Consider the following 115,343-nt stretch of genomic DNA (forward strand, 5'->3'; position numbering starts at 1 on the left):
CGCTCGGATCTGACGGATCGCTCGGATCTGACGGATCGCTCGGATCTGACGGATCGCTCGGATCTGACGGATCGCTCGGATCTGACGGATCGCTCGGATCTGACGGATCGCTCGGATCTGACGGATCGCTCGGATCTGACGGATCACTCGGATCTGACGGGCCGCTCGGGTCAGCCGGACCAATCGGGCCTAACGGGCCACTCGGAGCCACCTGCCCCGCAGCACCAGCCTCGCCGCCTTGATTGGTCGGGTCCACAGGGCCTGTTTGATTCGTGGGATCAGCCCCATTCTCCTCAGTTGGGTTCCGCGCCCCCCCTTGCGGGTTCAGCTCCTGCCTGAACTCAACGGTCCCATCTTCGTCCGAAAAATTTCGCGACGGAGCACCCCCGTTGGGAGGAGCATCCAAAGCATTGGCATTGGAAAACCGCCTAATGGATGGATCGGAAAATCCTACTCCGCTGCCACGACCTCCCTCATCGGAGCTTTGGCCTTCAACTCCCGACTCACCGATCAGCGCTGCGCCCCCCAGCGCGCCACCTTCGATACCCTCATTATCCAGCTTGGCGCTTCCCTGATGAAACGTGCTGTACAACATGGGGTCTTCGGCGTCTGCAGCAGCCGTGCTACCCAATTCCTCCGGATCGTCATCTGGAAGTTTTTGGCTCTCCACATCACTGAGAACGGTGTTCAGATCAAAATTGACCGCGTCTTCGTTCTCAGCGGGGCCAGTCCCTTCGACGTTTTCGGGGGCATTGGGAGTTTCGTCGGCCATGGAGCTGCCTCTTGATATCGGAGTTACGACGTAGTCTCGTGCTTACATGCGCCAACATACAGGAGCATGACACCAATTATCCGGTGAATCGGGCAATCGCAACCCACGCCACACGGAATCTTGGACGCTTCTCACTGTATGAAAAAGCGAGGAGCACAGACAGCTAGACCAAAGTGACCCCGGCACAGCGACAATTTGGAAACTTTATTTTGTTTGATATCAATACATTAGAAGAAATCGCCGACAGGTCATATGACCTTTGCCATAGCATCGAAATGGAGACTTTGGCTGAAAATTGATGCGAATCGATGATAAGCACGTGCGATCTGGATTTGTCCGAGACGCATATATTCTGTTTTTTGGAGGTCGAAATGAACCGATCGACGGATAGGAGGACGGCAAAGAAGCGGGGCCCTACGGCGCCGAACAGCGCGCCGGAGCTCCCCCCCTCCAAGAGCCTGCCACCTGTCTCAGAAGCCGCATCCTTCGAGAAAACCATGGTTCGGGCTTGGGCCTTCCGCAGGGAAGGGCGAAACACGGAGGCCGCTGATACCTTCCAGAAAGCCAAGACCCTCAATCCTCAGGCTCCCCTGCCTCCCTTGATGGCCGCGATATGCTTGAAAGACGCAGGCTTGGCCGACGCCGCAGATCGAGCCTTTCGATCCTTGACAAAAGATCACCCCACCTATTTCACCGGCTGGAGTCTTTATGGCGTCGCATTGAAAAATGCAGGGCGCTTCGAGGAAGCCGTCGCAGCATTACGACAGGCCTTAGCCGTCCAGGACCACATAGAAACGCGCAATACCCTTGTTGTGTCCCTATACAAGGCGGGGCGACTGGACGAGGCCATCGAGGAAGGACGACGCAACCTCACGCTCAAAGACCACAAAGCCGTGGAGCAGTTCCGTGCGCGCTCCGCTCCTGCCCCCCAATTGGGGCCGATGGGAGCGCCCTTCAGTACCGAAACCCGAAAGCGAAATATTATTTCCTTCTCCCTTTGGGGAGACAATCCAATCTACGTCCGAGGAGCCATTATCAACGCACGCATCGCGCCACATATATACCTTGGTTGGACCGCGCGATTTTATTGTGATTCGAGCGTCCCGTCCGACGCCATTCGCGACATTAAGGCCGAAGGGGCACAGGTCGTCATGGTTGACGACCCCGAACTGATGCGCATTCGGCCTATGTGGCGTTTCCTGGTTTCAGATGACCCGGACGTCGATTGGTTTATCTGTAGAGATGCTGACTCTCGACTGAATTGCCAGGAACTGCTCGCCGTGGAAGATTGGTTGCGCTCGGGACAGCCATTTCATGTGATGCGCGATCACATTTACCACATGGAACTCATTCTGGCAGGCATGTGGGGGGGCGCGGCCGGCGTCCTCCCCAATCTCCGGGCCCTTCTCGTGGCAAACAATCAATATTTCGATAATCGCTTTGGGGACCAAGCTTTTCTTATGGACGAGATTTGGCCGATCATACGAAATCACACCTTGGTCCACGATACCTATTACCGGTTCAACGGTGCCCGCGATTTTCCGGATGCCTACCGCCTGCCCCGCCCCGTCCATGTGGGCGGGGCAGTAAAGGTCATGAATGAATGAGGCTGGTCCTCAGCGCTCTTGGAAAGCGGTTTCAATATTTTTGTAGACCGGTTTCAGCAGATACTGCAGCAAGGTCTTTTCGCCGGTGATGATGTCTGCCTGGACAGTCATGCCCGGCAAGATCTTATTGCGTTCCGGATCTTTTCCCACGTAATCCCGGTCCAACTCCACGTAGCCCTTGTAGTAGGGATTGTTCTGTTCATCGACGAGAGTGGTTGCGGAAATCGATTTCAACTCTCCCATCACATGGCCATACCGGGAGAAGTCATAGCTGGTCACCTTCACCTTCACCGCCTGCCCGACTTCCACGTGACCGATATCCTTTGGTTGAATCCGAGCTTCGACGCGCAGGGTTTCGTCGACGGGAACCACATTCAGGATGATGCCGCCCGCAGGAACCACGGCACCGACCGTTTTGATCTTCACGTCCTGGACATAACCGGACACCGGCGCGCGCACGTCCAATCTGGCGACCCGATCTTCGGATTTACGCATGGCTTCACGGACCTGGGCCAATTCCGATGTCACCTGGCCCATTTCCTTGAGGGCTTCCTGCCGCAGACTGGCTTCCAGATCCCCCAGGCGACTATTCAACTCGGCGATGCCTTCGCGCACGGCCCGCTGATTGCCAATGGCTTGGGCAATGTCCCCCTTGATGGTCGCTGCGGCCCTTTTGGTATCCAGATAGGTAACCCTGGAGGTCAACCCCTTGCGCATCAGGTCCTCGCGCATATCCAGCTCTTCTTTGACAAGGTCCTGCTGTTCCCGCAAAGCGGAGGCCTCGTCCTCCAGAAGGTAAAGCTCTTCCTCCTTCTGATGGATCTGGTCGGACAGAACCTCCTGTGAGGTCTTGTAATTGGACATCTGGATCTGGAAAATTTCCTCCTGATCCTTTTTCAGATCCTCATATTCATCGCCAACAAAGGAGAAGTCCGGCTTACGCCCCGCACCGAAGGCTCGCAACCGCTCGGCTTGCAAGGACAGTGCAGCGAACCGGGCTTTCATGGTCTCCAATTCCGATTCCGCCGCGTCGGCCTTCATCCGGATCAGGGGCTGCCCTTCCTTCACCAACTGCCCTTCGTCAACGAAGATCTCCTCGACAATACCGCCCTCCAGATGCTGGACGACCCGCACCGAGCCGCTGGGCACCACATTGCCAGACGCGATGGACACCTCCTCAATCCGGGTCAGGGAGGCCCAAACGAGGAACGCCATCACCACCACGGCAGCAACAATCATGGCGAGGCGGACGAAGCGGGACATCCCCGCCTCCTCCAGCATGACAGATTGGCCGAGAAAGCGGGTCTGACGGCTGCCCTTGGCGACGCGGCCCCCAGCGGAACCGCCACTCTGACTCATGGTGCTCATAACATCTCCTGGGGAATGCGATCACGGATCTGGTCGGCCGGTCCGGCAAGACGGAGATACCCGTCCTCGAGCAGCAGGATCTGGTCAGCCAAGCGCAGGTGGCTCGGCCTGTGGGTCACGAGGAAAACCGTAGCATGCCCCCGCATGGCTTCCACCGCCTTCATGAAGGCCCGGTCACCGGCAAAATCCAGCCCGTTAACCGGCTCATCGAACAACATAATCGGCGCCCGTTGCACATAGGCCCGGGCCAAGCAAATCCGCTGAATCAGGCTCGCGGAAAGGCGCTCCTTGGCACCGTCACCAATCCGCGTATTCAAGCCTTCGGGAAGGTTTTCGATATCCTTCAGACAGCCGGCCTGGTCGCAAGCCCAAATCAGTTCCTCGTCCGTCGCCGTCGGTTGGGCGAGGCGCAAGTTCTGGGCGACCGAGCCATGGAACGTCGACGCACTCTGCGGCACATAGCCAATGGACTGCCGCAGATCTACCGGGTCAACCTGACGGATATCAATATCATCGATCCGCACATTGCCCGCTTGGGGGTGGTAAAGGCCCAGAATCATCTTCAGCAAGGTGGACTTACCCGCGCCATTCGGCCCGACGACAGCCACAACCTCGCCCGGTTGGGCCTCGAATGTCACACCGACAACGGCGGGATCCGCATCGTTAGAGTACCGCAGAGACACACGAGAAAAACTCACCTTTCCCTTGAATCGACTCAGGGAAGTATGGGTCGAATGGGGTTCCCGTTCGGGCTTCAAGGCCATCAGATTGTCAATATTCCGGATGGAGGATCGCACCTGCTCAATCTGGGTCATAGCCAGGAACCCTGTCTGCAAGGGCCCCAATACCCGCCAAATCAGCATCATACTGGCGATCAACCCACCGACGGTCATATCCCCGTCGATCACTTTGGTCACCCCATAGGCCATGGTCGCCAAGCCGGTGAGGATCACCGACACATGGGCCAAGGTCCCGGCCACGGAGGAAAGCTGAGCCGATCGGAAACCGGCCATCGTCGACCGCGCAGACATCTCCCGATACCGCTCCCGCCAGGTTTCCTCCGCTCCGCTGTACTTCAGGGTCCGCATTTTGCCGAGGGTTTCCACCATGAATTCCTGGCGCCGGGATTCAATCCGCCCGGCGAATGCCACCTGTTCGCGCATACGGGAGAACAGGACCAGGCCGATCAGAGTGAAAGCGATGACCGCCAGTGCAGGCACAACGACGAGAGACCCACCCAAGACGAAGATCACCACCAGATACATGACCAGGAAGGGCATCTCCAAGGTCACCGTGGCCAGGGCACCGGTGAAGAACTCCCGGACCGTGTCGAAATTCTTGATCCGTGCCACCTGGGATCCCAGAGTCGCCCGTTCCGTATAGGCGGGCGCCAGGGTCAGGATCCGCTCGAATATGGCATTGCCGACGATACTATCCAGCCGCGCCCCCACATAGGCAATCATCCGGGATCGCAGGGACCGGAGGACCTGGTCAGAGACGATGGCCAGCAGCACACCCACCAAGAGATAGGCAAGCGCTTCCCGCGAACCCGTAGCAATCACCTTGTCGTAAACGGCCATGACAAACAACGGCATCGCAAGCGCCAAAGCATTGCTTAAAAAGGATGTGCCGATCATCTGCCAGATCAAGGGCCGAAAGCGCCCAAGCGTGGCCCGGAACCAACCATGCTGGCGGTTGCGATGGGCGATTTCCTCCACATCGATTGAAGTGAAGAAATAGGCCCATCCCTCCACATTTGGCAGCTTGACCGTCGCATAGCTCTCGGTCCCGGACCGATAAACGACCATGGCGGGCTGCCCCCCCATCTCCTTCACCTCAAGGGCGACAAAGGCGGGCCCCTTGTCGGGCAGAAACAGCACCGGCATCAGCCGCGCATCAATCTCTGCAGCACGAATCCGAATACGGTCGCTGCGATAGCCCAGGTTGGCCATCGTGTTCCGCAAACCAGTAACATCGAGGGTGTCGGCGAAATGGGGCAGAGCCTCTGTGATCTGTCGGGGGTTGCCCATCCATTTCAGGCCCCGCAACAGGGGCAATAGACAGGCCGCCAAGTCGGACTTGGCCTTAAAACCACCCAACGCACCCGAGCTGATGGCTGCGTCGGAGATCCCCTCCTCCCGCTGAGGGTCCCCCCAGCGTGCGGAGAGATCCTCTTCGGTGGCGGACCCAAGCCCCTCGTTAATACCCTGGGCGGTGAGCAACTCGCGGACCGTGCGGGCCGCTTCGTCGTCCATGTGGCCACCCTGGACTTGATTTGCCGGATTTGCGGTCATGTGGAGCGTCCCTCGAAACTAGATCAATCGGCGCAGGGGCTGCGCCGACCGGGGCGCCCCCCCCGGCGCACCGTCATCGGACCGCTCCACCAGGGTCCCCATGGACAACTGGTAGACCCGATCTGTCATCCGCAACAGCGACGGCCGCTGGGAAATGACGACCATTGTCCGGTTTCCCTTCAGTCGGTCCAAGGCCGCCATCAGATAAGTGTCCCCGACTTTGTCGACGGAGGAATTCGCCTCGTCGAACAGGATAATTTGCGGATCGTGCAGCAAGGCGCGGGCGATACAAATCCGCTGGCGCAGGCCCGTTGGCAAGGTATCATAGGCACCATCGCCCACCACGGTCTCAAACCCCATGGGAAGCGCCGCCACAACCTCTGTCAAACCAAGATCCTCTGCGGCGCGCAGAGCAGCTTCCCGGTATTCCGGATCGAACATGGAGATATTTTCCAGGATGGTGCCCTTGAACAGCTCCCCCTCCTGGGGCAGATAGCCGATCTGATGCTTAAAGCTGGAAGAATCGAAATCCATCAAATCCATGCCATCGACCAAAACTTGGCCCTGGCTGGGGGGCAGAACCCCCATGACCACAGACAGAAGGGTCGTTTTGCCACTTCCATTCGCGCCCACCACCCCGATGCATTGGCCCGGCGCAACATCCAGATCGATCCCCCTGAGAATCTCCCCTTCTTCAGGGCTATATCGAAAATGAACATCGCGCAATGTCAAACGCCCCTGAACATCTGGCAGACCAGGCAGGTTCATCCCGTCGGTGGTCGGCAGATTCAAAATCTCCCCCACCCGTTCGCGTCCCAACTGGATGCTCTGAAACCGAGTCCACAAACCCACGACCCGCTGTAGGGGCTGCATGGCCCGCCCCGCCAAAAGGGTACAAGCTGCCAACTGGCCAATGGTCAGGTCATTGTCCATGACAAGCAAGGCCCCCACGGAACTCACCAAGACCATGGTGAGTTGGGAGAAAAAGCCACCTTGGGCGATAGCCACAGCATTGCGTTGGGCCATTTGGTAGCTGGAGGCTGCGCTGGTTTCCTGCAGACGTTCAAACCGACGCATCATCAAGCTTTCCATGGCCATGGACTTGACCGCATGAACGTTACCGAGCACCTCAATGATAAAATTGAGCTTCCGATCATTGGCCGTGGAATGCTCTTCAATCGCCGCTCGTAGCTTCAGCCCCGTCCGCGAAGCCACGACAGCAAAAATGACCAGCACCGTCAAAGGCACCAGGACCAACAGACCCCCCAAGTACCAGATGACCCCGAGGAAGATAAAAACAAAGGGAAGATCCAGCAGAGAGGTCGCAGCCTGACCCCCATAGTATTCCTTAATAGACTTCAGGGAAGACATCTGTTCCAGCAGAACACCGGCCCCCTTGCGCTGGACATTAAGAAGTCCGGCCCCCAACAACCGACCGAAGGCGGTATTGCCCATGCGGTGTTCGAACTGGGCACCGGACCACCCCGTGGCATAGGACCGCCCAATACGCAGCAAAGCCTCCAAGGCCAGGGCCGAAAGGACACCGATCACCAGAAGCGCCAGCGTTTGAAAGCTGGAGTTGGGCACGATCCGGTCATAGACCTGCAAAAGCGCGATGGGCAGGGCCAGGGACAAGATATTCAGAAACAGCGAGGTCACCAGCAGGTCCGGCGACGCTTTGGGCATCGCCGATAGCCGATCCACCTCGGATTTTTCCGACACGACTGTACGAGACACCGATTCCCCCTGGGCCGACGATCCGGCTCCCATTAACAGAACACCGCAAAAACGGAAATGACACGACAAAAGGCACGGCCTGCTCTAGACCTTTGACATAATCGATTCTTTTGCGACATCGAGCAACCGGTTACAAGGTTTTTGTCGCATTTTTTTCCAAAACAACATCTTACAGTAGTTTATTAATGTCGAAAATCGGTACCGTCTACATCCCGTAGCGGGCAAGGAAATAGATCCATTAGTCTATACAGAGACTCCTCCCGAAACGCGACACCACTTCGTTTCGACACCGCCCCAATCTATTGTTCCCGATGAATTTTTTCTGCCCTGCCTCCGCCTGGAAGCAATCATCAATCGCTTTAAAAGACCGCAGTCTCCCGGAAACGCCCTCTTGGGATCCAGGTCCCGGTGATCGGGAGTCTCAGATTACGCCCGAAAGCACCACCTGGGAAAATAATGGCGCAGCATGCCCTTTTCGCACCACAGCCTCGACTCTCCAGGTTGCCCTGCGGCTCCATACTATCGCGGAACCGAATCGAATGCTCCGTCGTTTCTCCAATATCATCACATCGCGCAAAAAACCTAAGGAGTTCGTGCCATGTTATCCTGGGCTATCATCTTCTTTGTCATCGCCATCGTCGCTGCGTTTTTTGGATTTGGCGGAATTGCCGGTGCGGCCGCTGGAATCGCGCAGATACTCTTCTTCCTATTCCTGGTTATGCTGGTCGTTTCTCTAATCCTGCATTTCACTCGACGCAGCCAGTTGTAAAAGCCCGCGACGATCGGAATAAGGTCCGCTATCCTGGGTCAGAGAAGCCGGGCCAGCTTGACTCAAGTTGGCCCGTAAAGAGCGTCAACTTGATCTCGGAACACGCTAAAGCCCCCTTTTGCGACGTCGCCCCTTTGGTCAGGCCTTCATGGATCTTTCCGTTTTCCTTGCCTCGGCGCGCGCGCGCGGAGCCAGCGATATCCACCTTTCCAACGGCTTCTGTGAAGAAGCCGCTGGACCTGTCCGCTTGGCCCATGTCCGCCTGGAAGGCCGATTGGTTGCCCTTGATCAGGCTCCCTCCCCGGAATGGATCCTGGACACCGTGCTTGGCGCCGAAGCTCGAGCCCGTCTGGAACAGGTGGGCGAAGTCGATGCCACCTTCACCTCGGGTGGAGGACGTGTTCGATTGCGGGCCAGCAAAGCGCGAACCGGAATGAGCCTGTTCCTTCGCCTCCTTCCCGAGCAGCCCCCCAGTCTCGCGGACCTGACCCTCCCCTCAAGCTTGACCGGTCCATTGGAAAGCCTCGCGGAACAGACCGAAGGGCTGATCCTCGTCACCGGATCATCAGGGTCAGGCAAAACCACGACGACCGCAGCCCTCATTGACCGGGTGAACCGCCTGGGAGGGCGTCATGTTTTGACCGTCGAGGATCCCGTCGAATACATCCATGCCCCCCTGGCAGGCCCGATCACGCAGCGGGAAGTGGGCGTAGACACCCCCGGCTTTGCTCAGGCCCTAAACGCCGCCCTCCGCGCTGATCCCGATGTTCTTTTGGTCGGTGAAACCCGAGATGCCGAAACAATGGCGCTGGCCCTGAGCGCCGCAGAAACCGGGCATCTGGTTCTCACCACCTTACATGCGGCGAGCGCACCGGGAACCATGGACCGGGTCGTTGACCTCTTTTCAATGGATCAACGGGACAGAGTGCGGGATGTTCTCGCCAATGCCCTGACCGCCATTATTCACCAACGCCTCCTGCCCAAGCGGGGGGGAGGCCGGATCCTCGCAGCGTCCATCCTTCGGGCAACACCAGCAGTCCGCGCCGCAATCCGGGACGGACGAACAAGGGATCTGGCCACCATCATGGCCGCCGGAAGCGCCCAAGGCATGGTATCGGAAGACCGTTGGCGGGAAGTCCTGTTCGAAAATGGGCTCACCAGTGCCCCATGACGGGAAACCGCCCGCAAAAGGGCGCAGATATCTTGCCGGATTTGTCACTTCACAGTACGCAACAAGGCGTGTTTTGCCGTCACGGGGCAATTATTTTTAGAGCATGTCGCGTGAAATATGATTCACGCGACATGCTCTCATACCAAGCGGCGCGGGTTGAAACCCAGGCCGCTTTTCTTGCGTTCAAACGCCACGCGGGCTTTACCGCGCCATAAGGCGCGGCGGCCACTTGGCCGCTTCCAAGGTGCGGTGAGGCAAACTCACCGCACCTTGGTATACACCTCTGAATCGACACACTCCCCTCTTCCCCCGGCGAGAGAGGGGGCGGCGGATAGCAACAGCTCCAATGTCCGGGGATGGGCATTCAAGACGACCGACAAGTCATAGCCGTTCAAGGCCTCATAAAATGCCTCCTTGGCCTGGAAGAGCACCTTTACAAGGCCACAGGACCGGTCCAGCAGGCACTCGGAACAATCCACCAGTCTGCCCTCCCCTTCCATCAAACGCACCACGTCGCCCAGTTTGATATCCTGGGACGCCTTGGCCAGGGTCACCCCGCCATGGCGTCCCCGGGTGCTGGAGAGCACGCCCCCATCCACCAACAGGTTCACAACCTTCATCAAATTGCTTTGGGACAGGTCGTGTGCACGGGCAATTTCTGCGATGGGAACCAACCGGTCGCCATGGGCAGCCAGATAAAGACAAGCCCGCAGAGCGTAGTCGGAAAACCGGGACAGACGCATTCAGAACAGACCTTCGTCAAAACAGGTCCAGGTTCACACCCGGATTGGTCCAGAGTCAGCCGACAAGCAGCCCAGGACAAGGCAGTGAAGGGGAGTACCCTGATCCACGTCATGCAGATTGTCCACAGGGTCGAACAGGTCTGTCAACAAGTTCAATGGACGCGTGAAAGGACCGCCCCCTCCAGAGAAGACGCCGCCTCTTCCATTCTCAGTTGGGCGGGCGGGCCGTCAAAGGCCAGGCTCCCATTATTCAACACCAACAGGCGATCACAGAGATCCTCGACCTCTGCGAGGACATGACTGGACAGGAGAATCGTCCGCCCGGCATCCCGCGCCGCCCGCAGACGGGCCTTCAAGGCCGCCCTCGCCTGCGGATCCAGCCCGTCCGCAGGTTCGTCCAACAGGGTAAGGGGCGTACCAACGAATAAAACGCCCGCCAGGACCACCTTGCGTTCCGTCCCCTTGGAACACCGCCCCAGGGGTCGATCCAGAAGGTCCGGATCCAGGTCCAGCGCGCTGCAGAACGCCTCGACTTCCCGCCGGTCCACTCTCTTTTTCCAAGCCCGGCACTGGGCGCTGATCCAGGCCCGACCGGTCATGGTGACCGGGGCCCGGTGGGACTCGGGTAAATAGGCGAGGTTCCGGCGGGCCTCTGCCTCCCTGGGATCCCGACCGAACACCGATACACGCCCTCGCATGGGACCAGCCAAGCCGGCGCAAAGGCGAAGAACTGTTGTTTTTCCCTGTCCATTCAGTCCGGCCAGCCCGACGATTTCCCCAGGCGCCAAAGACAAGGACAGATCCTGCAGAACCATCCGTCCGCCCAGATCATGCCCAAGATGGTCTAAATGAAGGGGTGCCAAATCGACGCACAGAGAAGACGCAGAGGTCATTGGGCGCGATCCATCCGATTTTCGAACACCCGATAGGTCCAGGAGGGCTTGAGGACCACAGTGACCTTCTCCTCCGGCCCCCGATCCACGGTCAGGGCCACACCGTCGGCATCGACCCTATCGATAACCACATGGGGCGCAGGAGTCTGCTGTTCCTCCACGGGCTGACCATTGATCCAGATCATCCAGGCATCCGGCCCAGCGTAAACCAGTCCCGTCAGGGTCAAATCCTCCAGATCTCGCCATCCCGGCGCCCGCCCCCAGGGACCAGCCTTCAAGGCCCCAATAATCGCCTCCACCTCCTCGGTTGAATCCAGAAGCAGGCCCTCCATGGGTGGGACGGCAGGGGGAGCGGGAAGGGGCTTCGCCCGCGGGCCCAGTTCGGTCCGCCACCGCCAGCCCTCCCAAGACAGAGTGGCGTCCAGGGTGATTAGCGCCAAGGATTCCCCTGCCCGGATCGCCTCCAACTCGGCTCGCGAAATTTCCCCTTGCCGCCGAAGGGACAGATGCTCTAACCGGCCCCCCTCCCCCTGGGCGAGGGCCTCCAGGAAGGACAAGGCATCGCCATCAAGGAAGGCCGAACCGGACAGGCGCACGGTCTGGGTCACCCGTTCCAGCCCTTTGGCCAACTCGATTCGCTCAGGAGAGGGCGCGTCATGCGTCGTGAGGGTGACCCGCCAACTGTCCGCAAGTTCGGGGGGACGCTGGATCAGCTCCCGCCGATCCAAAGAGGAAAACCGCCCCTCCTTCCAGGCCCTATTCCACGCGTCCACCGAAGGTCCCACCTCGGCAAGGGTCCGTCTCAAGGCCACGGTCTCTGCACGGGTTTCCTCCAGGGACCGCTCTATACGGGCCACCCGCTCCCTTGCCTGTTCTCCCCGCCAATGCACCCATCCTCCCCAAGCGAGGGACGCAAGGCAGGCCAAAATAGCCAGAATCCAACCCAGGGAAAGCCCCTTTGTCGGGAAGACCTGACCCTTGGCTCCGCTCCAACCGCCAGTCATGACGGGTCCTCCGGTTCGATAACGATAACCACCTCAGCCCGTCCATCCCCTCCCCCTTCAGGCCGCAGGGTGACGCCGAAGCCGGGGAAGGCCTCGGCGAAACGATCGCGGATAGCCTCCGGCGTCGCGGCGCCCAAGCCTCCCTCCGCCAGATCCAAGGTCAGGGTCCACTTTGCCCCCAGGGGCGTCAGATCCATATCCACCTGACGCGGCCTCTCCCCCGGACCCAAATTCGCCGCGATCCATTCCAGGTCTCGCAGGAGGTCAACCGAGAAGGGCTGTCGGATCCCGGCAAAGGCGCGCAGGGCCTCGGGAGTGGCGGGTAGGGCCGCAACCGCCTTCCGTTCACGAGCCAGCCCCGCTTGGGCTTCCTCCAGGTCCGTTTGAAGAACTGGACGCCGGGCCTCCAGAACCTCCAAGGCGCGCAGATTAATCACCCCCATGGCCACCCCGCAAAGGCCCAACCCTGCCAACGCCAGGGGAAGAGGCCGAAGCGCCCGCCAGCCACCAACCTGGGGCGGAGCCGTCAAGGGTCCCAGAGGCATGGACCGGGCGAAGGGATCGAACAGGGCCACCCAAGCCAACAAAGCATCCCCGGACAGACCCGACACCGGGGGAGAAAAAAGCTGCTCCAAGGTCTGCGCATCCGGCAGAAACAGGGGACCACCGGCCAACTCCCGGGACAGGCTCTCCCGCAAGGACTCTTGATCCAGATCCGCTCCGGCAAGCACCACCAGAGCACAAGGCGTTCCGGCAACATATCCCCGGCGCCGCAGGTAAGCCAGGGTTCCCCGGATTTCGTCGATCAGGGTCGCCCTATCCAAGCCAGGTGGCACCAAACGCGCCAAACGGGGCAGACCATCGCGGGCGGCCACCAGACGGGTGCCGGAGCGCCCGGGCACCACCACGAGGGACCAGTTTGGCAGGGGGGCGGGGTCCGCCTTGTCCCCGGCCTGAAGAGAGGCCATCAGCCAACGGGCCAGCCCGGGAGCCGCCAAGGCCGGACAGAAGGGGCCCTGGGTGGCCACCCCCCGCGCCGCCAAACCCGCGCGCCAAGCCTCCACACCCTGGTCCCCCGAACCGATCATCCCTGCCATGGTCAACACCGCCCCTGATCCCGCGCCAGAGGAGTCGCGAACCCGCGTGATGCGACCCCGCACCAGGGCAGAGTCCGGAAAGGCCACAGAGAGGTGCCCGCGCGTGAGTCGTCCCCGGTCCCAAGGCGCCAAACGGGGAACCTCCTCGGTCTCCAAGTGCAGTCCTCTCCCTTCCACCATCAAGGCGACGGGTCCCCCCGACCGGGGGATCAGGGGGACATCAGGCGTTCCGGCTTCCATCGCCACCCCCGGTCCCAGCACCAGGGGTGGCGCGTCCTCGGACAGCAGGAGCAGACGGCGGGCCGTTCCACGAAAGGGAGTGATGGTCATCCGCTCTTCCCTCAACCAGCCAGAAGCACGACGCCGTCGTATACCGGCAAAAGCACAGCCCAGACGATCCAGCCCATCAGGCCGCCCGCCACCAAAAGCAAAGCGGGTTCCAGCAGGGTCGACAGCCGGTCCGCGGCCTCCCTCAGGTCCTGATCATGGAAGCCCCCCACCTGTTCCAAGGCGCCGGCCAAATCGCCCCCATCCTCTCCCACCCGAGCCATGCGCGTGACCAGCGGTGGGAACTGGCCACTCATGGACAGGGCCTCCGACAGGGGATGCCCTGCGGACACGGCCCGGGCGGAAATGCCCAAGGCTTCAGACAGAATGCGATTGCCCAGGACCTCCCGTCCGACCTCCAGGCATTGGGGCAGCGGAACGCCCGCCCGGAACAACAGGGAGAAGAAATGAGTGAAGCGGGTCAGGGCCAATCGCCGCTGGATGGGTCCCAGAATCGGCAGGCGGAGACTCACCCCATCCAGGAACCGGGCAACCGGGGGAAAGGATCGTCTCGCCAGGGAAAGAAAGCCCACCCCCAAAGCGAGGGCAAAGGGAAAGAACCACCCAACCGCCGAAATGCCCTCGGACAAAGCGATCAATGCGCGGGTCTGGAGGGGAGGCCGCTCCCCCAAGGAGCTCAGGAAGGTGGTCAGTTCAGGCACCACCACGCCCATGAGAAAAAAGAACAGCCCGGTGATCACCACCAGGACCAGCATGGGATAGCGCGTCGCCTTGCGCAACCGCTGGCTCAAGTCCTCCCGCCAAGCCAGATGCCGGGACAGATGCCCACAGGCTCCGGCGAGATCCCCCCCGGTTTCCCCCGCCCGCAAGATGGGGCCGACCAGGGGACCGAGAAGGGCGCGCCCCCGACCACGGATCCCTTCACCAAGGGCTGCCGACAGGGGGGTGCCCCCAGCGACTTCCCCATGGGCCGTCCACAACAAGTCCCGTAAGGCGGGATCCTGGGTCACCGCCCGCATATCCTTTAAGACGTCCAGCAGGGGAACACCCGCTGCCAAGGCCCGCTCCAGATGCAGAAACAACTGCCGCTGCTCCCTCAGCTTGGGGCGCCCAGCGACCCAGGTCGGCAGCACGCTTCGCCTTCCCGCTCGCGCCGGCTTTGCCTGCAGCAGGTGCAACCCCGCAGACTTGAGGCCCCGGTGCAAGTCCCTCACCCCCGGTGCCTCCGCCTGACCGCGAATAATGCGGCCCTGATCATTGGCCGCTCGGTAGGCGAACAGAGGCATGGGCGTCACGCCAGCCGACCGGTGATATCGACCGCGCGCATCAGGGCGGCGACGTCGATCACCCCCTCCAGCACCAGCCGCGCACCGTTCGATACCATGGGACGGTAGCCCTGCCGCTCAGCCAGGGCGCGGATCTCTGAAACCGGTGCGCCATCCGCCAGCAGACCGTCCAGATCCGGCGTCACGTTCAGCAGTTCCGTCAGAGGCACCCGCCCGCGATATCCCGTCTGGCCGCAAGACTCACAGCCCATACCTCGGTAAATGGTGACCTCATTCTGGGGCTCAACGCCCAGAATACGACATTCGACAGGGGAGGCCTCATACTCCTGGCGACATTTGACGCAGATCTTGCGCGCCAACCGCTGGGCCAGGATCCCCATAAGCGATCCACTCAACAGGGTTTGCCGAAGCCCCAGATCCGACAAGCGGGACAGGGCGGAAATGGCGTCATTGGCATGCAGGGTAGAATAGACTTGATGGCCGGTCATCGCCGCCCGAAGGGCCATGGAGGCCGTGTCCGGATCCCGTACCTCGCCCACCAGGATCACATCGGGGTCCTGGCGCAACATGGCGCGGATGCCATCGGCGAACCCCATGCGACCGCCTTCCCGCACCTGGGTCTGACGCAACAGGGGCAAATCGTATTCCACCGGATCCTCCAGGGTCACGATGTTCAGATCTGGCCCGCTGATATGATCCATCAAGGCATACAGGGTGGTGGTCTTGCCCGATCCCGTCGGTCCGACCACCAAAAGCATCCCTTCAGGCCGTCGGATCATCAAACACAGGCTGTCCATGATGCGTTGGTCCAGCCCCAAGGACTCCAGCCTCAAGGGCGTCGCGGAGCGATCAAGGATCCGCAGGACCATGTTTTCCCCATGCACCGTCGGCACAACGGAGCCCCGGAAGTCCACTTTGCGGTGGGCCACGGCCATGGAGAAGCGCCCGTCCTGGGGGTTGAGCCGGTCCGCGATATCCATTCCGGCGAGGATTTTGATCCTTTGGCAGACAGCCGCCCAGTATTGCTTGTGGAAGGTCAGGGATTGACGCAGGACACCGTCCACCCGCTCCCGCACCCGAAGAAAAGCACCATCAGGTTCAAAGTGAATATCCGAAGCTCGGCGTTTCACCGCGTTGAGCAACAGAGCGTTGACCAAGCGGACCACAGGATGACTCGCGGCATCCCCTATCATCTCGGGGTCGGCGCCCCCCTCACCCAGGGCTTCCAGCTCCCGCAAAACCCCGTCCAGGGAGAGTTCGTGACCATAGGCGCCATCGATTGCCGTTTGGATCTCTCCCTCGCTCGAAGCCAGGGGCTCGACCCGGATATCCTTGCGGTAGCGCCGACGCACGGCATCAATGGCAACCACATCCAAAGGGTCGGCCATGGCCAAGCGCAGCAACGTGCCCTTCAACCCGACAGGGAACACCCGCAAACGGCGGGCCTCCGCCTCCGGCAAGGGGGAAAGGGCGGCGGGGTCGGGCACGGTCGCGGCGGGATCAAAGCGATCCCGGCCACTGTTATGGGCCATCACCTCGGCCAGGGCACCATCGGTGATAAAGCCCAAATCCACCAGAACCGCACCCATCATGGCGCCCGTTTTCTTCTGTTCGGTGATCGCCACCCGAAGCTGGTCCCGGGAAATCAGCCCCGCATCCACGAGCTGCTCTCCCAAGCGATCCTTGGACCCCGAGAGGGGTTTCGAACCCGACTTCGGCTTCCGGGATGAGGTGCTCTCCGCCGGAGGTTTCGGTGGCGCCTTTTGGAGTTCCGCCTTGAGAGCGGTCAGGGCAGCCAGGGCCGCTGAGGGCTTTGCCGCTGCGTCCCGGGATGGACCATCGGCCCCGGCTTCCCTGGGCGGGGCAGGCCCCCTCTCGTCCCTGGGCGGGGCATTGGTCCCACTATCCCCGGATGGGGCATTGGCTCGATGGTGATCAGCCAGAGCCTGCCCCAGTGTGGGACCGGCCGCCCGCCGCTGGCCCGTGGCGTTGCTCCGGGGCCTTGGTACGTCCCGAAGCTCAGGAGAACCGCCATTGGTCCATGGATCCTTGGGAAAAGAGGTCACCTCCTTTTGCAGAACGGCGGCGAGGGTCTCGCGACGGGCGGCCTCTTCCCGTGGCAAAACCCGCCCCGGCAGAGGCTCTTCCGGCGTATCCAGAAGCAAAGGGGCCTCATCGGGATCCCAGGTTTCGTCGTCGGCGTATTGCCCAAAGCGGAATTCCAGGTCGTCCTCCCGCTCCAGGTCCAGCTCTTCGTCCGTCTCGGACCAACCTTCTCGCTGTTGTCCGGGAATCCAGTCCTCGTCGTCGCCGCGATTATCGGCCATGCCGTCTTCGTCCTTCAAGGTACCGCCCCCGCTCCGGTGCAAGGGCGTGGTCGCGCTTTAAGGTCAATGGGAAAGACCTCCATGACAGGTGCTTCCCAGGCGTTCCCCATTGATCCCCCATGATTCCACCTTAACGGTCCGCCGACAAACCCTATTCCAGAAAGAACACGGGCCCTATTCCAGAAAGAACACCGGCCCTATTCCAGAAAGAACACCGGATTACAGACCCCCGCTTCCCCACTGGCGTACTGTCCACGCGCGGTTTTGCACCCATCCGGACTGCCCGTCGCTGTCCCGCTGAAATCACTCATCACGATATGGCCCGTGTCAGCGTTCCCGTCATCATACCGGGTATCGATTTCCCGCGCCTGGGCTCCGGACAGGGCATTCCGGGTGGGCGCGCCGCTCACCGAGTCCTGGAGGCGCAGCCAATGACCTGTTCCCGCCGTATCCCCGAAGGTTCCATGAATAACGACCAGGCTCAAACCCGACAGCTTGGCGGGAAGCACGCTCTGGTCCTGGCCTGCCCCCCCATCCAGTTTCACACCGGTCAGGAAGTTACCATAGGTCAGATGTTCCCAGGCCCGAGAAGATTCCGCGTCATAGCTGGACCCCATGGACAGGTCTGCGGACCCGATGACCCCATCACCATCCCCATTGCGGATGGCTGCATTGGCCAAGTAGGTGGAGGCCTCGTCAAAATCCCCAGGCAGGGCGTTGTATCGGTCGCGGAAAATGCTGAAGGCCGCCCGAGTTGATTCCCATTCGCCAATCGTCATCTTCAACCGGGTACTATCGATCAGCTGTTGGGCCTTGAGCACGCCCCCTAGGATCAAGCCGATCAAAACCAAGACCATCGACATTTCGATGAGCGTAAACCCTGGGCGGGCGCCGCCGCAGGGCTTGGCCTCTCGCTCCCTTGCTTTTTTGAAAACGTCATCGGTCAGCGCCTGCCGTCTTCGCTGAAGCACTCCCTTTACAAACTCCGACTGAAGTCTTCGTCCGAGCCGATGCAAGGGAGCAGGATATATTCGGCTGAAATCGGAAACCCACTCTAGTCTTTTGTTTGATTTAGACTTTCTGCGATGACCCGGTCCCCGTTTCACCGCATCTCGCTTTAAGGGAGTAGAGCGGGTGTTCGATGCAGTCATGGCAAACCCTTCCCGATGTGATCAATGGAGGAAAACAGTCCAGGAACCCAAGGAGGGACCCGATCCGGAGGCAAGGACGTCAGAGGCCGCGACAGATCCCGGGCGAGGGCCAGATCATTCCCCTTACGTCCCGCCAAATAGACAGCATGCACCCGCCAAGGCCATCGGCGGAGTGGATCCCGATCACTCATGTCCGCCAGAACCCGCGCCAGATGGCGGGCTCCCCGAGGAGAAGTCGCAATGGCGAACTCCAGAGCGAGCAAAGCCGGAGCCAGCTCTGACCCGGACCGCAATCCATCGATCAAGCGCAGCCAGCCCACCACCCGATCCAAATCAAATGTCCGAAGGGAGGGCGCCTCTCCCCGGGCTTCTCCAAGATTTTGTAAGGATAGAGCGAGAAGGACCGAGGCTGCATCGGGATCGTCCAGGGAGGCCACCAAGACAGCCTGAGGGGTGGGTGCGGGGGCGAGTATCGGCGCTGTCACCGCCTCCCGGCCCAGGCTCTGTCCCAGGACCAGAAGAAGACATCCGGCCAAAACCCAAGTCAGGGATGTGTCCCACCCCCTCATGCCCGCACACTCCGCTTCAAGTCCCAGGCTCCCAGGACCAGGGCGAGCATCACCGCACCCCCTCCCTGGGCCAATAGTCCAAGACCCGTCCAGAAGCCGGGAAGGGTCGCCCCTCCCTCCAAACCGGACAACCAAGCCGACCGGGCGAACTGGTCCAGCCTGGGCACCACGAGCGCCAAACCGGACAACAGGGGATCGGCCCAAGACAGCCCGGCAGCCTCCGCCCGGTGGTGGGCAACGGCCAGAAATAGTCCCGAAAGCCGGGCAAAAGCATAGAGGCAAAGCGTCGCGGCCAGGGCCACGCCCCGGCGCAGGGTGATCCCGGAGAAGAGCGCGAGGGCGATCACCACCCCCGCCTCCACAGCCAAGCTTCCCGTCCAGATCAGCAATCCCGGAGCGGAGGCTCCCAACCAAAGGGCCACACCCCCAGCCAGACACGCCAGAACCAGGCCCAGGGGAAGCCAGCCCAGCCAAAGCCCCGCAAGAAGATTCAGCGAAGACAGAGGAAGCGTGGCCAAGCGCTCCAATTCCCGCCCCTGCCGCAGCCGATCCAGGTGGGTCGTCACCAGGGTCGCCAGCCCTCCGACCAAAGCGAGCCGAGCACCAGATCCGGCAAGGATCAGAGCACTGGCCCGCCCCTCCACCAGGGTGGTGCTTCCCAGGAAGGAGCCCGTCAAGGCCGCTGCAACCACCAGCCCCGCCACCATGACCGGCGCGGGGTCCCCGCGCAGACAGGCCAGAGTATGGGCAGCGGCCCCTTTCATCGCCCCTGTCCCGCCGAAGGGGGAGCCAGCGGAAATGCCCGAGGATCAGGCGCGTAGGTCCGGTAGAGCGCCCGGTCCTCCGCATGGCTATGGGCGCCACCGATCACCGTTGCCCGCAACAGGACCACCAGTTCGATCACTTCGGTCGTCTTGATATCCGTGCGGAACGCCCGCCCCAGGGCGGGAATGTCCAGCAAGCCCGGCAACCCTTCCTCGTCATTGGCCACCCGTTCCTGCATCAATCCCCCCATAACGACGACCGCCCCATTGTCGATGGTGACGACAGAATCCAGCTCCCGCACCTCAACCACCGGGATCAGGGAATCCACCGCATCGCTTTGCAGGGCAACCGCCGGATCGGACACCCGGTCGGCCACGCGCGAGATGGTCGGCCGTAATCCCAGAGTGACCCGCCCGCCGCCAGGCTCCACGCTGGGCTGAACGGTCATGACCAGACCGATGGGAACCGTGTTGATCTCGCTGGAATAGGTGGTCTGGGTGACCCCGTCACTGGTTGTCGTATCCACATCCACGACGAAATAAACTTCGTTTTCCGCCACCTTCAGCACAGCGGTCTGATTATTCATGACCGTCAAACGCGGGCTGGACAGGGTCCTGACCGTGCCAAAGGTCTTGATGAAATTCACCAGGGCCCCCAGCTCCACCGCACCAAAGGTGGCCGTCCCCCCCATGGCGAAAGTGGCAACGGTATCGGTCAGGGGCGCAGTCACCACACCCGATGCCCCCGGGACATTCAGCAGGAAATCCCCACCGTCAGACAAGGCCGTCCAGTCGATACCCCCGCGAAACTGGTCATTCAGGTTGACCTCAACGATCTTTGCTTCGATCAACACTTGCGTGGCCGTGGCTTCCCGCACCTGGTCCAGATAGGCGCTCACCTGTTCCTGTTGGGACTGGGTGCCAACAACGGTGATCAGCCCCGCCTGACGATTGACGTGGAAACTGGCTCCCCGAACCTCCACGGGAGGCTCAGCGCCGGGTAAATCGGTTGCGGGCAAGGGGGAAGAGGCCGTATCGGCAAGACGATCTGCTCCGGCAGACCCAGCCCCCTCCTCCGAAAGCACGGTCGACGCTGAAGGCACCCGAGTGAATGTCTTGGCCCGGCCATCCTCTTCGGTTCCCAGAATCTGAGACAGCCCCGCCGCAACCTCGGTCCACAGATCGGCGGTGGATTTGGAAGTGACCGAGGAGGAGGAGGCATTTGTCCGTCCCCCCTGCCCCGGAGCCCCATCTCCCACGCTGGTGAACACGTCGGTGCTGGTGGAAACGCTCCCCTCCGCCCCCCGCGCCATATTCAAGGCATCCAGGCGATAGACCGCCGGACGCGGCAGGTCCGGGCCAACGTGAACGACACCGTCTGCCACGGAAACGCGCAAACCGGCCACAGCGGCGAGGCGGCGGACAACTTGGTCGAAGGGTCTCTCCCTTGCGGAAAAAACAACCGATCCAGTCACCCCCGGTTCCAGTTCCAAATCAACCTCAGCGGAGCGACAGAGACCGATCAGAAGGTCGGCCACCGGGGTGGGGCGATCGGCAATGACGGTGACTCGGCGAATGGATTCCGGCAGGGTGACCGGAGGGGGGACAGGAGCCAGAGGCAAGGGAATCGGAGGTTCGGCCAGCCGGGGGTCAGGTATGGCCCGGCGAGAGACGAGCGCCCGGTAATCGTCTTTCTCCAACCTCCCGGCCTCGTCGAACGGCGCACAGCCGCCAAGGGTCAATCCCCCCAGCAACAGCCCTTCCAGGACCGCTCTTGCCAAAATGCGACCTGTCACAATCACTTAAATCCCTCAAGCAGGGTGGCCCATGGCCACAAAAGGTGTCCCAGACACCTCTCTTTTAACCTACCCGAGCGAAAAGAACACGCAAAACGACTCTCTAAAACCTAAGGTGAAGACAAATAAAGAACACTGGGAAAACCACCACCAAAACCGGTCCCCAAGATCGCCAGGGCGACCCCACCCATCAGGGCAGGCGCGAAGGGAAATCCCTCCTCCGCGAGACCGCCTCGCTTGGACAGGAGGGAGGACATCCCACCCCAAAGCAAGCCCAAGCCCCCCGCAGCGATCAAAAAGAGCGCCATGGTGGTAGGCGATAGGGCCAAGCCCGCCATGCCGATCAGCCCCACGTCCCCTGCCCCCAACCCCTCTCGCGCTCTCAGACGCCGGTACAAGCGCCGCAAAACCTCTGCGCCAAGAAACGCGAGGACACCACCGGTCAGAGCCGCCCAGGGGGTGCCATCCAGGACCCAACGCCAAGCGATCAAACACAGACCCAATCCCAGACTGGCTCCGTCGTGGATCACCCGATCCCGAATGTCGACCAGGGCAATGGCCATCATGGGCAGGCCCGCCAGAGTGGCCAGGACCGTCACCCCGCCACCAACCAAGTCAGGGGGAAAGGCCTGGGAACAGCCCCATCCCCAGGCCAGTCCCAAAAGGATGGTAATGGGTCGACTTCCATCCCGACTTGCCGTCCGAAGCGCACCCGCCCGCAAGGAGGCAGCCAGAGAGGGGACCAGGATCCCCAAACCCCCACCCAAAAGCGATGCCAAGAGATCGCTCAAGACGACAGGAAGGCCGTACAAGGCGTCAGAGACCCTGCCAAGGCATCCTGCTGGATGGGTCCTCGCTTCGAAAACATCCGGGATGGGGCGGGTGCGGGGGCCCCAGCCCCGCCCAGAATCCGCAAGGCCACGCGGGCGTGTTCCCTGTCCACCTGAACCGCGCCATCAGCCAAAGCCAAGTCCATGGCGCGAGCGGCCAAAGCATCCAGGGTTCCCGGCACGCCTTGGCTTTCCCGGACCAGCACGTCTTTCGCCGCCGGAGTAAAGAGGGCTCGATCCGAAGTCCGGGCCTGCTCCACCCGCTGGTCAAAATAGGCCAGGCAATCTTCCCTTCTCAGGGGCTCAAGACCAACCATGGCGCCCATACGCGCCATCAAGGACGGACACAGCGCCAAACGCGCCCGCATCTCTGGCCGCCCCAGCAGGACCATGCGAATCAGCCGCCCCCGGTTGGTCACCAGGGAATCGAGATGGAAGAGATCCAAGGCGTCCTGTTCCTCCAGATTTTCCGCGTCGTCGACAATCAGAATAACCCGTCGCCCTCCCAGACCCAAGGCAAGCAACCGCGCGGCCAGCACCCGTGCGGGCATAGCGATCGATCGGGTTGGATCTAAACCCAGGTCACGGCAAACGGTGGCCAGCAAGCCATCAGCGTCCATGGAGCGAGCAGACAGGCGGATCACCCGATCCCGTCGCCGCAGCACCGCCGCGACCCAACGGGCCAGATAGGTCTTCCCCATGCCCGCATCCCCCACCACCAAGGCTGGCCGGGGATCCGCATGAATCCGGGCGAGCAGACGACGGGCAGGATCGCGGTCTGTGCCCGTCGAAAAGGCCAGATCCAAGCCCGGGTCCACGGGAAAAGGATGGTGACGCAGGGACCAATGGGCCAACAAAGGGTCCCCCGGAATAGGATGGGGGCGAGGATAGGAAAGGGGGGTGAGAAAAGAGGACGGGGTGAAGGTCACTGTGTTTTCTCCTCCATCTGAACTTCCAGCCAACGGGCCCGACGGGACAGGGCCGCCAGATCCATACCCTGTGGAGACTTGCCCTCGGCGCGGGCCAAAGCGACGGCGCGGCGATAGGCCGCAACGGCTTTCTCCGCCTGCCCGGCTCGGTCTGCGGCGACGGCGAGATTGTGCCAATGGGCCGGGACAGAGGGGGCCAGAGAGGCGGTACGCTCCAGGGCACCCAGGGCCGCCAAGGGCCGGTTCTGGAGCAGAAGGAGCAAACCGATGCGTTCGGGGATCGCGGGATCGGCGGGGTGGTGGGCGGCCAGTTCGCCCAGGCGACCCAGGGCGGCCTCCGGCGCCAAACGGCCCAGGGCATCGACCAACTTGGCGCGGATCTCTCCATCTCCGGGGCGCAGACGGACGGCCCGGTCATAGGCGGCTGCGGCTTCTCGGATCCGCCCCATGCCTTCCAGGGCCGCGCCCGCGCCCAACTGGGCCTCCACCCGGGCTGGATCTATCGAAAGGGCCTCCCGATACGCCTCCAGGGCCTCCCCGAGGGCACCGGCGCGCATGGCCCGATAGCCCCGCTCCACCGCCTTGGTGGCGGTGATCTCAAGGGAGGGCACGTCCTCGTCGATAGAGGGCTTGGACGCAGCGGCCTCGTTCGCCCACGCCCAACCGGAACCGGCGGGCGTCAGAACGCCCAGGGCTAGGCAGAGAGCCAGAACCAACCGGATGGATGTCGGAAAACGAGACGAGCGAACCATGGAGCACCGACTGGAAGGGGACGAAACTCCCTTAGCGGTACACCGCTTGGTTTAACGCTCTCTTACTAAAGAGACATTTTCCGCCTTTCGGCAGCGGGGGCTAATGTCCCTCCTTGGGCGAAGGGGCGCCGTCTGCTTCGGTCACCCAGACCCCCACGCGGGCGGAGTGGCCTTCCGCGTCCACCACAGTCACCGCAACCTTGCCCTCTCCCCGGGCCAGCCAATGGGTGGAGCGCACATGGGCCAGGGAGGGAACGGGGCGCCCGTCCACCAACCAGGTTAGGGGTCTTTGCCCGCCCCGGGCCGCCAGGGACAGAACGCCCCCGGTCCCGCTCAGGTCCAAGGTTGCCCCGTCAGGTGGAAAGGTGATGGCCAGACCATTGCGATCGGACAGGGGCGCCAGCCCCTTGCGATCATCCACGCCATCCAAACGACGCAAGGCCGGGGGTAGATCGGCGTTGGCCCCGACAAAAACCCCCTTGGGTCGGGGCCGGGCAGGCGGTTGCTTGTCCGGCAGACGCTCGAAGGCGTCGAAGAGGATCGGCGCTGCCGTCTCCCGTCCAATGGCCCCCGGCGTGGGGGTCCCATCGGGGCGCCCAACCCAGACGCCAATGGTCGTCCCGCCGTCGAACCCGAGAGACCAAGCGTCGCGAAATCCGTAGGAAGTTCCCGTTTTGTAGGCAATCTGCCGCTGACCCGGCGCCTCGGCCGCCCGGGGCGGACGACCCGGCGGTGGTGGGCTATCGGCGAGCATATCCGCCAGATACCACGCCGCCCCCGCCTCCAGGATCCGACGGGGCGCCAGCCCTTCATTCGACAGCGCAGACAGGGGCGGGGCGGCGCCCCCTGCGTCGATAGCCGCATAGATCCCCGTCATTTCCTCCAGGGTCACCCCGAGCCCCCCAAGGGCCAGGGGCAGGCCGGGCCGGGTCACGCCCCGGGGCAGACGCAGAGGGATTCCAGCCGCCTCCAGCCGCGCGGCGAAGGGCAGCGGCCCGACCCGATCGAGCAAGGCCACAGCAGGCACATTCAAGGACTGGACCAGAGCTTGCCGGGCTGAGACTTCCCCCCAATGGGTGTCGCCAAAATTGGCCGGCGTATAGGAGCCGAAGCGCGCCGGTCGATCCATCACCAGGGTTTCCGGGTGGATCAGATGGCGTTCCAGCGCCATGCCATAAATCAACGGTTTCAAGGCCGAGCCAGGGGAGCGGATCCCCCGGGTCATGTCCACGGCACCCTCCCGGTCCTGGTCCTGAAGGTCGGGGGATCCCACCTCCGCCCGGATGGCGCCCGTTTTGGACTCGGCAACGATCAGGGCCAGGGATTGACCCGGCTCCAAGGTTTCGGCCCGGCTCCGGGCGAGATCTTCCATAGCCTGTTGCAGCGAGGCTTGCAGGGTGGTTTGGATGCGACTTCCCGGCGGCGCGGCCCGGGCAAGACGTCCGGTCAGATGGGGCGCGAGGAAGGGCATGGGCCGACGGACCTGGGGGAGGGGATCCCCCTTGGCCTCCTCCCCGCGCCTTGGATCGAGCACACCCGCCGCCACAGCCCGGTCCAGGACCTTGTTCCGCGCGACGAGAGCCCGTCTGGGGAAGCGGTCCGGGCGCAGGGTTTCCGGCGATTGGGGCAGAGCCACCAGCAGGGCCGCCTCCGCCGGGGTCAGGCGCTTCGGCTCCTTGCCCAGCCAGGACAGGGATCCGGCGCGCACGCCTTCCAGATTGCCCCCCATGGGCGCGAGGGTCAGGTAGGCGCCCAGGACAGCCTCCCGCCCCAGGTGGGCTGTCAACTGCAGGGCTCGGCCCATCTCCCACAGCTTGGCCCCAAAGGTCCGATCCGGGTGGGGCTCGATCAAGCGTGCGGCCTGCATGCTCAGGGTGGAGGCTCCGGAAACGATCCGCCCCGCCCCCACAGCCTGCCCGGCGGCACGCAGCACAGCCAAGGGATCGACCCCGGGGTGCTGAAAAAACCGTTGGTCCTCGAAGGTCATCAGCAAGGAGAGGTAGAGCGGATCCACGTCATCAGCCGTGGTGGGCAACCGCCAGGCCTCGCCGGTTTCGGTCAGGAAGGCGCGGAGCAGAACGCCGTCCCGGTCCACCACCTGGGTAGAGGGCGTCAACCGCGCCAAATCCGGTGGATACAGCCAATCCGCGCCCAAAACCAACAGGCACAAGAACCCGATCACGCCCGCAGTCCTGACTGCGCGACCTGTCCAAGGGGAGAAGGACACCCGCCCTTCTCCCGGGGGTCCATTGGCCGACATCTGTTCCATCGTCGGCCAGCATTTCACGGAATTGCGTCGAAAACGAGACTCCCGTCAGGGCGCGGCATCCGTGAAGCGCAGGGCTTGTGTGATCCGCAACAGGGCCAATTGTCCCGGGTCATCCTGGCCCACCGTCTTCTCCGCGAACATCCGGGCGCGCCCCGCCCGGTTTTCCTGTCCCTTGAAGCGCTCCAGCGTGTCCTCAACCGCCTTGATCGCGAGAGCGAGGGGATCATCGCTCCCCACCTCCTCCAGGGCCTTCACCTGTGCGTCGAGACCGTCGAGCACCGTCTTGTCCCCGAGACTGGATTTTCCCCGTTGAAGCATGGCATCCCGGGCGAGAGCCAGAAACCCGGCCAGCTCGGACAGCGCCATCCTGTCGCGTCCTTTCAGCGCCTTGGCCGCAGCCATGAAGCCCGTCGCGATCAACGTGCCGAAGGACGAAGGGGACGCCCGCTGAAACGCCTTCGATGCCTCGAAAAACGCCTGCCCGAGGTCGCTTGGTAGGGAGAGCGCAGCGCAGGCCGCGAACCCGTCGGCAACGGTCAAGCCAAGATCTCCGTCACCGACCTTGGCATCTGCGGCGCACAATTCATCCCTTGCGCCTTCTGCGCCCTTGGCGATACGGGTGAAGGCGTGCTGCAGCTCCTTCGATGTGATGTCCATGGCTCAGACCTTCCAGAATGCGCAGTCCGCTGGCGCACGAAGCAAGGTTTCGAGTTCGTCATCCAATCGAATGATACTCACGGTCGCACCGGTCATCTCCATGGAGGTGGCATAGCGCCCCACCAGGGGCATCACGATCTCCGCTCCCAGATCCGCGACCTTAGGAGCCAAGCGCCGGTAGAGGATGTAGAGTTCCTCCAACGGCGTCGCCCCCAGCGAATTCACCAGAACGGACACACGATCACCCGCCCCGAGGGGGCGGTCGGCCTGAAGGGTCTCGAACATCTCGTCGGCGATTTCGTCGGCGGTGCGCAGTTTCTCGCGACGGATGCCCGGCTCGCCATGGATCCCCATGCCCATTTCCATCTCGTCTTCGGCAATCGTAAAGGTGGGTTTGCCGACCTGCGGGATGATACAGGGAGTCATGGCCATACCGATGGAAACAACGGCGTCTGCGGCCTTCTGGGCAATGCGCGTGACCTCGTCGAGATCCGCCATGGCCTCCGCCGCCGCACCGGCGATTTTGTAACCATAGACCATCCCGCCGACGCCCCGGCGCTTTTCCCGCTCCGCTGCGGGGGCGGAGACCACGTCATCGGCCAGGACCACACTCGCCGTCCGGATATCATCCTCGAACCCGACCGTTTCACTGGCCATATCGAAGTTCATCACGTCGCCGCCGTAGTTGCCGTACAGGCAAAGGACACCGGCTCCCGCGTCGACGGCGCGGATCGTCTCGGCCATCTGGTCTGCGGATGGGGAGGCGAAGACATTGCCGATGGCGCAGCCGTCAAGCAGCCCTCGGCCCACATATCCCGTAAAAACCGGCAAGTGACCGGACCCACCACCGCTGACGATCCCCACCTTGCCCGGACGCTTGTCCCCGGCCCGGACCACGACCCGATGGGCATGCAGCCGATAGGTCTCCGGATGGGCCGCGACCAGCCCCTCCAGCATCTCATCGACATAGTTTTCCGGAGCATTGAGAAGCTTTTTCATGGGGTCTCTCCTTCCACGGATTTCAATAGCTGCGCGCGGCGGCGGCGGGAGTCGCCGTCTTGGGGGCAAGCTCCTGGAGCATTTCGTTGCGCGCCGTCCGGGCCGCAGCGAAGAGCATCGCGATATCGTTCGGGCCGATAATGAACCGATAGCCTGCCTCCTGCAGCGCTGCCCAGCTCCGTCCTCCACCGAGAATAGTACCGAGCCCAATGCCGGCCTCCCCACAGACCCTCTCGATTTCCCCCTTGGCGCGTGCGAGATCGGGATGTTCGAGTTGCTCAAGAAGCCCCATCGAAGCAGCGAGGTCGTTCGGCCCGACAAAGACCATATCGACCCCCTCGATGGCTCCAATTTCGCGGAGGTGCGGCAGCGTTTCAATATGCTCACATTGCACCATCAGCAGCAGATCGTCGTGCGCTTCCTGGGCATAGGTGGCCCACCGTCCATATCCGGACGCGCGCACGATGGGGGCAGCGTAACCGCGACCACCCCGACCGGGATAGCGGCAAGACTGGACGATAGACCGAGCTTGGTCTGGCGTATTGACCATGGGCACAATAATGGACCTTGCGCCCCGATCCAGGGCCCGTTTGAGCGTCGTGTCACTTCCGTCGGGAACCCGCAGGACGGCTTCGCCCCCGGCGGCCTGAACGGCCCGGATCAAGCCCAACCCCTCCTCAAGCCCGGCGGCACCGTGTTCGCAATCGATCACGACCACATCCCATCCGGCATTGACCAGGATATCGGCGGCTTCCGCCGACCCCATGTCGAGCCAGGTGGCCGTGACGGTTTCGCCCTTCAGCAGGCGTTGCTTGATTGTGTTCGTCATGTGGGAATTCCTTGGGTTTCAGAGGCGCGTGCGGCCAGAATGGTCCGGGTGATCCGGAACAGGCAGCCAGCCCAGACGATAAGGGTGATGATCCCGAGAACCAGGGACACATCGCGGGAGAAGAACGCCGCGAAATGCCCCTCCGACTTGATCATCGAGGTCATGAAATTTTGTTCAAGCACCTTGCCGAGAACGATCCCAAGGATCGCCGGCCCCACAGGGATCTCAACGAGGACCATGAAATATCCAAGCAGTCCGAGAACCAGAATGATCCAGATCGAAAAGCTCGACCCTGTAACCGCGTAGCCACCGATGAGCGAAAGAGCCAGGATCAGCGGCATGAGAGCGGATTTGGGCAACCGCAGAAGCTGGCTCGCCAACATGATGGCCACTCCCCCGGTCAGGACCATCAAGACATTGGACAGGGCGAAAGCGCCGAACAGGGTGTAAACAATCTCGCCGCTCCGCTGGAAGATATCGGGTCCGGGGGCCATCCCCTTCATCATCAAAACCCCGATGGCGATGGCCGTCACACTGTCGCCGGGGATGCCAAAGACCAGCGCCGGTGTCCAGGCGCCTGCAATGGCCGCGTTGTTCGAGGCCCCACCGTCGACCAGCCCCTCGAAATGCCCCTTTCCGAACCGCTCCGGTGTTTTGGACATCCGGCGGGATACCGCGTAGGACACCCAGGCCGCCACATCCGCCCCCGCACCGGGAAGCATGCCGATGAAGACACCGAAGGCGCTCGACCGCAGAATGTTTTTCCAGCGACCGAAAACTTCCCGCGCTGCACCGCGAAGGGCCTGACCGAGCGGCTCCATCATGATCGGCAGAGCCACACCCTGCCGACCGCTTTCCAAACGCAGACTGCGAAACAGCTCGGCCAAGGCAAAGAAACCGATCATGCCCGAAATAAAATCAACCCCGTCATACAGGTCATAGAAGCCGAAGGTGAAACGCGGGATCCCCACAGCCACGTCAATCCCCACCGATGAAATCGCGAGGCCGATGAACAGGGAGGCCACGGTCTTCGCCGGTGTGGCATTGGCAACGAAGACGGCGCAGCTCAATCCCAGGGCGGCGAGCCAGAACATTTCATAGCTCGAGAAAGAGGTCGCGAAGCGGGCCAGATAGGGGGTGAAAAAGGCCAAGACAAGAACCCCCAACACCCCCCCCATGGATCCGGTGAAAAGCGAGGTGAACAGCACCGTCCTGGCTTGTCCACCATGGGCAAGAGTCGCGCTGTCATCAACATAGGCCGCTGATGCGGGCGTACCGGGAATGCGCAGAAGGGCTCCGGAGATATCACCGGCAAAAATTGCCGTGCTGGTGGTTGCGACAATGGCGGTAATGGCCTGAACGGGCTGCATAAAAAAGGTGAAGGGAACCAGAAGCGCCACCGCCATGGTCGCGGACAATCCCGGTAGGGCGCCGACCAGGGACCCGTAAAGGGTACAAATGAGAATCGTCGCCAATAGGGAGGGATCAAGTAAGTTCAGAAGGATCGTGGTTACGTCCATAATACCGTCCTCACCAAGCGAAGGACTCAAGAAAGCCCCATGGCAGGGTAACTCTCATGACGGAATAAAAGAGCAGATGCAAACCGATCGTGGCAAAAGCGGCGAGAGCACAGGCCGGTCCCCACCGCCCCCCAAACAATCGGGAAGCCAGAACCAGCAATGGAAAGGTCGCCAAATGGAACCCAACAAAGTCGAGAACCAGTCCATAGAGGACGATAAGCCCGACCAGCTGGCCACACCGCCCCGCGAGCGGCCAATCAATCCGGATTGCGCAGGCGCGGTCCCGGCGCGGACGACTGAACAGCACCAGACCTCCGGAAAGCATCAGACCGGAAGCAACCAATTTCGGGAAGAATCCGGCGCCATATTCCAAGCCTGCGGGGGTGGGATACCCCCGCGCGACAAGGAACATGACCAAGCCCGAAATCAGCAGAAGCAGAGCGGTCAGCATGTCCCTGGAAAGACGCATTGTCGCATCCTCCCCTACTTGGCCATGCCGGCCGCCTTAATCGTATCGCCAAGGCTCTTCTCGTAACCGGCCATGATCTTTTCAAGATCCTCCGCCGATCCCCAATCCACGGCACCGCCACGGCTTTTTTGGAATTCAGCCCAATCCGGGCTGGCCATGACGTCTTTGATCGCCTTCTCATAGGAACAGGCGATGGAGGCCGGCAGGTCCTTTGGACCGGAGATCGTGGTGTAGGCTGCCATGGTCCAATGGCTTGGCAGGAGGTCATAGGTGGTGGGAACGTTCGGGAAGCCCGGGTTCGGCGTCTTGCTCATGACCGCAAGCGCGCGCACCTCTCCGGAGTCAATCAAGGCCTTCCCTTCTTCAAGCGAAGGCGTCACCACATCCACGCCACCGGCGAGCAGTTCCTGCATGGCGCTCGCCGATCCCTGGGACGGAATCCAGCGGATCGCGTCCGAAGGCATGCCCTCTGCGTTGAGCATACCCGCCAACGCCAAATGCCAGATCCCGCCCAATGAGGTGCCGGAGCCCTTCAACTCACCCGGATGGGCGCGAGCATAGTCCAGCAATTCGCCGAGGGTCTGGAACTTGCTGTCCTTGCCCACCATAACGCTGGCCGCAGGCTGCAGCATCTTGGAAATCGGCGTAATGTCCTTGTAGGTCAGATCGGTCAGACCGAAGAAGTGCATGGTGTTGATTTCAACGGTGACAGCCCCGATCGTGTACCCATCGGGTTTCGCCCGTGAAATGGCACTATGGCCGGTCACGCCATTGCCACCGGTCCGATTGACCACGTTGAAGGGTTCGTCGAACCTCTTCTGCAGAAGATTGGCCATCATCCGCGCATTGCTGTCGGTCGTTCCTCCGGCACCCCAGGGGACAATCACCGTAACCGGCCGCTCTGGCACCCAGTCACAGTCTGCCGAAGCCTCTCCGGCCACCATGATCACAGCGGCGGCCACTGCGCAAAGCATCAGTTTTTTCATAACATCCTCCCAGATTTTTTTTATGGGTCCGTCTTTGGTTTTTTCTAAACCTGCCCAATATGAATGCACTTGTCAAAGGATTTAGTGGAACGTTTGACAAGCCGAAAACGCATAGATCAAGCCCGGTCATGTCGAGGAGAAATCGATGGCAGAGAGAATTACGCTGAAGGATATCGCCCGCCATGTGGGGCTCTCGATCTCGGGGGTGTCCCTGGCCTTGCGGGCCGATCCGCGTGTTCCTGCGGAAACGGTCCGACGAGTCCGGGAAGCAGCCGACGAGCTCGGCTATGTGCAAAACCTGGCGGCGGCCAATCTGCGGACATCACGCAGCGACACCATTGCCGTCTGCCTGGGTGACCTGTCGAACCCGATCTTCAACGACATCCTGATCCGCGCGGAAGAGGAGATCGACCGGCGCGGCAAGCGGATGATGTTGGGCGTGAGCCGGGAAGACATCGAGCGGCAGGACGACTTTATCCGTCAGGCCCTGCGCATGGGCGCGGAGGCCCTGCTGCTGTGTCCAGCCTATGACACCACCGCCGATATTCTGGCAAAGGTGTTGCTCCGCGATGGGAAACCTCGCCTGCCCACCGCACTGCTCTTTCGGTCCATAGATGGATTTCCCTGTCCCCAAGTTGCGTCGGACGAGGTGGAGGCCGGGCGCCTCGCAGGACGGCTCGCGCTGCGCTCCGGGCATCGGAGATTTGTCTGGATCGGTGGAGGATCACATACCAGTGTCGCGCGCGACCGGCAGTTTGGCGCCCTGGAGGTCCTGGAACAAGCCCAGCCTCGGAACGTGACGGTCATCAACGGACCGACCTCGCGACAGTTCGGATATGAAACCGCACACCGGATCCTGATGGACGATCCGGTGGGGGACCTCTGCTTTCTCTGTTTCAGCGACCTGATTGCGCTGGGCGCCCTATCCGCCTGCCATGCGCTCGGAAAACTCGTTGGAGAAGCGGTCTCTGTCATCGGGTGCGATGACATGGACGAGGTCAAATATTCGGTTCCGCCCCTCTCCACGGTCCATATCGATATCCCGGGAATCGTGCGGCTCGGCATGAAGGCGGCCCTTGACGGCGATGTGGCCTCCCGAACGACGCTCGCCCCCAGACTGAAAGAGAGAAAAAGCGTGCGTCCGTGAGACCACCTGAGACCACAGCGACTCGAGGAAGAAACCTCTCCAAAGCCTTAGAGTGCTCCGAGATCAAGTTGGGGCACTTTGCGGTCACGGGACATGACAGGGAGGCCCGTCACGGGGCTTTGCCAATCGCCCAAAAATGACGAGACATTGTACTGTGCTTTGCGGCCCAACTTGATCTCGAAGGCACTCTAAACTCACTCTAGCGCGCGTTCACCACCAAGGATCCAGCCGCAGCATTGGCCCGCAGTTCGGGACGGTACATGTCCTCCACCGCCACGCCCGGGGCCAGATACTGACCGGGACTGACGGCGCGAACGACATAGGCAATGGTAAAACGCGGCTCGGCGGGATTAACCGTCACGGCGGCAACATATCTGTCGTCCCGGGCCTCCACATGGTCGGTTGGGGAGAGGTCCGGCAGCCATCCCAGGGCCTCTGCATCGGCGCCGCCAAGACGGGGATTTTCGATCTCCAATCCCGCAGGCAACAGGTCGACCACCAACAGGGCATTGCCCCGTCCGGCGTCCAGCGCCTTGGGATCCCGCGCCTCGCCCTGGATGACCATCACCAACAGATCGTTCTGGGTCACCTTGCCCGAGGCCAAGGGTTTGCCGTCCAGGGTATGCAGGGTCGCCTTGATCGCCAGCCCCGCGCTTTCCGCCGGAGGCGGTGCCAGGGGCAAGCCGTCCACCGCAGCCACAACCCGCAGAGACCCTGCCCCATCGTTGGTGAGGTCCACCCCCTGTTGGAGCTGGTCAAACGCCACGGGCAAGGAGACCGTCGCCTTCCCCTCCTCGACATCCCTGCCGTCGACGGAGGCCCGCACCGTCCCCTGCACCTGGGCCAGGGCATGGGCCGCCATCAGCAGCCATCCCCGCTCCTGGGTGGACGGGTGCCGGGTGCCAGCCTGAAGGTTGGCTACCGTATCAGCCAGTCCGAGCATATTCCCATCCAACAGGCCGCTTTCAACCCCAAGGGTCAAGACCGCAGCCCGGTCCCGCAATTCGGATCCGTAATCCCAGGAGTTCGGCGCCCTGCTCATATCCAAGGAGACGGGGCGAATGGGATTGTCCAGACTATCCAATCCCGCCAGGGGAACGGACAGCGCCCGCTCCCGATCGCCCAGGAGAGCCAGGGCCGCAGCGGTCTGCATCCGACCCAGGCCGGTGGGAATGCGCGACAGGTAGACATCGTTGAAATAGCGCACCCGCCCCAGGTCGATGGCGCCTGCCCGGGCCAACACATAATGGGCATAGGCCGCTGCGGGCAATTCGGCATCGCGGAAGTCCCCATCGGCGACCAGACGGTTCAGGTAAGCCAAACCCCGTTCCAGGGCGAAACCGGGAACGGCAACCCCGTTGTCCCGGGCACGCAGCAGGAAATCCATGGCGTAGGCGGACAACCAGGGCTGCACCCCCCCATTGGAGTCCCAAAGGGCGAAACCGCCATCGGCCCGCTGCATGTTGACAATGCGCGCGATATCCAGGGAGAGCACATCCCGGCCATTCCACCCCTTCCAGACCGCGTCCGCGTCCAGGTCCGCGCCATAGAGCCCCACCCAGGACCGGCTCACCGTCTGTTCCAAACAGCCATAGGGGTAATAGCGCAGGGCGCTGGCATGGCGCAGGGGATCCAGGTTGGGCAGGGTCGAGAGCGTCAGGGCCACATCCACCGTATCCGGGGCGAACCCATCAAGAATGCCCCCGTCCAACCGGGCCCAGCCATCGGGCGCCAGATCCATGCTTCGGGCCAAGGTCATGCGTGGGCCGCCGGGGCGCACACCCAGAGACCAAGTGCTCACCCGCTCCGATCCGTCAGGACCACGTAGGATCATTGTCACCTGACTGGACCCGACACCCCGCCCCAGCAGGGTGAAGCGCTGCACGGCCTTCTGTCCCGGCGCCAAAGACCGGGCCATCGGCCCCTCCTCCACCGACACCGCGCCACGGGCGACAACCTCGGTGGTCCAGGTCCCGTTCGGACCATCGACGTTATCCAGGGTCACGGTCATGCTTCCCCGGTCGCCAGGGGCGAGGAAACGGGGCAGGCTGGCAAGCGCCACCACCGGATCCCGGGCAACCATATCGGCTTCGGCATCACCCACGGCATTGGCTGAGAAGGCCACGGCCATCAAACGCAACCGGCCATTGAAGTCGGGGATATCCAGGGGCACGACGACCCGTCCGTCCGCGTCAGCCCTCAGGATGCCGGAGAACAGGGCGACCGTTTTCACCGAACTGTCGGGCAGCCCGCCAAGCTGGCGCCCGCTGGCGTCCCCGCCCTCGCGCAGACGCCCGGGCCGACCGTCGGCGGCCCGCAGCAGACGCCCATAGGCGTCCCGATAGGCCAACCCCAGGTCCCGCTTGCCATGGTAATAGTCGACGGGATCGGGGGATTTAAAATCGGTCAGGCTGAGTATGCCCTCATCCACAGCGGCGAGGGTCACATAAACCGGTCCCCGATCGCCGGTCACCGTCACCGGAACCTGCACCGTCTGGCGGGGCCGGATGACCTCTGGCGCGTCGATGGCCACCATGAGGGTCCGATCGCTGGTGTCCACGGGCACCCAGGCAACCCCCATGGCCCGGCCGGGTCCCTGGGCCGCTCCGCCCCGGGTTCCGGGTCCGCTTGCGGCTGCGGCTCCCGTCCCGGCGGGCGTCTCGCCCGGGCGGAAGGCGGTGGCCACCACATAGGCGCCCACGCCCCAGGCCTCGGTCACCGGAAGCTCCACGGTCAGGCCGTCTTCGGGCAGGGTCACATTGAGGACGTCCAACACCCGATCCGTCACCACGGAGACCAGAGCCTGTCCGGCGAAGGGAGCGTCAATATGCAAGCGGGCCGTAGCGCCGGTCTTGGCGGTCTCGCCTTCCAGGGTCACGTCCATGGTGTCGGGGCTGTCTTTGCCCTCCAGGTCCGAGACCCACCAGCCCGCATGGAACCGGCGGGAGCTCGCGGCGAGCGAGCCGCCCGCGTCGGAGACCTCCATCCGGTAATTGCCCCAGTCCACCTGGGCCTCCACATGGGCCAATCCATCGGCTCCGGTCTCGACCCGGCCCGATGCCGCCGTCTCGTCGGTCACGGTGCGGGTGTAGTTCCAGGATCCGCCGCTCTGGTACCAGGAGTAATGGGCGACCTCCTTATAGAGCACCCAATCGACGGCCCGGCCCGGCACCGGAGCGCCCTGGGCATCCAAGGCGAGAATATCATGGGCAACGCTGGCGCCTTCGGCCACCTCGTCGCCGTCAAAATCCGGACGCAACCCCAGGGCCAAGGGAAGATGGCGGACCGGCAGGACGATGGTCCGCGCCACGCCCCGGCCCCCGGCGTCAAAGACCGACACCCGGGTCATGGCCCGCAAGGGGTGGGAGGTATCGGGCAGGGCGTCCAGGGTCACGGGAACAGACAGCTCCCCCTTGTCCCCGGTGCGACCTTCCGGCAGGGGAAAGCGGCGGGGCTCGTAGGACTCCTGAACCAGACCGAAGGCATAGTCCTTATAATTCGGGAAGGGATTGGGATCGGGCAGCAGGGTAACTTCCGTCTCCACCAGTTGCCCGGCGACGGGCGCGCCATAGAGGTACTGGGCATCGCCCGACACGGTCACCGGCGGGGCGTCACCATGGGTGGCATCGATCACCGGTGCGTCCGCCGTCAGGGACAGCTCCATGGTCTGGGGAACGAAGTCCTCCACGGCGAAGGAGACCCGGCCCACGGGGGGGGCCTCGGGATCCACATGGGCGGTGATGGTCCAGGTTCCCGTCCGCGCGTCGCGCAACAGGGGAATGTCCGTATCATATCCGCCGCTCTGGTCGTGGCTGAGGACGCGGCTGTCCACCTCGACCCCATCGGGACGCAGAACCTTGATCGTCAGGGGCAGGCCGGAGAGGGCCCGCGCCCCCGTGTCGCGCAACAGGGCGGCCAAGTGAACGGTTTCCCCGGGCCGATAGATCCCCCGCTCCGTATAGAGGTAGGCGTCCAGCGGCCCCGGCGCGGCGCGGCCTCCCACCCCCCGATCGCTCAGATCGAAGGCGGGTCCGGTGATGTCGAGGAAGGCGAAATCACCGTTCCGCCCATAGGCCATAACCCAAGTGGGGGTCCGCCCCCGATCCCCGGCCAACAGCCCCGGCTGGAAGCGGGCCATGCCGTTCCGGTCGGTCACAGCGGTACCCAGTTCCTCGTTGTTGCGGGCCAGCAGGGTCAGACCGACGCCCGCGAGGGGCCGACCATCGGCCAAGCCCCGAGTAAAGACGGACAGACCGTCCGCCCCCTGGGCAGTCTGCAGGCCCAGATCGGTGATGAGCAGCCACTGGGCCGGATATTCCCACCGCTGGGTGGCGCCGCCCAATTCGTCCTCCACCGTCACCAGATAGAGGCCCGGCTGGGGGTCGGACAGAATGCTGTCCAGCGGGATCACCGTCGTGGCTTCCTGGTTCAGGGGGGAGTTCAACTCCAGAGTCCCCTTCCACACCTGTTCTCCGGACTCGTCAGCAATTTTCTCGGCCTCATAAGATCCGATGGAAGAGGACAACCCGCCGTCGCGCAATTGGGCGGCCATGGCCCGGTCATTGACCCGCAACACGGTCATGGTGACCTGATCGACGTTGACGCTTTGGACGGCGATGTCCCGCTTGCCCTGGGCGGGCAGGATATAGGCGTTGCCGGGGAAGGCCACGCGGGGCTGGCGATTGCGCACCCGCTCCTGCACGGTCACCGCATGGGCCAGGGTTGCTCCCCCCTCCGCAGGCAGACCGGGGCGCAGGGTCAGCGTCACGTCAGCGCCATGGGGCGGGCCGTCGACGCAGAGCTCCTTGCCATGGAGGGTGACGGCAATATCGACCTTGGGCTCGATGGTGACGAACTCGGCCATATCCGAGGCCCGGGCCGGATCGGGGGCGGCTGTCAACTCCAGGCAGATGCGCGGCACATCCCGGTCGCTTTCCACCCGGGTCCGGCGCACGGCGAGGCTTTCGCCGGTCAGGGCCTTGATGCCGTTATCGGCTTCGTCGCTGGGAATGGCGGCATTGGCCCGCTTGAACAGGTCGAGGGCAAGAGAATCCTGGCCCAGGGCCATTTCCAACTCGGCCGTGCGCAACAATCCCTCGGCCCGGGCGGCGGCCTTGGGCGATTCCATGGCGTGGAGATAGGCCGCGAGAACGGCCCGGGGTTCCGGCCCTTCGGCGTTATCATAAAGGCGAGAGAGCACCAACCAGCGGTCCGGCGTCTTGAGTCCGGCCCGCAGGGCCTGCTCCCATCTCCGGATGGCGGCCCACCAGTCGCCTTTGTCCGCCTGTCGCTGGGACTCGGCGACCTGGGTGGTAACCTCATCGGAATTGGGTTCGACGCGATAGAGGACCTCATCCCGGAAGCCGGTGGCGTGTTCGGTCAGGGCGCGAAGCTCCTCTCCCGCCTTGCCTGGGGCCTGGGCCTGGGCGCCGACGGGATCGATCAACAGGGCCGCAGCCCAGCACACCAGCCCCATCGCCAACAGAAAGAGCGGCGCGAGGGAAACAGGGACTCCCCAGGAGGGCTCGATGGGTGCGACGGGGCAGTCCTTGCCCTGGCCGATTCGGTGTCCGGTTCTATCTCCGACACTCTGAGATTCGGCCATGAGCCGCGCGCCAAGTCGCATGGGAAGCCTCCCGCCTTATTGGCGCTCCTTGCGTCGATCCATTCTGGACCACGGGGAAGCACCGTTTGTTTCACTGGTCCACGTCCACCCTCCCCTTCCCCAGAAAACCGGGATAGAGAGATCCAGGGTAGAGAGATAAGAATAGTCTCGCGGGAAATTGTGGCAAAAACCAGCCCCCTTGACCGGAAACAGTAGAAAAAACTGTGGTTTTCTAGGGCTTGCAGGGGGCGCACTCCGCTTCCTTGGAATCCGACCATTTCGACCGACCATGGGCTTTACCCAGATCCGCAACGGATCCAAGCACTATTTCACAGCATGCCAAAGTTAAATAGGGGCAGATCAATACTTTCAATCGAACGAGAAAAAACCTGAGGCGATACAGTTAATCACCCCTCCTGCTTTACATCTGCACCGCCTCTTAGTGGAAACTAAAGGGATATCAGATTACCAGAAGCTGCTGTTTGATTAAGCTTTTCTGAGCGGATGCTTCGACGACCGCAGACACGGCTTCTACTCTCTGGACATACTGTCCCTCTGGTGGAGTTCGCACGCCTGAAACGCACCGCAGATTGGATATTTCAATCTTCTTGATCTGCAAGACCTTTCCCCTCTTCATCTGCCAAGTCTTTAAACCACTCGATTACCTTCAAATGCATACTAAACATAGAATAAAACAACAACCCTCCAATGATTAGAGATATGGGATTTGAGTAAATTTCAATTAAAACTTGATACCACTTCAACCCCCTGAAGTTCACTGAACCGCCTGAAAATACCACTCCAAAATAGGCGCCAACTATTGACCAAAATAACGAAAACAAGGCGGACATGATTAAATTTAACGGCTTTATATTGAATGCGAAAAAAAATCCAAATAACATACCAAATCCCGCGTACCAACTCTCAAACAAAAAACCTCCAAAAACCGCAAAAATCATCATTTCAAAAAAAATAATCTTGATTGAATTGTCATAAAATCTTACTTGAGAAATTTTTCTTAATATTCTCTTAGACGACAATTAATATCCTCCCTCACTTTAACTTATAAGAACAAGGATAAACCACATGAAGTTGATTGTAAATAACCATAGAATGGAAGCAAGACGCCTGACAAACGACCTAAAGGCGTAAAATTACGAAAATTCACTTTTAGAGCAGAGGGCAAATCGAGACATGCGTTCCCTCCGAAAAGAAAAAAATTGACATATACATCAGCCCTGCAACAAACAAGCCCAACAAACCAAAAAAAACCAAAAAACAACTTAAATTCACAACGACGCACGTTAATATAAAGTCACTAATATAAAAATATATCTTTATAAATAAATCGCGTGATTGACAATAACGTTTTCACTTGAATAGCGAGACTTTAAATTAGATGGCACGGGGACAGCGGCCAGAACCGCCCCTGTATCCGGGTCCTTCGGCTCGACCAGGGAGGCAAGAGAAAACCAACCTCTGGTCAGCCGCCTCAAGACTGGCGCGCAGACGCTGCCCCACCCCCTGACTGGAAACAGAAGAAAAAATCGTGGTTTTTTCCGGGACTTTTCGATGTCTCTCCAGGAGTGTCAGGTCAGGCGTTGCGCCGGGGGAGCACCATGGGTATAAACGGTGTGCGTGTCTCCGTAGCTCAGCAGGATAGAGCACAGGATTCCTAATCCTGGGGCCGTGGGTTCGAATCCCGCCGGGGACACCATTTTCTTTATGCAAAACAATGCTCTACCATTCTTTGAACGATGGTCCATTTCTTTATTTGACCAAAAGCAAGGACAGCCAAATAACCCTTACGCTGCGTCCTGCGGCGGATCAACAAAATAAAATTTCTATATTTACGCAAGAGATTTATTTCACACAATCTTATTTACGAGGCCACCCTAGTAATATTTCTGAAAATGTTTTCCTAGTTCCAATTTTATATGAAATTCCTGCAATAGTTATTAAAATAGCAACAACAAGTCTCGCTTGGGAAAACGCAATACTCCTCGTGAGTTCAGAAATACTGAGTTTATCAATGTCGTGTGGCACTGCCTTTTTATGGTTGCTTACATCGGCTTTCCAACTCTGAGAGCCTGATTGGAAAAGAGTTGAGTGATTTCAGCTATTTGTGATTCCTTGGTTGGTATTGAAGCAACCGGGAGACACAACATGAGGACTGGAATCACTCGCACCAAGTATGAACGGACGGGTCGGCGTTACGCAAGCGATGCTACTGATGCGGAATAGGCTTTGATTGCGCCTTTACTGCCGGGACCAAAGCGTGTGGGGCAGCCACGCACGACGGATCTGCGGGACGCCTTCGACGCGATCCTTGACATGGCCGCCACGGGGTGCCAATGGCGCATGTTGCCGAATGATTTCCCACCCGTGTCCACTGTGCGGGGCTACTTCTACGACTGGTGCGCACGGTGAACCATCATCTTGTCATGGCGGCACGAGAGGCGGTCGGGCGTGAGGCAAGCCCGACCCCGCCGTGATCGATAGCCAGAGCGTGAAAACAACGGAAAGCGGCGGGATTGCGGGCTACAACGCAGGCAAGAAGATCAAGGGCCGCAAGCGCCATATCGTCGCCGACACGCTGGGGCTGTTGGTCGGCCTGAACATCCACGGAGCCGACATCCAGGATTGGGACGGACAGCCGACCGTGCTCGCCTCGATCCGCCCTTGGTTGCGTCACGTGTTCGCCGATGGTGGCTATGCGGGGCCCAAACTCCGGGGCTCCTTGGAGAAACTCGGGGAGTGGACCTTGGAAATCGTGAAGCGCACTGATAAAGCAAAGGCTTCGAAGTTCTTCCCCGACGATGGGTCGTCGAACGCACCTTCGCCTGGCTTGGACGGTGCCGACACCTCGCCAAGGATTGGGAGAGATCAACCCTCTCCTCCGAGGCTTGGCTCAATGTCGCCCATATCCGCCTTACTACCAGGAGGATCGCAAGATATTGCTATCCTTCATAGAGTTTTGAGTCGGGCTCTAAGAAACTAACCCTGGTCTCGCTATTGGAGGAGTGCGGGTAACTTTGGTGAGGATTTCGACCGCTTCATTTGATCGTTCGTTGATCGCGTGATCCAGAGCAGTCCAATTTTTGGCCCATTTCAATGCGCATTTTCGGTCGGGATCCGCGCCTGCTCGCAAGAGCACTTCTATTGCCAAAGGTAGATTTTTTCGTGCCGCAAGCATCAAAACACTTTGTGGGGCATGAATTGGTTGCTCTACATTCGCACCAGCATCAATCAGTTTGGCCATGAGTTGCGAAATACCCAGATCGCCGATATCGGCGTGGGTACAAAAACTCAAGGGCGTTGCTCCATCATCTGCACGTTCAAATTTTGTAGATGCCCCTGAATTCAGCAGTAGGTCAACCGCTTCGGGGTCTCCACAGGACGCTGCTTCCATGAGAACCGTTATGCCGATGCTGTTAACTACTTCTATGTCTGCCCCTAATTCAATAAGTAGTTTTGCCTCTGAAATGTTTCCCTCTTGTACTGCGAGGAATAATGGAGTTTTCTTTATAGAGGCTCCCATGATCGTCGATATAGCAATGTTAACGTCCACATTTTTATGTCGAATGAGATTTTTTATTGTCGCTTCATCGCCATCGAAGGCAGCGACATGAAGGGCCTCCAACGGCGTTTCGGGGCGAATGCGGTGATGGAAAAAATCAATGAGTCGTCCAAGTCCTCCACGCATATTCTTTTCCCATTTCTCTTACTGACGTTAAGGTATTTCGAATTATCGGCAGTAAGGGTTTGCATTCACCCTCAGATTTTCTTGTCAAGACATGAAGTGGTCGAAAAAATAGATCTACGTATCAATGGTGAGCACCGAAGCGGATTCGTGGATTGAGAAATTGCATTTGGTGTCCCCGACTGCATTCGAACCCACGACCCCAGGATTAGGAATCTTATACTCGCTTTTCATTCAAGCTTCCCCACCAAAACCATCATCCCAAACTCTACATCACCCCCACCCCCCATTTCCCCGCCGATACCGCTTCACTTCCCCCTCCCGAAACGCCGCCTCGCCCGGCTCCCAAATCCGCGTTTGCACAGCCATCGATGTCCCCTCAACCTCGATGAGGTTATAGCCGTTGGGCTCCCCCCGCAGGCGGGTGGAGACGGCGCTGGCGGCTTGGGCGGTGACACAGTGCCAATCGCCCTGTGCTCCCCCGGGCAGGGTGACGCAACCCGATTGGCTCCGGTGCACATGCCCCGCCAGCAGCACATCCACCCGCGCCGCGCCCAGGATGGCGAGCGCCCGTTTGGCGTTGAAGGCCACATGCCGGTGTCCCACCCCCTCCATGGGCACGAGGGGGTGATGGGTGACCAGGATGCGCAGACCGGCCTCCGAGTGGTGATGGAAGGCCTGCGCCACCCGTTGCGCGCCGGAGGTGGAGATCCGGCCCAGGGACCAGTTCCAATGGGCCACCGCCGCACGCGAGGTCGGGAGACCGGCGACGATCAGGTCTCCCTCCCGGTAGATGGGCCGGGTATCGGGCGAGATTATCCGCCGGAACCGCCCATGGGGGCCGAGGAAGCGTCCGGGCAGAATATGCCAGGGCACATCGTGGTTTCCCGGAACCACCAGAAGGGGCCGCTCCAGGGAATCGAGGAAGGCCCGGGCCTCGCGGAACTGTTTTCGCCGTGCCCGTTGGGTCAGGTCGCCACTCACCACCACCAAATCCGGAGCCAACGCACGCAAATCCTCGACCAGAGCCCCAACGGCGCGGTCATCGACCCGGCCAAAATGCAGGTCGGAGAGGTGGGCAATTCTGGTCATGGGCCGGGTCACGGGCCGAGTCATGGGCCGGGTCATGGGCGCGTCCTTAACGGTGAGGGCTGAGGGTCGCTTACCCGGTCCGCCGCACCGGAGGCGGCAAGCACCAGCAGGGCTGAGGGCTCCAGGGTGAAGACCAGGGGCGCGGTTTCCAGCATCGGCTCCCCATCAATGGTGAGGTGAATGCGCGCCCGCTTGCCGTGGATGGACAGACTTTCCGGCTCGCGCACCACCAGGTTCCGATCCGTCTTCCATCGGCCAAACAGCAGGCCCGCCAGTTGCTTCAATAACCCCAAATGGCCCCGGTGCCCGGCGATGTACAGCCCCAGGCGCCCCCCATTGATCCGGTCCCGGCTCAGGGCCGGACCCGGCGTGTCGTTATAAAGGTTGTTCGACACCCCCAGGGCATGGACCCGCACCCGGAAGACCTCGCCATCGGCCACCACCTCCAGGCGGGAGCGGGGCGCCCGGCGGTAGAGCTTCAAAGCATGGCCCATGACCCGAACCCAGGCCCAGGGCGACAAACGGCCCCGGCGCTGTTCCCGAAACCGGGTGATCGCCGATTTCACCCCCAGAACGGACAGGTTGAGGAAGGGACGGCCATTGACCCGCGCCACATCCACCCGACCGGACAGGCCGCCCATCATGGCCTCCACCGCAGCATCCGGATCCAGGGGAAGCATCAGATCCCTGGCCAGGAGGTTCAGGGTGCCCAGGGGGAGAATACCCAAAGGCACCGGGCCGCCGATCAACGCATCCGCCGCCGCCAGCAGCGTCCCATCCCCTCCGCCAACGATCACGGCCAGGGGCGGAGTGGGAGAAGCAACCGCCTTGCGCGCCAGGCCGTGGACCTCCTTGCCGGAAACCAGATGGCGCTCCACCCGGATCCCCTGCCGCTCCAAGCGGGCGGAGAGGCGTCGGGCCAAGGCCTCGACGTCCAGGTTCAGCAGGGATCCGGCACGGGGGTTCAGGATCAGGGGAACCCAGGGCGAGGCCCCCTCACTCCCTCCCGATTGGCTCTCCCTCATGGGTCCGTCACGGCGCGGAAGGGCGGTGGGCTTTGGGTCGCTTCGTTAAACAGAACCCGCACCCGGGTTCCCCCGCCGGGGCGGGCGGAGGTCTCCGCCTTGCCTCCGGCCTGCCGCGCCAGACTGGGGATCAAGGTCGCACCAAGGCCGCGCGCGCCCCTTACCCCGCCAAAGCCGCTCTCCGGGGGCCTCTCCCCCTCGCCAACAAGGCCGACGCCATTGTCTTCCATGATCAATTCATGGGTGAACAGAGGGCCGACTTGGCCCCCTGTCGGCCTGGCCAGACGGGCCAGAATGATCCGGATCACGTTACCCGACACCGGGGGAACCGATCCCTGGGGAAAGGCATGTTTGATGGAGTTGCTCATGGTTTCGGTGAGGATCAGGGCCAGGGGAACGGCTTGATCGCCGTTGACCTTCACATCCGGCTCCATGTTGGTTTCCAGGCGAATATTGCGCGAGGCCGCACCCAAACCATCGTGGGTCAATTGGGCCAATTCCTGGCTGAACACCCCCAGATCGACCAGGGTGGGATCGTCGGTCACATACAGGTTCCGGTGGACCGTGGCCAGGGCATTGATCCGGGTTTGGGCCTGCATCAGCGCCACCTTGGCCGCCCCTTCCGGCAGCCCCCGGTGTTGCAGGGACAGCAGGCTGGAGACCACCTGTAAATTGTTCTTCACCCGGTGGTGGATCTCCTTCAGCAGGATTTCCCGGCGGTGCAGGTTTTCCTCCAGCTCCTGTTCCCGATGCTGAATAGTGTCGGCCATGCGATTTAGGGTAGAGCCCAACTCCTGGATTTCCTGGGGGGCTTCCGCCAGGGCCGGGCGGTGATCGAAAGCCCCCCGGGCATAGACCCGCGCGGTCCGACGCAAGCGACCCAGCCAGTGGAGAACCAGGCGGTCCATGGCCACCCAGGTCACGGCCAGGGTGAACAGCAGCATGGCGAAGGGACCGATCAGACGGTTGACCATATCCCGGCGCACCCAATCCAGAGTCGACTCCTCCGGTTGAGAGAACAGGACACCCACAGAGCCCCGGGGCAAGGTGGTCAGGGCATAAATGCGGTCCACTCCGTCCTGCCCCGTTCCGGTAAAAACCAGGGGGGTCCCCCCCAAAGCCCGGGGTGCGGCAGGCACACCCCCTTCTGGCAACAGGCCGTTCTCGGTCGTGCCAGGCAAAACCTCCCCCTTGGAATCGAGCAGAAGATAGGCCCCTTCGGCGCTGGCCTCCTGTTCGTCCAGGATCAATCCGTTTTCCAGTTTCGGGACCAAGGCGACGGCACCGATGGATTGTCCTTCGGGACCGGGAATAGGCACGGCAATGATCATCGCCGCTTCCCCTTCGGCCAGCGGCGTGGGAGCCGCCGCACGGGTTGGGCGGCCCTGGGACATGAGGGATTGGAACCAAGGCCTTGAGGAAACGGACGGCGGCGGAACCCGACCCGGCGCAGGCGCGGCGCAAATGACCCCACCCGCCGCGTCCGACGCCAGGACGGCATGATAGTCCGAGAACCCATCGCGCACCCGCGCCAGGGTTTCGGCGCAAAGGGCGGGATCGTCCAGAAGGTTTGGCGTCAGGGCCAGAACCTTGGCGACCTGCTCGGCCCCCAGAACAATATCCCTCTCCCGGCTGGCTGCGGCCTCGGCCCGGTGACGCAAATCCACTCTGACCCGTTCCTGATCGGCCAGATAGGCGCTATGGGCCACCAAACCGGCATAGGCCGCGCCCGGCAATAGAGCCAGGGCGAGCAGAATCAGGACCTGCCGCCGAAGGGGAGCCCCCCGGCCGAACAGATGGCCGAACCGATCCCACCATGTCCCCCGTCCGGCGCCGTCTTGCGCGACGGTGGCTTTCCCATCTGGGGCCTTCCGATCCGGAGAGCCCTCCCTTTGCATCTTGGTCACGCGGGCTCCCTTGCGCCCAAAGGGTGCGTCACAAGAGGGACACAGAGTTGTCGGCCCCTTGGTCCAAGCTGGAAAGGAGGAGAGGACCTCCGACCCCAAACCCGCAGCATGACGAGCCGTCCTACTCCGATTCCAAACTCCGGTCCATTTGCCGTTCGAAATCCCCGCCCGAGGCGGCAGCGAAGTCCGCGCGGCTGCCGGTCAGGGAGTCCTCGTCCAGCAGGGACCGCAATTCGGTGCGAGCCCGGGAGACCCGGCTTTTCATGGTGCCAACGGCACAGCCGGACACCTCGGCAGCCTGTTGGTAGTCGAAGCCGCAGGCTCCGACCAGGACCAGGGCTTCGCGCTGCTCCTCCGACAACATGGCGAACCCGCGCTTGAAATCCTCCAGCCGCAGGCCACTTTCTTGGGTTTCCGGAGACCCGGCGCGCAGCATGGCTTCCTCATTGCCCTTTTCCATACCGCGCCACTTGCGGCGATGCTCGGAATAAAAGCAGTTCCGCACAATCGTAAAAACCCAGGCACGGAAGTTGGTGCCTGCGTGATAGCTGCCTCGACTGGACAGGGCGCGGGTCGCAGCCTCCTGGGCCAAGTCATCGGCCATGGCGCGGTCATCTGTTAAGGATCGGGCAAAGGCCCGCATGTGGGAGAGATTTTCGGTCAGCAATCGGTTGAAGGTCGCCCGGGGCAAGGCATTCCGATCTTCCCGCCGGACAGGTGCCACAGCGGTTTCGGAGGCATTGTCTTCTGACAGGGTGGCGTCTTCTGACTGGGTAGCGTCTTCTGACAGGGTGCCATCGCCCAAAACACCGCCCTCCAGGGCGGCATCATCCAAAGCGTCATCCTCGGGGGGGGAGAGGGCAGCCGTCAATATTGCATCGGCCTCAACCGACAACGAAGGGCGGTGGTCCATGGGAGACTCTCCTGGTTTCACGTCGCTCATCGGGAACCGGTCAAGGAGGAAGCGGAGGAACCGCCCATGGGCTCCCCCTCGTCTTCCTGCAATTGCCGTAACAGATCGCCGAAGCTTTCGGGAAGGGGTTCGGCGACCACATCGTCATAAGCGCGCCGCAAATAACTTCCCAACCACCGCTCCTCAGCCGAGGAGGGTGAGCGGAAACCATGCGTCGCAGGGCCAGGAGTCGCCGACTGAGAAAGGCCTCCGTCCCGCATGCCCGGGGACGGGGCGCCTTGCCGTCCATCGGACTCGCTGTCCGGTTTGCAAACCGGACGTCGGGAAAATATGTCCTTCCAAGGGGTCATTGGCTTACTCGCTAAATGGTGTTCAAGGGACCACGGTCGCGGCGGTCGCGGTGGCTTACCCGCTGCTCTATCCATGGAAGATTGGGGATCACTCTCCAATAGGCAAAGACCTTCCGTCGGAAGCGGACGCCTACGATGCCAGACATCCGTCCAAATCCGCTTGAGTCCAAAACGCTTGGCCCACCGGCCAGTTCCCCCAATGTTGAAAAAAATCGCTCCACCCTCATGCCCCTCTCCCTCCCCATTCAAGCCCCCCTCCTTCCCATTCAAGACATTGCCCCTTCAGGCAGGAAGAACACTGCGGAGAAGGGGCAAGAAAAAAGTCAGGCTTGCGGGAACCAATCCCCTGCCCCAGGTGTTTAGAACAGGAATGTGGGCGGGGCCAATCAGGGTTTGGCCGGGGTTTCGGTCGAGAGATCCAGACGGATGGACCGATCGCGATATGTCACTCGGGACCGGTCGTTTGGTCCGCGCCCTCCCATCGGATGAACCACCAAGGGGGTACCCATGCCCGCCACGGCCCAATCCCAAGCCGTTGTCCACCACCTTCCCTATCTGCGCCGGTATGCCCGGGCCCTTTGCGGATCCCAGAAAACGGGGGATGCTTTCGTCAAGCAGGTTTTGGAAGTGGTCGTCGCCGACCCCTCGGTCATTCCCGATCCGGAAACGGCCCGTGTCCGTCTGTACGAACTCTTTCAAACGGTTTGGCGCGCTGCGGGCGGGTTGACGGCGGATGACTCCCCATCCTCCACCGATATCCAAAGCCGGGTCGGCACCCTGCCGACGGAGGACCGTCAAGCCCTGCTGCTGGTCGTCATGGAGGGGTTCACCCAAACCGAAGCGGCGGGCATCCTTGGCGTAACCGAAAAGGACTGCGCCACCCAGGTGGAGCGGGCCCGGCAGACCTTGGCCCACCAGGAGTCCATGGATGTTCTGGTGATTGAGGACGAGCCGATTATCGGCTTGGATATCGCCAATATCGTTGAAAGCATGGGCCACAGGGTGGTGGGTATCGCCGCGACACAGGAAGAAGCCATCTCTCTGGCGCGGAGCACCTCTCCCAGTCTGGTTCTGGCCGACATCCAATTGGCCGAGGGTGGCTCTGGTATCGAGGCCGCGAAGACCATCCTGGGCGATCGGGAGATTCCCATCGTTTTCATCACCGCCTATCCGGAACGTCTACTCACCGGCCAACGTCCGGAACCCACCTATTTGGTCACGAAGCCCTTTGCCGTGGATACGGTCAAGGTGACCATCGCCCAAGCCCTGTTTTTCCGACGCACCGATACCCTCGCTGCGGAATAGAAGGCGGTCTTTTCGCGGAGAGACCGCCTTGTCATCGAGGGAGTGCGGGGCGGCGCCGCGTTTGCCGATGGCTTCCCTAGATCAAGTCAGGCCACGTCTTGGCCAAGGGACACGACAGGGGGATTTTCCCCCTCCCCCACTGGGGCCGAAAGGCCCCAGAGCCCAGGCATTTACTGGCCGAAAGGCCCCAGAGCCCCCCTGTCCTTATTCATAAAAGAGAAATGGGGGTTTGGGGGCATCGGCCCCCAAATGGGTTTGGGCAATCGCCCAAAAAAGACGAGAGACGAAAGCCTCCTTCACCGGGCACCGCTGACGTCCAAGAGGGCGCCCGTGGTATAGCTGGCCTCGTCGGACAGCAGCCAAAGGATTGCCGGAGCGATTTCGCTGGGCAGTCCCCCCCGGCCCATGGGAACTTGGTGAGACAGGGCCGCCACCCGATCCGGACGACCACCACTGGCGTGAATCTCCGTCTCCACCAATCCTGGACGCACGGCATTGACCCGGATGTTCTGCGGCGCCAGTTCCTTGGATAAACCGAGCACCAGACAATCCACGGCAGCCTTGGAAGCGGCATAATCGATATACTCATGGGGCGAACCAAGGCGGGCCGCGACGGAGGATACCGCGACGATGGAGCCCCCCGGTTTCAGCCGCCGGGCGGCCTCCCGCGCACAAAGGAAAGCCCCCAGGGTGTTGATCCCGAAGACCCGCTCCATCCGCTCCAATGTATAGTCGGCCAGCGCCGCGGTAGGGGCGACGACACCGGCGTTGAGCACCACACCATCCAGGGCGCCCAATCCCCATTCGGCCTGATCGAACAGGGCCAGCACCTCGTCCTCCCGGGAGACATCCCCTCGGATCGCAAAGGCTTTCACCCCCTCCGCCTCGCAGGCAGCGACGACTTGCTCGGCGGCCCCGACATCGCCCTGGTAGTTGACAGCCACAGACCACCCGCGCCGCGCTGCGCCGATAGCGGTGGCCCGCCCGATCCCCCGGGAGGCGCCCGTAATCAAAATCCCTTTTGTCATCCTTTTCCCTCAACTCCAACAGGCCGTCCGTTTCCGATCAAGAGACTATCCCAGGTTCCATACCCCGGGCCAATGGCCGTCACGCACCTTCAAGACGGGCGGACCGGTGGAGCGGCCGAACCGGTTTCGCTTACAACCGCCGCTCCCATTGGGGCCTAAGCCCCCCCTCCCATCGGGGCCTAAGCCCCGCGAGGCCCTCCCGGGCCGCACGGACTTGACTCAGCAATCGCGGCCCATCCTTCGGCAGGTTTCCCGCCAAGGCCAGGGCGTTGGAGGCATGGTTGGAGCGGAAAATCACAGGGGTAGGCGGAGCGAGCCGTTCCAGCAGGACCTCCAGCTCGGAGAGAACCCCCAGGTCGTCCTGAAAAGCGAAGTCTTCCTCCTGCCGCTTCAGAAACGGCGCCTTTTGCAGGGGGTCCAGGTGCAGTTGCAGGGTCGACAGGTAGGTGGGGGGCGCCTTGTTGATCAACGCAGCGGTGGCTTCCGCATGGGCCCGCCAACGCCCCTGCCCGGCCAAGCCGAGGATGACGGTCGCGGAGACCTTCATCCCAGCCTCCCGCGCCCGGGTGAGCGCCCTCGCAATGGAGTCTGGCGTTGCCCCCTTGGCGATCCGCTTCAGGGTCTCGGCCTCGCCGCTTTCCACGCCCAGGTAAAGCAGGGAAAGCTTGGCTGCGCGCAAAGCCTCCAGTTCCGCCTCCGTCTTGCGTAGGATATCGCCGGGCGTGGCGTAACAACTCACCCGAGCCAACCGAGGGAAACGCTGTGCCAGAGCCTCGAGCAGAGCCATCAGGTGGCTCGCAGGCAGACGCAGGGCGTCTCCGTCGGCCAGGAAGACCCGGTGGGCGTCGGGCCAGACAGCAGCAGCAGCCTCCATGTCGGCGATAACCGCGTCCAAAGGTCGGACCGTATAGGTCTTGGTTCGGTACATGGAACAAAAGGCACAGGTATTATGCCCGCATCCCAAGGTGGCCTGGAGAATCAGGTTGTCCCCCTCCGACGGGGGACGGTACAGGGGCATATCGTAGGTGAAGCGCATCGGACCGATGATTACCCCGGAGTCAAAGCGGCAATGGCATGGGCATGGGCGGGCCAGCCTTCGGTCAGGACAGCGCGCTGGCCGTGTTCGTAGTCGGCGAAATCGAAGCCCGGGGCGACAGTGCATCCCATCAGCGCCCAGGATCCCCCTTCGGCCAGCTTGGCCCCCTGCCAGATGCCCCGGGGAACGATGACCTGGGGCCGCTGCCCTCTCTCCAGATCCTGCCCCAGAGTCACAAGCTGGCCCGTCCCATCGGGAAAGAGCTGAAGTTGCTCAACGGGGTCCCCCATGTAGAAATGGAATACTTCGTCGCTTTCCAACTTATGGAGGGCAGAAAAAGTCTCCGGTGTCACCAAATAATAGATTGCGGTTCCATGATTTCTGACTGTCCCACCATAGCGCCCATCCAGGGCATCCGCAGGAATGGTTTCCTCCGTCCGCCACGTCTCAGCGAACCACCCCCCCTCTTCGGGATGGGGTTGCAACCCCAGCAAGTCGATCACGGCTTGAGCGTTCCTCGGTATGGTCACGGTGACGTCTCCGTTCTTAATCCTGTCATGAGGGACTGTACCATACCGGCAGACAAAACTTCCAACTCGAGTGGGAGGGTCCTCGTTCGGCTGGAAGGGCCGTCACAATGCGGACTCAGGCGCCTTTTCCAGAACGAAAATGACCTGCTTGCAGGGGTCCTTGACATGCATCCGAAAGGTCTCGGTGACCAAGAGGCGGGCGCCCAGGGATGTGAAGAGCGCCCGCCACCCATCCATGCTTTGATAGGAGAAGGGCAAGGGCGTGCCGTTCAGCCGGTTTCCCACGTAATCGAAGTAGCACAGAGTCACAAAATCCAGCCGTGTTCGCCAGAAGTGGTCCTTGATCACCACTTTGCGCCGCGAGACCCTCAGCGCCTCCCCCAGCACCCGCTCTGGGGACCGGTCGTGATGCAGGACATCCAGTAACGTGACGCTATCAAAGGCATTGTCCCCATAGGGTAAGGTCATCCCATCGTAGCGCGTAAACGGAATCAGCGGCTTGTCGGGAACGAAGATATCCACACCGGAAACCGACAGGCCGGGCCTGTACCGGGTCAGCTCCAGGGCCATTTGACCATTGGCACAGCCGACATCGAGAACAGTTTCCGTGCCGTCGAAATGGGGAGCGAGACGAGGTGGAAGGTGTTCCAGCCGTTTCGCGTTGATGACCTTTGTCTGCCAATAGTTCTTGAACGACATCCAAGGGGACATTGAGCGTACTTTGCTCCAGGGTAGGTTTTGAGGGAATGCATTGGAGTATCGAACGGAAAAATGGGGGCCAAAGGGAACGCGGACCGGACAACCGGTTTTCCGGTCTACGCGAGACACCACGTATAAGATTCCAGCGCTCCGACGCCGTCAAAAGATTCAGCGTCTAGTGCACTAAACCTTTGTTTATGCGTCAACTTTCCAAACTCCGGCTGAAGCCTTCGTTGGGGTCGATGCACGAAATCAAACGACGAGATCCCGGTTAGGGCCTTCGTCACCAAGACCACAACAACGTCTCCATCCTTAATCCTGCCTTAAGGGGGGTGTATCATATGTTTGATGAGTATCGGTTCCTCCACTGTGCCAGGAGTTCATTTTCATGTCATTTCTTTCGGCCATCTTCGGGGGAAAAGCCGCCGCGAAGCCCGCCGAGCCCTATTGGCAACGAAACAGTGAGCTGAAGTACGGTCGTCTTCTTCAGATGTATGGCAAGGCAGACCGGCTGAAGGGACGGGGGGGTGTCTTCATCACCTGGAACGTAGGCGTGAAAGGGCTCTGGGTTTATTGCGGCCACTGCCCTGACATGGCCATGGCCGTTCGCGAACTCTGCGATTCCCCGGAAACCCGGGAATACGAAGCCCGCTCGGCCCTGTTCTTCACTTGGTCCCCCATCAAACCGGAATTGCGCAATGGCGTCGTCAAGCACCTGCGTACGACCCTGCCCTTTGCCTTGGACGATCCGGACCTGGACCGAGTCTTCGGATTTTCCCCCAAACAAATCGACGCGGCCCGAGCCGTACCCGTCCTACCACCCGGCTAGAGTGCTCAGAGATCACGTTGGGCCACGTCTTGGCCCAACGTGGCCTCAAAGGCACTCCAAAACAAATTACGCAACATTTGGGTCCACGGTACACGGCAATGGGTGTTTTCCCGTTACGGGGCTTTGCCCCGTCCCCCACTGGGGCCGAAAGGCCCCAGACCCCTGGCCATAAAAAATGGAGGGTTGGGCAATCGCCCAAAAAAGGACGGGACACTGTCGTATACCGTGACTTGGCTCACTCAAATTGCTTTATGCGTTTAAGAATGAAGCAAATCCCGAGCGGCGCGGATTGAACCCCACGCCGCTTGTCCTGCGTTCAAACGCCAAGCTGACTTTGACGCGCCATAAGGCGCGGTTGGCTGTGACGCACCATAAGGCGCGGTTGGCTGTGACGCGCCATAAGGCGCGGTTGGCTTTGACGCGCCATAAGGCGCGGTGCGTCCAATTCCCCGCACCTTGCATAAAACCCCTCCCTCTTTCGGCACAATCGGGCAATGAAGCTTTCATGACAATCAGCCGCAGCGATTGCACCAATGGAATGGGAATGACATTTTTTAGAGAGAGCGGAGGCCTGTACAACCCCTCACGTCAAGGGAGCCAAACGATCCATTTGAGTCCCTTGGTATAGAGCAAAGGCAAGCACCTAAACCGCTCATATGTCGCGACAAATTGACCAATCAAAAACACGGTGGGTCGTAACCAAGGGTTCGAACCATCAGCGGAGCCAATTTCCATGACCAAATACAAAGCCGTGATGTTCGATGCCGAAACCGGCGCTCAGAACATCTATGAATTTGAATCTGAGAACCACCTCATGGAACAGTCGCGCATGCGCCTGATCGAGGCCTTCATGGAATACGTGGACCACGTGGAGCTGCCCAAAGAAGACATCCGCTACGAGATCCAGACGGCCCTGAAAAACCACGAGTTGGGAGTGGTCACCGCCGTGGGAGTTCTGAAACTGGCCCATGGCGACATTCCCTTCATGGTGATGATCAGCCGCGCTTAAAGTGACCAGAGATCAGGTTGGGCCACGTCTTGGCCCAACCTGATCTTGGAGCACTCTAATACCAAGGTGCGGTGAGTTTGCCTCACCGCACCTTGGAAGCGGCCAAGTGGCCGCCGCGCCTTATGGCGGGTAAAAGCCCGCCTGGCGTTTGAACGCAAGAAAAGCGGCGTGGGTTTCAACCCGCGCCGCTTGGTATAAGTTATATGGTTAAAGCGAAACGAGACGGAAAACTGCGACATCCTTTTGCTCATTCCGCCTGAGCAGTCTGTCGGCACAGGAAATCTCTGTGGTTTCAGGGGGGGGCCGGAGCCGCCAGAGCCACCGCTTCCATGACATGGTCTACCAAGTCCGCCAACCGATCCGGTTCGGTGAAACGGGCGTGAACCCCCAGGACATCCACCTGGGGGCGCTGGTCAGCGGGAAGGCGTATGGCATCCTTGGCCGTGGTCACCGGCAACGCACCGAGATCATAGGCCTCGTCTAAAATGGGTTGGATATCCGTCGCAGCATAGGGATAGTGGTCGGCGAAGGGGTGCTGAGCAACAACCCGAGCGCCGATCTGCCGGAGGGTGGCAAAAAACTTTCCCGGGCGGCCGATGCCAGCGAAAGCAACCACTTTCCGCCCAACCAGACGGGCAGCCTCGGGACCCGGCTCCAAAAATGCATCAAGGGTTGGTTTCCCCTTGGGAATCCAGCGGGCGATATCGGCGCTATCTTCACCCAGGATGACCACGGCCTCGGCCCGACGCAATCCAGGAGCTATGGGTTCGCGCAGGGGACCCGCGGGGATCAAGCGACGATTCCCGAAGCCATAACCTCCATCCACCACCACCAGGGAAAGATCCACGGCCAAGGCGGGATTCTGGTGCCCGTCATCCATAACCAAGGCCTTGGCGCCAGCGGCCACAGCAGCCCTTGCGCCTGCCGCCCGGTCCCGTGCGATCCAGCAGGGCGCCCGGGCGGCGAGCAGCAGGGGTTCGTCCCCCACATCCTCCGCCCCATGGGTGGCAGGATCCACACGGACGGGCCCAGCAAGACGGCCCCCATGCCCCCGGGAGAGGAAATGGGCGTTGACACCCCGGGACCGCAGAATGTCCATGACGGTCATCGCAACGGGAGTCTTGCCTGCGCCTCCGGCGGTCAGGTTGCCCACACGGATCACCGGGACAGGCAGACGCAGTCCGGCTCCCCCCTTCACCAAGCGGCGGCGCGTCGCCAAACCGTAAAGCAACCCCACCGGTTCCAGAAGACGCGCCGGGAAAGCGTCCGTATGCCAAAAGTCGGGGGTTTTCATCTATCGCTTACCCTGGCTCTTACCCTGGTGTCACCCATCTCGGTCCGTCCCAGAACGACCGATGCGAGGATGGGCATCTGGGGTGGGGGGACCCAGCGGGTCCAGATAGGGGGAGAGGGCATTCAGCACCCGTCCCAGCACAGCCCCTTCCCCTTCGGCCCAAAGGCGGCCAGCCTTGGCCATGTCAGCGACCATATCCGGTCGCCCCAGCAACTCGCCCAAAACTTCGGTCAGCTTGGCTTCATCCGCCACTTCGCGGGCAGCGCCCGCCGCCCGGAGGCGCAGGGCCATATCCGTGAAGTTTGTCATCCCAGCCCCCCAAAGCAGGGCTGAATTGAGCAAGGCCGGCTCCAGGGGGTTCTGTCCCCCCATCTTGACCAGGGTCTTGCCCATGACCACGATGGTGGACAGGCGATAGTACAACCCCATCTCGCCCATACTATCGCCCAGAAAGATATCCGTTCCGGGCTCCGGCCAGCCCTCAGACCGCCGGGCCAAGGACAACCCTTGTCCTCTCAGCTCCTCGGCGACACCGTCCGCCCGGTCCGGATGGCGGGGAACGATAATCGTCAGAAGGTTGGGGAAACGGGTTTTCAGCGCCCGATGGACTCGCCCGGCAAGGGCCTCTTCTCCAGCATGGGTACTCGCGGCCAACCAGCGGGGACGGGATCCCAGGGCAGCACGCGCCTGGGTGAGGCTTTCCGGGTCGGCAGGGTCGGGAGGAGCCGCGCATTTCAAGTTGCCCAGACAAGCCACCTGGGGCGCACCCATCTCAGCCAGTCGCCTCGCATCGCGGTCGGTTTGTCCAAGGCAAAGGGAAAACCCCGATAGCATCCGCTTGGCGAGCCCCCTGTGTCGTCTCCAGGAGGCATGGGACCGGTCTGAAATGCGACCGTTCAACAGCACCATGGGTTTGTTCCGCTGGCCCGCAGCCACCATCAGATTGGGCCAGAAATCGGATTCGCTCCAAAGCGTCAGATCCGGCGACCAGTGATCCAGGAAGCGTCGAACAGCAGCGGGTTTGTCCACAGGAAGGAATTGATGAAAGGCCCCTTCGGGAAGAGCTTCCGCGACCACCCGGGCGGACGTCACCGTACCCGTGGTCAACAAGACCGACAGGCCGGGACGTTGATCCAGGATGGATTTGATCAAGGGAAGCAGAGCCTTGGCCTCACCCACGCTGGCCCCATGGGTCCAGACAAGGGGCCCCGGCGGCCTGGGTAGGCCCGGATAGCCAAGCCGTTCCCCCAGTCGTACGGCATCTTCCTTGCCACGTCGCTGGCGGTGCCGCAACAAGACGTCGATGACTGGCCCCCCAAGGGTGGTCAGCGCTCTATACAAATAGAATATGGGCATGGCCCGGCCAAATCCGCCTGGAGCGGGGCGTGGAGTGGATCGGACACCCGATCTCTTCCATGCCAATCCAGTCTAGTGAAGTGGGGACGCGCGCGTCCGAGACCCAGGGCATGTAGCACGAGCCGCAGCCGAGATCAAACCGCCATCGCAGGGTCATTCCGAGCACGGTATTTTTAGAGGAGAATGAGCAGAGGCCCTAGCGTCCTGTGCCATAGATTCGCTTGATTATTCATGGTGTGAGTTTTCAGGGTCCGTTCACAGAAGCGGGCCAGGGATTCGAGAATCGCGTCCGGATCCCGGATCAGGACATCCTTATCCGCGTCTCCCAAGAGGGATCTGTACGGCGATTTCATAAGAAGGTTAAATCACAACCATCAGCCTAAGCCAACCCTTAAACAAAGAGGAAGTCCAGAAATAAATGGAATTTCATACACCCCAATTACTTTCATCAATTCCAAAAAGACTATGCCTTTACAAGGTTTTTATATTCATCTCCTAAAAAGAAACAAACTTTTACCTTGTTAAATTTTGCATAGCATCTGCATCTGAAAAAATCCAATAGGTGTATTCCGCATTCAAAAAAACAATACGTCTTGACTGTTTGTTTTTTTGAATTCAGTCTGTTTTCTAGGCAATGAAAGCGGAGACCTTCGCGGATGCAAAATAATTCACCAGGGAGCGCAGGTCCCCCCCGAAACCCTTCCCGTCCTCGTCGCACACAGGAGGAGCGGACCCAGGAAACGCGGGCGAAGCTCATCTCCGCCACCCTCGATGTGTTGCTGGAGGAGGGGTATCAGAACCTCACCACCCAGCGGATCTGCGACAAGGCCGGTGTCTCCCGGGGCGCCATGCTTCACCATTTCCCCAATAAGATCACCTTGATCGTCGCCTCCATCGAAGACCTGCTGATTAATTCAACCGAGGATATCCGCGCCCAAGCCCACCGGGTGCGGGACGAAGAGATCTCCGTTGAAAGCTTCGTCGACTACCTGTGGACCGAGCATTTCTCCGGCCGTCTGTTCTACCTGACCCTCGAGCACGTCACGGTGGCCCGCACCGACAATGAGGTGCGCGCCGCCATGATCCCGGTGGTCAAGCGTTTCCACCAAGCCTTGGACGAAACCTGGCGGGAGTTTTTCCCCGCCGCCCATCTGGGCAAAGGGGAGGTGACCACGGTTCTGAACCTGACCCTTTGCCTGCTGCGGGGCATGGGCGTGCAAACCGTGCTGCGGCCCAGCGACCCGGCTTATTACGACGCCCTGCGCGGTGTCTGGAAAACCATGCTGACGGCCATCCTTGACGGCCGTCTGGCCCTCGACATTCCCCAGTCCTCCCGGCCATTCCTCAATTGAGGTCCGGCTTTCTCCCCGAGCAAAGGAACATCTTCATGGCCTTTCCCCGACTCTCCCGCGTCTCTTCCCGTCGCGCCCTGACCGGTGTCTCGACCCTGGCGATGGCCCTGGCCCTGTCCACGGGCTTGGGGCAGGCTGCAGAACCCTTCCTGGTCGGCGCCCTGAACCCCGTCTCCGGCGCTGGGGGACCCTATGGCCCGGGCATGCAGAAGGCCATCCTGGCGGAGGCGGACAGCATCAACGCCGAGGGCGGCGCCTGCGGCAAGACCATCGAGGTCATTGCCGAAGATACCCAGACCTCGCCAGATGCCGCAGTCCTGGCCGCCAAGAAGCTGGTCGAAGTGAACAAGGTCCAGGTGATCATGGGCACCTGGTCCTCGGGCATCACCCTGGCCGTCATGCCGATCACCACCGCAGCCGGAATCCCGGAGATGAACACCTCCGGCGCGCCGGCCATTTCCACTGAGGACAAGGACGATCTGGTTTGGCGGTTCCAGGCGACCAATGGTCGTTTTGGCCAGGCCTTCGCCAAGATCGCCGAGATGCGCGGCTTCAAGCGCCCGGCTACCATGGCTTTCAACAATGCGTCCGGTCTGGGCAATACCGAAGGGTTTACCGAAGCCTGGACCGGCATGGGCGGCGATGTCGTTGCCAAGGTGGTTTACGAGCCCAAACAGCCCTCTTATCGCTCTGAACTCCAGGAAATTCTCGCCGCCAAGCCGGACGTGGTGGTCATGGGGTCCTACTTGCCTGACACGACCATCATCCTGCGGGAATGGTATCAGAGCGGCGAGAACCCGGACCTGAAATGGATCATTCCCGGTTGGGCGGCCAACAACAAGCTGGTCGAGGCCCTGGGCCCCGAAGTGACCGAGGGCATCATCGCCGTTGATTCTATCAGTAATGAAAAGGCCCCCTCCTATGAGATGTTCGCCAAGGCCTATGAGAAGGCCACGGGCAATCCGGGGAACAGCAACGTCTATGCGGCTATGACCCATGACATGATGACCCTCTGGGGCCTGGCCATGGAGGCCGACTGTTCCGACCTGACGCCGAAAGGCATCAATTCCCGCCTGCGTGCCGTGGACGATGCCAAGGGTGAGAAGGTTTATTCCTTTGCGGAAGGGAAAGCGGCCCTCGCCGCAGGCAAGACCATCAACTACGAAGGGGCCTCCAGCCAACTCGCCTTCGACCAATACGGCGATGTGACTCCCGACTTCAGCCTGTCGGTGATCAAGGACGGTGCCATCGACCGTGAAGCGGTGATCAAACTCGGCGACTAGATCACGATGAAATCAGGTCTGCCCGACCTAATTTCATAAACGTGATCTAAATCATATACTTAGAGCGGAAAGAGACGGAAAACCGCGCACACTTTTCCTCATTCCGCTCTAGCACGCCATCACGCACGCCCATAGGGAGGGGACCGCCCCCTCCCTGGTCGGGGACTCTCCCTGCTCCCCCCTGTAATCCCCAGGGAGAGTTCCCGACCCCCCTTTTTCCCCGCGTCCGGAGGGTCCTTCATTGGATTCCACCTATTTGCTCAATCTGGCGTTCAACGGGTTGGTCCTCGGCCTGATTGTCGCCCTGGCCGCCCTGTCGATCACACTCGTCTTCGGCATCGCCCGCTTCCCCAACGCCGCCACGGGCGATCTTGCCACGGCGGGGGCCTTCGCTGGACTGCTCGCCCCGGCCATCGGGGGCGGATCCCTGGCCATCATCCTGATGGGCATGGCCCTGTCGGCGGTGCTTTCGGTTGCGGCCTATTTCCTGGTGTTCCGCGCCCTGGCCAGCAAGCCTCCGGTGTCCTCGCTGATCGCTTCCATCGGCGTGGCCTTCCTGGTCCGGGCTGTCCTGACCTTCTTCCTGGGCCATGACCAGCAGGTCTATCCCTTGCCCATCACCCGGGCTATGGTCTTCGGTCCCCTGCGGGTCCAACCCACGGACCTGATGGTCATCGGCGCCGCTATCCTGGCCCTGGCCGCCGTCTTCGCCACCCTGCATCTGACCCCCATCGGCAAGCGCATGCGCGCCGTCGCCGACAATGCCGACCTCGCCCGGGCTGGAGGCATCAATGCCAACCGGGTCCTCCTGGTCATGTGGATCATGGCCGGGTTGTTATCCGGGCTTGCGGGGACGCTGTTGGGTATCAAGACGGTGGTCTCCCCGGAAATGGGCTGGGACCTGCTGCTGCCCGCCTTTGCCGCGACCATCCTGGGAACCATCGGCAATCCCATCGGCGCGGTCCTGGGCGGCCTGCTGATTGGCATGACCCAGGAGCTGTCCACCCCCTTCGTCGGCTTCACTTATAAGATCGCCGTCGGGTTCCTGGTTCTGCTGTTGACGCTGCTCATCCGACCGCAAGGGCTGTTCTCCAAGAACGCCTTGGTTCGATAAGGGAGGACACGAGACATGGAAGCCTATCTTCTCGCCGTCGCCGTCGTCGCCCTGATCTACGCCCTGATGACCCTGGGGCTGAACCTGCAATTCGGCTTCACCGGCCTGATCAACTTCGGCGTTGTCGGTTTTTTCGCCATTGGCGCCTATACCTCGGGCATTCTGAGTTTGCAGGGCTGGCCCCTGGTGCTGACCCTACCGCTCGCCGCCCTCGCTGCTGCGGTGGCGGCCTGGCCCGTGGGGTTGCTCTCGCTGCGTCTGCGTATCGAGTATTTCGCCATCGTCATGTTGGGCTATGCGGAGGTGATCCGTCTGGTGATTTCCAGCGAAAGCTGGCTGACCGGTGGCGTGCGAGGGTTGCCGGGGCTGCCCTCCCTCGCCAGCGGCTTGGGACTGGAGGGAACCATCGATTCCACCCTGTTGACCTTCCTGGTCGCCCTGGCTGCCGTGGTCGGCGTCATCTGGCTGAGTGGTCGTCTCGTCCGCAGCCCCTTCGGGCGCATGATCCAGGCCATCCGCGATGACGAGGACGCGGTGCGCGCCCTGGGCAAGAACCCGGGCCGCTTCAAGGTCGCTATCTTCGTGCTGTCCAGTTCCTTTGCCGGGTTGGGTGGTGCCCTTTACGCCCATTACATCACCTATATCGCGCCGGATCAGTTCGTCTCCCTGCTGACCTTCTATATCTGGGTGGCCATGATCCTTGGCGGGGCGGGGCGGGTTGGCGGTGCCGTGCTCGGCACGGGCATCCTGCTGGGCTTTCTGGAAGGCTCCCGCTTCCTGCGCGATATTCTACCCGGTGTGGCGGAGGTGGAAATGTCCTCGGTACGCCTGGGCATCGTTGGCCTCGCCCTGATCCTGCTCATGCGGTTCCGGCCCGAAGGCATTTTGGGGGGAGGAGACAAACGATGACATCCCGATCCACCAAGGCGTCACCCGAATCCCTGTTGTCCATCCAGGGCATCCACAAGTCCTTCGGGGGCGTTCGGGTTCTGGAAGGCGTCACCTTCGCCGCGCCCACCACCGGTCTGTCGGGTATGATCGGCCCCAATGGGGCGGGCAAATCCACCCTGTTCTCGATCATCACCGGTTTCCAGCCGGGCAACGCGGGCTCCATCCACTTCAAGGGCCAGAATATCACGGCCCTGTCGGCCATGGAGCGGGTGTGCCTGGGCATGGGGCGGACCTTCCAGGTGCCCCGGGAGTTCGGCTCCCTGACGGTCCGGGAAAACCTGATGGCCGCCGCCCCCAACCAAACGGGGGAAGGGCTGCTCTCCATCTTCCTGCGCCCGGGCAAAATCCGCGCAGAAGAAGACCGCATCGCCGAGGAGGCCGACGGCTGGCTTTCCTTCCTCAATCTCAGCCATCTCGCGGACAAACCCGCGTCCGGCCTGTCCGGCGGTCAACGGAAGCTGCTGGAGTTGGGGCGGGCGCTGATGGTCAAGCCGGGCATGATCCTGCTCGACGAGCCGTTCGCCGGGGTGAATCCGGTGCTCATCGGCGAGATCTCCGAACGCATAGCGGAGCTGTCCAGCAAGGGCATCGGCTTCCTGATCGTGGAACACAACCTTCCGGGCCTCTCGCGTCTGGTGGAGACCCTGTTTGTTCTGGACAACGGGGTTCTGCTGGCCGAGGGCGATCCGGACACCGTCCTGGCCGACCCCCGGGTCCGCGAGGCCTATATGGGAGGGGCCGCGTCATGAGCGGAGCCACCACGGAAAAGACCGTCCTGAATGTCGCGGGCCTCTCTGCGGGTTATGGGGACGTGGATATCATCACCGACATTTCCCTACGGGTCGATCCGCTGGAAATCGTCACCATCGCCGGGACCAACGGCGCGGGAAAATCCACCCTGGTGAAGGCCCTGATGGGGCTGCTCAAGCGGGTATCGGGCCGCATGGATTTCCTGGGCTCCAGCCTGCTGGGTGTCGCCAGCGAGAAGCGCATCGGCCTGGGCATTTCCTACGTCCCCCAGGTCAACAATGTCTTCCCCAGCCTGACCATCAAGGAAAACCTGGAGGTCGTCGAAGGCGTTACCAACCGGAGCGCCCGCATCAAGGTCATGCTCGACCGCTTCCCCGCCCTCTACGAGCGGCGCAGCACCAAGGCGGGGGCCCTGTCCGGCGGCGAGCGCCAGCAGCTGGCCTTCGCCCGGGCGCTGATGCCCCAGCCCAAGCTGATGATCCTGGATGAGCCCACGGCGGCCCTCTCTCCGGCCCTGGTCCATCAGGTGCTGGACACCATCAAGACCCTGCCGGACCTGGACGTCTCCGTCCTTCTGGTGGAACAGCGGGCCCGCCAAGCCCTGGCCATCAGCGACCGGGGTTATATCCTGGACAGCGGCAAGGTGGTGATCAACGACGCAGCCGAGACCCTCCTGGCCGACGACCGCATGGCCGAATTGTACCTGGGTGAACATTGACCGCCTCCCCATTTTCCCGACCCCTTCCCCCCTGAGGACCCAGAATGACCCCCAGAATGACCAAGGAAACCCTGTTTCGGAATGCCCGCGTGCTGGATGTCGCCGCTGGTGTCTATCTGGACAACCAGTCCGTTCTGGTGCGCGACGGCAAGATCGTCGCGGTCGCCAAGGATGCCCACCAGCAGGCCAGCGCCGAAGCCGAAACCATTGATGTGAAGGGCCGGGTGCTGATGCCCGGGCTCTGCGACGGCCATGTGCATGTGACCGCCTTTACCGCCGACTTCGCCATGCTCGGCCGCACGGCGCCCACTTATGTCTCCGTCCGCTCCTCAGAACTGCTCAAGGGCATGACCGAGCGGGGATTCACCACCGTGCGTGATGCGGGCGGCGCCGATTGGGGGTTGGCCAAGGCCGTCAACGAAGGCCGGATCCTCGGCCCGCGCCTGCTCCATTGTGGTCGGGCGCTTTCCCAGACCGGCGGCCATGCGGATATGCGCGGCCCCGGGGAGCAAAACCTCGATCAATGCCTCTGTTGTTCGGGACTGGGAACGGTCTGTGACGGGGTTCCGGAAATGCGCAAGGCCTGCCGGGAGGAGATCCGCCGGGGCGCCACCCATTTGAAGCTGATGGTGTCGGGCGGCGTGGCCTCCCCCACCGACCGCATTGATTCCACCCAGTTCGCCCTGGAAGAAATCCGCGCCGCCTGTGAAGAGGCCGAGGCCGCCAACATCCCCGTCATGGCCCATGCTTACACCAGCCGGGCCGTTGTTCGCGCCCTGGAATGCGGTGTGGATTCCATCGAGCATGGCAACCTGCTCGACCAGGACGCCGTGGACACCCTGTTGCGCTTGGACCGCTGGCTGGTCCCCACCATGTCCATCTATCGCGCCCTTGCCGAGGAAGGCGTGGACGCGGGCATGCCTGCGGAGCTGAACGCCAAGGTTTCCGACGTGCTGGACGCGGGCCGGGATGCCCTGCGGCTGGCGGTGAAGGGCGGTGTCAAACTGGTCTATGGCACGGATTTGCTGGGCCAGATGCAGCGCCACCAGCTCAATGAATTCGCCCTGCGCTCCGAGTTCCTGGCCCCCATCGACATCATCCGCTCGGCAACGACCGAGGCGGCGAACCTGTTCCGCATGGCCGACCGCATCGGCCAAGTAAAGGAGGGGATGTTGGCCGACCTGTTGATCATCGATGGCGACGTGCTCGACAGTGTGGCGCCCTGGGCCGATGCCGAGAACACCATCCGTATGGTGATGAAGGAAGGTGTGGTTCAGGTGGCGAAGGGATAAATCTGGGCTGCCGCCCAGACCCGCTCGGGGACGATGTCCCCGAACCTCTCTTTTTCTTATGCATGGAGGGTCTGGGAGGCCTTGGCCTCCCAGCGGAGGTTTGGAGGCGGAGCCTCCAAGACGGTTGCTCTTACTCCTGCGATTGGATCTGCTGAACAATACTCGACAGCATCTGGCCCCAAAGCAACTGGGCCGGACCACCCTCCAGGGGATCACCCAGGGTGGTGAACAGGGGGTGGTCTCCCACACCGTCGGCAATGGCCTCCTCGGTACTTTCCTTGATTGCCCTGAAGTCATCGTCGGTCAGGCAGCCCAGCAGCATCAGGGCCGGGCGCTCGATGGCCTGACAGTTCAGCATGAAGAAGCCGATGACTCCGGCCTGCATGGTGATTTCCGTCTTCTCCTCGTCAAAACAGGCCTGCAGGGCCTCCAGCATTTTGGCCGCTACATCGGGATCGGCATCATCCCCCAGAACGATGGCGGTCACCAGCTCGTCCGGCATCCCTTCCAGCTTGTACATGGTCGCCAGGATCAGGAAGAGCGCCAGTTCCTGTTTCCACTTGTCGTGCAGGGTGTGGAAATATTCCACGTCGCCGGTGATATTGCCCGCATGCTGCAACAGCGACAGCGCAAACAGCATCTTCAGGAAGAATTCGGGGTCGGCGGCCGTATCCTTGCCGGCAAAGCAGTCCCGCAGGTACTGGGACAGGGGCTCGGCTTTCAGACCCACACCGTGGAAGGTGGGGCTTTTCGGATCGCCCAGGGTCAGTTCCAAGTGGAACAGGCGAACGGCGGTGTCGTTAAAGGCATTGCCGCCTCCGTTTTCCACCTCAAGCCCCACGGCTTCGCGCACGGCTTCGATCAACAGGGTATCGCCCGACGTGTCGACGGCGGCGGCCAGTTCGCCGCTTTCCAGGGCAGTGTGCATGAGCAGCCAATCGGACTGGATCATGGACAGCACCCCCTCGGGGGTTTTCAAAGACGCGGGATCCAGGGTCGGTTCGGCCATGGGTGGCTCTCCTCGGTGATGGCAGTGGGGTCTGGCCGGAGGGGGCAGACCAAAACGAAAGCGAAGGTATCCCGAAAAAGCCGCCGGGGGACAACAGCCAGGGGCGGGATGGCGATGGCGCATGCTAACATGCCCCCACGGGCGGAAGGCCAGCCCCAAAACACCCATTTTCACGAAAGACCATTCGCCAACCATGTCCCGCTCCCAACGGTTGCTCGACCTTCTGCAGGCTCTGCGCGGCCACCGCCGCCCCGTGACGGCCCAAGCCCTGGCCGATAAGTTGGATGTCAGTACCCGCACCCTCTACCGTGATATTGCCACCCTGCGGGATACCGGCGCGCCTATCGAAGGGGAAGCGGGCATCGGCTATATCCTGCGTCCCGGACATCTTCTGCCCCCTCTGATGTTTTCCCCCGCCGAGATCGATGCCCTTGCCCTGGGGGCGCGTTGGGTGAGCGAGCACACCGACCCGGCCTTGGCGGAAGCGGCGCGGGATGCTCTGGCTAAAATCGCCGCTGTCTTGCCCACCGATCCCCGGGACGCCCTGGGCATGAGTCCCCTGCTGGTCGCCGGCCCCAAGCGGGAGACCCTGGATCCAAGAATCCTCGGCCCCATCCGCGCCGCCATCGACGGAGAGCGCAAAGTCGATCTGACCTATCGGGATAAGGATGACAGGGAGTCAAAACGGGTGGTCTGGCCCTTTGCGCTCGGCTTCTTCACGGAGGTCCGGCTGCTCGTGGCCTGGTGCGAAACCCGCCAGGATTTTCGGAATTTTCGCCTGGACCGGATCGTCCAGTTCACCCCCCGGGAAGAGCGTTACCCCCGAGGCCGCCGGATCCTCCTGGCCGACTGGCGCGAGAAAGAAGGCATCCCCGCCGCCTTTTGACGCTAGAATGCCTTCGAGATCAGAGTGAAACCAGGGCAGCTTGTTCCAAGCTGATCCAGTTTCACTCCAGCCCTTCAGTCTCCTGACAGGTTCTGACAGGGCCTTGGGGCACACTCCCGCCATCGACCAACACGACACGGGAGTTTCTCCATGCCCATCCCCAGCTACACGATCCTTTACGTGGCCGATCCCCAGACCTCCGCCCGCTTCTACACCGATCTCTTGGAGATAGAACCGGTGGAGTCCTCCGGCACCTTCGCACTGTTCGTCCTGCCCCATGGGCACAAATTGGGGCTTTGGTCCTGCCATACCGTGGCCCCGGAAACCGACGTCACGGGTGGTGGCTGCGAACTGGCCTTTCCCCTGGACAGTCCGGAAGCGGTGGATGCCCTTTATGCCACTTGGAGCGAGAAGGCTATCCCCTTGGCCATGGCGCCAACAGACCTGGATTTCGGGCGGTCTTTCGTGGCTTTGGACCCTGATGGCCACCGCCTGCGCCCCATGGCCGTGTTCGTGGAATAGGATCGCGAAAACCCTCTGGGCAAGAGGCCGGACTCTTGCCCAGCTCCGCCAGCAGTGTGTCGGAGTATTTTTCCGCTGCTTTGACGGTGGCATGGTCTGGCGCGGGGCAAGGGGAGCGGTCAAATCGGCGATATCAGCTGTCAGCTTGTCGCGCAGGGCCAAGGCCCGATCTTAGAGTGAAGGGAGGGCGGTTTGGGTGGCCAGTTGGGCCAGGACGCGGGTAAAAACCCCGTCATCGTCCATGGCCCGGGCCAGCACCAACGCCCCCTGAATCCCTCCCACGACCTGTTCCGCCATAGGACGGGCCTGGGCGGCGTCCCAACCGAGGCGAACCAAGGCCTCTGTCAGGGCATCAAGCCACCGCTGAAAATAGGATCGGATCGCCTGGGCGAAGGGATCCCGGGTCGCATCAAGGGCGAAGGCGCCGACCAGACAGATCCTGCGTCCGGATTGAAAGTACTCCGCGACGGATCGCCACATCCGGTCTATGCCCTCCGCCGGGGGAGCCTCGCGGAGGGGGGTGAAGACCTCCTCCTCGAACCACCGGTCCACATGGGCGAGAACCTCACGGGCCATCTGCTCTTTCCCGTCGGGAAAGAAATGGTAGAGACTACCCTTGCCGAGGCCCGTTCGCGCTGTGATCCGCCCCATGGAAGCCCCCTCATATCCCAACTCGCGGAAGATCTCGGCGATGAGGGCAATGACATCCCGTTTCTCGTGAACCTTGCGCATGGGGGAAGGGGGCTCCTTTCGGGCGGGGGGCTACAGGCCCAGATCAGACAGGCCGGGGTGGTCGTCGGGGCGTCGCCCCAGGGGCCAGTGGTATTTCCGGTCCCCTACGGCAATGGGCTGATCGTTGATCGAGGCGAACCGCCGTTTCATAAGGCCATCGGCATCGAATTCCCAGTTCTCATTGCCGTGGGAGCGGAACCACTGGCCCGCCTCGTTACGCCATTCATAGGCAAAGCGGACGGCGATGCGGTCATCGTCGAAGGCCCATAATTCCTTGATCAGCCGATAGTCCAGTTCCTTCTGCCATTTGCGCTCAAGGAAGGCGGTGATTTCTGCCCGACCCCGGGGGAATTCGGCACGATTGCGCCATTGACTGTCCTCGGTATAGGCCAAGGCGACGCGGGCCGGATCGCGGGAATTCCAGCCGTCTTCGGCGGCGCGGACCTTTTGAATCGCGGTTTCCAGAGAGAATGGGGGGACAGGGGGACGAGACGGAGACATGGGTTGGCTTCCTTTTGTACCGATTGGTATTCATTGTACCTATTGGTACAACAACGAACATGCCAAGGCAAGGAAAAGCGCAGACTCCTTGAAAACGGGGGGCCGCGCCCCCCGCTTTGTGTTATCGCGATGGGGCCATGACCAAGGCGAGGTGGGGCCGTCCATTGGACGTCTTCTCGCGGGTACAGCCATCGGGGCCAACGGTTCCCGTAACCCGTTTGCGGAAATTGGACATCCCCTCGAAGGTGATGACGTCCACGGCCTCGTCCAGATCCAGGGTCAGGCGGAACCACCCCGGTTGCACCTGATGGACGGCGAGGATTTCCGCTTCGAAGGCCTGGGACAGGTAGCTGCCCCGGACCTTGGCGCCCACGACCCAGGGCACCGGCGGACGGTTGCCAATGGCCGCGTGCATGGTGTTCCAGTCCCGGAAACCATGTTGGTGGGCGACCAACTCCAGGGCCTGTCCATGACTGATTTCGGTGCCCCCTGCGGCGAGGCGGCTGCGCAACCGTTTCGCCTGTTCCTTGGCCTCGGGGAGACTCAGTGGAGTCCTGGTCATGGCCTCGCCTCCCGCAAGGGGGCCTGAAACAGACCCCACCGGAGGGTGCCTCGCCGCGCCGACCGGGCGAGAATAACAAGGGTTAAGGTCAGCAAGAGACCTTCCGCCAGGGGCGCGGCCAACCAGATACCCGCCTCGCCCAAAACGCGGGGCATGAGGACTGTCAAGGGGAGGCTGAAGGCGTAAGGCTTGGCAAGGTTCAGAAGGGCAGCCCGCTTCGCCTCCCCGATAGCCTGGAAATAGGTCGCGACCAGGATCAAAGGACCGGTGACGACGAACAGGGCGGTCATCTGCGGAAGAATCCGGGCGATCTCCCCCACCACAATCGGGTCGGAGACGAACAGGGCACCGATGGGTGCGGCGAAGCGGGCCAGGATCGCTTCCCCTAGGGCGCAATAGGCCAAGGCGAGTCCCAAGCCGAGCTTCAACCCGCGATCGGCCCGATCCCAGGCGCCGGCCCCGCTATTGGTGCCGACAATGGATTGCATGGCCTGGGCCAATCCCAAGAGCGGGAGGATCAGGACCGTGGTTACGCGGATGACCACCCCATAGGCCGCGACTGTCGCGTCCACCTGATCGCCTCCGAAGAGCCGAATTGCAGCAAGAATGGCCGCAGAGACCAGGGCGATACCCACGAAGTTCAACCCGCGCGGCCCCCCAAGGGCCAGAATGGCACTCCAGCCCGTGGTGCAGCCCGGGCCCTTTAGGAGCCCCAGGATCACCCCCGGGCGGAGGGCGCTTCGCACTCGGTTTCGGTGGCGGAGGATCACCAGGAGGGCCAGGGCTTGGGCGGCCAGGGTGCCAAAGGCCGATCCGGCGACTCCCCAACCGGCGCCCAGGATCAACAGGGCGTTGAAGGCCATATTGGCCAGGGAAACAAAGAGGCTCATCCCGGCCATGGCCAGAACCCGCCCCTCATCCCGCAGGGCCTCCGCATTGGCCGAGAGGAGGAAGAAGAGAGGGGCGCCGAGGATCGTGATGGTCAGATAGGTCTGGGCCCAGTCCCCGATGGTGCCGGGCTCCCCAGCAAGGAGCGCGCCCGCCTGTTCCCCGGTGGCCAGCCCAGCGGTCAACGCGACGGCCAGAAAGAGCAGGATCAAGCCCCCCCCCAAAGCGAGGCAGAGCCCATGGGCACCGGCGAAGACGGCCCTGGCCTCGTGCATGCGGCCCGCGCCCAAATGGCGGGCGAGCAGGCTGGACAGGCCGCTGGACACCGCCATGGCGACCCCATTCAGCAGCATTTGAACGGGAAAGGTCAGGGTGACCGCTGTCAGGGCATCGGCGCCCAGGGTTACACCGAGAAACAGGGCATCGATGACGGTCAGCAGACCGCCCATCCCCATGACGAGAATCACGGGTGGGGCGGTTTTCAGGTACAGAAGGCCCAGGCCCCCTTGGGTATAGGGATTGGCCTTGTGGGGTGTTGGTCGTGAAACGGCGGGTGAAACGGTGTCGGATGACATCCCGGTCTCCTCAAGCACGGATTTCCGGCGGAGGGAATGGGAGCTCGCATTGCCACCCTTTGGAAATCCATGGAGGGTCGGGCTGTTTCGATCATCGCCAGGGCTTCACCAAAGGGTCTTCCCTCGCGAGCGGCCGGTGCCTGGAACACGGCCCTGGATGTACGTCGGAAGAGGGCAGAATGTCAATGGAGTATGAGCAAAAGGTCCTCTACAGAACCGATCATATCAAGAGGAGGTTTCCCTTGTTTGGCCAGCTTGGCGACTTGGCCAAGCTGCTTCCCCCCTGTCCGGGGCATGCCCTGGACAGGGGGGGGTGTCTCGTTACGGGGCTTTGCCCCGTCCCCCACTGGGGCCGTAAGGCCCCAGACCCCAGGCAGTTACTGGCCGTAAGGCCCCAAGTGGGCTTGGCCTCGAAGGCACTCTAAAATCTATACAATGAGAGTGAAACTGGATCCGCTTGACTCAAGCGGATCCAGTTTCACTCTAGCTTCGAGGCAGAAGGTTCTCGGGATCGTACAAGGGCTTATAACCGACCGCAGCAACCTCGACGGGGAAAGTTTCACCGAAATATTCGACTTTAAACGTCCGCCCAATCTCACACTGAGGCCAGGGCAGGTAGGCCAGGGCGATATTCTTGCCGATGGTGGGACCATAGGCAACGGAGGTCGTGAAGGACCGACGGCCAAGCGCGTCAACCAGGGTTTCACCGGTCTCCGGATCCAACACCGGCATGATCCCAACGGGATAGCGGGCCACACCCTTGCTGTCCAAGTTGTCCGTCATGACCAGAGTACAAAGCATAGTGGGTTGATGATCCCGGGCCTTGTATTCCAGGTGCTTCGCCTTCCCGCAGAAGTCGGCTTCCTTGACCTTGGGCCGGGCCAGATCGGCTTCCAGCAGGTTGTATTCGGTCAGCAAGTCGGCGTTTTGCAAACGCAGGGATTTTTCCATGCGCCGGGAGTTGGCATAGGTCTCCACGCCCACTGCGGTGACTCCGGTGGACCGCAGGGCGTCCCAGACAGCCAAGCCATCCTCGTAGGCCATGTGCAGTTCCCAGCCTTGTTCCCCGACATAGGAGAGGCGGAAAGCGGTCACCGTCTTTCCGGCGATCTCAATGGGTTTGATTGCGGCAAAAGGGAAGTTTTCCTTCGACAGGCCGTCCGGATCTGCGACGACCTTTGATAGGGTGTCCCGGGCATTTGGCCCCCAGATGCCGATCGTGATGTATTTTTCCGTCACGTCGGTGATGGTGACATCGAAGCCCTTGTCCTGGGCGACCCGCCGCATGTACTGAAAGTCACGGGGGCCCGCGTCCGCACCATTGATCAGGCGACACCGATCCGCGAAGCGGATCACGGTAAAGTCAGCCCGCACCATACCCTCTTCGTCAAGGAAGTGGGTGTAGATGCCCTTGCCAATGTTGTTGTCCCCACCAATCTTCGCCGCACACAGCCATTCCAGCATGGCGACGTGGTCCGGCCCTTCGATCTCCGTGAGATGGAAGTGGGACAGGTTGATGATGCCGCAGTTCTCACTGAGTTCCAGGTGTTCGGCATTGGAAACGCGCCAGAAGTGGCGGTTGTCCCACTCGTTTTCCCGCACCGGAACGCGATCGCCGTACTTCTCCAGCAGGTGCTCGTTGGCGGCATAGCCATGGGCCCGTTCCCAACCGCCCAATTCCATGAAATGACCGCCCAATTCCTTTTCCCGCTCATAAAATGGAGAGCGGCGGATCCCCCGACCACCCGCGAAGGGTTCGCGGGGGTGAACAGGTGGGTTGTAGATCTTTGCCGCCGTTTCCTCACAACGCTCCTGAATGAACGTCTCGTCCAACTGAAACTCGTTGAAGCGGGAGAAGTCGATGGCGTGATGGTCGATCGCCGTGCGGCCATCGGTCATCCAGTCAGCGATGAGCTTCCCCATACCCGGGCCGTCCTTGACCCAAATGCCCACCGCGTACCACAGGCCGCGCACTTTCTGGCTTTCCCCCATGGAGGGACCTCCGTCCGTGGAGGTCTGCAGCAGGCCGTTGAAGGAATGGCTTTCGTTGAAACCCAGTTCGCCCAAGATGGGTGTCAATTCGATGGCGCGTTCCAGGGGTTCCAGCACATCCTCCAGTGCCAAGTCCCGTTGAGAGGGCGAGAGGCGGGCCTGTTCCTTTTCCAGGATATCCCGGGGGTGGACCAAACGAGGATTGGTCTCATAGTAGTAACCCCATTCGATCTGGCCACCCTCGGCGGTCTTGGGATCCCCGGTATCCCGCATATAGGCGGAATTGCCTTGATCGCGCATCAGCGGCAGGCCGATTTCCACGCCGCTGTTGGCCCACTCCTGATAGGGGCCGAAGAAGGTCAGCGGATGGTCCACGGGCATCACCGGCAGGTCTTCACCGGCCATCGCCGCAATGAGCCGCCCCCAGAGTCCGGCGCAGACGACCACATGATCGGCCATGATGGTGCCGCGTGTCGTGTTCACCCCTGTGATTCGCCCGTCTTCGATGACCAGGGAAAGGGCCGAGCAATTGGCGATGGAGGTCAGCTTGCCACTGTCGACGCCCTGATCCACCAGCTTGCCCGCCACGGTCTGGGACCGGGGAATGACCAAACCGGCGTCGGGGTCCCAAAGGGCGCCCTGGATCAGATCTTCCTCCAACAGCGGGAACTTTTCCTTGGCTTCCTTGGCGCTGATCATCGTGGCGCGGGTTCCAAAAGCCTTCCCGGAGGCCACTTTGCGCTTCAATTCTTCCATGCGGGCATCATCGCCGACACGGGCAACCTCGATGCCACCGATGCGCGCGTAGTGGCCCATCTTTTCGAAGAAATCCATGGAATAGAGGGTGGTCCAGCAGCTGAGGAAATCATGGCTGGTTGCGTAGCAGAAATCCGAAGCATGGGCCGTCGATCCGATGTCGGTCGGAACGCCGGACTTGTCGATACCGACAATGTCATCCCAACCGCGGGCGATCAGGTGATGGGCGACCGAGGCCCCCACGATGCCGCCGAGACCGACGATGACCACCTTCGCCTTTTTAGGAAATGCAGACATATTACGCTCCACCTTTTTCGGACGTTATCTGGAATGAAACGGGATCACCTTCAATCAAGCTAGCGCAGTTTCACTCTCATTATTGAGATTTCAGGGTTCTTCCGAGATCAAGTGACTCTGCGTCGCGGGAATGGCTTGTTTTCAACACGACGCGTTCCAACTTGATCTCCGAATATTCTATAAGAAGCTCGGCAAGGGCAGGTCACCGCGCCGATGGGCGGCAATCACCGTGTTGTGCATCAAACACATGATGGTCATCGGACCGACACCTCCCGGCACCGGGGTAATGGCACCAGCGACCTGAGACGCGCCGGAGAAATCCACATCGCCGACCAGACGCGTCCTGTCGTCCCGAACGACGCGGCTTGTGCCCACGTCGATGACCGTCGCGCCGGGTTTGATCCAGTCCCCCTTGACCATTTCAGCCTGCCCCACGGCGGCAACGACGATGTCGGCCTGCCGGACTTTGCTAGGCAGGTCACGGGTTCGCGAGTGGGCCATTGTAACGGTGCAGTTCTCCGCCAGCAGCAATTGGGCCATCGGTTTTCCGACCAGAATCGAACGACCAATGACGATGGCGTCCAGGCCGCTCAAGTCCCCCAATTCGGACTTCAGCAACAGGAGACACCCCAGGGGGGTGCAGGAGGTCAACCCGGGAAGGCCGGACACCAGATTGCCCGCGCTGATCGGATGAAGCCCGTCCACGTCCTTGGACGGATCAATGGCATTGATCACCGCCAGGGAATCCAGGTGGTGGGGCAAAGGCAGTTGGACGAGAATGCCGTCCACTGCGTCGTCCGCATTCAAGGTCGCAATCAGCCCCAGCAGGTCAGCTTGGCTGGTGCTTTCAGGCAGGACGTATTCGAAGCTTTCCATGCCGAGCTTCCGGGCCATGCGCCCCTTGCTGCGCACGTACACTTCACTCGCCGGATCCGTTCCCACCAAAACGACGGCCAAGCCGGGGATTCGACCGGCTTGCTCGCGGAACGCCGGTATGCTGGCGCTGATTTTTTCTCCCAGACGGTTGGCATGGGCCTTTCCGTCGATGATTGTCGCATTCATGCGAAATCCCCCTGACTTTTTGTATTTTTGATTGGTGTGACGGGCGATTACAGAAGGCTCTCCAATTCGGGCAGAACATCGAACAGATCCGCCACCAGACCATAGTCGGCGACCTGGAAGATCGGAGCATCCTCATCCTTGTTGATCGCCACAATAACCTTGGAATCCTTCATTCCGGCCAAGTGTTGAATGGCACCGGAAATTCCGCAAGCGATGTAGAGATCAGGAGCGACGACCTTGCCGGTTTGCCCCACTTGCCAATCGTTGGGGGCGTACCCCGCGTCGACGGCAGCCCGTGACGCCCCGACCGCAGCACCCAGCCGGTCGGCCACGGGCAGGATGGTCTCGCGGAACTTTTCGGCGGATCCCAGGGCCCGACCACCGGACAGGATGATGCGGGCGCCGCTCAACTCCGGCCGGTCGCTCTTGGAGACGATGTTCTCGATGAAACGGGACAGGCCAGCGGCCGCGACCTCGGCATCGACGGCTTCAATGGGAGCCGGGGCGGCCCCCTGACCGGCGGCATCGAAGCTGGCTGTCCGCGCGGTGATCACGGTTTTGGGGTCGGTGACGCGGACGGTCTGCACCGCATTCCCCGCGTAAATCGGGCGCTTGAAGGTATCGGCCGACACGACCTCCATGACTTCCGACAGTTGCATGACATCCAGCAAGGCGGCCAGACGGGGCATGACATTCTTGCCCGTGGTGCTGGCCGCCGCGATGAAAACCTCATAACCGGAGCTCAGGGACTGGAGCAGCGCCGCGGTCGGCTCGGCCAGGCGTTCTTCCAGGGCCTCGCTTTCGGCGACGAGCACCTTGCGGACTCCCTCCAGGGCGGCTGCGGCTTGGGCCACGGTCGCGGTGTTTTTGCCCGCAACCAGGACATCAATATCCCCCCCGATTTGGGTGGCCAAGGTCAGAGCCCGGGCGGTCTGGTCGGACAGGGTGACGTTGTCGTGTTCGGCGAAAAGAAGGGTGGTCATCCAAGGGACTCCGGTTCGATCAAAGAACGCAGGCTTCGGTCTTGAGCTTGTCGATGAGGTCCGCAACAGAGGCGACCTTGACGCCCGCCTTGCGGGCGCCCGGTTCCTCGGTTTTCAGGATCTCCAGGCGGGGCACGACAGAGACGCCGAAATCCTCCGGGGTCTTCTCCTCCAGGGGCTTCTTCTTCGCCTTCATGATGTTGGGCAGGGAGGCGTGACGCGGTTCGTTCAGTCTCAAGTCAACGGTGACAATGGTCGGCAGGGTAACCTCGATGGTCTGCAGACCGCCGTCGACCTCGCGGGTGACCAGGGCCCGGTCCCCTTCAATCGACAGCTTGGAGGCGAAGGTGCCCTGGGACCACCCCAACAGCGCCGACAGCATCTGGCCCGTCTGGTTCGCATCGTCGTCGATGGCTTGCTTGCCCAGAAGAACCAAGTCCGGAGCTTCGGCGTCAACGACGCCCTTCAGCAGCTTGGCCACGGCCAGGGGTTCCACAAGGTCGTCGACCCGGATCAGGATCGCCCGGTCCGCGCCCATGGCCAGCGCTGTTCGCAGCGTTTCCTGGGCCTGAGCGGGTCCGACAGACAGGGCGATGATTTCTGTGACCTTACCGGCTTCCTTCAGGCGAACCGCCTCCTCGATGGCGATTTCGTCGAACGGATTCATCGACATTTTCACGTTCGCAAGGTCTACTCCAGACCCATCTACCTTAACGCGGATTTTCACGTTGTAGTCGACCACCCTTTTGACGGGGACCAAGACCTTCATATCAGACCCTTTACGAAACTGGTTGGGGAAGCGGGTGAGGCTGGTCCACAGGCCGAACCAAATTCCGGTCTCCCTCCTCCGGGCATCATGGTTTCAGCATCGCCAGAGCGGATAGGAATTGACAGGACGTTTGCGTCACTCTTGGATGATCGTAACGACAATGTGACAGGTGGTGGTTGATTGCTGAGGGAGAGGGCGATGGCAACTGGTGTCGATGAGCGACGGAACGGTGGACATCCCCGATCCGACAAGGGTATGGGTCCTGTTCAGAGGCCACGGTTGTCCGTCGGTTTCATTCTGGCCAAGCGGTTTACACTCTGCGCCTTCGCGAATTTCGTTGATGTTCTGCGGCTCGCAGCGGACGAAGGGGACCGAAGTCGCCCCATTCTTTGCGACTGGGCCGTGCTGTCCGACACCATGGATGCAGTTCCATCAAGTTCGGGGATCACCGTCCAACCCAAGGAACGTTTGGGGGATCCCCGAAAATTCCATTACATCGTGGTGATTGGGGGGTTGATGGACGAGACCCCCAATCTCGGAGCGGCCTATACCAAATATTTGCGACAGGCTGCGGAGATGGGAATTCCGCTCGTCGGAGTGTGCACGGGCGCCTTTCTGCTGCACCAGGCCGGACTGATGGATGGCTATCGATGCTGCGTGAGCTGGTTCCATCATGCGGACTTTCTAGAGCAATTCGATGGTCTGGATCCGGTCGCCGACCAAATTTTCATTGTCGATCGCAATCGACTGACCTGTTCCGGCGGCGCCAGTTCCGCCCATCTGGCGGCCTATCTGGTGGAAAAGCACGTGGGACGGGCCCAGGCCAGCAAAAGCCTGCATATCATGATCATCGATGACGCCCATTTGCCTGAAAAACCCCAGCCCGGTGTCACCCTCGATCTGAAGACCCAGGACCCTTTGGTCCGACGGGCTCTGTTGATCATGCAGCAAAACCTGGATTTTCCACTGCCCGTGAAGGAGATCGCGCGGCGAATGGGTGTCGGCAATCGCCAGATCGAGCGACACTTTAGTACGGCCTTGGGAATTTCACCGCAGGCGGCCTTCCTGCGAATCCGCCTGTCCTTCGCCCGCCATTTGGTGGAGACGACCGATAAGTCCATAGCTCAGATCGCCGTGGACTGTGGATTTTGTGATTCGTCGCACCTGAGCCGCATGTTCCGTCGACGGTATGAGCGCACCCCTCAGGAAGTGAGGCGGGCGCTGCTCGATGCTTCGTGATACCAAGCCGCATAGGTTTCAGCCCATGCGGACAGACCAAGGCGCGGTGAGTTTGGCTCACCGCGCCTTATGCCCTTCCCCGTATACCGTTCCCCTTACCGCGGCTCGGACGCCAATCCACGCCAGATCGCGACACACATGACCAACAGAACGATGGTAAAGGGTAGTCCCGTTGAAATCACCATGGATTGTAAGGACTTCAACCCTCCCGCGGACAGCAGAAGGACAATGGCGACAATGCCTTCGAACACGCACCAGAAGACCCGTTGCGGGGCTGGAGCATCCACCTTTCCACCCGAAGTGATGGCGTCGATCACAAGAGAGCCGGAGTCAGAGGAGGTGACGAAGAAGACGATCACCAGGATGATGCCGATGAAGGAGGTGATCGATGCCAAAGGAAGTGCGTCAAGCATGGCAAAGAACTGCAGCGGAAGATCGGCCTGCTGGGCGGCTGTATAGCCATCCCGAATCACTTGGGAGACGGCGGTGCCGCCAAAAACGGACATCCAGATAACGCAGACCATGGAAGGAATGAGCAAAACGCTGATCAGGAACTCCCGAACCGTCCGGCCACGGCTTACGCGCGCGATGAACATGCCGACGAACGGTGACCAGGAAATCCACCAAGCCCAATAGAAGGAGGTCCAGCCCTGCATGAAGTTCACGTCGTCACGGCCGACGGGATTGGCGAGGGCAGGGAGATACTGAATGTAGGCCAGCAAAAAGTCGCCAAGATCCGTCATCAACAAAAGAGTCGGGCCAGCGAGGAAGACAAACAGGAGCAGGCCGAATGCCAAGCCCATGTTGATTTCCGAAAGGAGCTTCACGCCCGCTTCCAACCCCCGGACAACGGAGAACAGGGCAATGGAGGTGATCCCAATGATCAGAATAACCTGAACTGTGGGGTCAATGGGAACACCGAAGACCTTGTGGAACCCGGCATTGGCCTGCACCGCGCCAAGGCCAAGGGAGGTGGCGAGGCCGAACAAGGTGGCGAAGACCGCCAGAATGTCGATGATATGCCCAGGCCACCCCCAGACCCGCTCCCCGAAAATGGGATAAAAAACCGAGCGAATCGTCAGGGGAAGCCCCTTATTGTAGCTGAAAAGGGCCAAGCTCAAACCGACAATGGCATAAATCGCCCAAGGGTGCAGGCCCCAGTGTCCGATGGATGCGGCCATGCCAAGGCGAACCGCTTCCTCGGGGCTGGCGGCCGCCCCAAGGGGAGCCCAGTCGGTGCGCACCCCGTCTTCCCCAATGGAGACACCACCCAGGGAAGAGGAAAAGTGACTCAATGGCTCGGACACACCGTAGAACATGAGGCCGATGCCCATGCCAGCGGCGAAAAGCATGGAAAACCAGCCGATATAACCGAAATCGGGTTTGGCATCTCGACCACCCAGCCGCACTTTTCCATAGGGACTGACGACCAGGACAAGGCACAGGATCACGAAGATGTTCGCTGACCCGATGAAAAACCAGTCAAAACCTTTTGTGACGCCCGAGAACAGCATTCCGAAAACAGCAGTTGCAGCATCGGGGAAAATAAGAGTGAAGGCAACAAAGGCGATGACGGACAATGCGGAAATGACAAAGACGGGGTTATGAATGTCAAAACCAAATGGGCCAACGCTTCCTTCTATGTTGTCTTGACCAATCGTGTACTCTGTATCTATTTGCCCCTCTAGAATTGGTTCTTGCGTTTCGTCCACTGTGGTGGCGCTTGGGTCACTTGTGTTCCTCACGTGTAGTCCTCCTACATGTTTCGTACGGACATGGCCCGAATTGGCGGTCCTTTTCCTTGAACCGTCTCCTTTTTGAGTTTTTTGTTGTTTGGGTTGTCGCGGGATCACCATAGGACCCCGCGACGGCCCGAGTTGGTGGCGCTAAATCTCCACCTCGATGTCCGAGGTTGGGGTAGAGCAACAAATCAAGATCTTGCCTTGATCGATCTCCCGTTTACGGATCCCTCCGCCATGCTGCATATCCACCTCACCAGAGAGCAGCTTGGACTTACAGGTTCCGCAAATTCCTCTCTGACAGGATGCAATTGGCAGCAGTCCCGCTGCCCTCGCCGCAGAAAGGATTGTCATGCCGGGACTGCATTCCACGATGTGGCCTGTTTTCGGGAAGCTGACCCGGAAGGTCTGATCGCTGATTTCAGGGGCGGAGATGGCCGGTTCGTCGAAAGAGCCCGCCGTCTCCGCGCCGAAATCGAAGCTTTCTTCGTAATAGTTGACCATATCAAAACCGGCTTCGACAAGCATGGCTCGGATGCCATCCATGAAGGGTCCCGGTCCACAACAGAAAATCTGCCTATCCAGGAAGTCCGGGCTCATCAACTGCAGCATGGGCAGGGACAAGCGGCCGGTGAAGCCGCTCCACGCGTGGCTGGGAGAGGAGGCCTGGCAGGTAAGGGACACCTTCAAACTGGGGTTCTGGGTGATCAAGAGCGCCAGTTCGTCCTGAAAGATGATGTCCGAAGGGCTGCGAGCGGCGTGAATGAAATGCAGATCCGTGGGTTCGGACAGGTCACAGGCCGTTCGTGTCATGGACATCATGGGGGTAATGCCACTGCCCGCAGAAATGAACAGCAGTTTCTGGTCCGCAGTCGCATCGGTTGTGAATTCTCCCGTCGGGCCACTCACGGTGACTTCTTTCCCCGGGACCATGTAATCGTGCAGCCAGTTTGAGGCGGCGCCACCGGGGACCCGTTTGACCGTGATTTCGATGCGATAGGGGCGAGCGGCCGACCCGGAAATGGTATAGCAGCGTGACACCATGCCTTCGACCGGCAGCTCCAGGGTCATGAACTGACCAGGATAAAAGCGGAAGGCTCGGGGTTCACGCGCCGAAAAGACAAAGGTCTTCACATCGTGGGTTTCCTGCCGCACTTGACGGCAGACGAGGATGTCGTCGACTTCTGGATCCCACAGGGGGACACGGGTCGCTTCCGTGAATTTGGAAGTGTCCCGCGCGCCGGACTGGCGCGCGGTTTCCTTGTTTGGGGTGGTGCTCATTCGGCCGCCATCTCGATCTTGTCTGAGGTGAGGTGGTTGCGCAGACGGGATACGTACCAGTCACAGAACGCTTCCACGTGGGGTTCGGTGAATTCGGAATAAGGACCTGTCTCGTATCCCGGCTGGTCGCAGCCAAGCTGGGTCAGACGCACGAGTTCCGCGTCTTGCTGGTTGGTCAGTGTCCACACGTGGGTCAGGTTATCGAGCTGGTAGTCCTCACCTTCAATGGCATCCTTGTTGACCAACCAGATGGTCCGCAACAGGGTGCGGTCAGCCGAGACAGGCAGAACGGAGAAGCAGACGATGTGGTCGCCCATGAAGTGGTGCCAGGAGTTCGGCTGTGTCCATAAGCTCAGACCGCCCAATTTTGGATCCGTCAAGTTACCCAATAGCTTCTTGCAGGCCGCCTTGGTATCGACGGTGTGGGATTCTCCTTCCCACTTGAGGGGAAGGCGCATGGCGCGGAAGCCCGTGACATTCCGCAGATGCTCTTGCTCGCTGGACGGCAGCCCGCATCCTTCCCAGGCCTCATGCGCTTCTCGCAGAGATTTTTCATAGGCTTTGACGTCTTCGGCCCGACGCTCGTCCAATTCATCCGGTGAGAAACCGAAACCGAACTCGGTCAAAGGGACCGTCAGCTGAGGATGGTTGCTTTCGCAGTGGTAGCACTCACGGTTGTTCTCCATGGTAAGCTTCCAGTTGCCTTCCTCGATGATGTCTGTGATATGGGCAACCTTGCAGTTTACCAAGTCATGGGGCGCCAGATAGGGCTCCACGGTCGTCGCAACCTGCTCGATATCGGCGGGAGGGGTCTCGGCCAAGCAGATGAAAATCAGACCGCTAATGGAGCGGATGTGGACCGCTTTCAGGCCGTGGCAGTTTTTCTTGAACCCGCTGCCCATGTGCTCGGCGAGGATGAGTTCACCGTCTTCGTTGTAGGTCCAGCCATGGTACCGGCAGACGATGTTGCCAATGGTGGCCGACGGGTCGGTGACCAGTTTGGCGCCTCGGTGGCGGCAGACATTGTGGAACGCGCGAATCTGCATGTCATCCCCACGCAGAAGCAGGACGGACGCCTTGCCGATGTCCACGGTGAAGCAATCACCGGATTCGGGGATTTGGGGTTCAACACCAACAAAGATCCAGTGTTGGCCAAAAATCACCTCTAGATCAAGATCAAGGACCTCCTTGGAGGTATAAAAAGGGGCTTCCAGGCTTTGGCCTGTCACGCGACGTTGGACAAGATTCGCGATATCGGTAGAGAAACGCATTTGTGCATACCTCGGTGTCTAGATGTGCTTTTTGAATGAAACCACCCTTATCCAGAACAACTCTTTATCGAGCCGTTATGAGAGGAGGCGGTCGGCCTGATTGCTTTGCGGCAGGTGAGAGGAGGAAAAATCCACCCTGTAAATCCCCGACGCGAAAGGTCGGAATAGAACGAACCCGCTTCCGGGCTCTGGCCGGGGAGCGCAAGACCACGACACGGGTCCCCCGAAGTCGGGAGGACGTCGTCCCCAAGGCCCGTTTCCGGGCGGTGGTCTCTGCTCCGTGCTGAATATCGTGGCTCTAAGAACACCCGAAATTCTCCCTGTTCCTTTTTTAGGGGCGGCACGTGTTGTTTTTGACCGGGCGGCACTTTCCGATGGAGAATTTAGAGATCGTTCTCGCACCATGAGGCAGAACCAATGCGACGACCGGGCGGTATTTTGGCGACGTCTGGCTAATTTTTTTACTTTTTGCGCAGGGCTTGGGTAACCTTTATTATTTTGTTATTAAAGTAATTTCTCCTTTATTCTCTGTTTATCAAAGTGAAAATGGCTATATATTCGATTTTTTTGCATTATATGACAAGGTGGGCGGTTTTCGAAGAATCAGCCGTACGAATTGTAGGCGTCGTAGTTCGTTATTTCTGCTTCAGTGGTCTTGCTTTTTTTTGAAAGTGAGCTTGAATTCGAGCTGCCTATATCCAATACATAAATTTCTGGCCTCTACGAGCCCATTCTCTCGTTCCGATTGACAACCTCGTTTTTGGTGGGCCGATGAGGGTCTTCCAAGCACGCATCCTGCATCTCCGTATTTATTCGGAAAGGGGCGCTGGCTCCGGGGTAAGAGCCGAGGCAATCGCGCCCTGAGCCTTGCGATATTGAGCAGGGGTGGAGCCCCGTTCGGCTTTCATGGTTCGGGAGAGATGGGGGGCATCACAGAAGCCGCAGGCCATGGCGATTTCGGCAATGGAGTCCTCCGTCTCGCGAAGCCGCAACATGGCCCGGTCGAGGCGCAGTTCCACGTAAATCTTTTGGGGGGAGCGTCCCAGATCCGTCATGAACCGGCGTTCCAGGGTGCGACGGGCAATATCCATGTCATCGGCCAAATCCTCGATGGACTTGGGAAATTCGATATTCTGCTGCATCCGCAGGATGGTCCGTTTGACCACGGGATCCTTGGCCCGCCGCGTCAATTGCTGGCCGGGCTGCGGTCGCTCCCCGCTGAACGCCGCGTCCACCATCATGATGTTCAGGCTTTTTGTTGCCGCCGACAGACCGATGTGTCGTTGCACCAAAAAAGCAGCCAGATGGGAGGTTCCATGCCCGCCCGAGCAGGTCAGGCGGTTTCGGTCCACGACGAACAGTTGGTCGGCGACCGGGGTTTCCGAATCGAAGCGGTCGATGAAGTCCTGGTGGTGAAACCAACTGACGCAGCAGCGATACCCCTGCAACAGCCCCTCCTCGTACAGCACGAACACCCCGGTGCAGAGGCCCACCAGCGCCGTTCCCTCCTGGGCGCGGGCCCTCAGGAAGGCGGTCAGTTCTGCGTCCAGGGCGCTCTGATCCCCGATCAAGCCGCCGACGACGACGATGTAATCGTAGCTTCCGGCGTTTCGGACCCGCCTGTCCGGTTGGACCCGCACGCCACAGCTCGAGCGGATGGGCGACATGTCGCCAGAGAGCACCGACCATTCGCAGAGGATGGGACGGGATTTGTCCGCATCGTCCCCCGCGAGCCTGAGGACATCGACGAAATTGGCGAAGGCCGACAGGGTGAACCGGTCCGCCAGCAGGAAGGCGACACGAAGCGGCTTCCGGGATGAAGTCTTGTCTTCGGGCATGACGCAAACCTTCAAGTGAGTTGGCGCAAAGTTACCTCCGACCGAGCATGACGGAAAACTAACCTCTCTCCTAGAGCACGTCGTGGTTGGACGGAATCGCGCAGTGACATCGTCCGATCGGAAAATGCTCTAGATCACGATGAAATCAGGTCTGTCCGACCTGATTTCATAAACGTGATCTAAATCATATATTTAGAGCGGAATGAGACGGAAAACCGCACCCACTTTTCCTCATTCCGCTCTAGTCCTCCATAGCTGGCGGTATGCACCATGACGCGCTTCAACGCATTTTCCCTTCTGACGAACGCCCTGACCGGCCACAAGAATTGGACCGAGCAATGGCCCGACAGCCAACTCAAGGCCGAATACGACGTGGTCATTATCGGCGCGGGCGGCCATGGTCTGGGCGCCGCCCACTATTTGGCCAAAGAGCACGGCATCACCAACGTGGCGGTGATCGACAAGGGCTGGCTTGGCGGAGGCAATACGGGGCGGAATACGACCATCATCCGCTCCAATTACCTCTATGACGAGAGCGCCCGCCTGTTCGATCATGCGGTCGATTTGTGGGAGGACCTGAGTCAGGATCTCAACTACAATGTCATGTATTCCCGCCGGGGATGCCTGATGCTGGCCCATACGGTGCACGACGTCCAGAGCTTCAAGCGACACATCCATGCCAACCGCCTGAATGGGGTGGATAATCGCTGGCTCACCAAGGAAGAATGCAAGGAATACTGTCCTCCCTTGGATATCTCGCCGACGGCCCGGTATCCGGTTGTGGGCGGCGCCCTGCAGGAGCGAGCTGGAACCGCCCGCCATGATGCCGTGGCCTGGGGCTACGCCCGCAGCGCGTCCTCCCGGGGAGTCGACATCATCCAGAACTGCCCGGTTTTGGCCATCCGGCGCAATGCCCAGGGAGCCGTGGAGGGGGTGGAGACCGCCAAGGGATTCGTCAAGTGCAAGAAGATCGGCGTCTCCGTCGCCGGTCATACTTCAGTGGTCATGGAAACCGCAGGGGTGCGCCTGCCGTTGGAGAGTTATCCCCTTCAGGCCCTGGTGTCCGAACCCTTGAAGCCAATCTTCCCCTGTGTAGTCATGTCCAACGCCGTGCACGCCTATATCAGCCAATCCGACAAGGGCGAACTGGTGATTGGATCGGGCACGGACCAATACACCTCCTATTCCCAGCGGGGCGGCCTGCCGTTGATCGAACATACGGTCGCGGCGATTACCGAGATCTTCCCCATGTTCAACAGGGTGCGCATGCTCCGAAAATGGGGCGGCATCGTCGATGTCACCCCAGACCGGTCCGCGATCATCTCCAAGACGCCGGTTCCGGGGCTCTACGTCAATTGCGGGTGGGGCACCGGTGGTTTCAAGGCGACGCCGGGGGCGGCGCATACCTTGGCCTGGACCATCGCCAAGGACGAACCGCACCCGATCAACGCTCCCTTCACGCTTGACCGTTTCCGCACCGGTCGTCTGATCGACGAAGCGGCCGCAGCCGCCGTGGCGCATTGAGGATATCGATATGCTTCTGATCCATTGTCCCTACTGCGAGGAAACCCTGCCGGAGGTGGAGTTTGTCCACGCCGGTCAGGCCCATATCGCCCGCCCCGACCTGCCGTCCACTCAGACCGACGAGGAATGGGAAGCCTATCTGTATATCCGGGCCAACGAGAAGGGTGTTACGGCCGAACGCTGGCGCCATGTCCATGGGTGCGGCCGCTTCTTCAACGCCCTGCGCCACACCACGACGGATAAGTTCCTGACCACCTACAAGGCGGGAGAGCCCCGCCCTGATCTTCCCATTGAGGCGGAGAACCAGAAATGAGCCAGTTCCGTATTGCGGGCCGGGGGCGAGTCCGGTCCGACCGGCCCGTGCGGTTCACCTTCGACGGCAAGGACTATCAGGGGCTCGCAGGCGATACGATCGCCTCGGCCCTATTGGCCAATGGTGTCCATCTGGTGGGGCGATCCTTTAAATACCATCGCCCTCGCGGCATTCTTGGCGCCGGGTCGGAGGAGCCGAATGCCGTTGTCGGCACCAGCCGGGGAGCGGGACGCTTCGAGCCCAACACCCGCGCCACCGTTCAAGAAGTGTGGAATGGCCTGACCGTCACCTCCCAGAACAAATACCCCAGCCTGAAGTTTGACGTGGGCGCGGTGAACGACGCGGCCTACATGTTGTTTTCGGCGGGTTTCTACTACAAGACCTTCATGTGGCCGAAGTCTTTCTGGCACAAGGTCTACGAGCCCTTCATCCGGGCCGCTGCGGGTATGGGCGTCTCTCCCACCACGCCCGATCCGGACAGCTATGCCTCGCGCTATCTGCACTGTGATTTGCTGGTCGTCGGTTCCGGCCCCGCCGGTCTGGCCGCCGCCCGGGTGGGCGCGGACGCCGGTCTGAAGGTTGTCGTTGTCGATGAAAATGCCGAGGCAGGCGGCACCCTGCTGTCCGAGCCCCAGGCCCGGATTGACGGATTGGCGGCCTGGGATTGGCTGGATCGGGAAGTCAGTGCCTTGAAGGCCAAGGGTGTCCGGATCCTGACGCGGACCACGGCCATCGGCTATTACCACGAGAACATGGTCGGTCTCTGCCAGAAGCTGACCGACCACATGGACAGCCAACCCAAGAACCTGCCCCGGGAACGCCTTTGGCGGGTTCGGGCCCGCCGGGTGGTGCTGGCCCAGGGCGCCCTGGAAAAGCCACTGGTTTTCCATGGCAACGACCGTCCCGGTGTGATGCTGGCGGGCGCGGCGCAGACATACCTGAACCGCTATGGCGTCAAGGTGGGCCGTGAGCCGGTGGTTCTCACCAGCCATGACAGCGCCTGGTACGCGGCCTTCGATCTGGCCGACGCGGGAGCGCGGGTCAAGGCGATCGCTGATACCCGGCCCACCGTGTCAGACCACCTCTTGACCGAGGCCAAGAAACGGTCGATCCCCGTTCTTCTGTCCCATACGGCGGTGGCCACATCCGGGCGTCTTCGGGTGATCTCCATTAACCTTGCTGCGGTTGACGGCACCAAGGTTGGACAGCAGACCACCTATCCCTGCGATTGCGTCCTGATGAGCGGCGGCTGGACCCCCTCTCTGCACCTGTTTTCCCATACCCAAGGGACATTGGCCTGGGACGATGGCCAAAGTACCTTCCTGCCGGATGTCACGCGGGAAAACTGCGGCGTCGCGGGGGCCGGTCGAGGGCTTTGGGGCATCCAGGCCGCCGTTACCGATGGCGCCGAAAAGGGGAGGGAGGCCGTCCTGGCGCTCGGTGGAACATCCCATGTCACGGATTTGGCTGTCGAGAACGACCGCCCAGGGTCGGGGGTGTCCCACAGGGAATTGCCCACGAACCGCTACCTGGGAAAGAACAAGGCCTTCGTCGACTTCCAGAACGACGTGACGGCCAAGGATCTGCGGTTGGCGGTGAAGGAGGGCATGCGCTCCATCGAGCATGTGAAGCGCTATACCACCAACGGCATGGCCACCGACCAGGGGAAAATGTCGAACATCAACGGTCTGAACATCGCTGCCGAGGCCCTTGGAAAACGGGCACCGGAGGTGGGGTTGACCACCTTCCGTCCCCCCTATTCGCCGACCACGTTCGGTGCTTTCGCCGGGTATCACCGGGGGAGCCATTTCGAGGTGACGCGGAAGACCAATATCGACAGCTGGGCCGAGGAAAACGGCGCGGCCTTTGAACCGGTCAGCCAATGGCGCAGGGCTTGGTACTTCCCCAAGTCAGGGGAAGACATGGACGCTGCCGTGCGGCGCGAATGCCAGGCCACCCGGGCGAGTGTGGGGATCTTCGATGCCTCCACACTGGGGAAGATCGAGGTGGTCGGACCCGATGCGGCGGAATTCATGAACCGCATGTACACCAACCCCTGGACCAAACTGGCGCCGGGACGGTGCCGTTACGGTCTGCTGTTGGGGGATGACGGATATATCCGCGATGACGGCGTGATTGGTCGCATGTCCCAAGACAAATTCCACGTCACCACCACCACCGGTGGGGCGGCTCGGGTCCTCAATATGATGGAGGATTTTCTTCAGACCGAATGGCCTGACCTGAACGTCTGGCTGACTTCCACCACCGAACAGTGGTCGACCATCGCCTTGAATGGCCCGAACGCCGCCAAACTGCTGGCGCCGCTGGTGGAGGGGGTGACCCTCACCGAAGAGGCCTTCCCGCATATGTCCTGCGTGGAATGCACCGTGGCAGGCATGCCCGCCCGCCTGTTCCGCGTCAGCTTCACCGGAGAGATCGGGTTCGAGGTCAACGTCCCCGCCTACCAGGGCCGCGCTCTTTGGGAAATCCTGTGGAAAGCGGGGCAGCCCCTGGGCATCACCGCCTACGGAACGGAAACCATGCACGTGTTGCGGGCCGAGAAGGGCTACATCATCGTCGGTCAGGATACGGATGGCACCGTCACACCGGGCGACGCGGGATTGTCTTGGGCGGTCGGCAAAAAGAAACGGGACTTTGTCGGTATGCGCGGCATGGCGCGTCCCGACCTGGTGGCTCCTGGACGAAAGCAATTGGTGGGGCTTCTGACCGAAGACCGGAGCAAGCTGGAGGAAGGGGCGCAGATCGTTTTCGATCCCAACCAGCCCATCCCGATGACAATGGTCGGACATGTCACCTCGTCCTATCACTCCGACGCCGTCGGGCGGCCCATCGCTCTGGCTTTGGTCGAAGGGGGGCATGACCGGATGGGTGAGATCGTTCACATCCCCATGCCCGACCGGACAATCGCGGCGCGGATCACCAGCACCGTGTTCGTCGATCCCGAAAACGCGCGCGTCAAGATCTGACCTGGAGACGATGATGACCACGACTCTTTCTTCTCGGATTCCCGGTGTGCTCGCAACGTCCCCTGCCGTCCAGGTTTCCCTTCCCGCTCCCCGGGGGCGGCTGTCCTTGCGGGCCCGGGGGGACTTGACCCCCTTCGCCCAGCCCCTGGGATTCGCCTTGCCCGAGCGGATCGGCCAGCGTGCCCAAACGGATGATGTCCAGGCTCTCCGCCTGGGTCCCGATGAGTGGACCTTGAACACACCCGTTGACGCCGTCGCGGGGCTCATCGATGCTTTCGCGGCGATCTATCCCAGCCATCCCCACAGTCTGGTCGATATCTCGGGTCGGGAAATCAGTCTGGTGATTGACGGGACTCAAGCCAGCGAACTGCTGACCATTGGCTGCGCCCGAGATGTGGAGGCCATTCCGCCCGGCGAGGGACGCCGCACGCTGTTTGACGGGACGAGCGTCCTCCTGTGGCGGGACGCGCCCAATACCTACCGCATGGACGTTTGGAACAGCTTCGCACCGCATCTGTTGGCTTTGCTCAAGACCGGCTGCGCCGAACTGGCCGCCGAAAGCCTCTGAAATTAATAAAAATGTGGAGAACAGGTTCATGGTTACGCAAGCGCCTCGGGTCGAGGTGAAGGACGGAGTCGTTGCCGCCGCCTTGGCCGAGGAAATGACCCGCCAGAAGACCCAGATCGAACTGATTGCCTCGGAAAACATCGTGTCTGCCGATGTCCTGGCCGCCCAGGGGTCGGTCCTGACCAATAAGTACGCCGAAGGGTACCCCGGAAAGCGGTATTATGGCGGTTGCGAATACGTCGACAAGGTCGAAGCCGTCGCCATCGAGCGGCTGAAGCAGTTGTTCAACGCGGCCTATGTGAACGTGCAACCCCATTCCGGTGCCCAGGCCAATCAGGCGGTGTTTCTGGCTCTGCTCCAGCCCGGTGACCGGATCATGGGGTTGTCCCTGGCCCATGGTGGACACCTGACCCATGGATCTCCGGTGACCATGTCGGGCAAGTGGTTCGACGTGGTGTCCTATGAGGTGGATCCCGAGACCCACCTGATCGACATGGAAGCCGTGCGCAAGAAGGCCCTGGAAACCAAGCCGAAACTGATTGTCGCCGGGGCGTCCGCCTATCCGCGGAGCATCGACTTCGAAGGCTTCCGCAAGATCGCCGACGAAGTGGGCGCCTATCTGATGGTGGATATGGCCCATTACGCTGGGTTGATCGCCGGCGGGGTGTATCCCAATCCGGTTCCCCATGCCCATGTGGTCACCTCGACGACCCATAAGACCCTGCGTGGCCCCCGGGGCGGTGTCATCCTGACCAATGACGAAGCCCTGGCCAAGAAGCTGAATTCCGCCGTGTTTCCCGGAAATCAGGGGGGACCGCTGATGCATGTCATCGCCGCCAAGGCCGTGGCTTTTGGCGAGGCTCTGCGGCCCGAGTTTTCCGGCTATGCCCGCCAAGTGGTCGACAATGCCAGGGCCCTGGCCCAGGTATTGAAGGAGGGCGGTTTGGGGATTATTTCCGGCGGCACGGACAGTCACATGGTCCTGGTTGACCTGCGCCCCAAAGGGGTAACTGGAAAGATCGCTGAAATTGCGCTGGAGCGCGCGGGCCTGACCTGCAACAAGAACGCCATTCCCAACGATCCGGAAAAGCCGTTCGTGACGTCCGGGATCCGCCTGGGCACCTCTGCGGGCACGACCCGCGGTTTCGGCGAGGCGGAATTCAAGGCGGTGGGATCCATGATCCTGCGGGTCTTGGATGCCCTGTCCGCCAATCCCGAGGGAGACCGCGAGATTGAAGCCGCAGTCTTGGCCGAGGTGGAATCCCTCTGCGCCGCGTTTCCGATCTACGGCTCATGAATGTTCCTCTCGGTCTTTGATCTCTTCAAAGTCGGCATCGGTCCCTCTTCTTCGCATACCATGGGACCGATGTCGGCGGCGGCTCGCTTTCTCGATGACCTGCGGAGGACATCCCATGGGATGCCCGCAGCGGGAAAGCCGGTTCGCCTGGGCGCGCGCCTCCATGGGTCGCTCGCCTTCACCGGTAAAGGGCACGGCACGGACCGTGCCGTGATCCTTGGACTCTGTGGATTGCAACCCGATACCCTTGACCTGGACCGGATAGAGGAGATCGAAGAGGCTGTGCGCCGCGATGGCGCCGTGTTGGTCGAAGGATTTGGAGCTTTGGCTTTCAATCCGGACACGGATCTTGTCTTCGACTTTGGTCCGGCTTTGCCCGGACATGCCAATGGACTGGTCCTCACGGCCCTTGACGCTGCCGGGGAGGTCGTCCTGCGGGAGACCTATTATTCGATCGGTGGCGGGTTCGTTCTGACAGAGGCGGAACTGGCCGAAAAAGATGCGGAGAACCTGAACCTTCGCGCGGAAAAGCTCGCCCACCGCTTCCCCTATCCCTTTGGAACCGCCCGGGAAATGCTCGCCATGGGGCTGGCGTCGGGCAAGACGATCGCCCAGATGAAGCGCGCCAACGAGGAGGTCATGCATGGCGCCGAGCTGGATGCCGGATTGGACCGGATCTGGGAGGTCATGAATGCCTGTATTCAACGGGGATTGACCCTGGACGGTGTGTTGCCGGGGGGCCTGAAGGTCAAGCGACGGGCCAAGGCGATCTACGAACAGCTTCAGTCGGAGCGGACGCGGAATCTTCTCTACCCCCACCATGCCAATGACTGGATGAGCGTTTATGCAATGGCGGTGAATGAGGAAAACGCCGCAGGTGGTCGTGTCGTGACGGCCCCCACCAACGGCGCGGCGGGCGTCCTGCCCGCCGTCATTCGCTACTACTTCGACCATTGCGCGGGAGCAACCCGGGACGGCGTACGGGACCTGCTTTTGGTGGCCGCCGCCGTTGGTGGGCTGATCAAGCACAATGCTTCCATTTCCGGTGCGGAAGTGGGCTGCCAGGGCGAGGTGGGGTCCGCCGCCGCCATGGCTGCGGCCGGACTGTGCGCTGCCCTGGGGGGGAGCAACGAGCAGGTGGAAAACGCGGCGGAAATCGCCCTGGAACACCACCTGGGCCTGACCTGTGACCCGGCCTCGGGCCTGGTTCAGGTGCCCTGCATTGAGCGCAACGCCCTGGGGGCCATCAAGGCCGTGTCCGCAGCCAGTTTGGCATTGCGCGGCGATGGTGTGCATTTCATGCCATTGGATAACTGCGTCAAGGTCATGCTCGAGACAGGGCGGGACATGAATCTGAAGTACAAGGAAACCTCACAAGGGGGGCTCGCGGTCAATTTGCCTGAGTGCTGACCTGCGAAAAAAGAAGCAAAAAAGGAACAGCAATGACCGTTCAAATTCTCACCGTTTCTTGTCCCACGCGACGCGGGATTGTCGCTGCCGTATCCACCTACCTGTCGGATATGGGATGTGACATCCGCGATAGCAGTCAGTTCACGGACCGCGTAACAGGGCAGTTCTTCATGCGCCTGAACTTCATTTCGGAAGAAGGGAAAGGACGCGAGGACCTCTCCAATGGGTTCACGGACATAGCGAAGGATTTCTCCATCGACTATGCCTTCCACGATCAATCCCGCAAGGCGAAGGTCGTGATCATGGTCTCCCGGTTCGGGCACTGCTTGAACGACTTGCTGTACCGCGCCCGAATTGGTGCCCTGCCAATCGAGATCGTGGCTGTGATTTCCAACCACTTCGACTACCAGAAGCAGGTGGTGAATCACGATATTCCCTTCTATTGCATCAAGGTGACCAAAGAGAACAAGCTGGAGGCCGAGGCCGCCCAGATGCGTATTGTCGAGGAAAGTGGCGCGGATCTGATTGTCCTGGCGCGTTACATGCAAGTTTTGTCCGATAATATGTGCAAGACGATGTCGGGGCGGATCATCAATATCCACCATTCTTTCCTGCCGTCCTTCAAGGGCGCCAATCCCTATAAACAGGCCTATGAACGCGGGGTAAGGCTGATCGGTGCGACGGCCCACTACGTGACCGCCGACCTGGACGAGGGTCCGATTATCGAGCAGGACATCATTCGCGTCACCCATGCACAAAGCGCCGAGGACTACGTGTCCCTGGGGCGGGACGTGGAAAGCCAGGTTCTCGCCCGGGCGGTTCATGCCCATATCCATAACCGCGTGTTCCTGAACGGGAACAAGACGATCGTCTTCCCGGCGTCGCCGGATGAACATGTTTCTGAAAGGTTGGGATAACGGCTTCTAGAGCATGTTGCGTGAAATGTGATTCACGCAACATGCTCTAAACGGGTCCTCCCCTTTACGCCGCCGGTTCCACGGAAAGAATGCTTCCGTCAACGGCAGTGATGCGAACCGCTGTGCCCTTGGGCGTGTCCGGTCCTGTGACTGTCCAGGTGGAATCGCCGACCCGCGCCCGACCCCGCCCATTGACCAGATCGGTTACCAAGACACAGGTCGTCCCAATCAAGCTGGCCCCCCGTCGGTTCAAGGTCGGATCGCGTTCCTCGACGCTGCGACACTTCCACCAGATCCGTCCCCCTGCGGTAACCGCAAGGGAAAGAGCGGCAAACAGAAGAACCTGACCCTCCCAGGCCAAATGGGTGGCGAAGAGGATCACCCCCCCAACAATTGCCGCAGCGATCCCCACCCAAAGGAAGACAACGCCCGGCGCCATCAGCTCCAGGGCGAGCAGCACCACGGCCAAGATCCACCAATGCCAGAAGGTGGGCAGGAATCCTGGATCGATATCCATACCGCCTAACCCCAGGGGCCGGAGGAGGGGGACGCGCCGTCACGGCTGTCCGCTGTCGCATCCAGATTGGCCAGGGATACGGATATGGGAGCAGCGGCGGGCGAGGACGATGAAGAGGAAGCGGCAGATGTCGCCCGCGCGGACGGCGCGGCGACTCCCCCACCGACACCACTTGGAGCCTGGGGACCGAAGGCCTCCTTCGCCAGTTCTGCAATACCACCGATGGCCCCGATCACGCCCGAGGCCTCCAGGGGCATGAGGATCACCTTGTGGTTCTGGGCCGAGGCCATATCCTTCAGGGCATCCACATAAGTCTGAGCAACAAAGTAATTGATCGCCCGCACATCGCCCGACGCAATGGCCGCGCTGACCATGCTGGTGGCGCTGGCTTCGGCTTGGGCTTGCCGTTCCCGAGCCTCTGCATCGCGGTAGGCCGCTTCCCGACGCCCTTCGGTTTCCAGGATGGCAGCCTGTATCGCCCCTTCGGCCTTCAGAACTTCCGCCGCCCGCGCCCCTTCTGCCTCCAGGATTTGGGTGCGCTTCAGCCGTTCGGCCTTCATCTGACGGCCCATGGCTTCCACCAGATCCCGGGGCGGAGAGATGTCTTTGATCTCGATGCGGGTGACCTTGATGCCCCAGGGGTCGGTCGCATCATCCACCACCGTCAGAGCAGGCTGGCATTGATCCTGTCACGCTGGGACAGGAGTTCATCCAGGTCCAGGGAGCCCATGACCGTCCGGATATTGGTCATCGTCAGGTTAAGGATGGCCAATTCGAGCTGGCGCACCTCGTAGGCGGCGCGTTTCGCGTCGAGCACCTGATAAAAGACAACCCCGTCGACCTCCACCATAGCGTTGTCCTTGGTGATGATTTCCTGGCTGGGCACGTCCAGGACCTGCTCCATCATGTTCATCTTGGCGCCGATCTGGTCGACAAAGGGGACAATGACATTCAGGCCCGGGGTCAGGGTTCGGGTGTATTGCCCAAACCGCTCCAAGGTGCATTCCCAGCCCTGGGGCACGATGCGCACCCCCAGCAGCAGGATGAGCATCACCAACACCAAAATGGCGATAACAAGGATGGCAAATGCACTCATGACGGGACTCTCCAATGGCCGGGGGAGAACAGTCTACTCCTCCGATGAGAAGCCGCACAGCAATCATGGCATTGAAAACACTCAAAGGCCATCCGGTCCCGAGAACAGACCCATAGATCACGATGAAATCAGGTCTGCTCGACCTGATTTCATCGTGATCTATACACCGTTTCCTCGAAAATCCGGAAAACCTGCTTCGCAGTTTCTGGGCCCAGCCCAGACCCGCAAAGGGTCACGGCCCCTTTGATCCCCAATGGGGGTCCGGGGCCTCAGGCCCTGGTTTCGCCAAAGAGGTGCGGTCCACAGAGGTCCTTCAGGGCTGCGTGCCGCACCAGCATGATGGTCTTGCCATCGGAGATCTCTCCTCGCCTTGGTGGTCATGGGCACCCATCTCCTTGGCGTTTCAGGCGATGTGGTCGGCCCCCTCTTAGAGGAGTCAGGCCCAAAGGTCAGGCCGGAGGCAGTAACCCCCCATCGGCATCCTCTCCGCCTCCAAACTCCACTTCCTCGATGCGATCGCCCCGGCGGACAATCTTTTCCGTGGAGATCTGTATTTGACGCACATCCTCCACCGCTTGGCCGAAATGGCGGGCCAGATTGCCCACACGTTCATCCAGGCGCCCCACATCTTCGACCAGGGCGCGCGTTTCCTTGCGAATGATCCCCGCCATCTCTGTCATCCGGGCATCCTTCAGGATAGCACGGACAGTGTTGAGGGTCGCCATCAGGGTCGTGGGCGAGACGATCCACACCCGCCGCCGGAAAGCCTCGTCCACCACCTGGGGGAAGCTGGCGTGCAGTTCGGCGTAGACCGCTTCAGCCGGTAGGAACATCAGGGCCGAATCCGCCGTCTCATCGGCGATGATGTATCGTTCGGCAATGTCTTTCACATGCTTGAGCACATCCGCAGCGAAAGCCTTGCCCGCCTTTTGCCGCTCCGCCTCGTCCCGGGCGTTGCGCAGGGCGCGGAAGGACTCCAGGGGATATTTGGCGTCGACGGCGATCAGCCCCGGTGGGTTGGGCAGGTCCAGCACGCAATCGGCAATCCGACCGTTCCCCAGCTTGGCCTGGAAGCGGTAGGCATGGGGCGGCAGAATATCACGCACCAAGTCTTCCATCTGGGTCTGGCCCAGCGCCCCCCGGGCCTGTTTGTTGGACAGAATGTCTTCCAAACCCGCCATCTGTTGGGACAGGTCGGTGATGGTCTTTTGGGCCGCGTCGATGGTGGCCAGCCGCGCCCGCAGGTCCTGCATGGTCTCCGCCTGCCGGTCAGAGGACCTTTGCAACCCCTCCCCGAGACGGCGGGTCAGGTCGGCGATGCGCTCCTCCAATACCCGGGTGACTTGCCGTTCCTGGTCCTGGAGACGCTCGCCCACCAGATTGGCAGTCACCGCCTGACTCTCCACCAACTGGCCCAACCGCCCGGCCAGTTGGTCGAGCCGGGGGTCTCGCCGTCCGCTCCCCCGGGCGAGCACCAGGACCAAGGCCACCACCCCCAATAGAACCGCCAACAGAGCCACCAGAAGCGGCGCGGCTTCGGGAGAGAACAGGCGCTCCATCAGTGCCTCGAGTTGGGTTGGGGACATGGCCTGGCGCCCCCTACCAGAGGAGGAGGCCGACAACGGCCCCCGTCATGCAGGTGGCGATGGTCCCCGACAGAATGGATTTTCCCGACAGGTCGATGATTTCCTTGCGGCGCTCTGGCGCGATGGCGATCAAGCCCCCGATCATGATCCCCAGGGAGCCCAGGTTGGCGAAACCGCACAGGGCATAGGTCATGATCATGGACGAGCGGGGGGAGAGGCTCCCTTCCGGCAGTTTGGACAGGTTCAGATAGGCGATGAACTCGTTCAATACGGTCTTCACCCCCATCAGGGTTCCCGCTGTTTGCGCCTCGGCCCAGGGAATGCCCATCAACCAGCAGACCGGAGCCATGACCCAGCCCAGCATCCGTTCCAGGGTCAGGGGCGCCCCGGCGATGTCCGGCAAGACCCCCAGCATGGAATTGGCCAGGGCCACCAGGGCCACCATGACCAACAACAGGGCCACCACATTGATGAACAACTGGACACCCTCCATGGTGCCGATGGTGATCGCCTCCATGGAGCCATGGGCTTCCGGCGGAGGCAGTTCGAAGGTGCCTTCCGTGCCCTGCTCACCGGGGACCATGATCAGAGCGACAATAATGGCCGCAGGGGCAGAGATCAGCGAGGCCGTGAGGATCTGCCCCAGGGGATTGTCGACAACCCCGGTGAGGAAGGTCGCATAGATCACCATGACCGTCCCGGCGATGGTCGCCATGCCACAGGTCATCACCACGAAGAGTTCGGATCGGGAGAGGGTCTTGATGTAGGGCCGCACAAACAACGGGGCCTCCACCATACCCACGAAAATGTTCGCCGCAGCACCGAGACCCACGGCACCGCCAACGCCCAGGGTCTTTTCCAACACCTTGGAGACCAGTTTGACGATGAAAGGCAGGACTCCCCAATAGAACAGCAGGGAGGAGAGTGCGCTCATGACAATCAGGATCGGCAAGGCCTGGAAAGTCAGGATAAAGTCCGCCCCCGGATAGGGCAGGTCAAAGGGGGTGCCGCCGCCACCCAAATAGCCGAAGACGAAGGAGGTTCCCGCCTTCGTCGCCTCTTGCAGGGCTAGAACCGCGTTGTTTAACAGAATAAAAAAGGACTGGACCGGCGGGACCTTCAACAACACCAGAGCCAACACGATCTGGAAAACCACACCGACCAGGACGGCCCGCCAGGGCACCTCTCGGCGGCTCTCGCTGATCGCCCAGCAAAACAAGAGGAATACCCCAAGGCCCAGAAGGCTTTGCCCGATTTCCATGCGATCCCACCCCCACATGAGTCCCAACCAACCGGCACCATAAGGGAAGGGCTTCCCTCTGGAAAGCCTTCGGATGCTTGACGCTTTCGTTGCTGCAGCTTATGTGGAAGCCAAGAGAGCGTTCCCAAAAACCACACGAAACCTACGAAAAGGAGGGTGGGCGACATGGCCCTACTCCCCATTATCACGGCCCCCGACCCGCGCCTGAAGCAAAAATGCAAATCCGTCGAGGCCGTGGACGCCGAAATCGTCCAGTTGATGGATGACATGCTCGAAACTATGTACGACGCTCCGGGCATCGGTTTGGCCGCCCCCCAGGTGGGCGCGCTGAAGCGTGTCATCGTGGTGGACGTGGCCCGCGAGGCAGAACCCCCAAGCCCCCTATGTCTGGCCAACCCGGAAATCATCTGGGAATCCGAGAATACCAAGTCCTATGAGGAGGGGTGCCTCTCCGTTCCCGAGCAATACGACACGGTCGTCCGCCCGGATCGGATCAAGGTCCGTTACCTGGACCGCGAGAACAAGCGCCAGGAGATCGAGACCGACGGCCTTCTGGCCGTGGTCCTGCAACATGAAATCGACCACCTGAACGGTGTGCTGTTCGTGGACTACCTGTCTTCGCTCAAGCGCAACATGATCCTCCGGCGGGTCCGCAAGATGAAGAAACCGGGAGTCGACGCGTGAGACAAAATACTCCTTTAAACAGCGCGGAATGAGGACGGAAAACCGGTGCCCACTTTTCCTCATTCCGCTCTCAAGACCATCTTTATGGGAACACCGGATTTTTCCGCCCCCATTCTCGAGACTCTGTACCTCCATCCCGCCTTCGACGTCATCCACGTCTATTGCCAACCCCCCCGTGCCGCCGGACGGGGCAAAAAACCCCGTCCGACCCCGGTCCATCAGACGGCTGAAACCCTGGGGATCCCCGTTTCCCATCCTGAGCGCCTGAAGGCGCCGGAGGAACAAGCCAAATTCGCCGCCCTCGGCGCGGATGTGGCCGTGGTCGCCGCCTATGGTTTGATCCTGCCCCAGGCAGTGCTTGACGCACCGCGCCTGGGCTGTGTGAACATCCATGCCTCCCTGCTGCCGCGCTGGCGGGGCGCTGCCCCCATCCAGCGGGCTATCATGGCCGGAGACCGTGAAACCGGCGTGACCATCATGCAAATGGACCTGGGCCTGGACACGGGGGATATGCTCCTGGAGGAGCGTCTGCCCATCACAGCGGAGACCACGGCGGCGACCCTGCACGACGCCTTATCCGCCCTGGGTGCCAAACTGATTGTGCCCGCCCTCTTGGGCCTGAATGACGGCTCCCTCCCTCCCCGCCCCCAGCCGGAGGGCGGCATCACCTACGCTGCCAAGATCGACAAGGCCGAAGCCCGCCTGGATTGGGCTCGCCCTGCGGCGGAGTTGGACCGCCATGCCCGGGGCCTCTCTCCCTTCCCTGGCGCTTGGTTCGAGCATGGCGGAGAGCGGATCAAGGTCCTGATGTGCGCAGCGGAAGCCGGATCCGGCGAACCGGGTGTCCTGCTGGATGACTCCCTTCTCGTGGCCTGTGGCGAAGGGGCGCTCCGCCTTTTGACTGTCCAGCGCCCGGGTAAGGGCCCCCTGGCTGCAAAGGACTTTCTACGCGGCTACGCCCTGCCCATCGGCACACGATTGAGCTGAGCCCATGCCCCGCTACCGCCTGACCGTGGAATATGACGGCGGCCCCTATGTGGGCTGGCAAAGACAAAGCAATGGCCCCAGCATCCAACAATCCTTGGAGGAGGCCGCCTTCAAGCTCTGCGGACAAGAGACCCGGGTCCAGGGGTCGGGGCGGACAGACAGCGGCGTCCACGCCCTGGGACAGGTCGCCCACCTGGATCTGCCCAAGGATTACGGTGCGGATACGGTGCTCAAGGCCCTCAACGCCCACCTGCGCCCCCAGCCCATCAGCATCCGCGCGGTCCAGGGGGTTTCCGACGACTTCCACGCCCGCTTTTCCGCCATCGAGCGCTCCTACATCTACCGAATCCTCAACCATCCGGCCCATCCGGCGCTGGAGGAGGGCCGCGTCTGGTGGGTCCCCAAGCCACTGGACGCCGAAGCCATGCACGACGCCGCCCAAGTCTTCGTGGGGCAACATGACTTCACCAGTTTTCGCGCTGCCGAATGCCAATCCGACAGCCCAGTCAAAAGCATCACGGAAATCACCGTCACTCGGTCGGGGGATGAAATCCGCCTGTTTGCCCGGGCCCGGTCCTTTCTGCACCACCAGATCCGCAATTTTGTCGGCACCCTGGCCATGGTGGGTGACGGGCGCTGGACAGCGGAGGATGTAAAACAGGCGCTCGACGCCCGGAACAGAGCCGCAGCCGGTCCCACAGCCCCACCCCAGGGGCTCTATTTTCTTGCCGCCCGCTATCCGGAAGAGACCCCATGACCACTTGGCTTATCCTTGGCACCGCCATTGTCTTCGAAGTTATGGGCACCACAGCCATGAAGTTTTCGGACGGCTTTACCCGCCTGTGGCCCTCTGTAGCGCTGGTGGCTTGCTATGCGGCCAGCTTCTATCTGCTGACACTGACCTTGAAGCGCCTGGATGTTTCCATCGCCTATGCCATCTGGTCGGGTGCGGGGACGGTTCTGATCACCTTGATCGGTATCGTTCTGTTCAAGGAACCGGCGACGGTTCTAAAGTTACTGTTTATCGGTATGATCATTACCGGAGTTGTTGGCCTGAACATGCTGACAAAGCACTGATTGCGTCAGAATGCATCAATCCGGTTATGTACATTTCCACCTTTCCCATACTATAGTATAAAATTCTTGCAAAAGCAAAAACCCGGGGTCCACCATGTCTGCAGAATTCGATTTTCGCCTGAACCACTATGGCTTGTCTGATCAACACATCCAAGCAGTCCGGGCCTTCTGGCCGACCCTTGAAAGGGGTCTCGACGGGATCCTGGACAGCTTCTATTCCAAGATCATGGCGACTCCGGGAGCGGATCGGCTCTTTGCCGATCAAACAACAGTCCAGTCCGCCCGGGACAAGCAAAAGATCCACTGGACCCAGGTTTTCTCCTGTTCCTTCGACCAGTCCTACGAAGACCGCTGCATCCGCATCGGTCAGAGTCACGAACGGCTGGGGATTTCCCCCCTATGGTATTGTGGCGCCTACAACTGCGTGCTGTCCCGGCTGCTCGACATCGCTGCCAAATCCGCATTCCTGGGCCGGGACAATCCTGTTCTCCGTCATGGGATCCAATCCCTGGTGATGATGGACTTGGAACTGGTTCTAAGCGCCTTCATCGGCTCTTCCGAATCGACGGAAGGGAGCCAGACGGCGATCCGCCTCTCCACGGAGATGATTGATGCGACGGTGGATATTTCCATCCACGTCAATGAAACGGCCGTCGCCAACGCGGAGATGTTGCGCTCGACCTTGAGTATGGACGAAAGCGCCCAGGGCATCTCGGCTGCGGTGGAAGAGTTGGTGGCCAGCATCCAGACCATCGGCCATACCTCCCAAGGGGTGGTCGGGCAGGCTCGCGATGCCAATACGGCGGCCCAGGTCGGGCTCTCAGCGGTCCAACGCGCATTGACAGGCAACGGCGCGGTGGTGGAGCGGGTCAACGGTGCCGTCTCGCGGATCGAGGAGTTGGCTCAGGCTTCCCAACGGATCGAGGAAATCATTGGATCCATTGAGGACATCGCCAGCCAAACCAACCTGCTTGCCTTGAATGCCACCATTGAGGCCGCCCGGGCTGGAGAAGCAGGCAAGGGGTTCGCCGTGGTCGCCAACGAAGTCAAAGCGCTTGCCAACCAGACCGCCCGCTCGACAGAGGATATCCGCAATCGGATCAGCACCGTCCTGTCGGAAATAAACACCATCACCCAAGAAATGGACATGGTGAAATCCGTGGTCGACGAGGGCCGTACCACCATGATGGAGGTCACCGAGCAGGTCGGTACGATTTCCGCTGGAATCGATGACGTCACCACGGGGATGGACGAGATCGCCCGCATCCTCGAGGAACAGACGCTCGCCTCAAGCGAGGTGTCCGAGGGTGTCTCGGCCATTGCGCGGCTCGCCAGCCGGAGCGTCACGGAAATCAATGATGTGGTCACCTCCATGGATGCGGTGGAGAAAACCGTAGAAAAACAGCTGTATAAATTGGCGGAGACTGACATCCCGCACAAAGTTATCCGCTTTGCCAAGTCCGATCATGCGGTCTGGAAAAAGCGCCTTGCCGACATGTTGGCCGGGCGGGAGAGCCTCCGTCCTGAGGAGCTGTCCTCTCACGAGAACTGCCAGTTGGGACAATGGTATTTTGGTGAAGAGGCGGCCCGCTATCGGACCCTCCCATCCTTCTCAAGGCTCGCCGATCCCCACAAAAGGATCCACCAATCCGGCATCGATGCCGTGCGCCGTTACAACAGTGGAGACATGGACGGAGCAGTGGAGTCTGTGCGGGCCGTGGAAGAAGAAAGCACTCTGGTGCAGACCCTCCTCGACTCCCTTCTTGCCGAAGCCATGGCTCAGGAAAAAAGAGGGAAGTAAGCACACCTTCCTTCCCTCTTTGCCTTCCCTCTTTGCCTTCCCTCTTTGCCTTCCCTCTTTGCCTTCCCTCTTTGCCTTCCCTCTTTGCCTTCCCTCTTTGCCTTCCCTCTTTGCCTTCCCTCTTTGCCTTCCCTCTTTGCCCTCCCCCTTTGCCCTCCCCCTTTGATGGGGTCCGATAGCGGTTATCGCAGGCAGTCAACCAGCAGCTCACGAACGTCCGACAGAAATGCGGATTCCCCTACGCGCGGGGCAGTGAGGAGAAAGTCGACTTCCGGCAAGGCGGGAAGATCGGGAATCCCCTTCGGTGGGATCGCCCCATCCGGAACGGCGGAGGCGTTGAGACAGGTCACGCCCAACCCTGCGGTCACCGCCATTTGCAAGCCGGCCACGCCAGATGCTGAATGGGCGATCCCGTAGGAGACACCGCTGGCGTCGAGAATTCTGACAACAAAGCGCTGCAGCGAACAGGTTTCGGGAAGAACAAGAAGCGGCATGCGGGAATCCCCCAATGGGGTCTCCGAGGGGGAGAACGAAGGATCGCAGATCCACATCAACGGCTCGCGCCTCAGCCTGATTTGGTTTGGGGGGCAGGGAACCGCCTGCCCGTCCCGGTCGAGGATTGCCATCGAAATCCCCAGGTCAAACGCCCCCCCCTCCATATCTTTTTCGATCTGCGCACTCTTGCGAATAGAGACATGTAAATGCAGCCGGGGAAACCGGTCCCGTACCCGCCGCAGAATCCCCGGCAAAGCGCCCGGGCGGAAGTAATCCGTTATCGCCAGATGCAGGTCACCGACGAGATGGGAATCCCGCATATCCCGATAGGCAGCGTCGCTCAGGGCTAGCAACTCGCGGGCATGGCCGAGCAGGCGGTTCCCTGCCGGAGTTGGCGTTGCGCCACTCTTTCTCCGGACAAGAAGCGGCAAGCCGCAGACCTCTTCCAGCTTGCGGATTTGTTCGCTCACAGCCGATTGCGACCGGCAGAGGTGCGGCGCGGCCGCCGAAAGGCTGCCTGCGTCCGCGACCGCTACGAGCGTATTCAGAAGATCCAGGTCGAAATGCCGGGCCATAGGCGCGCCTTCCTTCTCATCCACCCGTTTTTCCGATGGATGATATCAGATGTTCCCGCTTTTCCAATGGAGTTTGCAGGGACATGATCGGCGCATCGGAACAAGAGCCCAGGAGCCCAAACATGCCCGGAATCATGCTGACCGTCTCGGGAGAGCCTGACCAAACCCTAACGAACCGTCTCGCCGAAGAGATTTCCGCCCTTACCTGCCGGGTTCTGAAGAAAGAACGGTCCCGGACCGCGGTTTTTATTCGGTACTTCCCCCGCACCCAATGGTTCATCGCCGGACAATCCCTGGCCGACATGGGACGGAACGCGTTCCGCCTGGAGGTCACGATTACGGACGAAACGAACACCAAGACGGAGAAGGCCGACTATCACCGGGCCGCCTTCGCCTTGCTCGCGGAGATCATTGGTGACCTCCATCCCCATTCGAATGTCCACATCATCGATTGTCGGGCATCGGCCTACGGGTACGGAGGTCTGACCCAGGAAGAACACCGTTTCCGCAGCATGGCTTCTGCGCCCTGCTTTGAGTGAAACGGACCCAGTTTCCAGAGGCCACGATAGGGGGTATTTTCCCCTCACGGGGCTTTGCGCCGTCCCCCACTGGGGCCGAAGGGCCCCAGACCCCAGGCCATAAAAAAATGGGGGTTTAGGGGCATTTGCCCCCAAATGGGCTTGGCCAATCGCCCACAAAAGACGAGACACTGTCGTGTGCGGTGCCCAGTTTCACTCTCATTTTATAAATTTTCGAGCATCGAGCGGAAAAGTGGAAATCGGTTTTCCGGTCCACGCGATGTTCTAACCATTTGATCTAGTGCCTCCGCAGGGTCGGCGATTACATATCGGGCATGACGGTGGTCGCCCCGGCCATCAACAGGCTGTGGATGATCGCCGCTGAAGCCTGGGTGAGGATTAAATCGAGGATCACCACCGCCACGGCCGACGACAGGGTCAAACCCAAGCCATGGCGGGCCAAAAAGCCCAAATAAATTGCCATACCCAGGAACAGGGCCAAATCCAAAAAGGCCACCGGACCGCCGGGTCCGCCAGCGCCAAGCAGCGAGGCCACGGCCACCGGCAAATAGGCCAACATGAAGGGAACCTGAAGCCAGTTGTAGGCCGCAAGCCAGCGGAAATAGACTTGGCGCCGCCCCAAGAGGTGAGAAACCCCCTCCATCACCACCGGGAACAGTGTCCAACCGATGATATAGTGGGCCAACTTCAGAAAAGCGAAAGCCAACAGGGATCCACTGGCTTCATCACCGCTCAACCGATCCATGGTGGCGTAAAGAACGAAGACAGGCGCCAGAAACAAGGCCGCCCCAAAGCTGCGCAGGGCCTCCCTGGGCGTATTCTCGAATTCCTTGAAGCCCAGGGGATTCAAACGCAGCAACCACCCCAGGCCGCGCAGCACGCGGGCGGCCTGTTCGATTGTCATGACTGCGCCTCTCCGAAATAGGTCGCCAGAATACGGTGGTAGATGCCCGTCAGGGCTTCCAGGTCCGTCACCGGGACCCGTTCATCCACCTTATGCATGGTCTGACCCACCAAACCGAACTCGGCCACGGGACAATGGTCCTTGATGAACCGGGCATCCGAAGTTCCACCCGAGGTGGACAGCTCCGGCCTGCGTCCGGTCACGGCCTCACAGGCATTGGAAATCAGGTCCGATAATTGGCCTGGCGCTGTCAGGAAGGCCTCACCGCTGATCGCCGTCGTCAGCTCAAACCGGTCTGCATCACCGTCACAGGCCTTCAGGCAGGTGTCGCGCAGCATTTTAGCCAAGCCCTCCCCGGTATGAAGATCGTTGAAGCGAATATTCAGCTTCACCGTCGCCTGCCCCGGAATCAGATTGGCCGCCTTGTTGCCCACATCGATGCTGGTCAGTTGCAGGCTGGAGGGCTGGAAGTGATCTGTCCCCGCGTCAAGAGGGCTTTCCAGCAACAGGCCGGTCAGCCGCGACACCCGGTGAAGGGGGTTATCAGCCAAATGGGGGTAGGCCACATGGCCCTGACGCCCCTTCAACAGGATCGTCGCGTTGATGCTTCCCCGCCGCCCAATCTTGATCATATCGCCCAGACCCTCTGGGTTGGTGGGCTCACCCACCAGACAGAGGTCCATGCGCTCTCCCGCCCCGTCCATCCAGTCGAGCACCTTGCGGGTGCCATTGACGGCCGGCCCTTCCTCGTCTCCGGTGATCAGGAAGGCGATGGAGCCCTGCGGTGCGCCGCGCTCGGTCAGCAATCGTGCTACGGCGGCGACAAAGCAGGCAATGCCGCCCTTCATATCCGCAGCACCCCGCCCGACCAAGTCGCCGTCGACCAGATCGCCGGAAAAGGGTTTGGCCTTGCTCCAGCCCTCACCGGGCGGGACCACGTCCGTATGCCCGGCATAGCCGAAACAGGGACCCTCTGTCCCCAAACGGGCGTAGAGGTTGTCGACCGGATCCGTCCCCTCTTCTGTGAAGGTCAGACGGTGGCAGACGAATCCCAGGGCTTCCAACGCTCCAGCGAGCAGGTCCAGCGCTCCCGCATCCACGGGCGTCACACTTTCCCGCCCGATGAGGGCGCGGGCCAGGGGCAGTGGATTGGCAAGATCCGCTGCGTTGATTACGGAAGGAGAGGACAAGGTTTGGACGTCCCCTTAATCGCGCAACAGATCGTTGATGGAGACCTTGGCACGGGTCTTTTCGTCCACCCGTTTCACGATGACCGCACAATACAGGCCCGGACCCGGGGTGCCGTCGGGCAGAGGTTTGCCAGGCAGAGTGCCCGGGACCACCACCGAATAGGCCGGAATGCGGCCCATGAAGACCTCGCCCGTCGTCCGGTCGATGATCTTGGTGGATGCGCCAATGTAGACGCCCATGGACAGAACGGCGCCGGTCTCGACAATAACACCCTCGACCACTTCGGAGCGGGCACCGATGAAACAATTATCCTCGATGATTACCGGACCGGCCTGTAGGGGCTCCAACACGCCGCCGATGCCCACGCCGCCAGACAGATGCACATTCTTGCCAATTTGGGCACAGGATCCGACGGTGACCCAGGTATCGACCATCGTACCGCTATCCACATAGGCGCCCAGGTTCACAAAGCTGGGCATCAGCACCACGCCCGGAGCGACATAGGCGGATTTGCGCACGATACAGTTCGGAACAGCGCGAAATCCCGCAGCGCGAAACTCGGTCTCTGTCCAGCCGGAGAACTTGCTGGGCACCTTATCCCACCAAGTGGCGTTGCCGGGCCCCCCATCAATTGCCGTCATATCGTTCAGCCTGAAGGACAGCAGGACGGCCTTTTTCAGCCATTGGTTCACCACCCAGGCACCGTCTTTTTTCTCGGCGACTCGATAGGTTCCGGAATCCAGCCCAGCCAGGGCGGCGTCCACGGCCTCGCGCACGTCTCCCCGGGTGGCGGCGCTCACGCCTTCACGGTTATCCCAGGCGGCTTCGATGGACTTTTCAAGGCTTTCGGTCGTCATGGCGCGAACGCGGTCCCTATGGTTCGGCCCTACCCAGGTACGACTGAGTGAGGGGAGAGTGAGGAAAACCCTGTCCCCATTGTGGTCAAAGGCCAAGCATCGGGGCGGTGGGTTCACTTTACCGCCCAACCATAGCCCGGAAGTGGGGCAAGTCAACCTAGACCGGCGGCTCGAAAATGGTGCCTCGCCCCCACCCTTCCGCCCCTCCTCAGCCCCGTGCGCGTTGACGCCAGATGGGCCACCCCTTAGGTTACAGTAGTTGGATCGGTCATTTCGTGCCCGTCTCAACATATGGACACGATGCTTCCTCCCTCTGTGCCGGATATTTTCTTCCGGCCGATGCCTTGATCCGGTGAACCGCCTATGCCTAAATCCATGGACTTTGACGCCAATCGCGACGGGACCAACGGCATCGGCCTCGCGATCATTCTCACTCATCCCGGCCCGGCGGCCATTCTGAACGCCGACGGTCGGGTTTTGACCTGCAATCGTCGGGGCGAAATTCTGAGAGATCTGTTTTCCCCGGATTCTTCCACGGGACTCTCCGGTATTGCCCGCACGACGCTGGAAAACGGCGCACCGGTGACCAAGGCGGTTGAGATTCGTCAGGAAAACCAAGTGGGTTCCCTGGACCTGACCCTTCTTCCCGTGAACGACGGTCGGCGAGTCGCGGTGATTGGCAGGGATACCTCGCTGGAGCTGAACCTGCGAACGGCCCTGGCCGATAGCCGCCAGCGTTATAAGGACTTTGTGGACCTGTCCAGCGACTTCACCTGGGAGACCGGGACGGAGGGGCGGTTCGTCTTCGTTTCCCCCACAGGCGCGCTTGGTTACGAAGCCCGGGAACTGGTGGGCGCCGAACCCTGGAGCATGATGGACGCCAAGGAGGTCCAGTCCGGCGCCAAAGTTTTTCAGACGACCGTGCGCGTAAAGGACGCGGAAATCTGGGCCCGCCGCAAGGACGGCTCGCTGGCCTGTCTGGTCACCTCGGCCATGCCCATCATGGGGCAGGAGGGACAATGGAATGGCGCAAGGGGGGTCTGCCATGATGTCACAGAGCAACGGGAGCGGGACAAGGCCCTGAACCGGGCGCGCAACCGGGAGCGGATCCTGACCCATGTGGTCCGGACCTTCCGCGACGAAATGGATCCGTCAAACATGCTCAACGTGGCGGCCGAGGCCCTGACCCGGGGTTTGGGGACAGAAGCCTGCCATATCTACCGAGCCAATCTTGCAGAAGAGAGCGGCCAAGCCGAGTTCGTCCGCCGGGGCAGCTTCGGCCTTGGGGGCGGCGAGGAGGAAGCCCTGGAAGTCCTGGACGGCCTGGACTCCAGCGGTCTCCCCCAGGAAACGGAGGCTGGCAAATGGCGTGTCCTTGCGGCGGCCGCCCGGTATCGCCGCCAGATCAATGGCGCGGTCCTGCTTTGGCGGTCGACGGATCGGGGGGACTGGACCGACGACGATCGACTGTTGATCATGGACATCGCCAACCAGATCGGCATCGCCAACGAGCAGATCGGACAGCACGAGCGAATCATCACCATGTCACGCACGGACAGCCTGACCGGACTGCTCAACCGCCGGGCCTTCTTCGATGACATGGAGCGCCGACACAAGCGGCTGGAGCGGAGCCCCCAACCCTCGGCCCTGCTTTATGTGGACTTGGACAACTTCAAACGGGTGAACGACAGCCATGGCCACCTGCGCGGAGACGAGGCTCTGCTTGTGATAAAGGATATCCTGGTCAACCACACGCGCCCCACAGACATGGTGGCCCGCCTGGGCGGCGACGAATTCGCCGTCTGGCTGGAAGGGGCCAATGAGGCTGTCGCAGCCACAAAGGCCCAGGATTTCTTGGATTCTGGCAATCGCTTACGATGCTTTGATGGGGATCCCGACCACCCCCTGTCCATGTCCATTGGCTTGGCAGTCTACGATCCAGCCACACCGGAGAGCCTGGAGGCCTTAACAGCCCGCGCGGACGCCGCCATGTATGAAGCCAAGCATGGGGGCAAAAGTCACTTTCGTGTCGCCCCCGCCGCCGCGAGGCAGGGAGGCCCCTCCCCATGAACAGCCTGTTGCAGCGTCTTCTTGCCGTCGATGCGGCACCCATTGGCTATGAAGAGGCGCGGGAGTTGGCCAATCACGGGGATGTGGAAGTGCGCCGCGCCCTGGCCCAAAGGGATGATATGGTCCCAGAGATCCTCTACTATCTTGCGGAGGATCCGGACCCAGACGTGCGCCGGGCCATCGCCGACAATAGCGCCGCCCCCTCCCACGCTGACGAGATTCTGGCCGACGATGACGATTTGGGCGTTCGGCTGACCTTGGCGCAGAAGATCGCTGCTCTGGCACCGGGGCTTTCCGACAACGAAAAGGACCGGGTCCGCCGCCACACCTATCAGGCGCTCGCCCGATTGGCCCGGGACCAGATCCCCCGGGTGCGCTCGATCCTGTCCGATGCCCTGAAGCATGTGGCCAACGCCCCGCCTGCCCTGATCCGCAAGCTGGCCCGGGATGTGGAGGTTGCCGTCTCCGCCCCGGTCTTGGAATTCAGCCCGGTGCTAACGGACGCGGACCTTCTGGCGGTGATCCGGGACCAACCGGGCTCGGGACGGTTGTCGGCCATCGCCAAGCGGGTCGGCCTGAACACGACGGTGACCGACGCCATTGCCGCAACGGACGACCTGACGGCCATCACCGACATGCTGACCAACCACGGTGCCCAAATCCGCGAGGAGACTCTGGACGCCATTATCGACCGGTCCCAGGGCATACCCGAATGGCAGGATCCTCTCGTCCACCGGCCCCGCCTCCATTCCGACGCGGCCCGGCGGCTGGCCGTCTTCGTCGCCGATAACTTGCTGGAGGCCCTTTTGCTGCGCAAGGATCTGGAGCCCGCAGCAGCGGTGGCCGTGGCGGAGGTGGTTCGCAAACGCCTGGGCGGCAATGTCGGCGAGGACGCCATGGTGGACTTCGGCCCCAGTTGGCGCGACGACCTGCGGGTGGCCTACACCAGTTGTCTGACCAAACAGACGGAGGGCAGCCTGGATGAGACAGAACTGGCTACGATGATGTTGCACGAGGGCGATACGACGGCCATCGCAGCCCTGGGCGTGATGGCCGGGATCACGCCTTTTGCGGTGGCGGCAGCAGTCAACGCGGGCAGTCCGAAAGGCGTCGTGGCCGTGGCCTGGAAAGCCGGTTTGTCACCGGATTTTGCGGTGCACCTGCAAATCAAGCTTGCCAAAATCCCCCCCGACGACGTTCTCGAGCCGACGGCGGAAGGCGGTTGGCCCCTGTCGGAAACAGCCATGGAATGGCAGGTCGAAATGTTCTGCGAGGCGGAAAACCACCGGCCCCTTTAGAGTGTCGCGCGGAAAAGTGGGCAGGGTACACGGCCGTCGGTGCTTTCCCGTCACAGGGCTTTGCTCCGTCCCCCACTGGGGCCGAAAGGCCCCAGACCCCAAGCCCAAAAAGACGAGACATTGTCGTGTCCTGTGCCCCTCTCGAAGAGACTCTAAAACTTATAGAATGAGACTGAAACTGATCCAGTTTCACGCCAGAGCGTCCTCGCAAATCGCCATGAACCGGCGGGCGCGCATATTCATTTCGTACTCACCCATGCATTTGCGGTGCCCAGCCTGGGCGGTCTCATTCAGCAGATCGGGCTTGTTCAGAAGGTCGAGGATGCCCGAGACGGTTTCCTCCACCGTTTCAAAACAAAAGCATTCGGTCCCGTTGTCGAAAATCCGGTTTGCGGAAGCTCCGCTTTCGATCACGAGACTGCCGACTCCCGTCGCCTCGAAATCACGCATGTTGATCCCATCCGGGCTGGCAGAATCAATCAGAACGTTCAGAGTCATCCGCGCATTCCTGAGCGTGCGATACATATCGAGACCGAAAACGGGTTCCTCTCTAAGGGCTTCCAGGGCAGGATATTCAGGAAAAGGATCCGGACAAAGCAACCCCACCCGCACCCCTCTCGTCTCCAGCAGGGGCAGAATGCGGGCCAAATAGTCGCGTCGTTTGCGATGCAATCCCCCTGCCTGGCCGGAAAACACAATATCGTGGGTGATCACAGGCGGTCCCAGGACAGTATTGATCCAGGCTGGATGGCCCGGGTAATAGGTCTCCACTCGCCGAGCGCCTCGGGCTTCGCATATGGAGCGAAATCGATCGTCACTCGTCAACATCACGTCATAGGCGGAAAAATCCGCAGAGAGTGGCGTCGGCGCCGCACGCCAACCGATGCACAGCTTGGGACGCCAGGAGAGCGCGTTGATCATCGCGCTGTCCAAATAGACGGGATCGGTAGCGTAGAGGATATCCGGACGGAAGGTTTCAATCTGCAGGGTCACGATATCCCGCTGCGATCGCAAGCCCGCAATCTGTTCCTGAGACGCGTTCTCCATCAGCCAGGTCAATTGGGTTTGCTCGCAATTCGCGATACAGGTGAAGGTCTCGTGACCGAGAGCCGGCAGATAGGGCGTCATCATATGACCCGCCGAGAATCCACCAAGCATCAGGCCATCCACCTGATCCCTGTATCCCAGGCCGGCCGCTTCAGGGTTGGCATAAAACCGCTCCAGATACCGCGTGTAGAACGTTTCAATTTGAAAAACACGCATCACCAGAGTCCCATTGATATCGTTGAAATCAGGAAAGGAGGAAAAGTCAAAATAAAGGATTGGAAAGAAAAGAAAAAGGGGCCTGCCTTCCTTCCCTTTTGTTTCTACAGATATAGCGGAAATTTTTCCGCATAATACGCCAGAGTACGCCGGACTCCCTCCGCAAAATCCACAGATGGACGCCAGCCAGTGTGCGCAGTGAAGGAAGAATAGTCGGAATAGTAGTCTCCGATATCAATTTTCTTTCGATCCTCGGGATAGGAGCGCACAACAAATGCATTCTTCGCTCCAGCCACCTCCTCAAGAATACGGGCACTGTCCAGCAAGGAAAGAACCTCGTGACCGCCAATGTTGAGGGCCTCACCCCTGCAGCTATCGTCCGCCGCCGCAGCCAGCAAGGCATCGACCGCATCATCGACATAGGTATAGTCCCGTTTTTGCTGCCCCCCCCAAACCTCAAAGGTTTCGCCCTCCAAGACGCGACGAAACCAGATCCCCAGAAAAGTTTGGCGGGCGTCCTTAATGCGCATGCGGGGACCATAGGTATTCGTCAAACGGAGAACTTTGGAGGTAAGGCCGTACACGTCATCGTACAGCCTGTAATAAAACTCACCAGCCATCTTATTGATGCCGTTCACATCGACGGGATGGATGGGGTGCTTCTCGTCCACAGGCAGGTACTGGGGGCGACCGTAAATCTGGCGTGTGGAGGCAAAGACCAAGCGGGTTTCCGGAGCGTATGTCCTGCAGATTTCCAGCAAGGACAATTGCGCGGTCGCATTAATCTCCAAGTCCGTGAACGGATCTGCCATGGAGTCCATGTGGCTGGTTTGTCCTGCGAGGCTAAAAATATGGTCCATGTCCCGGACCAGATAGGACAAGCTGTGCCGGTCACGCACATCGGAAATATTCACTGTCACCCGACCTTCCAACCCTGCGATATTCTGCAAGTTTCCCCCGTATAAGGGGTTCATACTGTCGACCAGGGTCACATGGGCGCCTAGACCAACAAGGCGATGCGCCAAATTGGATCCGATGAACCCCAATCCGCCGATGACCAGGATTCGGCGCCCCTCGAAAGTCCGGCGGGGATCAGCAAGACAGGTTTTGGGCGTTTCGCTTGATTGGCTCACCGACGGACCGCCTCCATGAACAGGGAATCCGGTTTCCGAACTTGTCCACTTTGATCCGTATCCAAGCGAAAACGCGCAAAACCGAGATGGGCGGATTCAGTGGCGTCGACCACCCGGGCGTCCTCCAGGCCAACGCGCCGCATCAACCGTCCCAGTGAAAAACGGTCGTACATCCACTGGTGCACTTCGCCCTGCTTACGGAAATGGACAACCTCCTCAACCGGGATCACACGCCTGGGCGCGGCCGGAGGCAAGCGTCCCTCCTTCGCCGCCGCAATCACGGATGCGGCGATATCACCGACCCGCTCGATCACAAAACGTTCTCCTTCGGGAGGTACCTCGCGCCAATAGCGGGCCATTTCCCCACCGCTTTCAACCCGGGAGATCTGATCAATAAGCTCAATGAGCATCCAGTCATACCGATGTTCCGCAGCCCGATCCCCGTCCAACGCACCGGATAGGGACTCCAGATACAGGCGGCAAATCGTCTCCAAATCGGGGATCGCCACGCGCAGGATACCGCCGGGCTTCAGGACACGGGCGCATTCCGCCATGAAGGGCTCTGCCTGCCAGCCGGGAAGATGTTCCAGCATATGAGAGTGGTAGACCATATCGAAGACGGCATCCGGGAATGGCAAACCGTTCAAAATGTCATAGGCCATGACACCAGGATGGTGACTTTGAATATCGATGTTCACCCAAGCCGGGTGAAAGTGACCGCCACAGCCCAAATTGAGAAGGGACGGGCGACGTTGGGTCATCGCGTCCACAGGGGCACAGATCAGGGTCTTCGTCGCGGTTCGTTCTCCCAAGACGGCGGAGAGGTCGTATTCGATACTTGGCGCTATGCCAATCACCGCCAATCCCGCCTCGCTCAGCAAACGTCGGAGTTCCGCCTCACTCAGGACAACCTCGACGACTGGACCACCATAGGCGTCTTTTGTTAGGAAAATCGCCTCCCCTCCCTGGCGGAGGACAGCTGTGTGAAAAACAACGTATCGACGCGCCACCCTTGCCGCTTCCTGAATAGCCGCTTCGAAATCCAGGATATGCATCAAGGAGACACCATTAAAAACGATGTCAAAGGAATTGGTCGCGTAGGGCAGGTTAGCCGCGTCAGCGACGGTGAAAGCGCCATTGGGATCCTGTTCCCGGGCCAAGGCAATCATGGCCGGAGAATAGTCGATGCCCTGGTATTCGACGCCACCGGGCACCAGATGATCGAACACTGATCGGTAATAGCCGCTGCCACAGCCCACATCCAGCAGACTGGGTCGCGACAGGCCGAGGGCTTTCACAACTTCCGCAGCGGTCGCGAGATCCCGGCGCGGTCGCCCCCGCTTCATGTCCTCGATCAATGTGGCGTAAGCCTGGGCCTGAGCCTGGGCAACCTTTTCCCAATGCCAGCCATCCACCGCTCCCTGGGCGACAGCCTGCCTTGCCTCAGCCTCTGTCAATCGACGATATCCTCCGGGGAGGTCTTTGCCCCCACCAGGCCGATGGTCACCCATGCCAGAAAGGTCAGAGGCGCGGGGCTTATCAGCGTCGCGCCGGATGTCTCGCTTATCGAACTCCGTGATGTCGAATTTCGCTGCCAGCAGATCCCGCGCATCCTCCAGCGCGTTGAGGTAGGGCGTGTAGATCTGGAATTCCATGCCAGGCACCTTCCACGTCCCATCTTCCTTTTTCTTCACACCTTGAAAGTGCCAGAAAATCAGGGGATGCCCTGACAGGCTCACCCTATCTTCATCAAAGATCAGGTCGTAGACGTCGACATTCCATTCTGCGGCATTGATCCCGGGGTGATCCAGTATACGCAAATTGGCGTAAGTGCTGGGCCACTTATCCAAGTATTTCTGATCAGCGAAGCGATTGCTTTCTGGGCGATCAAAGCACCAATCAAGGCAATCGGCCCGATAGTCCCGTAGACAGCGGCGCCCTTCTTCATCATTCCGCCAGGAGACCCAACCCACATTGTATTTGCCGAATCTGGCCAGATACTGCATTTTTGGAGTCAGTCTATGGGGCGTAATGGCGATTGACGCATCCCCAATCTCCTTGAACACCAGTTCCGGATCATCGAAAAACCACAAGTCGGCATCAAGATAGGTGAGGAAGTCGATGCCCGGTCGCGTATCCAAGAGAAACAGCGGAAAACAAGGCGTACAAGTAAAGTAATATTCCACAAGTGTCCGACCCTGTCGGCAAGTGACAAGCTCAGGATCAAAAGCTTCCAGCTCTGCCAAAGATATTGGTTCGATAGTGGGATCAGCCAAACCATCCAAAACATCCCGGCAACGGTCATCGAGAGCCAAAACGTAAAAACGGGCTCCCGGCCCAAAACGCTGAACGCTTGATATCAGCGCCAAGCCTTTGTCCAGATATCGATGATCGAAATAAGTGCAATAGTGTCGAATGCGCATGAAATATTCCTATGGTTTTCTATAAAAGGAGCGAACTATGGAGGCGACATGGTCTACCTCTTCATCACTCAAGCCAGGGAACATGGGCAGACTGAGGACCTGGGCTGCTGTTTGATCGGTACCAGGCAAAGGCGCGTTGGCGAATGGGGCGTATATGGGATGATGGTGAACAGGTGTTCGGTAATGCACCGCAGTCGCCACGCCATTTTCTCGCAGATAGCCCGCCAAGTGATCCCGTTCTGGGGTGCGCAAAACATATTGGTGGTAAACGGGCTCAACCTCCGAAGCAATATATTGGAGCCCGAACGGTAGATCTCGAAAAGCCCGGTCGTAGCGGGCGGCGATCTCACGCCGACGGGCGTTCCGAGCGTCCAGGCGGGGTAACATCACGCCAAGAATCGCCGCTTGCATGGGATCGAGACGGGAGTTCAATCCTTCGGTTTCGCTCACCCGTTCATCGTTCCAGCCATATTGCCGTAAACGCCGCGCCCGTTCAGCGACAGCCGACCGATTGGTGATCACCACCCCAGCATCACCAATGGCCCCCAAATTCTTGGTTGGATAAAAGCTGAAGGCGGCAGCATCCCCAAAGGTCCCCGCATGGCGACCGGACAACCGGGCACCATGTGCCTGGGCACAATCCTCGACCAGGGCCAAGCCCCGTGACTGACACCACAGGGCGAGGCGGTCAATCTGAACCATCGAGCCATACAAATGAACGGCAACGACGGCTGCGACTGGAGTATCGAAGGTTCGTCGGTCCAGATCCTCCAGGTCCATCAGGCAGGTGTCAGGGTCAATGTCAATAAAGACAGGGATCGCGCCTGCGCGACGGATTGCAGTGACCGTCGGGACGGCTGTCATGGATACGACAGCGACCCTTTCCCCTTCCCCAACGCCAACAGCACGAAGCGCGATTTCCAGTGCATCGGTCCCATTGGCGACACCAACGGCCGCATCGATGCCAATGTAGGCGGCGAAGGCCCGTTCGAACCCTTCAACTTCAGGGCCAAGAATGTAGGACCCGGACTCCAGAACACGGGCAATGGCCTGATCCAAAGCGTCTCGTTCCTCATTGATGATCGCTTTGGGAGAGGTTTGCGGAATCATTCTTAGCCCTAACCCGCCTGGGTTGATTTTGAAGACACAGCCATGATCCGTGAACAAATCATGAGTGGGAACACAGAGGGTACAGTGTAAGGGTTGACCGATTATGAAGAATACTCTCCTCCAATGGAGGGAGCCAAGGGTTAAGCCACTCATTTGGAATGGCAGAGGAGAATGACACGTCCCCTTGTCGAATTGGGCTTTGGCCGGATCCGCGAGACGGGATCCGTCCCGTGGAGAGGCTCTAACCACAGCAAGACCACCAGCCTCCCCTTGCCCCTCCCCGCCGCGCCCCCTATCCTCCGGGTCCTTCCCCGAGGAACCAGGAGTCCCCGATGGCCGAACAGGCGCGCCTTTATCTTGTCGACGGGTCCGGATATATTTTCCGGGCCTACCA

General features: G+C 61.0%; 96 protein-coding genes, 1 tRNA gene and 2 pseudogenes (1 of these 99 running past the window's edge). 35 read left to right on the top strand and 64 right to left on the bottom strand.

Going from position 1 to position 115,343, the window contains the following annotated elements; all coding sequences use genetic code 11:
- Window positions 1–772 (bottom strand): annotated as a pseudogene (locus ACLIRY_RS19850) (hypothetical protein); the annotation flags it as partial.
- A 602-nt stretch (window positions 773–1,374) separates the two neighbouring features.
- On the opposite strand from ACLIRY_RS19850, the gene ACLIRY_RS19855 reads away from it, so the two are divergent.
- Window positions 1,375–2,379: a hypothetical protein gene (locus tag ACLIRY_RS19855; protein WP_413207262.1), complete on the top strand. Its 1,005-nt coding sequence runs from the start codon at window positions 1,375–1,377 to the stop codon at window positions 2,377–2,379.
- 9 nt (window positions 2,380–2,388) lie between these two features.
- On the opposite strand, the gene ACLIRY_RS19860 is transcribed toward ACLIRY_RS19855, so the two are convergent.
- Genes ACLIRY_RS19860 through ACLIRY_RS19870 form a run of 3 tightly spaced genes read right to left on the bottom strand, consistent with a single transcriptional unit; the run spans window position 2,389 to window position 7,778 of the window.
- The gene (locus ACLIRY_RS19860; protein WP_413207166.1) at window positions 2,389–3,747 is read right to left on the bottom strand and encodes an HlyD family type I secretion periplasmic adaptor subunit; all 1,359 of its coding nucleotides are present in this window, start codon (window positions 3,745–3,747) and stop codon (window positions 2,389–2,391) included.
- Window positions 3,744–6,041, bottom strand: coding sequence for a peptidase domain-containing ABC transporter (locus tag ACLIRY_RS19865; RefSeq protein ID WP_413207167.1), 2,298 nt, complete (start codon window positions 6,039–6,041; stop codon window positions 3,744–3,746). The genes ACLIRY_RS19860 and ACLIRY_RS19865 overlap by 4 nt, the downstream gene beginning before the upstream one ends.
- Before the next feature lie 18 nt (window positions 6,042–6,059).
- On the bottom strand, window positions 6,060–7,778 hold the full coding sequence (locus ACLIRY_RS19870) for a peptidase domain-containing ABC transporter (protein ID WP_413207168.1): 1,719 nt from the start codon (window positions 7,776–7,778) through the stop codon (window positions 6,060–6,062).
- A gap of 598 nt (window positions 7,779–8,376) precedes the next feature.
- Between ACLIRY_RS19870 and ACLIRY_RS19875 the strand changes: the two genes are divergently transcribed.
- Both ACLIRY_RS19875 and ACLIRY_RS19880 read left to right on the top strand, forming a co-directional pair.
- Window positions 8,377–8,547 (top strand): DUF1328 family protein, encoded by a 171-nt coding sequence (locus tag ACLIRY_RS19875; RefSeq protein ID WP_413207169.1) that lies wholly within the window; start codon window positions 8,377–8,379, stop codon window positions 8,545–8,547.
- A gap of 148 nt (window positions 8,548–8,695) precedes the next feature.
- Window positions 8,696–9,718: a type IV pilus twitching motility protein PilT gene (locus ACLIRY_RS19880; RefSeq protein WP_413207170.1), complete on the top strand. Its 1,023-nt coding sequence runs from the start codon at window positions 8,696–8,698 to the stop codon at window positions 9,716–9,718.
- Window positions 9,719–9,978: 260 nt separating this feature from the next.
- On the opposite strand, the gene ACLIRY_RS19885 is transcribed toward ACLIRY_RS19880, so the two are convergent.
- The 20 genes from ACLIRY_RS19885 to ACLIRY_RS19980 form a co-directional block, all read right to left on the bottom strand.
- Window positions 9,979–10,461, bottom strand: coding sequence for an RrF2 family transcriptional regulator (locus ACLIRY_RS19885; protein ID WP_413207171.1), 483 nt, complete (start codon window positions 10,459–10,461; stop codon window positions 9,979–9,981).
- 152 nt (window positions 10,462–10,613) lie between these two features.
- Window positions 10,614–11,354: an ATP-binding cassette domain-containing protein gene (locus tag ACLIRY_RS19890; protein ID WP_413207172.1), complete on the bottom strand. Its 741-nt coding sequence runs from the start codon at window positions 11,352–11,354 to the stop codon at window positions 10,614–10,616.
- Window positions 11,351–12,358: a hypothetical protein gene (locus ACLIRY_RS19895; protein WP_413207173.1), complete on the bottom strand. Its 1,008-nt coding sequence runs from the start codon at window positions 12,356–12,358 to the stop codon at window positions 11,351–11,353. The genes ACLIRY_RS19890 and ACLIRY_RS19895 overlap by 4 nt, the downstream gene beginning before the upstream one ends.
- Entirely contained in the window at window positions 12,355–13,785 is a 1,431-nt protein-coding gene (locus ACLIRY_RS19900) for a hypothetical protein (RefSeq protein WP_413207174.1), read from the bottom strand. The genes ACLIRY_RS19895 and ACLIRY_RS19900 overlap by 4 nt, the downstream gene beginning before the upstream one ends.
- Window positions 13,786–13,796: 11 nt before the next feature.
- On the bottom strand, window positions 13,797–15,029 hold the full coding sequence (locus tag ACLIRY_RS19905) for a type II secretion system F family protein (RefSeq protein WP_413207175.1): 1,233 nt from the start codon (window positions 15,027–15,029) through the stop codon (window positions 13,797–13,799).
- A gap of 5 nt (window positions 15,030–15,034) precedes the next feature.
- Window positions 15,035–17,356, bottom strand: coding sequence for a GspE/PulE family protein (locus tag ACLIRY_RS19910; RefSeq protein ID WP_413207176.1), 2,322 nt, complete (start codon window positions 17,354–17,356; stop codon window positions 15,035–15,037).
- A gap of 197 nt (window positions 17,357–17,553) precedes the next feature.
- Complete coding sequence (locus ACLIRY_RS19915; RefSeq protein ID WP_413207177.1) at window positions 17,554–18,327, bottom strand: type II secretion system protein; 774 nt, start codon at window positions 18,325–18,327, stop codon at window positions 17,554–17,556.
- 176 nt (window positions 18,328–18,503) lie between these two features.
- On the bottom strand, window positions 18,504–19,076 hold the full coding sequence (locus tag ACLIRY_RS19920) for a hypothetical protein (RefSeq protein ID WP_413207178.1): 573 nt from the start codon (window positions 19,074–19,076) through the stop codon (window positions 18,504–18,506).
- A complete protein-coding gene (locus ACLIRY_RS19925; protein ID WP_413207179.1) occupies window positions 19,073–19,840 on the bottom strand; it encodes a hypothetical protein in 768 nt (255 codons plus the stop codon). The genes ACLIRY_RS19920 and ACLIRY_RS19925 overlap by 4 nt, the downstream gene beginning before the upstream one ends.
- Complete coding sequence (locus tag ACLIRY_RS19930) at window positions 19,837–21,636, bottom strand: type II secretion system protein GspD (protein ID WP_413207180.1); 1,800 nt, start codon at window positions 21,634–21,636, stop codon at window positions 19,837–19,839. Before ACLIRY_RS19930 ends, ACLIRY_RS19925 begins: the two co-directional genes overlap by 4 nt.
- Window positions 21,637–21,746: 110 nt before the next feature.
- Complete coding sequence (locus ACLIRY_RS19935) at window positions 21,747–22,427, bottom strand: prepilin peptidase (RefSeq protein ID WP_413207181.1); 681 nt, start codon at window positions 22,425–22,427, stop codon at window positions 21,747–21,749.
- A complete protein-coding gene (locus ACLIRY_RS19940; protein ID WP_413207182.1) occupies window positions 22,424–23,320 on the bottom strand; it encodes an ExeA family protein in 897 nt (298 codons plus the stop codon). The genes ACLIRY_RS19935 and ACLIRY_RS19940 overlap by 4 nt, the downstream gene beginning before the upstream one ends.
- Window positions 23,321–23,391: 71 nt before the next feature.
- Window positions 23,392–24,147, bottom strand: a complete 756-nt coding sequence (locus ACLIRY_RS19945) for a tetratricopeptide repeat protein (RefSeq protein ID WP_413207183.1) — start codon at window positions 24,145–24,147, stop codon at window positions 23,392–23,394.
- 100 nt (window positions 24,148–24,247) lie between these two features.
- Window positions 24,248–26,329, bottom strand: a complete 2,082-nt coding sequence (gene pbpC, locus ACLIRY_RS19950) for a penicillin-binding protein 1C (protein WP_413207184.1) — start codon at window positions 26,327–26,329, stop codon at window positions 24,248–24,250.
- A 132-nt stretch (window positions 26,330–26,461) separates the two neighbouring features.
- A complete protein-coding gene (locus tag ACLIRY_RS19955) occupies window positions 26,462–27,073 on the bottom strand; it encodes a dihydroxyacetone kinase subunit L (RefSeq protein WP_413207185.1) in 612 nt (203 codons plus the stop codon).
- A gap of 3 nt (window positions 27,074–27,076) precedes the next feature.
- Window positions 27,077–28,072, bottom strand: coding sequence for a dihydroxyacetone kinase subunit DhaK (locus tag ACLIRY_RS19960; protein WP_413207186.1), 996 nt, complete (start codon window positions 28,070–28,072; stop codon window positions 27,077–27,079).
- Window positions 28,073–28,094: 22 nt separating this feature from the next.
- Window positions 28,095–28,901, bottom strand: coding sequence for an HpcH/HpaI aldolase family protein (locus ACLIRY_RS19965; RefSeq protein ID WP_413207187.1), 807 nt, complete (start codon window positions 28,899–28,901; stop codon window positions 28,095–28,097).
- On the bottom strand, window positions 28,898–30,421 hold the full coding sequence (locus ACLIRY_RS19970; protein ID WP_413207188.1) for a tripartite tricarboxylate transporter permease: 1,524 nt from the start codon (window positions 30,419–30,421) through the stop codon (window positions 28,898–28,900). Before ACLIRY_RS19970 ends, ACLIRY_RS19965 begins: the two co-directional genes overlap by 4 nt.
- A gap of 10 nt (window positions 30,422–30,431) precedes the next feature.
- Complete coding sequence (locus ACLIRY_RS19975; protein WP_413207189.1) at window positions 30,432–30,890, bottom strand: tripartite tricarboxylate transporter TctB family protein; 459 nt, start codon at window positions 30,888–30,890, stop codon at window positions 30,432–30,434.
- Window positions 30,891–30,904: 14 nt separating this feature from the next.
- Complete coding sequence (locus ACLIRY_RS19980; protein WP_413207190.1) at window positions 30,905–31,876, bottom strand: tripartite tricarboxylate transporter substrate binding protein; 972 nt, start codon at window positions 31,874–31,876, stop codon at window positions 30,905–30,907.
- Window positions 31,877–32,021: 145 nt separating this feature from the next.
- Here ACLIRY_RS19980 and ACLIRY_RS19985 point away from each other — a divergent pair, with 145 nt between their 5' ends.
- On the top strand, window positions 32,022–33,023 hold the full coding sequence (locus ACLIRY_RS19985; RefSeq protein ID WP_413207191.1) for a LacI family DNA-binding transcriptional regulator: 1,002 nt from the start codon (window positions 32,022–32,024) through the stop codon (window positions 33,021–33,023).
- Window positions 33,024–33,222: 199 nt separating this feature from the next.
- On the opposite strand, the gene ACLIRY_RS19990 is transcribed toward ACLIRY_RS19985, so the two are convergent.
- Window positions 33,223–38,649, bottom strand: a complete 5,427-nt coding sequence (locus ACLIRY_RS19990; protein ID WP_413207192.1) for an MG2 domain-containing protein — start codon at window positions 38,647–38,649, stop codon at window positions 33,223–33,225.
- A gap of 578 nt (window positions 38,650–39,227) precedes the next feature.
- Window positions 39,228–39,668: a hypothetical protein gene (locus tag ACLIRY_RS19995; protein ID WP_413207193.1), complete on the bottom strand. Its 441-nt coding sequence runs from the start codon at window positions 39,666–39,668 to the stop codon at window positions 39,228–39,230.
- A 600-nt stretch (window positions 39,669–40,268) separates the two neighbouring features.
- On the opposite strand from ACLIRY_RS19995, the gene ACLIRY_RS20000 reads away from it, so the two are divergent.
- Together ACLIRY_RS20000 and ACLIRY_RS20005 are read left to right on the top strand one after the other, a co-directional pair.
- Window positions 40,269–40,345 (top strand) — tRNA-Arg (locus ACLIRY_RS20000).
- A 449-nt stretch (window positions 40,346–40,794) separates the two neighbouring features.
- Window positions 40,795–41,601 (top strand): annotated as a pseudogene (locus tag ACLIRY_RS20005) (IS5 family transposase).
- A 16-nt stretch (window positions 41,602–41,617) separates the two neighbouring features.
- Here the strand turns inward: ACLIRY_RS20005 and ACLIRY_RS20010 are convergent.
- From ACLIRY_RS20010 to ACLIRY_RS20035, 6 genes are all read right to left on the bottom strand, one after another.
- Window positions 41,618–42,334 carry an ankyrin repeat domain-containing protein gene (locus ACLIRY_RS20010; protein WP_413207194.1) on the bottom strand — a complete coding sequence of 239 codons (717 nt, stop codon included), beginning with the start codon at window positions 42,332–42,334 and terminating at the stop codon, window positions 41,618–41,620.
- Between the two features lie 270 nt (window positions 42,335–42,604).
- Window positions 42,605–43,459, bottom strand: coding sequence for a metallophosphoesterase family protein (locus ACLIRY_RS20015; protein WP_413207195.1), 855 nt, complete (start codon window positions 43,457–43,459; stop codon window positions 42,605–42,607).
- The gene (locus tag ACLIRY_RS20020; protein WP_413207196.1) at window positions 43,456–44,448 is read right to left on the bottom strand and encodes a diacylglycerol/lipid kinase family protein; all 993 of its coding nucleotides are present in this window, start codon (window positions 44,446–44,448) and stop codon (window positions 43,456–43,458) included. Before ACLIRY_RS20020 ends, ACLIRY_RS20015 begins: the two co-directional genes overlap by 4 nt.
- Window positions 44,445–46,346 (bottom strand): sensor histidine kinase, encoded by a 1,902-nt coding sequence (locus ACLIRY_RS20025; RefSeq protein WP_413207263.1) that lies wholly within the window; start codon window positions 46,344–46,346, stop codon window positions 44,445–44,447. The genes ACLIRY_RS20020 and ACLIRY_RS20025 overlap by 4 nt, the downstream gene beginning before the upstream one ends.
- Window positions 46,347–46,476: 130 nt before the next feature.
- Window positions 46,477–47,268 (bottom strand): sigma-70 family RNA polymerase sigma factor, encoded by a 792-nt coding sequence (locus ACLIRY_RS20030; protein ID WP_413207197.1) that lies wholly within the window; start codon window positions 47,266–47,268, stop codon window positions 46,477–46,479.
- Window positions 47,269–47,294: 26 nt separating this feature from the next.
- Window positions 47,295–47,441 carry a NepR family anti-sigma factor gene (locus tag ACLIRY_RS20035; protein WP_413207198.1) on the bottom strand — a complete coding sequence of 49 codons (147 nt, stop codon included), beginning with the start codon at window positions 47,439–47,441 and terminating at the stop codon, window positions 47,295–47,297.
- 684 nt (window positions 47,442–48,125) lie between these two features.
- On the opposite strand from ACLIRY_RS20035, the gene ACLIRY_RS20040 reads away from it, so the two are divergent.
- Window positions 48,126–48,923 carry a response regulator gene (locus ACLIRY_RS20040; protein ID WP_413207199.1) on the top strand — a complete coding sequence of 266 codons (798 nt, stop codon included), beginning with the start codon at window positions 48,126–48,128 and terminating at the stop codon, window positions 48,921–48,923.
- A gap of 296 nt (window positions 48,924–49,219) precedes the next feature.
- Here ACLIRY_RS20040 and ACLIRY_RS20045 read toward each other — a convergent pair whose 3' ends face one another.
- The 4 genes from ACLIRY_RS20045 to ACLIRY_RS20060 form a co-directional block, all read right to left on the bottom strand.
- Window positions 49,220–49,951 (bottom strand): SDR family oxidoreductase, encoded by a 732-nt coding sequence (locus ACLIRY_RS20045; protein WP_413207200.1) that lies wholly within the window; start codon window positions 49,949–49,951, stop codon window positions 49,220–49,222.
- Window positions 49,952–50,081: 130 nt separating this feature from the next.
- Window positions 50,082–50,987, bottom strand: coding sequence for a B12-binding domain-containing radical SAM protein (locus tag ACLIRY_RS20050; protein WP_413207201.1), 906 nt, complete (start codon window positions 50,985–50,987; stop codon window positions 50,082–50,084).
- 11 nt (window positions 50,988–50,998) lie between these two features.
- On the bottom strand, window positions 50,999–51,517 hold the full coding sequence (locus tag ACLIRY_RS20055) for a cupin domain-containing protein (protein ID WP_413207202.1): 519 nt from the start codon (window positions 51,515–51,517) through the stop codon (window positions 50,999–51,001).
- 102 nt (window positions 51,518–51,619) lie between these two features.
- Window positions 51,620–52,216, bottom strand: a complete 597-nt coding sequence (locus ACLIRY_RS20060) for a class I SAM-dependent methyltransferase (protein WP_413207203.1) — start codon at window positions 52,214–52,216, stop codon at window positions 51,620–51,622.
- 388 nt (window positions 52,217–52,604) lie between these two features.
- Between ACLIRY_RS20060 and ACLIRY_RS20065 the strand changes: the two genes are divergently transcribed.
- Together ACLIRY_RS20065 and ACLIRY_RS20070 are read left to right on the top strand one after the other, a co-directional pair.
- Window positions 52,605–53,045: a hypothetical protein gene (locus ACLIRY_RS20065; protein ID WP_413207204.1), complete on the top strand. Its 441-nt coding sequence runs from the start codon at window positions 52,605–52,607 to the stop codon at window positions 53,043–53,045.
- 733 nt (window positions 53,046–53,778) lie between these two features.
- Entirely contained in the window at window positions 53,779–54,054 is a 276-nt protein-coding gene (locus ACLIRY_RS20070) for a hypothetical protein (protein WP_413207205.1), read from the top strand.
- 292 nt (window positions 54,055–54,346) lie between these two features.
- Here ACLIRY_RS20070 and lpxK read toward each other — a convergent pair whose 3' ends face one another.
- On the bottom strand, window positions 54,347–55,348 hold the full coding sequence (gene lpxK / locus ACLIRY_RS20075; protein WP_413207206.1) for a tetraacyldisaccharide 4'-kinase: 1,002 nt from the start codon (window positions 55,346–55,348) through the stop codon (window positions 54,347–54,349).
- A gap of 30 nt (window positions 55,349–55,378) precedes the next feature.
- Window positions 55,379–56,704 (bottom strand): 3-deoxy-D-manno-octulosonic acid transferase, encoded by a 1,326-nt coding sequence (locus ACLIRY_RS20080; protein ID WP_413207207.1) that lies wholly within the window; start codon window positions 56,702–56,704, stop codon window positions 55,379–55,381.
- A 656-nt stretch (window positions 56,705–57,360) separates the two neighbouring features.
- On the opposite strand from ACLIRY_RS20080, the gene ACLIRY_RS20085 reads away from it, so the two are divergent.
- From ACLIRY_RS20085 to ACLIRY_RS20115, 7 genes are all read left to right on the top strand, one after another.
- On the top strand, window positions 57,361–58,056 hold the full coding sequence (locus ACLIRY_RS20085) for a TetR/AcrR family transcriptional regulator (protein ID WP_413207208.1): 696 nt from the start codon (window positions 57,361–57,363) through the stop codon (window positions 58,054–58,056).
- A gap of 35 nt (window positions 58,057–58,091) precedes the next feature.
- Entirely contained in the window at window positions 58,092–59,339 is a 1,248-nt protein-coding gene (locus ACLIRY_RS20090; RefSeq protein WP_413207209.1) for an ABC transporter substrate-binding protein, read from the top strand.
- 241 nt (window positions 59,340–59,580) lie between these two features.
- Window positions 59,581–60,453 (top strand): branched-chain amino acid ABC transporter permease, encoded by an 873-nt coding sequence (locus ACLIRY_RS20095; RefSeq protein ID WP_413207210.1) that lies wholly within the window; start codon window positions 59,581–59,583, stop codon window positions 60,451–60,453.
- Between the two features lie 15 nt (window positions 60,454–60,468).
- Entirely contained in the window at window positions 60,469–61,362 is an 894-nt protein-coding gene (locus ACLIRY_RS20100; protein WP_413207211.1) for a branched-chain amino acid ABC transporter permease, read from the top strand.
- Window positions 61,359–62,153, top strand: coding sequence for an ABC transporter ATP-binding protein (locus tag ACLIRY_RS20105; protein ID WP_413207212.1), 795 nt, complete (start codon window positions 61,359–61,361; stop codon window positions 62,151–62,153). The genes ACLIRY_RS20100 and ACLIRY_RS20105 overlap by 4 nt, the downstream gene beginning before the upstream one ends.
- Window positions 62,150–62,872 (top strand): ABC transporter ATP-binding protein, encoded by a 723-nt coding sequence (locus ACLIRY_RS20110; protein WP_413207213.1) that lies wholly within the window; start codon window positions 62,150–62,152, stop codon window positions 62,870–62,872. The genes ACLIRY_RS20105 and ACLIRY_RS20110 overlap by 4 nt, the downstream gene beginning before the upstream one ends.
- A gap of 44 nt (window positions 62,873–62,916) precedes the next feature.
- Complete coding sequence (locus tag ACLIRY_RS20115; RefSeq protein WP_413207214.1) at window positions 62,917–64,164, top strand: amidohydrolase family protein; 1,248 nt, start codon at window positions 62,917–62,919, stop codon at window positions 64,162–64,164.
- A 130-nt stretch (window positions 64,165–64,294) separates the two neighbouring features.
- On the opposite strand, the gene ACLIRY_RS20120 is transcribed toward ACLIRY_RS20115, so the two are convergent.
- Window positions 64,295–65,173 (bottom strand): hypothetical protein, encoded by an 879-nt coding sequence (locus ACLIRY_RS20120; protein WP_413207215.1) that lies wholly within the window; start codon window positions 65,171–65,173, stop codon window positions 64,295–64,297.
- A 193-nt stretch (window positions 65,174–65,366) separates the two neighbouring features.
- On the opposite strand from ACLIRY_RS20120, the gene ACLIRY_RS20125 reads away from it, so the two are divergent.
- Together ACLIRY_RS20125 and ACLIRY_RS20130 are read left to right on the top strand one after the other, a co-directional pair.
- The gene (locus ACLIRY_RS20125; RefSeq protein ID WP_413207216.1) at window positions 65,367–66,059 is read left to right on the top strand and encodes a helix-turn-helix transcriptional regulator; all 693 of its coding nucleotides are present in this window, start codon (window positions 65,367–65,369) and stop codon (window positions 66,057–66,059) included.
- Between the two features lie 150 nt (window positions 66,060–66,209).
- Window positions 66,210–66,581 carry a VOC family protein gene (locus tag ACLIRY_RS20130; protein WP_413207217.1) on the top strand — a complete coding sequence of 124 codons (372 nt, stop codon included), beginning with the start codon at window positions 66,210–66,212 and terminating at the stop codon, window positions 66,579–66,581.
- Between the two features lie 171 nt (window positions 66,582–66,752).
- On the opposite strand, the gene ACLIRY_RS20135 is transcribed toward ACLIRY_RS20130, so the two are convergent.
- From ACLIRY_RS20135 to ACLIRY_RS20170, 8 genes are all read right to left on the bottom strand, one after another.
- Window positions 66,753–67,313: a TetR/AcrR family transcriptional regulator gene (locus ACLIRY_RS20135; RefSeq protein WP_413207218.1), complete on the bottom strand. Its 561-nt coding sequence runs from the start codon at window positions 67,311–67,313 to the stop codon at window positions 66,753–66,755.
- Between the two features lie 30 nt (window positions 67,314–67,343).
- Entirely contained in the window at window positions 67,344–67,814 is a 471-nt protein-coding gene (locus ACLIRY_RS20140; protein ID WP_413207219.1) for a DUF1348 family protein, read from the bottom strand.
- Between the two features lie 121 nt (window positions 67,815–67,935).
- Window positions 67,936–68,376 (bottom strand): glyoxalase superfamily protein, encoded by a 441-nt coding sequence (locus ACLIRY_RS20145; RefSeq protein ID WP_413207220.1) that lies wholly within the window; start codon window positions 68,374–68,376, stop codon window positions 67,936–67,938.
- Window positions 68,373–69,839 (bottom strand): MATE family efflux transporter, encoded by a 1,467-nt coding sequence (locus ACLIRY_RS20150; RefSeq protein WP_413207221.1) that lies wholly within the window; start codon window positions 69,837–69,839, stop codon window positions 68,373–68,375. The genes ACLIRY_RS20145 and ACLIRY_RS20150 overlap by 4 nt, the downstream gene beginning before the upstream one ends.
- Before the next feature lie 483 nt (window positions 69,840–70,322).
- Window positions 70,323–72,884 (bottom strand): GcvT family protein, encoded by a 2,562-nt coding sequence (locus ACLIRY_RS20155; protein ID WP_413207222.1) that lies wholly within the window; start codon window positions 72,882–72,884, stop codon window positions 70,323–70,325.
- A 177-nt stretch (window positions 72,885–73,061) separates the two neighbouring features.
- On the bottom strand, window positions 73,062–73,946 hold the full coding sequence (gene folD / locus ACLIRY_RS20160; RefSeq protein ID WP_413207223.1) for a bifunctional methylenetetrahydrofolate dehydrogenase/methenyltetrahydrofolate cyclohydrolase FolD: 885 nt from the start codon (window positions 73,944–73,946) through the stop codon (window positions 73,062–73,064).
- 47 nt (window positions 73,947–73,993) lie between these two features.
- Window positions 73,994–74,929: an electron transfer flavoprotein subunit alpha/FixB family protein gene (locus tag ACLIRY_RS20165; RefSeq protein WP_413207224.1), complete on the bottom strand. Its 936-nt coding sequence runs from the start codon at window positions 74,927–74,929 to the stop codon at window positions 73,994–73,996.
- 19 nt (window positions 74,930–74,948) lie between these two features.
- Window positions 74,949–75,698 (bottom strand): electron transfer flavoprotein subunit beta/FixA family protein, encoded by a 750-nt coding sequence (locus ACLIRY_RS20170; protein WP_413207225.1) that lies wholly within the window; start codon window positions 75,696–75,698, stop codon window positions 74,949–74,951.
- A 198-nt stretch (window positions 75,699–75,896) separates the two neighbouring features.
- Here ACLIRY_RS20170 and ACLIRY_RS20175 point away from each other — a divergent pair, with 198 nt between their 5' ends.
- The gene (locus ACLIRY_RS20175; RefSeq protein WP_413207226.1) at window positions 75,897–76,937 is read left to right on the top strand and encodes a GlxA family transcriptional regulator; all 1,041 of its coding nucleotides are present in this window, start codon (window positions 75,897–75,899) and stop codon (window positions 76,935–76,937) included.
- Between the two features lie 95 nt (window positions 76,938–77,032).
- Here the strand turns inward: ACLIRY_RS20175 and ACLIRY_RS20180 are convergent, their stop codons facing one another.
- The 4 genes from ACLIRY_RS20180 to ACLIRY_RS20195 all read right to left on the bottom strand — a co-directional run bounded on the left by ACLIRY_RS20180 (window position 77,033) and on the right by ACLIRY_RS20195 (window position 83,066).
- Window positions 77,033–78,682 (bottom strand): BCCT family transporter, encoded by a 1,650-nt coding sequence (locus tag ACLIRY_RS20180; RefSeq protein ID WP_413207227.1) that lies wholly within the window; start codon window positions 78,680–78,682, stop codon window positions 77,033–77,035.
- Between the two features lie 141 nt (window positions 78,683–78,823).
- The gene (locus ACLIRY_RS20185) at window positions 78,824–79,957 is read right to left on the bottom strand and encodes a 2Fe-2S iron-sulfur cluster-binding protein (protein WP_413207228.1); all 1,134 of its coding nucleotides are present in this window, start codon (window positions 79,955–79,957) and stop codon (window positions 78,824–78,826) included.
- Window positions 79,954–81,228 carry an aromatic ring-hydroxylating oxygenase subunit alpha gene (locus ACLIRY_RS20190; RefSeq protein ID WP_413207229.1) on the bottom strand — a complete coding sequence of 425 codons (1,275 nt, stop codon included), beginning with the start codon at window positions 81,226–81,228 and terminating at the stop codon, window positions 79,954–79,956. Before ACLIRY_RS20190 ends, ACLIRY_RS20185 begins: the two co-directional genes overlap by 4 nt.
- 809 nt (window positions 81,229–82,037) lie before the next feature.
- Window positions 82,038–83,066 carry a GlxA family transcriptional regulator gene (locus ACLIRY_RS20195; RefSeq protein ID WP_413207230.1) on the bottom strand — a complete coding sequence of 343 codons (1,029 nt, stop codon included), beginning with the start codon at window positions 83,064–83,066 and terminating at the stop codon, window positions 82,038–82,040.
- Window positions 83,067–83,336: 270 nt separating this feature from the next.
- Here ACLIRY_RS20195 and ACLIRY_RS20200 point away from each other — a divergent pair, with 270 nt between their 5' ends.
- The 7 genes from ACLIRY_RS20200 to purU are packed head-to-tail and all read left to right on the top strand — an operon-like array spanning window position 83,337 to window position 92,082.
- Window positions 83,337–84,590, top strand: a complete 1,254-nt coding sequence (locus ACLIRY_RS20200) for a sarcosine oxidase subunit beta family protein (protein ID WP_413207231.1) — start codon at window positions 83,337–83,339, stop codon at window positions 84,588–84,590.
- 10 nt (window positions 84,591–84,600) lie between these two features.
- Window positions 84,601–84,903 (top strand): sarcosine oxidase subunit delta, encoded by a 303-nt coding sequence (locus ACLIRY_RS20205; protein ID WP_413207232.1) that lies wholly within the window; start codon window positions 84,601–84,603, stop codon window positions 84,901–84,903.
- A complete protein-coding gene (locus tag ACLIRY_RS20210) occupies window positions 84,900–87,890 on the top strand; it encodes a sarcosine oxidase subunit alpha (protein WP_413207233.1) in 2,991 nt (996 codons plus the stop codon). The genes ACLIRY_RS20205 and ACLIRY_RS20210 overlap by 4 nt, the downstream gene beginning before the upstream one ends.
- Before the next feature lie 13 nt (window positions 87,891–87,903).
- Window positions 87,904–88,458: a sarcosine oxidase subunit gamma gene (locus tag ACLIRY_RS20215; protein WP_413207234.1), complete on the top strand. Its 555-nt coding sequence runs from the start codon at window positions 87,904–87,906 to the stop codon at window positions 88,456–88,458.
- Window positions 88,459–88,486: 28 nt separating this feature from the next.
- Window positions 88,487–89,755 carry a serine hydroxymethyltransferase gene (gene glyA, locus ACLIRY_RS20220; RefSeq protein ID WP_413207235.1) on the top strand — a complete coding sequence of 423 codons (1,269 nt, stop codon included), beginning with the start codon at window positions 88,487–88,489 and terminating at the stop codon, window positions 89,753–89,755.
- Complete coding sequence (locus ACLIRY_RS20225) at window positions 89,756–91,165, top strand: L-serine ammonia-lyase (RefSeq protein WP_413207236.1); 1,410 nt, start codon at window positions 89,756–89,758, stop codon at window positions 91,163–91,165.
- A 32-nt stretch (window positions 91,166–91,197) separates the two neighbouring features.
- Window positions 91,198–92,082, top strand: coding sequence for a formyltetrahydrofolate deformylase (gene purU / locus ACLIRY_RS20230; protein WP_413207237.1), 885 nt, complete (start codon window positions 91,198–91,200; stop codon window positions 92,080–92,082).
- A 64-nt stretch (window positions 92,083–92,146) separates the two neighbouring features.
- Here purU and ACLIRY_RS20235 read toward each other — a convergent pair whose 3' ends face one another.
- The 5 genes from ACLIRY_RS20235 to ACLIRY_RS20255 all read right to left on the bottom strand — a co-directional run bounded on the left by ACLIRY_RS20235 (window position 92,147) and on the right by ACLIRY_RS20255 (window position 96,542).
- Entirely contained in the window at window positions 92,147–92,599 is a 453-nt protein-coding gene (locus tag ACLIRY_RS20235; protein WP_413207238.1) for an NfeD family protein, read from the bottom strand.
- 5 nt (window positions 92,600–92,604) lie between these two features.
- Window positions 92,605–93,258: an SPFH domain-containing protein gene (locus ACLIRY_RS20240; RefSeq protein WP_413207239.1), complete on the bottom strand. Its 654-nt coding sequence runs from the start codon at window positions 93,256–93,258 to the stop codon at window positions 92,605–92,607.
- Between the two features lie 5 nt (window positions 93,259–93,263).
- Window positions 93,264–93,695 (bottom strand): SPFH domain-containing protein, encoded by a 432-nt coding sequence (locus tag ACLIRY_RS20245; RefSeq protein WP_413207240.1) that lies wholly within the window; start codon window positions 93,693–93,695, stop codon window positions 93,264–93,266.
- 449 nt (window positions 93,696–94,144) lie between these two features.
- On the bottom strand, window positions 94,145–95,281 hold the full coding sequence (locus tag ACLIRY_RS20250) for a DNA recombination protein RmuC (RefSeq protein WP_413207241.1): 1,137 nt from the start codon (window positions 95,279–95,281) through the stop codon (window positions 94,145–94,147).
- 13 nt (window positions 95,282–95,294) lie between these two features.
- Window positions 95,295–96,542 (bottom strand): NupC/NupG family nucleoside CNT transporter, encoded by a 1,248-nt coding sequence (locus ACLIRY_RS20255; RefSeq protein WP_413207242.1) that lies wholly within the window; start codon window positions 96,540–96,542, stop codon window positions 95,295–95,297.
- Window positions 96,543–96,707: 165 nt separating this feature from the next.
- Here ACLIRY_RS20255 and def point away from each other — a divergent pair, with 165 nt between their 5' ends.
- The 5 genes from def (at window position 96,708) to ACLIRY_RS20280 (ending at window position 101,091) form a co-directional block, all read left to right on the top strand.
- Window positions 96,708–97,226, top strand: a complete 519-nt coding sequence (gene def, locus ACLIRY_RS20260) for a peptide deformylase (RefSeq protein ID WP_413207243.1) — start codon at window positions 96,708–96,710, stop codon at window positions 97,224–97,226.
- Window positions 97,227–97,310: 84 nt separating this feature from the next.
- Window positions 97,311–98,213: a methionyl-tRNA formyltransferase gene (gene fmt, locus ACLIRY_RS20265; RefSeq protein WP_413207264.1), complete on the top strand. Its 903-nt coding sequence runs from the start codon at window positions 97,311–97,313 to the stop codon at window positions 98,211–98,213.
- Between the two features lie 4 nt (window positions 98,214–98,217).
- Window positions 98,218–98,970, top strand: a complete 753-nt coding sequence (gene truA / locus ACLIRY_RS20270) for a tRNA pseudouridine(38-40) synthase TruA (protein ID WP_413207244.1) — start codon at window positions 98,218–98,220, stop codon at window positions 98,968–98,970.
- Window positions 98,967–99,290, top strand: a complete 324-nt coding sequence (locus ACLIRY_RS20275; protein WP_413207245.1) for a DMT family transporter — start codon at window positions 98,967–98,969, stop codon at window positions 99,288–99,290. The genes truA and ACLIRY_RS20275 overlap by 4 nt, the downstream gene beginning before the upstream one ends.
- A 94-nt stretch (window positions 99,291–99,384) precedes the next feature.
- A complete protein-coding gene (locus tag ACLIRY_RS20280; RefSeq protein ID WP_413207246.1) occupies window positions 99,385–101,091 on the top strand; it encodes a methyl-accepting chemotaxis protein in 1,707 nt (568 codons plus the stop codon).
- A gap of 182 nt (window positions 101,092–101,273) precedes the next feature.
- Here the strand turns inward: ACLIRY_RS20280 and ACLIRY_RS20285 are convergent, their stop codons facing one another.
- Window positions 101,274–102,185 carry a LysR substrate-binding domain-containing protein gene (locus ACLIRY_RS20285; RefSeq protein WP_413207247.1) on the bottom strand — a complete coding sequence of 304 codons (912 nt, stop codon included), beginning with the start codon at window positions 102,183–102,185 and terminating at the stop codon, window positions 101,274–101,276.
- Between the two features lie 98 nt (window positions 102,186–102,283).
- Here ACLIRY_RS20285 and ACLIRY_RS20290 point away from each other — a divergent pair, with 98 nt between their 5' ends.
- Window positions 102,284–102,700: a tautomerase family protein gene (locus tag ACLIRY_RS20290; protein ID WP_413207248.1), complete on the top strand. Its 417-nt coding sequence runs from the start codon at window positions 102,284–102,286 to the stop codon at window positions 102,698–102,700.
- Between the two features lie 301 nt (window positions 102,701–103,001).
- Here ACLIRY_RS20290 and ACLIRY_RS20295 read toward each other — a convergent pair whose 3' ends face one another.
- The 3 genes from ACLIRY_RS20295 to dapD are packed head-to-tail and all read right to left on the bottom strand — an operon-like array spanning window position 103,002 to window position 105,652.
- Window positions 103,002–103,604 (bottom strand): hypothetical protein, encoded by a 603-nt coding sequence (locus ACLIRY_RS20295; RefSeq protein WP_413207249.1) that lies wholly within the window; start codon window positions 103,602–103,604, stop codon window positions 103,002–103,004.
- Window positions 103,601–104,794, bottom strand: coding sequence for a succinyl-diaminopimelate desuccinylase (dapE, locus tag ACLIRY_RS20300; RefSeq protein WP_413207250.1), 1,194 nt, complete (start codon window positions 104,792–104,794; stop codon window positions 103,601–103,603). The genes ACLIRY_RS20295 and dapE overlap by 4 nt, the downstream gene beginning before the upstream one ends.
- 15 nt (window positions 104,795–104,809) lie before the next feature.
- Window positions 104,810–105,652 carry a 2,3,4,5-tetrahydropyridine-2,6-dicarboxylate N-succinyltransferase gene (gene dapD / locus ACLIRY_RS20305; protein ID WP_413207251.1) on the bottom strand — a complete coding sequence of 281 codons (843 nt, stop codon included), beginning with the start codon at window positions 105,650–105,652 and terminating at the stop codon, window positions 104,810–104,812.
- Window positions 105,653–106,015: 363 nt separating this feature from the next.
- Between dapD and ACLIRY_RS20310 the strand changes: the two genes are divergently transcribed.
- Window positions 106,016–107,722, top strand: a complete 1,707-nt coding sequence (locus ACLIRY_RS20310; RefSeq protein ID WP_413207252.1) for a diguanylate cyclase domain-containing protein — start codon at window positions 106,016–106,018, stop codon at window positions 107,720–107,722.
- On the top strand, window positions 107,719–109,020 hold the full coding sequence (locus ACLIRY_RS20315) for a DUF2336 domain-containing protein (RefSeq protein ID WP_413207253.1): 1,302 nt from the start codon (window positions 107,719–107,721) through the stop codon (window positions 109,018–109,020). Before ACLIRY_RS20310 ends, ACLIRY_RS20315 begins: the two co-directional genes overlap by 4 nt.
- Before the next feature lie 189 nt (window positions 109,021–109,209).
- On the opposite strand, the gene ACLIRY_RS20320 is transcribed toward ACLIRY_RS20315, so the two are convergent.
- The 4 genes from ACLIRY_RS20320 to ACLIRY_RS20335 form a co-directional block, all read right to left on the bottom strand.
- Window positions 109,210–110,283, bottom strand: a complete 1,074-nt coding sequence (locus ACLIRY_RS20320; RefSeq protein WP_413207254.1) for a glycosyltransferase — start codon at window positions 110,281–110,283, stop codon at window positions 109,210–109,212.
- A gap of 104 nt (window positions 110,284–110,387) precedes the next feature.
- Window positions 110,388–111,416: an NAD-dependent epimerase/dehydratase family protein gene (locus ACLIRY_RS20325; RefSeq protein WP_413207255.1), complete on the bottom strand. Its 1,029-nt coding sequence runs from the start codon at window positions 111,414–111,416 to the stop codon at window positions 110,388–110,390.
- A complete protein-coding gene (locus tag ACLIRY_RS20330) occupies window positions 111,413–113,557 on the bottom strand; it encodes a methyltransferase domain-containing protein (protein ID WP_413207256.1) in 2,145 nt (714 codons plus the stop codon). Before ACLIRY_RS20330 ends, ACLIRY_RS20325 begins: the two co-directional genes overlap by 4 nt.
- A 291-nt stretch (window positions 113,558–113,848) precedes the next feature.
- Window positions 113,849–114,949, bottom strand: a complete 1,101-nt coding sequence (locus tag ACLIRY_RS20335; protein WP_413207257.1) for a DegT/DnrJ/EryC1/StrS family aminotransferase — start codon at window positions 114,947–114,949, stop codon at window positions 113,849–113,851.
- 332 nt (window positions 114,950–115,281) lie between these two features.
- On the opposite strand from ACLIRY_RS20335, the gene polA reads away from it, so the two are divergent.
- Window positions 115,282–115,343: the 5' portion of a DNA polymerase I gene (polA, locus tag ACLIRY_RS20340; protein ID WP_413207258.1), read on the top strand. 2,722 nt of this gene lie beyond the right edge of the window; 62 of the gene's 2,784 nt are visible here — the first part of the coding sequence; its start codon is at window positions 115,282–115,284; its stop codon lies off the right edge, out of view.

This window comes from Rhodospirillum sp. A1_3_36 (genome assembly GCF_047263945.1).
Taxonomy (GTDB): Bacteria; Pseudomonadota; Alphaproteobacteria; order Rhodospirillales; family Rhodospirillaceae; genus Rhodospirillum.

Coding starts and splice junctions, on each gene's coding strand:
- ACLIRY_RS19880 (WP_413207170.1), top strand. CDS start 8,696: ATGGATCTTTCCGTTTTCCTTGCCTCGGCGCGCGCGCGCGGAGCCAGC.
- ACLIRY_RS19975 (WP_413207189.1), bottom strand. CDS start 30,890: ATGCGTCTTTCCAGGGACATGCTGACCGCTCTGCTTCTGCTGATTTCG.
- ACLIRY_RS20185 (WP_413207228.1), bottom strand. CDS start 79,957: ATGAGCACCACCCCAAACAAGGAAACCGCGCGCCAGTCCGGCGCGCGG.
- folD (WP_413207223.1), bottom strand. CDS start 73,946: ATGAATGCGACAATCATCGACGGAAAGGCCCATGCCAACCGTCTGGGA.
- ACLIRY_RS20155 (WP_413207222.1), bottom strand. CDS start 72,884: ATGTCTGCATTTCCTAAAAAGGCGAAGGTGGTCATCGTCGGTCTCGGC.
- ACLIRY_RS19900 (WP_413207174.1), bottom strand. CDS start 13,785: ATGACCATCACTCCCTTTCGTGGAACGGCCCGCCGTCTGCTCCTGCTG.
- ACLIRY_RS20295 (WP_413207249.1), bottom strand. CDS start 103,604: ATGACAATCGAACAGGCCGCCCGCGTGCTGCGCGGCCTGGGGTGGTTG.
- fmt (WP_413207264.1), top strand. CDS start 97,311: ATGGGAACACCGGATTTTTCCGCCCCCATTCTCGAGACTCTGTACCTC.
- ACLIRY_RS19890 (WP_413207172.1), bottom strand. CDS start 11,354: ATGACCTCTGCGTCTTCTCTGTGCGTCGATTTGGCACCCCTTCATTTA.
- ACLIRY_RS20070 (WP_413207205.1), top strand. CDS start 53,779: ATGACCAAATACAAAGCCGTGATGTTCGATGCCGAAACCGGCGCTCAG.
- ACLIRY_RS20280 (WP_413207246.1), top strand. CDS start 99,385: ATGTCTGCAGAATTCGATTTTCGCCTGAACCACTATGGCTTGTCTGAT.
- ACLIRY_RS20115 (WP_413207214.1), top strand. CDS start 62,917: ATGACCCCCAGAATGACCAAGGAAACCCTGTTTCGGAATGCCCGCGTG.
- truA (WP_413207244.1), top strand. CDS start 98,218: ATGCCCCGCTACCGCCTGACCGTGGAATATGACGGCGGCCCCTATGTG.
- ACLIRY_RS20320 (WP_413207254.1), bottom strand. CDS start 110,283: ATGCGTGTTTTTCAAATTGAAACGTTCTACACGCGGTATCTGGAGCGG.
- ACLIRY_RS20140 (WP_413207219.1), bottom strand. CDS start 67,814: ATGTCTCCGTCTCGTCCCCCTGTCCCCCCATTCTCTCTGGAAACCGCG.
- ACLIRY_RS20100 (WP_413207211.1), top strand. CDS start 60,469: ATGGAAGCCTATCTTCTCGCCGTCGCCGTCGTCGCCCTGATCTACGCC.
- ACLIRY_RS20030 (WP_413207197.1), bottom strand. CDS start 47,268: ATGGACCACCGCCCTTCGTTGTCGGTTGAGGCCGATGCAATATTGACG.
- ACLIRY_RS19955 (WP_413207185.1), bottom strand. CDS start 27,073: ATGGACATCACATCGAAGGAGCTGCAGCACGCCTTCACCCGTATCGCC.
- dapD (WP_413207251.1), bottom strand. CDS start 105,652: ATGACGACCGAAAGCCTTGAAAAGTCCATCGAAGCCGCCTGGGATAAC.
- ACLIRY_RS20170 (WP_413207225.1), bottom strand. CDS start 75,698: ATGAAGGTCTTGGTCCCCGTCAAAAGGGTGGTCGACTACAACGTGAAA.
- ACLIRY_RS20125 (WP_413207216.1), top strand. CDS start 65,367: ATGTCCCGCTCCCAACGGTTGCTCGACCTTCTGCAGGCTCTGCGCGGC.
- ACLIRY_RS20080 (WP_413207207.1), bottom strand. CDS start 56,704: ATGCCCATATTCTATTTGTATAGAGCGCTGACCACCCTTGGGGGGCCA.
- ACLIRY_RS19865 (WP_413207167.1), bottom strand. CDS start 6,041: ATGACCGCAAATCCGGCAAATCAAGTCCAGGGTGGCCACATGGACGAC.
- ACLIRY_RS20165 (WP_413207224.1), bottom strand. CDS start 74,929: ATGACCACCCTTCTTTTCGCCGAACACGACAACGTCACCCTGTCCGAC.
- ACLIRY_RS20250 (WP_413207241.1), bottom strand. CDS start 95,281: ATGTCCCCAACCCAACTCGAGGCACTGATGGAGCGCCTGTTCTCTCCC.
- ACLIRY_RS19985 (WP_413207191.1), top strand. CDS start 32,022: ATGGCAGAGAGAATTACGCTGAAGGATATCGCCCGCCATGTGGGGCTC.
- ACLIRY_RS20335 (WP_413207257.1), bottom strand. CDS start 114,949: ATGATTCCGCAAACCTCTCCCAAAGCGATCATCAATGAGGAACGAGAC.
- ACLIRY_RS20290 (WP_413207248.1), top strand. CDS start 102,284: ATGCCCGGAATCATGCTGACCGTCTCGGGAGAGCCTGACCAAACCCTA.
- purU (WP_413207237.1), top strand. CDS start 91,198: ATGACCGTTCAAATTCTCACCGTTTCTTGTCCCACGCGACGCGGGATT.
- ACLIRY_RS20235 (WP_413207238.1), bottom strand. CDS start 92,599: ATGGATATCGATCCAGGATTCCTGCCCACCTTCTGGCATTGGTGGATC.
- glyA (WP_413207235.1), top strand. CDS start 88,487: ATGGTTACGCAAGCGCCTCGGGTCGAGGTGAAGGACGGAGTCGTTGCC.
- ACLIRY_RS20025 (WP_413207263.1), bottom strand. CDS start 46,346: ATGCAAAGGGAGGGCTCTCCGGATCGGAAGGCCCCAGATGGGAAAGCC.
- ACLIRY_RS20310 (WP_413207252.1), top strand. CDS start 106,016: ATGCCTAAATCCATGGACTTTGACGCCAATCGCGACGGGACCAACGGC.
- ACLIRY_RS20040 (WP_413207199.1), top strand. CDS start 48,126: ATGCCCGCCACGGCCCAATCCCAAGCCGTTGTCCACCACCTTCCCTAT.
- ACLIRY_RS20245 (WP_413207240.1), bottom strand. CDS start 93,695: ATGAGTGCATTTGCCATCCTTGTTATCGCCATTTTGGTGTTGGTGATG.
- ACLIRY_RS19875 (WP_413207169.1), top strand. CDS start 8,377: ATGTTATCCTGGGCTATCATCTTCTTTGTCATCGCCATCGTCGCTGCG.
- ACLIRY_RS20200 (WP_413207231.1), top strand. CDS start 83,337: ATGACGCGCTTCAACGCATTTTCCCTTCTGACGAACGCCCTGACCGGC.
- ACLIRY_RS20090 (WP_413207209.1), top strand. CDS start 58,092: ATGGCCTTTCCCCGACTCTCCCGCGTCTCTTCCCGTCGCGCCCTGACC.
- ACLIRY_RS19925 (WP_413207179.1), bottom strand. CDS start 19,840: ATGAAAGGGGCCGCTGCCCATACTCTGGCCTGTCTGCGCGGGGACCCC.
- ACLIRY_RS19990 (WP_413207192.1), bottom strand. CDS start 38,649: ATGCGACTTGGCGCGCGGCTCATGGCCGAATCTCAGAGTGTCGGAGAT.
- ACLIRY_RS19855 (WP_413207262.1), top strand. CDS start 1,375: ATGGCCGCGATATGCTTGAAAGACGCAGGCTTGGCCGACGCCGCAGAT.
- ACLIRY_RS20050 (WP_413207201.1), bottom strand. CDS start 50,987: ATGCGCTTCACCTACGATATGCCCCTGTACCGTCCCCCGTCGGAGGGG.
- ACLIRY_RS20130 (WP_413207217.1), top strand. CDS start 66,210: ATGCCCATCCCCAGCTACACGATCCTTTACGTGGCCGATCCCCAGACC.
- ACLIRY_RS20225 (WP_413207236.1), top strand. CDS start 89,756: ATGTTCCTCTCGGTCTTTGATCTCTTCAAAGTCGGCATCGGTCCCTCT.
- ACLIRY_RS20205 (WP_413207232.1), top strand. CDS start 84,601: ATGCTTCTGATCCATTGTCCCTACTGCGAGGAAACCCTGCCGGAGGTG.
- ACLIRY_RS19970 (WP_413207188.1), bottom strand. CDS start 30,421: ATGGACGTAACCACGATCCTTCTGAACTTACTTGATCCCTCCCTATTG.
- ACLIRY_RS19895 (WP_413207173.1), bottom strand. CDS start 12,358: ATGACTGGCGGTTGGAGCGGAGCCAAGGGTCAGGTCTTCCCGACAAAG.
- lpxK (WP_413207206.1), bottom strand. CDS start 55,348: ATGAAAACCCCCGACTTTTGGCATACGGACGCTTTCCCGGCGCGTCTT.
- ACLIRY_RS20175 (WP_413207226.1), top strand. CDS start 75,897: ATGGCAACTGGTGTCGATGAGCGACGGAACGGTGGACATCCCCGATCC.
- ACLIRY_RS20105 (WP_413207212.1), top strand. CDS start 61,359: ATGACATCCCGATCCACCAAGGCGTCACCCGAATCCCTGTTGTCCATC.
- ACLIRY_RS20150 (WP_413207221.1), bottom strand. CDS start 69,839: ATGTCATCCGACACCGTTTCACCCGCCGTTTCACGACCAACACCCCAC.
- ACLIRY_RS19910 (WP_413207176.1), bottom strand. CDS start 17,356: ATGGCCGATAATCGCGGCGACGACGAGGACTGGATTCCCGGACAACAG.
- ACLIRY_RS20315 (WP_413207253.1), top strand. CDS start 107,719: ATGAACAGCCTGTTGCAGCGTCTTCTTGCCGTCGATGCGGCACCCATT.
- ACLIRY_RS20110 (WP_413207213.1), top strand. CDS start 62,150: ATGAGCGGAGCCACCACGGAAAAGACCGTCCTGAATGTCGCGGGCCTC.
- ACLIRY_RS19965 (WP_413207187.1), bottom strand. CDS start 28,901: ATGACGAACACAATCAAGCAACGCCTGCTGAAGGGCGAAACCGTCACG.
- ACLIRY_RS20275 (WP_413207245.1), top strand. CDS start 98,967: ATGACCACTTGGCTTATCCTTGGCACCGCCATTGTCTTCGAAGTTATG.
- ACLIRY_RS19920 (WP_413207178.1), bottom strand. CDS start 19,076: ATGAGGGGGTGGGACACATCCCTGACTTGGGTTTTGGCCGGATGTCTT.
- ACLIRY_RS20045 (WP_413207200.1), bottom strand. CDS start 49,951: ATGACAAAAGGGATTTTGATTACGGGCGCCTCCCGGGGGATCGGGCGG.
- ACLIRY_RS20015 (WP_413207195.1), bottom strand. CDS start 43,459: ATGACCCGGCCCATGACTCGGCCCGTGACCCGGCCCATGACCAGAATT.
- ACLIRY_RS20060 (WP_413207203.1), bottom strand. CDS start 52,216: ATGTCGTTCAAGAACTATTGGCAGACAAAGGTCATCAACGCGAAACGG.
- ACLIRY_RS19980 (WP_413207190.1), bottom strand. CDS start 31,876: ATGAAAAAACTGATGCTTTGCGCAGTGGCCGCCGCTGTGATCATGGTG.
- ACLIRY_RS20135 (WP_413207218.1), bottom strand. CDS start 67,313: ATGCGCAAGGTTCACGAGAAACGGGATGTCATTGCCCTCATCGCCGAG.
- ACLIRY_RS20255 (WP_413207242.1), bottom strand. CDS start 96,542: ATGGAAATCGGGCAAAGCCTTCTGGGCCTTGGGGTATTCCTCTTGTTT.
- ACLIRY_RS19885 (WP_413207171.1), bottom strand. CDS start 10,461: ATGCGTCTGTCCCGGTTTTCCGACTACGCTCTGCGGGCTTGTCTTTAT.
- ACLIRY_RS19905 (WP_413207175.1), bottom strand. CDS start 15,029: ATGCCTCTGTTCGCCTACCGAGCGGCCAATGATCAGGGCCGCATTATT.
- ACLIRY_RS19945 (WP_413207183.1), bottom strand. CDS start 24,147: ATGGTTCGCTCGTCTCGTTTTCCGACATCCATCCGGTTGGTTCTGGCT.
- ACLIRY_RS20145 (WP_413207220.1), bottom strand. CDS start 68,376: ATGACCAGGACTCCACTGAGTCTCCCCGAGGCCAAGGAACAGGCGAAA.
- ACLIRY_RS20065 (WP_413207204.1), top strand. CDS start 52,605: ATGTCATTTCTTTCGGCCATCTTCGGGGGAAAAGCCGCCGCGAAGCCC.
- def (WP_413207243.1), top strand. CDS start 96,708: ATGGCCCTACTCCCCATTATCACGGCCCCCGACCCGCGCCTGAAGCAA.
- ACLIRY_RS19860 (WP_413207166.1), bottom strand. CDS start 3,747: ATGAGCACCATGAGTCAGAGTGGCGGTTCCGCTGGGGGCCGCGTCGCC.
- ACLIRY_RS19960 (WP_413207186.1), bottom strand. CDS start 28,072: ATGAAAAAGCTTCTCAATGCTCCGGAAAACTATGTCGATGAGATGCTG.
- ACLIRY_RS20020 (WP_413207196.1), bottom strand. CDS start 44,448: ATGAGGGAGAGCCAATCGGGAGGGAGTGAGGGGGCCTCGCCCTGGGTT.
- ACLIRY_RS20120 (WP_413207215.1), bottom strand. CDS start 65,173: ATGGCCGAACCGACCCTGGATCCCGCGTCTTTGAAAACCCCCGAGGGG.
- ACLIRY_RS20190 (WP_413207229.1), bottom strand. CDS start 81,228: ATGCGTTTCTCTACCGATATCGCGAATCTTGTCCAACGTCGCGTGACA.
- ACLIRY_RS20010 (WP_413207194.1), bottom strand. CDS start 42,334: ATGCGTGGAGGACTTGGACGACTCATTGATTTTTTCCATCACCGCATT.
- ACLIRY_RS20210 (WP_413207233.1), top strand. CDS start 84,900: ATGAGCCAGTTCCGTATTGCGGGCCGGGGGCGAGTCCGGTCCGACCGG.
- ACLIRY_RS20215 (WP_413207234.1), top strand. CDS start 87,904: ATGACCACGACTCTTTCTTCTCGGATTCCCGGTGTGCTCGCAACGTCC.
- ACLIRY_RS20085 (WP_413207208.1), top strand. CDS start 57,361: ATGCAAAATAATTCACCAGGGAGCGCAGGTCCCCCCCGAAACCCTTCC.
- ACLIRY_RS20195 (WP_413207230.1), bottom strand. CDS start 83,066: ATGCCCGAAGACAAGACTTCATCCCGGAAGCCGCTTCGTGTCGCCTTC.